This window comes from Pseudomonas sp. UC 17F4 (genome assembly GCF_900101695.1).
In the GTDB taxonomy this organism is placed as follows: domain Bacteria; phylum Pseudomonadota; class Gammaproteobacteria; order Pseudomonadales; family Pseudomonadaceae; genus Aquipseudomonas.
In genome coordinates this window covers 4,060,667-4,169,186 of sequence record NZ_FNKV01000001.1, presented here as the reverse complement: position 1 = coordinate 4,169,186, position 108,520 = coordinate 4,060,667, and the positions used below count along the sequence as shown (strand labels likewise).

Genomic DNA, 108,520 nt, shown 5'->3' with positions numbered 1-108,520 from the left:
ATTCTCGAGGCCATCCGCTCGCTGGCGATCGAGCATGTGCAAAGCCCGGCGGGGCGGGTCACGGCAAGTGCCGGGATTGCCCTGGGTTACCCGGTCAAGGAACCGGTAGCTGCCGACACCCTGATGGGCGCCGCCGACTCGGCGCTATACCAGGCCAAGGATAAAGGCCGCAATGGCTGGTGCCTGATCGATGGTTTGAGTGAGCGGCCAGCACCGTTAGCCCACGACTGATCACTGCAGCCTGGTGACTAACCCACCAACATAAACTCACGCCGCCTGCTTGGCCATGTCCTTGCGGTATTGGGCTTTCATCATTTCCATCTGCTCGCCCATGGCCTCAAGCACGTCCTTGCCAAGCAGCTTCTTGGCTTGCGGGAACATCTCGGTTTCTTCTTCCTCGATGTGGTGCTCGAGCAACTCCTTGAGCACTTTCACCCGCCCGGAAAACTCGGGTGTACCCGGGTCGGTGACTTTCAGGTCGGGCAGCACCAACGAGTCGACGGTGCGGTGTTCTTCCTTGGCCTCGTGGTACATGATCACCTGTTCCTTGGCCCCGGCTTTCTTGTAGGCAGGGTAGAGGATCTCCTCTTCAAGCCGGGTATGCACGGCCACTTCCATCTCCAGTTTGGCCAGCAGTTCCGAACGTTTTTTTATCCCGCGCTCGGTGGACTCGCTCAGTTGCGTTAAAAGGGCCTTGACGGTCTTGTGGTCAGCTTTAAGCAGGTCGATGGCATTCATGGTGGATCCTCGGCAAAGCGGATGGTTGAAAAGGGGCCTTGCGTTAGTAGTGACTCGGCCCGGCGCCAGGGATTCAACCGGATTGCCCAACTGCTCATTAACCGCTGTTTCGCCAACGGGTATGATGCTCGGCTTATCTCAACCACGGACTGATCATGGACGACCCTTTCTTGCCACAGCGTTTTTTTGCCGGGGCGGCGATTGTTGTCGCGCTAATTGGCGGCGCTATTTTCGTGTTCTTGCTGGCCAACCCCGGCGGCCAGTTCCCCGGCCTTAGTAGCGCGCTGGCAGTGTTTACCCTGGGCGTCACCAACGGCCTGTGCCTGGCGCTGGTCGGCACTTACTGGTATCTCGCCGGCAAGCCTGCAGGGGCCGGTACGCTGTTGATTTTGCAGGCGGTAGGGCTGCTTGCGTTTGGCGCCTGGTATGTCTCGCTGACGTGAAGCTTGTGCCGGATGCTTTATAGCCACTGGCGCTATTGCACCCTGTTTAACAGCCAATTGAGTTCTTCTGTTTCATACTTTTTTTATATATCTTTCGTGTGCTGCCGACTCACCAAGGAAAATAATAATGAGGTACAGAGGCGCGCACTACTGGGCTTGGGCAGACTGCCAACTGCACAGCCAGGAGCATGAAGAATCGCTGGAGTCCGGAATTACCCTTGATGTCAAGGCGCGGCTTTCGCGTAGTGGTTGTACGCAGTTGTTTCTCGGGGTTTATACCAGTGCCGGCTTACCGGTCGTCGAGGAGTATCACGACCGTCTCGATGAAGTTACGCTGACCCGGGCCATGGTCTGGGGGGTAAAACGCTGTCGGGCGATTGCCGCCGAAGTCATCGAGCTTCACGAACTGCCTTCCATGAATGCTTACGCCGGGTTGCGATCGATCAACTCGGCGCCCTGATTGCGCACATTGCCGACCGCCGCGCTGACCGGGTACCACTCGAACCGCGCCGCCGGCTCGCCCAGGTTCAAGGCCATCTGCTCGGCGTGCTCGCCTGCGGTGGCCGGGTCCAGCCATTGCCGGGCGACAGCCGGCGCCAGCACGATCGGCCGGCGGTCATGCACGTCGAGCAGGCCACCTTCACTGTCTGCGGTGAGGATCACGAACCCCGCATGCTCGCCACTGAACTGGCCGATGGCCGCGCACAGGGCAGGGCGGCCATCGCTGCGGCGAATCAAGTAAGGCTGTTTTTTCGCTGCGCCTTGGTCAACCCATTCGAACCAGTTGTCGATCGGCACGATGGCCCGGTGTGGCCAGATGGCGCGAAAGAATGCGCCGTGGGCGACTTTCTCCACGCGCGCATTGATCGGCGCTGCGCGGTCCCTGGCCCAGTGCGGGCGCCAGCCCCAGGGCAACAAGTCGGCCTGGAGGGTACCGGCCTGCAGGTGCAACAGCGCCACGCGGGTGCTCGGCGCCACATTGTAGTGACCCAGTGCCTGATCGCCGACGTTGTTGACCAGGGCGCCTGGCATGCTCAGGGCGTCGACGAAGTCGTGAATGCCACGGTATTGAGAAAGCCTGCCGCACATGGCGCGTTGCTCCGTGAGGGGCCTATCGCTGGAGGATAGACGCAATCGCCGGGCACGCTTGCGGCGCCGACGCTCAGCTCAACCACCAGGCCGCCAGCGACAGCAGCAGGGCCAGCAAGGTGCCCAGCCAGGCGCTGGCCTCAAATTTCGAACGTTGCACGCTGGCGCGCACCTCGCGCAGGTACTGCGCCTTGGTAGGGGCCCGTTCGCGGTAGCGCAGGTTCTCGGCCAGGTCATGCAGCCGGGCCTCGATGACCGAGCCGACCACGAAGAATGTTGCGCCATAGCTGGCGATGACTATCAGCAGGTACTTCACTGTCGCTCCTTGGCAATACGCTTCCCTTTTCAGCACGGGTTGTCAGCACGGGCTGATATTGACGCCGTGGCGAGCTCGGCTTATACAGGCGCCCCCACGTTCCCGATGCTACAGGACCCCGAGATGAACGACGACGATCTGGACATTCACGAGCCCGAACATGATCACCTGCTTGACCATGAGTTTGCCGAGGACGAGTACGAGCCACAGGACGAGGTCAATCCGCTGTTCGATCCGCAGGATGACGATGACGAGGATGCCCGCGATTGTGCAGGCGATGACGAAGGATTCTGGGACGAGGGCGTCGACACCCTTGACGACCTCTAGGCACCAGCGCAGCCGCCGGCACCTGGAAGCAGGGCGTGTTTAGCGGCCGTCCAGCGAGAAGCGTCCGGCGCCGGTGACCGAGAGCAACAGCAAGCCACCGACAATGCTCATGTTCTTGAAGAACTGCACGGTGTTGGCTGCTTTGGCCGGCTCGACCATGGTCCAGAACGGATGGCCGATCAGTGCCGTGCCGATCACGAACAGGGCAAACAGGAACGCCAGTGGGCGGGTGTAGAAACCGAGGATGAGGATGATGGCGACGAAGAACTCCATGATCACCGCCACCGCGGCTGCCACTGTAGGCGCTGGCGCGCCGAGCGATGCCAGGTAGCCGACCGTGCCCTCGAAGCCAGTGAGCTTGCTCCAGCCGGACATGACGAAGAGGATCATCAGCAGAATCCGCGCCAGCAGGATGATTACGTCGCGCTGGTTGTCGAAGAGGGTGTAGCGCATGGCGGCCTTCCTTTGTTGTTGGGCAATTTTACCTTAGCAGTTGCCGGAAGGTTTTGCGGCCCGGCTTGCACAAAAAAGGCATAAGGGCAGCCCTGGGTAAATCTCAGGCAGCAAAAAGGCGCCCTAAGGCGCCTTTTCAGAAGATGGTGCGAGTGGCGGGACTCGAACCCGCAAGGCTCACGCCGGCAGATTTTAAGTCTGCTGTGTATACCAATTCCACCACACTCGCACTGGCTCGAGGGAAATGCATTTGATCCCTCAATCAAGCGAGCTTTATAACCCATCGTTATATTCGAGTCAACCGCGTGCAAGGCTCTGGACGGCGCCCCAGGCTAACTCCAGAGCATGCTCAACAGCACCAGGGCGAGTAGCCCGAGATAGACCTGCGCATGCTTGCGATCATCGATTCTGCCGATCCAGCGCGCCGCCAGCCGGGTGCCGAGCCAGGCGCCGAAGGCCAGCAGGGCAAACGCCGACAGATCGACATAACCGACAAACCGCGCTCCGAAATCGCTACTGGCGGTGATCAGGTAGGTCGCCGTCGCCGCCAGCGCTACCGGCAAGGTCAGCGGGCTGGCCATGGCGGTGGCCTGGGTCATGCCCAGCCCGCGGCGGCGCAGCAACGGCACGCTCATGACGCTGCCGCCCACCCCCAGCACGCTGGCAATGCCGCCGATCAGCACACCGCAAGTGACGGTTCTCACGGGCCCGAGCGGGCGCGCTGAAGCCTGGCCGTGGACAAAGCCTTCGCGCAGCAGGCAGTCGAGCAGGGTAAATGCCAGGTAGAGGATGAACGCCCAGCGCAGCCATTCACTGGCCAGGGCGCCCACCAGGGCGGCGCCGATCACCGCGCCGAGGGCGATATACGCTGCCAATGGCCACAGGAATTCACGGTTGAGGTTGCCAGCACGCCAATGCTTGAGGGTGGCCAGTGCGGCGCTGACAATCATCACGCAGGTGGAGGTAGCCACGGCAATCTGCATGGCCGAGCCGGTGGTGGCCGGGTTCATGCGCAGCAGGTGATACAACAGCGGCACGACGACGAAGCCGCCGCCAAAGCCGAACAGCACCGTGGTGATGCCGCTCAGGCAACCGAACAGGGCCAGGAGTACAAGAAGCATGGAAGGTCGTCCTTTTGCGGGTCAGGAGCGACAGGTTAACCAGCAGTGATTTGGCCGGCTTGAGCAAAGCGGTCAATAATGATCGCCAATCGGCCACGGACTTGCCCCATGTACAATGTCTCGATCAATCTGCTCGATGCTACGCCCCGCGCCGTGGTTGCCATTGGCACTGATTATCCCGACGGCTTCCTGCTGGCGCGCCATCGCCATCGTCGCGCGCAACTGCTCTATGGTGCCACCGGAGTGATGCAGGTACGCACGTCGGCCGGCGACTGGGTCGTGCCGCCGCAACGGGCGGTGTGGATTGCCCCGGGGGTGGAGCATGAGGTGCTGATGCTCGGCGTCAGTACCCGCAGCCTGTACATCGAAGCCGATGCGCTGATGTTGACGGGCGAGTGCCAGGTGCTGGAGGTTTCAGCGCTGATGCGCCAGTTGTTGCTGGCGGCGGTGGAGATGGACCTGGAGTACGACCAGCAGGGCAGGGACGGGGCGCTGGTCAACCTGCTGCTGCATGAACTGCGGGCCGCGGCCAGCCTGCCGTTCCACATACCGCTGCCGCGTGACCCGGCGCTGCTCATGCGTTGCCAGGCTTTTTTGCGCACGCCTGATGTGCACCAGTCACCCGCGCATTGGGCGGGTGAACTGCATGTCAGCCTGCGCACTTTCGGGCGCTGGTTTCGCGCCGAAACCGGGATGAGCTTCAGCCAGTGGCGCCAGCGTGCCTGTGTGCTGCTGGCCCTGGCGCGGCTGGCCCAGGGCGAAGCGATCACGCGAATTGCCCTGGACCTTGGCTACGACAGCCCGGCGGCGTTTTCCAGCATGTTCCGCCGCACCCTCGGGCAGACGCCGCGCAGTCTGCGCGATCAGTAGTGGATGCTATCGGCGACGCCGCGCAAATCATCCACCGAAGTCTTCAGGCCGGCAATCCTGCCCAGCACTTCAACGGCATCGGCCTGGTGGACGGAATGCTGCAGGTACAACACATGCCCGCGCAGGTCGCGTGAGACCCGCTCAAGATCGGCTGCGGTCGCTTGCAAATCGTCGTGTATGGCTTTCATTCGTAAGTCTGCGGCCACGCGTCGTTCCCTCGAGGTAGGTGGCAGGTCTTAAGTGCGGGGCGACTATAGAGCAATTGACTCCTTGCTGTCATTGCGCCACTGTGGGTTTCATGTTGGATCCAATAGAGGCAAGGGAACGTGGCCAAGCACGCCGCAGCTGAAACCGTCACCGGCAAACCGCGCGTCAAATGGTACTGGCGCGTGCTGTTCGCCAAGGTCTGGCTGGCTGCCGCGTTTTTGTTCCTGAGCCTGCTGGGGGCGGGGGTATTGCTGCTGATGACCAGCGCCGACAGCAGCCTTGATGCCAGCCAGCGCTGGCTGGCGCTGACTGCCGGTATCGGTGTACTGGCGACCTGTGCCTACCTGGGCCAGCTGGCGTTGCCGCGTCGGCGGTTGGCAGTGGCGCAAGATTCCGACTAAGTTTTAGACCAGCGCAGGGAATCGCTTGCAGCGTATGCTGTCATATCCAGACAAGCCATCTACGGCTTCGTGGGGCAGCCATGGTCTCATCCGACTCCGAACTTCATGTGATGCACGCCAGTCGCTTCGAGCAACTGGTGCAAACCGTGGTTGACTACGCCATCTACATGCTCGACCTCGAAGGCCATGTGGTGTCCTGGAACGCAGGCGCCCAGCGGATCAAGGGCTACCGCGCCGAAGAAGTCATCGGCAAGCATTTCTCGATGTTCTTCACCCCCGAAGATTGTGCCGATGGCAAGCCGGCCCGACTGCTTGAACGGGCTTTGAGCACCGGTGGCGCCCAGGATGAAGGCTGGCGCCAGCGCAAGGATGGCACGCTGTTCTGGGCGCTGGTGGCGCTGGATGTGATCAAGTCGCCGGACGGCGAGGTGGTCGGGCTGGCGAAGATCACCCGCGACATCACCGACCGCCGTGACGCGGCGCTGCAACTCGATGAGGTCCGAGCCCAGCTGTTCCAGTCGCAAAAGCTCGAAGCCCTCGGCCAGCTGACCGGGGGCATGGCTCACGACTTCAACAACCTTTTGACCATCATCATCGGCTCGGCGCGGCTGGCCCTCAACAGCCGCGACCCGCAGCGCACCCGGCGCTTGCTCGAACACATCCTTGACGCTGGCGAGCGTGGCAGCCAGATGACCCAGCAGCTGCTCAGTTTCGCCCGCCACAAGGCGCTGAAGTTCGGCCGCATCAAGGTACCGGATCTGGTCGAGTCGACACGCCTGCTGCTTGGCCAGACCTTGCCTGTCTCGGTGGAGTTGCAGGTGCTGCTGGCCGACGAACTGTGGGATGTCGAAGTCGACGCCGGGCAGTTGCAGATGGTCTTGCTCAACCTGATCTTCAATGCCCGCGATGCCATCGACGGCGAGGGGACGATCACCATGCAGGCGCGCAACTGCGAGCTGCAGGGGCGTCCCGACGGCTTGCTCGGGCGCTTTGTCTGCATCAGTGTCAGCGACACCGGCCGGGGTATCGACAGCAAGATACTGCCGCGCATCTTCGAGCCTTTTTTCACCACCAAGAGTTTTGGCAAGGGCACCGGCCTGGGCCTGAGCCAGGTCTATGGTTTTGCCAAGCAGAGCAACGGCACGGTCAGCGTCAGCAGTGAAGCGGGCAAGGGCACCTGCATGAGTGTCTACCTGCCGGTCTACACCGCCAACCCCGACCCTGAACGCGGAGGTGCATAGCATCGTGGAACAACTCAAACGCCTGGCCACCGGTATTCCCGGTCTCGACGAACTGCTCAAGGGTGGGCTGGTGGTCGGTGCTTCCTACATCGTCCAGGGCCGGCCTGGCTCGGGCAAGACCATCCTCGCCAACCAGCTGGCCTTCAATCACGTCAGCCAGGGTGGGCGCGTGCTGGTGGCGACGCTACTCAGCGAATCCCACGAGCGTTTGTTCCAGTACCTGTCGACCTTGAGCTTTTTCGACCCCGGCAAAATCGGCGCGCAGCTGCAGTTCGTCAGCGCCTTCGACACCCTCGAGCAAGAGGGCCTGGATGAAGTGGTAAAACTGCTGCGCGGCGAGATCAGCCGCCACCAGGCCAGCCTGCTGATCGTCGACGGCCTGCTCAATGCCCGCTCGCGCGCGGAAACGCCGCTGGACACCAAGAAATTTATCGCTGAGCTGCATGGTCATGCCGCCTTCGCCGGTTGCACCGTACTGTTCTTGACCAGCTCGCGGCTGGAGGACGGCAGCCCCGAACACACCATGGTCGATGGCGTCATCGAGCTGGGTGACGAGCTGCTGGGCAGCCGCTCTGTGCGCCGGATCCAGCTGCGCAAGACCCGCGGCAGTGGCGCATTGTCGGGTATTCACGAATGCGAAATCACCGAACACGGCCTGCAGGTTTACCCGCGCCTGGAATCACTGTACAGCCACCCCAGCGGGCACGGCATGGGCGAACTGATGCGCATTCCCAGCGGCGTGCCGGTGTTCGACCGCCTGCTCGGCGGCGGCCTGCCGGCCGCCTCGGTGACCCTGGTGATGGGCCCCTCGGGCATCGGCAAGACTTCACTGGGCGTGAGCTTTCTCGGTGCGGCAACAGCGGCAGAACCCGGCCTGCATTTCGGCTTTTATGAAACCCCGCAGCGCCTGCGTCTCAAGGCCGGCGCCCTGGGCTACGACTTCGCCGCCATGGAGCGCGCCGGGGCCTTGCACATTGCCTGGCAACCGACCACCGAAGGCGTGCTTGATGATGTCGGCATGCGCTTGTTGCGCCTGGTCGAGCAGCACAGCATCAAGCGCGTGCTGATCGACAGCCTCGGCGCGTTCACCCGCCTGGCCAGCAACCCGACGCGCCTGAATGAATTCTTCCGCGCCCTGACCGGCGAGCTGCGGGCCCATGACGTCAGCGTCCTGGCCACTTGGGAGATGCGCGATATCTTCGGCTCGGAAATCAACGCGCCGGCACCGGACCTTTCGAGCATTGTCGACAACCTGCTGTTGATGCGCTTTGTCGAGATGGACTCGGAGCTCAAGCGCTTGCTGTCGATCCTCAAGGTGCGCGACAGCTATTACGACCCGGCCCTGCTGGAGCTGATCATCAGCGACCATGGCATCGACCTGCAAAAAGCCTTTACCCAGGCCACGGGGGTGATGTCCGGCACGCCTTCGCAGGTGCCTGGATCATGAGGCCGGGGGTGGCAACGGCATGAGCACCATTCTGGTTGTCGACGACGAGTACCTGATCGCCAATATCCTCGGCTGGGCCCTGGAAGACGAAGGTTTCGACGTGGAGCTGGCCGGCAATGGGCAGAAGGCCCTGGACGTATTGAAAGGCAAGCGGGTGGAGTTGGTGATCACCGATTACATGATGCCGGTGATGGATGGCGAGGCGTTGGCCGTCAGTATTCGTGCAGAGCCACTCTTGCAAGGCTTGCCGATCATACTGATGAGCGGGGCGCAGGCTCACAAGGGGCGGGACAATCCCGGGCTGTTCGCCGCCGTGTTCGACAAACCCTTCGACATCGAGCAACTGATTGCCAAAGTGAAGGAACTGGTCGATACGCCCGAGGCGCCTTGAGGCCTGTGACTGCAACCGGGCGGGTTGCCAGTGTCAGGATCAAGCGCATCCGTGCGGCTTGAGTCGGTTGGGGGCTGCTTAGTGCTCGTCGCCTCCTTTTTCCGGTGCCGGGCTACCGGCCTGAATGCGTTTGAAAATCTCTTCGCGGTGCACCTGAACATCTTTCGGTGCATCGATGCCGATCCTCACTTGCATCCCTTTGACGCCCAGAATGGTGACTTTGATGTCATCGTTGATGACGATGCTTTCGCCAACCTTGCGGGTGAGTATCAGCATGTATATCTCCTTGGTAACGTAAGTTGCCTTGCGGGCGCGGCCCGCAGAAGCCGGGATCACACAGGGGTGCATCCCTCTTTCCCTTCATTAAAGACGCTTTCGGCGGATATTAATTCCCCCGAACACAGATTCTGTAGTGAGTCTTTAGTCGCAGGTGCCGATTGGCTGGATGAGCACTCCGAAGCAGCGAGTGCTGCCCGTACCCGCAAGCATAGGGGGGTTGAAGGAATATGGGAAATTTCTCTGCATGATACCCAAGGTGGGTTTCGCTGAATGGCTTTTCAAGGGGCCGCCAGGTTTTGCAGAAACAGCGCCAGGGCCACTTCCTCGGCCTCCAGCCCCTTGCGCGTGCGCGCCCGTGGCAGCTTGGCCAGCTCGCCGAGGGTGAAATGCTCGAACAGCGCCGGGTGGATGTAGCAGCGCCGGCACACCGCCGGGGTGTTGCCCAGGCGGCTGGCGACCTGCCTGACGGTCTCGACGATCTGACGTTTGGCCTCCTGCTCCGGTTGCCATTCAAGCTGGCGCAACAGGCTCAGGGCCAGGGCGCTGCCGGCCCAGGTGCGGTAATCCTTGGCGGTGAAGTCGCTGCCGGTCAGCTCCTGCAGGTAGGCGTTGACGTCGGATGAACCGACGCTGTGGCGCTGGCCCTGGTCATCCTGGTACTGGAACAGGTCCTGGCCGGGCAGGTCCATGCAGCGTTTGATCAGGTTGGCCAGGCGCCGGTTCTTCACCGTCACCTGATGCTCGATACCGCTCTTGCCGCGAAACTGAAAGCGGATGGCGCTGCCGTCGACCTTGACGTGACGGGTGCGCAGGGTGGTCAGCCCGTAAGACTTGTTGTCGCGGGCGTACTGGCGGTTGCCGATGCGGATCAAGGTGCTGTCGAGCAGGCTCACCACCAGGGCCATGACCTTTTGCCGATCAAGCCCCGGCCGCGCCAGGTGGCTGTCCAGTTGCCGGCGCAGCTTGGGCAGCAGGCTGGCAAAGTCCAGCATGCGCGCGTACTTGTGGCTGTCGCGGTAACTGCGCCAGTCGGCATGGTAGCGGTACTGCTTGCGCCCGCGGGCATCACGGCCGGTAGCCTGCAGGTGGCCTTGCGGGTCGGCGCAGATCCACACATCGGTGTAGGCCGGGGGGATCACCAGGGCCTTGATCCGCGCGAGGGTGGCCGGATCTTTGACCCGCCCGCCTTGCCCATCGAAGTAGGCGAACTTGCCGCGCAGGCTTTTGCGCCGCAGGCCTGGCTGGCTGTCATCGACATAATGCAAGGCGGCGGGCAGGGCGGTGTCGGGCATGGCGCAGGTCCGGTTGCGGGGTTTGTACTATGGACCGCAAGCTCAACCCAACAGTGCCACCGACTTTATCTGTGCCCACAGCGACTGGCCGGCGTGCAGCTGCAGCTGGTCGGCGGAGTAGCGGGTGATGCGCGCCAGCAAGGTGGTGCCGGCGGCGTCCAGGCTGACCAGCACGTGGGCACTGTTGTCGGCCGGGCGATGGCCGCTGACGGTCACCGGCAGGCGATTGAGGATGCTCGATTGCTGGTCGGCGCCAAGGCTCAGGCTGACGTCCCGCGCCTGCACCTTCAAGCGCAGCGGCATGCCCACGGCCAGTGGTTCGTGGGCCACGCGCAATTGCAGGTGGCTGTGCGGCAGTTGCAGGCTGAGCAACTGATAGTCGCTGCTGTAGGCGCTGACCTGGCCTTCGATGATCACCCCGGCGTCGTCGCCCTGGGCCAGCGGCAGGTCGAGGCGCGCGAGGGTGGCGGCAATCGGCCCGCTGGCCTGGACCTTGCCCTGCTCAAGCAGCACCAGGTGATCGGCCAGCCGTGCCACTTCATCCTGGGCGTGGCTGACGTAGACCAGCGGAATCTCCAGCTCGCTGTGCAGGCGCTCGAGGTAGGGCAGGATCTCGCGCTTGCGCGGGCCGTCGAGGGCTGCCAGCGGCTCGTCCATCAACAGCAGTTGCGGGCTGCTCAGCAGCGCCCGGGCAATGCCCACACGCTGGGCTTCGCCGCCGGACAGGGTGGCTGGCTTGCGCTGCAGCAGGTGCTCGATGCCGAGCAGTTCGCAGGCCTGCTCGAGGCTGACCTTGCGCTGCTGGGCGGGGATGCGCTTGTAGCCGAAGGTCAGGTTGGCGCGCACCGACAGGTGCGCGAACAGGCTGGCCTCCTGGAACACGTAACCGATCGGGCGCTGGTGCGGGGCAATGAAATATTCGCGGCGCGAGTCCTGCCAGATCTCGCCATTGACCTCGATGTAGGCTTCGGGGGCCCGTTCCAGCCCGGCCAGGCAGCGCAGGCAGGTGGTCTTGCCGGAGCCTGAATGGCCGAACAGCGCACTGATGCCGCGCCCGGGCAGTTGCAGGTCGACATCCAGGCTGAAGTCGCCGCGGTCCAGTTTCAATCGGGCGTGAATCATCGCTGCCATGCTCAGCTCCAGGCCGATTTGCCCCGGCGGCTGGAGTACAGCGCCAGCAGCACGAGGAAAGAGAATACCAGCATGGCCCCGGCCAGCCAGTGGGCCTGCAGGTACTCCATGGCTTCGACGTGGTCGAAGATCTGCACCGAGACCACCCGGGTCTTGTCGGGAATATTGCCGCCGATCATCAGCACCACGCCGAACTCACCGACGGTATGGGCAAAGCCGAGGATGCTGGCAGTGATAAAGCCTGGCCGGGCCAGGGGCAATACCACATGGACGAAGGTGTCCCAGGGGCTGGCACGCAGGGTCGCGGCCACTTCCAGCGGGCGTTCACCGATGGCGCTGAAGGCGTTTTGCAGCGGCTGTACGACGAAGGGCATCGAATACACCACCGAACCGATCACCAGGCCGCTGAAGCTGAACACCACGGTGCCCAGCCCCAGCGCCTGGGTGGTCTGGCCGATCCAGCCGTTGGGCCCCAAAGCCAGCAACAGGTAAAAGCCGATCACCGTCGGTGGCAGCACCAGCGGCAGGGCCACCACCGCGCCCACCGGCCCGCGCAGCCATGAGCGCGTGCGCGCCAGCCACCAGGCGATGGGGGTACCAATCAGCAACAGAATCAGCGTGGTCAGGCTGGCCAGTTTGAAGGTCAGCCAGATGGCGCCGAGGTCGCTGGCATCCAGTGGCATCAGATTTCGTAACCGTAGGATTTGATCACGGCTGCGGCTTTCGGGCCCTTGAGGTATTCAACCAGGGCTTTGGCCGCGGCGTTGTCCTTGCCTTTGTTGAGAATCACCGCGTCCTGCTTGATCGGCTCGTGCAGGTTGGACGGCACGATCCAGGCCGAGCCGCTGCTGACCTTGCCGTCCTTGTAGATCTGCGACAGGGCGACAAAGCCCAGTTCGGCATTGCCGGTGGAGACGAACTGGTACGCCTGGGTAATGTTCTGGCCTTCGACGATCTTGCCCTTGGTGGCCTCGGTCAGCTGCAGCTTGCTCAGTACCTGGGTAGCGGCCAGGCCGTAGGGCGCAGCTTTCGGGTTGGCAATCGACAGGTGCTTGAACTCATTCTTTTTCAGCACATCACCCTTGCCATCGACATAGCCTTCCTTGGCCGACCACAGTGCCAGGGTGCCAATGGCGTAGGTGAAGCGTGAGCCCTTGACGGTGTCGCCTTCGTTCTCGAGCTTTTCCGGGGTGCTGTCGTCGGCGGCAAGGAACACTTCGAACGGTGCGCCGTTCTTGATCTGCGCGTAGAACTGGCCGGTGGCGCCGTAGGCGGCCACCAGCTTGTGGCCGGTGTCCTTCTCGAAATCCTTGGCAATCGCCTGGATCGGCGCGGTGAAGTTGGCGGCGACGGCTACCTGTACCTCATCGGCCCAGGCGCTGTTGAAGGTCATGAAGGTGGCCAGGGCGGCCAGGGCAAAACGAGGTGCGCACTTACTCATGAAAAACAGCTCCACAGGCTGAGGGGGTAGTCGTTATATAGGTGAATATATAGCGAATGCCCGACCAACGGGAAGTACTGCTTCAGCGTTTGAGCTGGGCGAGGGCGTTTTGTGCCAGTGTGCGGGTCAGTTCACCGGCCGCCAGGGCCTGGCCCAGACGCAGCGCCTGGCCTGCCCAGAGGTTGCTGAAATCGCTGTTGCCCTTTGGCTCGCTGATGGCCCGCAGCGGCATCAGCGCACCGCCGGCCAGGGGAAAGCGCGGTGCCAGCTCGCTCATCGGCCCCAGCTCGCGCATGATGCGCGTGTTGATACCACGCGCCGGGCGCCCGGTGAACAGGTTGGTCAGCGCCGTGTCGCTTTCCTTGGCGCTGTGCAGCGCCTGGCGATGAGCCGCCGAGACCTTGGCCTCAGGGCAGAACAGGTAAGCGGTGCCCAGTTGCACCGCCGAAGCGCCCAGCGCCAGGGCGGCGACGATGCCGCGGTGGTCGCCAATGCCGCCCGCGGCAATCACCGGCACCTTCACAGCATCGACAATCTGCGGCACCAGCGCCAGGGTGCCGACCTGGGTAGTGAGGTTGCTGCTGAGGAACATCCCGCGGTGGCCGCCGGCTTCATAGCCCATGGCGATGATTGCGTCGCAGCCGTGATCTTCCAGCCACAGCGCTTCATCCACGGTGGTGGCACTGGACAGCACCTTGGCGCCCGTGGCCTTGACCCGCTTGAGCAGGCTGGCTTCGGGCAGGCCGAAGTGGAAGCTGACCACGGCCGGCTTGTAGTGCTCGACCAGCTGGCAGCTGGCGTCGTCGAAGGGCGCGCGGTTGGACACCGGTGTGGGCGCATCGAAGTCGGCGCCCAGCTCCAGGTAATACGGCTTGAGCGCCTGCTTCCAGGCCGCATCGCGCTCAGGGTCCGGCTGCGGCGGCTGGTGGCAGAAGAAGTTGAGGTTGAGCGGGCCGTTGCTGGCCTCGTTGAAGGCCTGCAACTCGGCGCGGATCTGATCCAGGCTCAAGGTGGCACACGGCAGCGAACCCAGGCCGCCGGCGTTGCTTACGGCAATGGCCATGGCTGAACCGGTGGAGCCGGCCATTGGCGCCTGAAGGATCGGCAGCTCGATGCCGAGCAGATCGAGGAGACGGGTGTCCGGCCATTGGCGCATGCCTGGGGTTCCTTGTGCTGAGGAGGGTGTTACAGCGCTTTGCTCACCTTGATATCAGTGATTTTCTTGGCGTCTTCGCCGTGCAATTGTTGCAGCGCTGCCTGCACGTGCTCAGGCGCATCGCTGATCATCTGGGCGAAGTCGAATCGTTGCTCGCCATCGATCTTGTACTTGATCACGAACTTGGTGGTCTGGCTCATGGGCTTATCTCAGCTTCGACGACGAACGGCGAATGAACTTGATGGTATGGGTGAAGGTTGGCTTGGTCACTGCCGACAGGGCGCGCGGGCCGACGGTGTCGATGGTGATGTTCCAGAAACCGGTGCTGGGCACGGTGATCTTCGCCGGGAAGTCGACAAAGGCGCCGCCGTGGTAGGTGTGACGGCCGCCGTTCTTGAAGCTGCGGAAGTTGGCATCGTTCATCAGGCGGATATTGCAGCGCTGGGAGCAATGAATGACCACGATGTCATCCTCGTTGAGGTGCTCGCGCTGGTGTACGAATTTCATGTTGCACTCCGCATTGGATCTGTCAGCAAATCAAAACGATACCATGATGTCGGTTACACTGTCGGCCTTCGTGCCAGGCCCAGGATAAAACTGCCAATCAAGGGAGCAAAATGGTCTGCGCGCGGTCTTATTCTTTTTCCGTGGTGGAGGTGTGCTTGATGAAGTGGGTCGTAGCAGCGTTGGCAGTAACGCTGGGTGGCTGTGTGAGTGTGTCGGAGCTGGAGCACAGCCCGGAAACCCTCAATGTGATTTCTGGCAAAAAACCCCAGGAATACGCGGACTGCGTGCAGCAGCAATTGACCGAGTCGCGCGGGCAACTGACCGTGGAAGAACGCCACGACGGTCTGCGCCTGGTGGTGCCGCAAAAGGTCGGCGGCGGCCCGGCGGCGCTGGTGGATATCGACAAGCGCGGTAGCGGTAGCAGCATCAAGCTGTATGAGCGCCTGAACAACTTCCCGCTGCGCCTGGGTGATGTGAAGACGGCAGCGACGCGCTGCATCTCGGGCTAAATCCTTTTTCGGCTAATCGATTCAGCTGGCATCTAGCCATCTTTCTGCGTTGTAGCTTGCGGCGTATAGGCCTACTATTCATAGGCTTATACTTATTAAGCCTAAGCTTATAACAAGAAAATGGAGTCCGTGATGATCCCACTGGATCGCATCCTGATCAGCAGCCTGCTGCTGTTTTCATTGCCTGCCGCACATGCCGTCGATGGCCAGAAAATCTTCACCCAGGGTGGCCAGAACCCGGCCGCCATGGCCTGCCTGGGTTGCCATGGCGCCGACGCCAAGGGCATTGCGCCTGCCGGCTTTCCGCGCCTGGCCGGCCTGCCTGCGGCGTACCTGAGCAAGCAACTGCACGACTTTCAGAACGGCAGCCGCAAGCACCCGATCATGGAGCCGCTGGCCAAGGCCCTCAGCGCCGAGGAAATCCAGGCGGTGACCACGACCCTGGCGGCCATGCCCAGCGAGCCTGCCAGCGATATCCACCGCCAGCAGATGGCTGCCGACCCGGTGCAGAAGCTGGCGCTGTACGGCGACTGGAACCGCAAGATCCCCGGCTGTGTGCAGTGCCACGGCCCGGGCGGCGCCGGTGTTGGTGAGCATTTTCCGCCACTGGCCCATCAACCGGCCACCTATCTGGTTGCCCAGCTCAACGCCTGGCGCGACGGCAGCCGCAGCAACGACCCCAATCAGTTGATGGTCGGTGTGGCCAAGGCGATGACCGATGACGAAATAAAGGCCGTGGCCAACTACTTCGCCAACCCTGTCAGCCCGGAGGTCAAGCCATGAAGCCGATGATTCTCGCTGCCCTGACCCTGGCCTTTGGCAGTGTCCATGCTGCGCCGATTGCCATGGAAGACCAGTCGCAACTCAAGACCCCGCCAGCTGCCGCGCCTGGCTTTACCCCGCCGGCAGAAAGCGAGCTGCCCGACAACGCCTACGGCAAGATGGTCCGCGATGGCTACGCCTTGTTTGTCGACACACGCCGGCTGATGCCTGACAACGTTGGCAACGGCCTTAACTGCAGCAACTGTCACCTCGACCAGGGCCGCCTGGGCAACTCGGCGCCGCTGTGGGGCGCGTATCCCATGTACCCGGCCTATCGCAAGAAAAACGACAAGGTCAACACCTTCGCCGAGCGCATCCAGGGCTGCTTTCAGTTCAGCATGAACGGCAAGCCGCCAGCGGCCGACAGCCCGCAGATGACAGCCTTGTCGGTCTATGCCTACTGGCTGGCGAGCAAGGCGCCGATTGGCGTCGAGAGTGCTGGCCGCGGCTACCCGGAGGTGGCGCAATCGGCGCAAGGTTACGACTTCAAACGCGGTGAGCAGGTGTACCAGGCCCAGTGCTCCATTTGCCACGGCGCCAATGGCGAAGGGCAGAAGGTAGCCGGCAACTACGTGATGCCGCCATTGTGGGGCAAGGACTCCTACAACTGGGGCGCCGGCATGCACCGGATCAATACCGCCGCCTCCTTCATCAAGCACAATATGCCCTTGGGCAAGCCCGGCAGCCTGAGCGACCAGCAGGCCTGGGACGTGGCCGCTTACATCAACCGCCACGAACGGCCGCAGGACCCGCGCCTGGTCGACGGCTCGATCGAGAAGACCCGGCTGAAGTTCCACGCCAATGACGGCGTCAACCTCTATGGCCAGAAGGTCGACGGGGTGCTGGTCGGGCAGGGCATGTAGGCATCGGCTGTTTAACTGCCGGTGGTCAGCTACCGGCGCATTATTTATGCTCCCGGGGAACTATCCCCCCCGGGATTTCATCTATGATGGCATCGGCCAGCGTGGTGGGGCATTGTAAGGTGACCGCTGCCTGATTAGACTGCGCCGAATTTCGTACGCAAAGCCCTTGTTAAGGACGTATATGATCAAGAAATGCTTGTTCCCGGCAGCCGGTTACGGCACTCGCTTCCTGCCCGCTACCAAAGCCATGCCCAAGGAAATGCTGCCGGTGGTGAACAAGCCACTGATCCAGTACGGCGTTGAAGAAGCGCTGGAAGCTGGATTGAACGAAATTGCCATCGTCACCGGTCGTGGCAAGCGCGCCCTGGAAGACCACTTCGACATCAGCTATGAGCTGGAAAACCAGATCAAGGGCACCGACAAGGAAAAATACCTGGTCGGCATCCGTCGTCTGCTCGACGAGTGTTCGTTCTCCTACACCCGTCAGACCGAAATGAAAGGCTTGGGCCACGCGATCCTCACTGGCCGCCCGCTGATCGGCGACGAACCGTTCGCCGTGGTACTGGCGGACGACCTGTGCGTCAACCTCGAAGGCGACAGCGTGCTCAAGCAGATGGTCAAGCTGTACAAACAGTACCGCTGCACCATCGTTGCCATCATGGAAGTCGACCCGCAGGAAACCAGCAAATACGGTGTGATCGCCGGCGACCTGATCGGTGACGACCTGTACCGCGTACGCAACATGGTCGAGAAGCCAAAGCCTGAGGATGCTCCGTCGAACCTGGCGATCATCGGCCGCTACATCATGACCCCGGACATCTTCAAACTGATCGAAGAAACCGAGCCGGGCAAAGGCGGTGAAATCCAGATCACCGACGCGCTGATGAAGCAGGCCCAAGATGGCTGCGTTATTGCCTACAAGTTCAAGGGCAAGCGTTTCGACTGCGGTGGCGCCGAAGGCTACATCGAAGCGACCAACTTCTGCTTCGAGAACTTCTACAAAACCGGCAAAGCGTACTGAGCCTGGTAGCTAGCGGTTTGATAAAGCCACCTTCGGGTGGCTTTTTCTTGTAGCTTGTAGCTTGATACTTGCAGCTTGAGACCCTCGAGATGACCTACGATTTTGATCTGTTCGTGATTGGTGCCGGGTCTGGCGGTGTGCGCGCTGCGCGCTTTGCCGCAGGCTTCGGTGCAAAAGTGGCGGTTGCCGAAAGCCGCTACCTGGGTGGTACCTGCGTCAACGTCGGCTGCGTGCCGAAAAAGCTGCTGGTCTACGGCGCGCATTTTGCCGATGACTTCGAGCAGGCCGCAGGCTTTGGCTGGTCGCTGGAAGATGCCCAGTTCGACTGGGGCCAGTTGATCGCCAACAAGAACCGCGAAATCGAGCGGCTCAACGGTATCTACCGCAACCTGCTGGTCAACAGCGGCGTGACCTTGCTGGAAGGCCACGCCAAACTGACGGGTGCCCATGAGGTGGAAGTCGATGGCCAGCGCTACAGCGCCGAGCACATCCTCATTGCCACCGGCGGCTGGCCGCAGATCCCGGATATTCCGGGCAAGGAGCTGGCGATCAGCTCCAACGAGGCGTTCTACCTCAAAGACCTGCCCAAGCGCGTGCTGGTGGTTGGCGGCGGTTACATCGCCGTGGAATTTGCCGGGATCTTCCAGGGCCTGGGGGCAAAAACCTCGCTGCTGTACCGCGGCGACCTGTTCCTGCGCGGCTTTGACGGCAGTGTGCGCGAGCACCTCAAGGACGAGCTGGAAAAACGCGGCATGGACCTGCAGTTCAACAGCGATATCCAGCGTATCGAGCGCCAGGACGACGGCAGCCTCAAGGCTACCCTCAAGGATGGTCGCGAACTGGTGGCCGACTGCGTATTCTATGCCACTGGCCGGCGACCGATGCTCGACAACCTGGGCCTGGAAAACACCGGCGTCGAACTCGACCCGCGTGGTTTTATCCGCGTCGACGACCTGTACCAGACCACCGCGCCGTCGATCCTGGCGATTGGCGATGTGATCGGCCGTGTGCAACTGACCCCGGTGGCCCTGGCCGAAGGCATGGCTGTGGCCCGGCGCCTGTTCAAGCCCGAGCAGTACCGCCCGGTGGATTACCAGAACATCCCTACCGCCGTGTTCAGCCAGCCACCGATTGGTACCGTTGGCTTGACCGAAGAACAGGCGCTGGAGCAGGGCCACAAGGTGCAGATCTTCGAAAGCCGCTTCCGGCCGATGAAGCTGACCCTCACCGAGGTGCAGGAAAAGACCCTGATGAAGCTGGTGGTCGATGCCGACACCGACCGCGTGCTGGGTTGCCATATGGTCGGCCCGGACGCCGGCGAAATCATCCAGGGCCTGGGCATTGCCCTCAAGGCCGGGGCGACCAAGCAGCAGTTCGACGAGACCATTGGCGTGCATCCTACGGCGGCGGAAGAGTTCGTCACCTTGCGTACGCCATCGCGTTAAACGGCGTACTCCAATCGCGGGGCAAGCCCGCTCCTACTGGCCGGTAGGAGCGGGCTTGCCCCGCGATAGCTTCAAACCCTCTATTAATAGCCCCGCCTTATAGCCAAAACCAATCAACAACATGAGCTTTGCCAATGAGCATTAATCCAATGCATTGGCTACGATTCTCCCATCAGTTTTTTCAACCCCCTGAAGGAGCGTCACTCATGCCTATCATCAACAGCCAGGTTAAACCGTTCAAAGCTACCGCTTACCACCAGGGCAAGTTTGTCGAAGTCTCGGATGCCGATCTGAAAGGCAAATGGTCGGTAGTGTTCTTCTACCCGGCCGACTTCACCTTCGTCTGCCCGACCGAGCTGGGCGACCTGGCCGACAACTACGCGCAGTTCAAAGACCTGGGCGTGGAAATCTACGGCGTGTCCACCGATACCCACTTCACCCACAAAGCCTGGCACGACACTTCGGACACCATCGGCAAGATCCAGTACCCACTGATCGGTGACCCGACCCACGTCATCTCGCGCAACTTCGACGTGCTGATCGAAGAAGCCGGCATCGCTGACCGTGGCACCTTCGTGATCAACCCAGAAGGCCAGATCAAGATCGTCGAACTCAACGACGGTGGTGTCGGCCGTGACGCCAGCGAGCTGCTGCGCAAGGTCAAGGCTGCCCAGTACGTTGCCGCCCACCCAGGCGAAGTCTGCCCGGCCAAGTGGAAAGAAGGCGAAGCTACCCTGGCGCCATCGCTGGACCTGGTCGGCAAGATCTAAGACCGTGAGCCAGCCGAGGGCGGTGGTCTACCGCACCTGACGTTGTCACCGCCCCGCAAAACGCCCGGGCGCTTTCGCCCGGGCGTTGTTATTTCTACCGTTTGAAAAAGGAATCGCCCGTATGTTGGACGCCACGCTTAAAACTCAGTTGAAAGCCTACCTGGAACGGGTCACTCAGCCGATCGAGATCGTTGCTTCCCTCGATGACGGCGCGAAGTCCCGCGAATTGCGCGACCTGCTGGTGGAAATCGCCGGCCTGTCGAACCTGATTACCCTGCGTGAAGATGGCAGCGACGCCCGTCGCCCGTCGTTCTCGCTCAATCGCCCTGGCGCTGACATCAGCCTGCGCTTTGCCGGCATCCCCATGGGCCACGAGTTCACCTCGCTGGTGCTCGCCCTGCTGCAGGTCGGCGGTCATCCGTCCAAGGCCAGCCTGGAGGTGATCGAGCAGATCAGCGCGCTCAAGGGTGAGTTCAACTTTGAAACCTACTTCTCGCTGTCGTGCCAGAACTGCCCGGATGTGGTCCAGGCGCTGAACCTGATGGCGGTGCTCAACCCCAACATTCGCCACGTCGCCATCGACGGTGCGCTGTTCCAGGCCGAAGTCGAGCGCCGCAAGGTCATGGCCGTGCCCAGCGTCTACCTCAACGGCGAAGTGTTCGGCCAGGGCCGCATGGGCCTGGAAGAAATCCTCGCCAAGCTCGACACCAGCGCCGGCGAGCGTCAGGCCGAGAAGATCAACGCCAAGGATGCCTTTGACGTGCTGGTGGTCGGTGGCGGCCCGGCGGGCGCCGCAGCGGCGATCTATGCCGCCCGTAAAGGCATCCGCACCGGCGTTGCCGCCGAGCGTTTCGGCGGCCAGGTACTCGACACCATGGCCATCGAGAACTTCATCTCGGTGCAGGAAACCGAAGGGCCGAAGCTGGCCATGGCCCTGGAAGAACACGTCAAGCAGTACGACGTCGACATCATCAACCTGCAGCGCGGTGAAGCCTTGATTCCGGCCACCGACGGCGGCCTGCACGAAGTGCGCCTGGCCAGCGGTGCCTCGCTCAAGGCCAAGACTGTGATCCTCGCCACCGGTGCACGCTGGCGCGAAATGAACGTACCCGGCGAGCAGCAATACCGCAGCCGCGGCGTTGCCTACTGCCCGCACTGCGATGGCCCGCTGTTCAAGGGCAAGCGCGTGGCGGTGATCGGTGGCGGCAACTCGGGTGTGGAAGCGGCTATCGACCTGGCCGGTATCGTCGCCCAGGTGACCCTGATCGAGTTCGACAGCCAGTTGCGTGCCGACGCCGTGCTGCAGCGCAAGCTGCACAGCTTGCCGAACGTCAAGGTGATCACCAGTGCGCTGACCACCGAGGTGCTCGGTGATGGCGAGAAGGTCAACGGCCTGCGCTACAAGGACCGCAACAGCGATGAGCTGCATGACCTGGCGCTGGAAGGGATCTTCGTGCAGATCGGCCTGCTGCCCAACACCGACTGGCTCAAAGGCACGGTCGAGCTGACCCCGCGCGGCGAGATCATCGTCGATGCCCGTGGCCAGACCAACCTGCCGGGCGTGTTCGCCGCCGGTGACGTGACCACCGTGCCATACAAGCAGATCGTGATTGCCGTGGGCGAGGGCGCCAAGGCTTCGTTGGCGGCCTTTGATCACCTGATTCGCACCTCGGCGCCAGCCTGACCGGCTTTATCGCGGGGCAAGCCCGCTCCTACAGACCAGGTAGGAGCGGGCTTGCCCCGCGATGGTTTCAATGCGCCAGCCCGGTGTCGGGAACACCGGCCATTCCAGCGGCGCTTTGACAAGAGTCTGCAAGCTACCGGCTATCACCCGGCATCGGTGTGCGGGCGCCGATGGCCGAGCCAGAGCGCTCGTGGTCCAGTGTCTATAGTGAAGTAGTGTGTTTCAGCGAGAGCCATTGCCATGCAACTGATCAGTCGCGAGCCCTGGTGGCGCAATCCGCCCAAGCCTGGTCAGCGAGAGCAGGATCTGGAATGGGGGTATCTGGAGATCTACAAGGATGGCCGCGCCGTGTTCGTCGAGCAGCGACCTACCGACCAGGAACTGGCCGAGCGCAAAAGCTGCCGCAACTTTCCCGAGGCTGAGGAGTAAGCTATAGGGTATGCCGTAATACAAATCTACCTGGGGCGGGAGCATGCATTGAAGGCCTGCTGGATTGCCCATGTCGAGGTCAGCGACCCTGAGCGGTATCAGCAGTACATCCAGCGGGCACTGGCGGCCCTTGCAGCCTTCCCCGCTATGCCGAGATCGTCATCACCGGGGGCTAAAGCGATCAAGTCGGCGCAGCGGGCTTGAGGCAGGCTGGACAGTCAGCCCAAGGAGATGACCATGATCCGCCTGACCCTGTCCGAAGCCCATTCGCTGGCCTTTTCGATCCTTTTGCACAACGGCTTTGACGCCGACCATGCCCGGGCGGTGAGCGATACCATCGTCGCCGGCGAGCGCGATGGCTGCGCCTCCCATGGCCTGTACCGGGTGCTGGGCTGCGTCGGCTCGCTCAAGGCCGGCAAAGTGGTTGCCGATGCCCGCCCCGAAGTCATCGACCAAGCGCCGTCGATCGTGCGCGTGGATGCTGGCGGCGGGTTCTCTCAGCTGGCATTCCAGGCCGGCTTGCCGTTGTTGCAAGCCAAGGCCCAACGCAACGGCATCGCCGCCCTGGCGATCAACCGCTGTGTGCACTTTTCGGCCTTGTGGGTCGAGATCGAGCAGCTGGCCGAGGCCGGCCTGGTGGCCCTGGCATTCACCCCCAGCCATGCCTGGGTGGCGCCTGCCGGTGGCCATCGGCCGGTGTTCGGCACCAACCCCATTGCCTTCGGCTGGCCGAGGGCGGGCACGCATCCGTATGTCTTTGACTTCGCTACCAGCGCCATCGCCCGTGGCGACATCGAGCTGCATCGGCGTGCCGGCAAGGCGATACCCGAAGGCTGGGGCGTGGATGAGCACGGCCAGCCCAGCACCGACCCCAACGTGGTGCTGGACCGTGGCGCCATGCTCACCTTCGGCGGGCACAAGGGCTCGGCGCTGGCAGCGATGGTCGAACTGATCGCCGGGCCGTTGATCGGCGACCTGACCAGTGCCGAATCACTGGCCCATGCCGACGGCAGCAAATCCTCGCCTTATCATGGTGAGTTGCTGATTGCCCTGGACCCGCGCAGGTTTTTGGGTGACGCCGCCGATCAACACCTGGCCCGGGCCGAGGTGGTATTCGAGAGCATCGAGGGGCAGGGCGCGCGGCTGCCGTCTGCGCGCCGCTATACAGCACGGGCGCGCAGCCTGGTGGAAGGGGTGGAAATCCCGCAGGCCCTGTACAACGATCTCAGGGCGCTGCTGGCCTGAAACCCACCCTTACAGGGCGGTGCGGCTGCTCTGGCCGTCGACCAGGCGCGCGATGCCCAGCGGGTTGGCGTTCTGCAACGCTGGCGGTAGCAGCGCATCCGGGCAGTTCTGGTAGCACACCGGGCGCAGGAAGCGCTCGATGGCCAGGCTGCCCACCGACGTCCCGCGGGCATCGGAGGTGGCCGGGTAGGGGCCGCCGTGCACCATTGCATCACAGACTTCGACGCCGGTCGGGTAGCCGTTGAACAGTACCCGGCCGACCTTCTGCTCCAGCAGCGGTAGCAGTTCAGCGTGGCTTTGCAGATCTTCAGCTTCGGCGATCAGGGTAGCGGTGAGCTGACCGTGCAGGCCGTGCAATGCTTGCTGCAACTGCGTGCTGTCGGCCACCTCGACCAGCACCGTGGCCGGCCCGAACACCTCTTCCTGCAACAGCGCATCGCCTTCGAGCAACAGGCTGACATCGGCCTTGAACAGCTGCGCCTGCGCCTGCTTGCCCTGTTGCGGCTGCCCGGCCAGGTGGCTGATGCCAGGGTGAGCGAGCAGCGCCTCGACGCCCTTGGTGTAACTGGCGAGGGTGCCGGCGTTGAGCATGGTCTGTGCCGGTTGCGCGGCCAGTTGCGCGGCCAGTTGTTCGGTAAATGCACTGAATGCCGGCGAGCGCAGGCCGATCACCAGCCCCGGGTTGGTACAGAACTGCCCGCAGCCGAGCACCACCGAGGCCGCTAGTTCGCGGGCGATCTGCTCGCTGCGCAGGTTCAGGGCCTGGGGCAGTACCAGCACCGGGTTGATGCTGCTCATTTCGGCGAACACCGGGATCGGTTGTGCCCGTGCCGCCGCCATGTCGCACAGCGCACGGCCGCCCTTGAGTGAGCCGGTAAAACCCACCGCCTGGATCGCCGGATGCTTGACCAGCGCTTCGCCGACGCCGGCGCCGTAGATCATGTTGAACACGCCCTTGGGCATGCCGGTCTGTTCGGCCGCGTGGATGATCGCATCGGCCACCCGCTCAGCGGTGGCCATGTGGCCGCTGTGGGCCTTGAATACCACCGGGCAGCCGGCGGCCAGGGCCGCGGCGGTGTCGCCGCCGGCGGTGGAGAAAGCCAGGGGGAAGTTGCTGGCGCCAAACACCGCGACCGGGCCGACGCCCAGGCGGTACTGGCGCAGGTCGGCGCGGGGCAGCGGTTGGCGATCGGGCTGGGCGCGGTCGATGCGTGCGCCGAGAAAGTCACCGCGGCGCAGCACCTGGGCGAACAGGCGCATCTGCCCGCAAGTGCGCCCGCGCTCGCCGAGGATCCGCGCGGCGGGCAACGCCGTTTCGCCGGTCACCAGGGTGATGAAATCATCCCCCAGGGCCTCCAGTTGCGCGGCAATGGCCTCAAGAAACTGCGCCCGTCGCTCCGGCGACAAACTGCGAAACACCGGGTAGGCCTCGGCCGCCGCCTGGACAGCGGCATGCACTTCTGCGCCGGTGGCCTGGTGGAACCGATAGGGCAGGGCCTCGCCGCTGGTTGCGTCATGGCTCTGCAGGGTGAGGCTGCCAGCGGCGCTGCGCGCGCCGCCAATGTAGTTGTGGCCGATGATATCCGCCATGGATTACTCCTGAAAAAAAAGGTGGGGTCAGGCCAGCGAACTGCCCGGGCGAACCGGCGCCGCTTGCCCGGCGGCGATGCGCGCGGCCGCTTCGGCGTCTACCTGGTGCAGCGACTTGCCGCGGGTCTCGCGGGTCAGGCCAACAGCGACAATCGAGATCAGCGCAGCGCCAACCAGGTACCAGGCAATCGGCGTCGAGCTGTGGAACTCATTGAGCAAACTGATGGCGATCAGCGGCGCCAGGGATCCGGCGAAAATCGGCGCCACCTGGTAGCACAGCGACAGCGCGGTGTAGCGCACGTGGGTGGGGAACAGCTCGGCCATCAGCGCCGAGTAGGGCGCGTAGGTCATCGACTCGATGGCCAGGCCCAGGGTGATCGCGGCCATGATCAGCCAGTTGTTGCCGGTGTCCATCAGCGGGAAGCCGATGAAGCCCCAGAAGGCGGTGAGCACCGCGCCGGTCAGGTACACCGGCTTGCGCCCGACCAGATCGGACAGGTAGCCCATCAGCGGGATCATGAAAAAATGCAGCAGGTGCGCGCCGAACATCAGCAAGAGGATCTGCGAGGTGTCCTTGTGCACTACAAGCTTGAGGTAGGTGATCGAGAAGGTCACCACGGTGTAATAGAGGATGTTCTCGGCAAAGCGGGCGCCGATGCCTACCAGCACCGCGCGCCAGTGATGGCGCAACACCTCGACCACGCCCAGTTGCTGCTCGGCTTTCTGCGCCTGGCGCACCTGGGCCTCTTTGAAGATTGGTGCGTCGTCGACGCTGGTGCGGATCCAGTAACCGATCAGCACCACCACCGCCGAGAACCAGAACGCCACGCGCCAGCCCCAGGCCAGGAACTGTTCTTCCGAGAGGTTGCTCGACAACAGCAGCAAGGCCACCGTCGCCACCAGATTACCGGCCGGCACCCCGGCTTGCGGCCAACTGGCCCAGAAGCCGCGACGGTTGTCCGGGCAGTGCTCGGACACCAGCAAAATCGCGCCACCCCATTCGCCGCCGAAGGCAAAACCCTGGATCAGCCGCAGCAGCACCAGCAACACCGGCGCGGCATAACCGATAGTGTCGAAGCCCGGCAGGCAACCCATCAGGAAGGTGGTGATGCCGACCACCACCAGGCTCAGTTGCAGCAAGCGCTTGCGGCCGAATTTGTCACCGTAGTGACCGAATACCAAACCGCCCAGGGGGCGGGCGAGAAAGCCTACGGCATAGAGGGCGAAGGCGGCGATGATGCCGTCGACGGGGCTGTCGGTCTGGCGGAAGAACAACTGGCCGAAGACCAGTGCCGAGGCGGTGCCGTAAAGGAAGAATTCATACCATTCGGCGACGGTGCCGGCCATGGCCGCGGCGACGACCCGTTTCAAGCCCGAAGGGCTGGTTGCGCTGGAGGGGTGACTGGACATGCTGGCGTTTCCTGTATGGGCGCAAAACAGGCAGGCCGGTCTCCATGATGGAGCCGGCCCGGCAATCACTCAGAGGCCGACGTCCGGCAGTTGCGGACGGTTGGCCAGGGCCTTGGCCATGATCTGCTCGACGTAAAGCCGATCGCTTTCCGGCAGGGCCAGGCGCGGCGGACGGGTCAGGGCGCTGCCGCGACCGGCGATGGCTTCGCACAGCTTGATGCACTGCACAAGGTCGGCGCGGGCATCCAGGTGCAGGATCGGCATCAGCCATTCGTAGATCGGCATGGCCTCGGCGAAGCGCCCGGCCTTGGCCAGGCGGAAGATCGTCTCGCCCTCTTTGGGGAACACGTTGGACATGCCCGAGACCCAGCCCTGGGCGCCGACCGCGATGCTTTCCAGGACCACGTCGTCGAGGCCGGCGAACAGCACGAAGCGGTCGCCCACTTCATTGCGCACGTCGATGAAGCGGCGGGTGTCGCCGGAGGAGTCCTTGAAGCACACCACGTTGTCGCAGTCGGCCAGGGAAATCAGGATGTCCGGGGTGACGTCGTTTTTGTAGATCGGCGGGTTGTTGTAGACCATCAGCGGCACGTCGGTGTGCTTGGCCACGTAACGGTAGTGCTCGGCGGTCTCGAACGGCTTGGAGCCATAGACCAGCGCCGGCATCAGCATCACCCCGTCGACGCCGACCTGGCGCACCGCATTGGCCACCTTGGCGGCCTGCACGCTGGTGAACTCGGCCACGCCGCAGATCACTGGAACCCGGCCGCGCGAGGCATCGACGGCGACTTCGGTGACGGCGATTTTCTCCTCGGCGCTCAGCGAGGTGTTTTCGCCCACCGAGCCACACACCACCAGGCCCGAGACGCCGTCGCGGATCACGTTGGAAATCACCTCGTGGGTCTTTTCCAGGTTGATCGAGAAGTCATCGTTGAATTGAGTGGTGACCGCAGGGAAGACGCCGCTCCAGTTTACGTACTTGCTCATGGTGTTCTCCGGTTGTTTATTGTATTTCGTATACGATATTTGAAGTGTTTGAAGTGGACCAGTGTTTTTTCACTTCGTTTGCCGGTCGATTTTTAAGGGTGTTTGCAAATCAACGGCTTAGCGTTCAGGCGCCGGGCCAGGTGTCCGACAACCGGTAGCCTTGTGGCCAGGGGTCGCTGGGGTCGAGCAGCAATTGATGGGTGCCGGTGATCCAGGCGCGGCCGGAAATGCACGGGTAGATGGCCGGGCGGCCGGCGATTTCGGTCAGTGATTCGATGCGGCAGTCGAAGCGCGAGCCGATGATCGAGCGGCCAATGAACCGCTCGCCGACTTTCATCAGGCCTTTGGCCTGCAGTACCGCCATGCGCGCTGAACAGCCGGTGCCGCAGGGCGAGCGATCGATCTTGCCGGGGCGGATCACCACCGCGTTGGCGCCGCTGGCAACGCCGTCCTCATACTCGATGGGCGCGGCGATCTGGCAGAAGGAAATGTGCGCCCAGTCCGGATTCAGCGGGTGGCTGAAACCCAGTTGCTGGTTGGCGGCCTGGGTGATCTTCAGGCCGACCTCGACGATATCTTTGGCTTCGTCCGGGCGGATGGCAAAGCCCAGTTGCCGGGCATCGGCAATCACGAAGCTGTCGCCGCCGTAGGCCGTGTCGACCTGCAGCGAGCCCAGGCCTTCGACCTCGATCCAGGCGTCGAGGCGGTCGGCAAAGGACGGCACGTTCTTCACTTCCACCCGTTCGACCTTGCCGTCCCGGCATTGGGCGACCGCTTCGATCAGGCCGCCCGGGGCTTCGAGCACCAGGTGCGTCTCGGGCTCGGTCATCGGCAGGATGCCGCTGTCGAGCAGCACGGTCGACACGCACAGCGAGTTGGAGCCGGACATCGGCGGAGTGTCGGCCGGCTCCATGATGATCCAGGCCATTTGCGCCCGCGGGTCCTTGGGCGGCACCAGCAGGTTGACGTGGCGGAACACGCCGCCGCGTGGCTCGTTGAGGACGAAGTTGCGCAGGGTCTGGTCGCGGGCGATCCAGCGCGACTGCTCCCAGACCGTGGCGCCGGGGGGCGGGGCGACGCCGCCGACGATGACGTCGCCGACTTCACCTTCGGCGTGGCAGTTGACGATGTGGATGATTTTCGATGAGCGCATTCGCAGGACTCCTTGTGTTGTTAGGGAGGGCCTCATCGCGGGGCAAGCCCGCTCCCACAGGGATAGTGGTGTGGGAGCGGGCTTGACCCGCGATGCTTCTATTTCACTGACTTCAAGAACGCCGCCGTCTCCGGCTGTAACGGATTGCCGATCACCTGGTCGGGCGAGCCGATCTCGTGCACCAGGCCGTTACGGAAGAACGCCACGCGGTCCGACACATCGCGGGCAAAACGGATCTCATGGGTCACCAGCACCATGGTCATGCCGTCCTCGGCGAGCATGCGCATGGTGTCGAGCACCTCGCCGACCAGTTGCGGGTCGAGTGCCGAGGTGGCCTCGTCGAACAGCATGTAGTCCGGCGACATCGCCAGCGCCCGGGCAATCGCCATGCGTTGCTGCTGGCCGCCCGAGAGCTTGCCGGGGAAGGTCTTGAGCTTGTCGCCCAGGCCGACGTGGGTCAGCTGCTTGACGGCCAGCGCCTCGGCGTCGTGCTTGTCTTTGCCGAGCACTTTGCGCGGCGCGAGCATGACGTTTTCCAGCACGGTCAGGTGCGGGAAGGCGTTCCACTGCTGGAAGACGATGCCGATCTTCTGGCGCAGGCGGTTGAGGTCGGTGGCGCGGTGGTGGACCTCGACGCCGTCGACGCGGATGTTGCCTTTCTGGATCGGCTCCAGGCCGTTGATGCACATCAGCAAGGTCGACTTGCCCGAGCCCGAGCCGCCGATGATCGATACCACTTCGCCCTTGTTCACGGTCAGGCTTACGCCCTTGACCACTTCCAGGTCGCCGAAGGATTTGTGTACGTTCTCGATCTCAATCATTTTCCTGCCACCTTCTTTCCAGACGGGCGCCCAGGCGGGCAACCACCAGGCTCATGACGTAGTAGATGAGGCCTGCGATGCACAGCACCAGCAGGGGTTCCTGAATCCGCGTAACGATGGTCTGCGAAGCGCGCAGCAATTCGACGATGCCGATCCACATCACCAGCGCCGTGTCTTTCATCACCCCCAGGACCAGGTTCAGCCAGCCGGGAAACGCCACCCGGGTGGCCATTGGCAAGACGATCCAGCGCAGGTCCTGCAGGTAGCTCATGCCCAGTGAGCGGCTGGCCCGACGCACGCTCAGCGAAACCGCCAGCACGCCGCCGCGGACGATCTCGGTGAAGTACGCGGCGGTGTAGACGCCGAGCACGATGCAGCCGACGCTGAAGGCGCTGATGTCGAGGCCGACGATGCTCTTGAACGAGTTGAACAGCACGAACTGGATCAGCAGCGGCACGCTGCGAAACACATCCAGCACCCACGCCAGTGGCAGGCTCAGCCGTGGCCACAGGGCCCGGGTCAGGCCGAACAGCAAGCCGGCAAAGGTCCCCAGCAAAATCGCCCAGAAGGTCAGCTGCAAGGTGATGCGCGCCCCGTCGAGCAGGAACACAAAGTCGTTCCAGGTAAAACCGGTGGAAAACATGCCGAGCTCCTCAGTAACGGAACAGCCGCCAGGCCATCAACCGGGCCAGCGCGACGATCGCCTTGGCAATCAGGTAGTACAGCGCCGCCGCCAGGGCGAAGTATTCGAAGGTGCGGAAGGTCTTGACGTTGTAGTCCTGGGTCACGCCGGTGAGGTCGTTGTTCAGGCCGACGATCACCCCCAGCGAGGTCATCAGCACCGCCCAGACCATCTGGTTGGTCAGCGGGTAGAACACCACCCGCAGCAGCTGCGGGATGACGATCATCCGGTAGGTCTGGAAAGCGCTCATGCCCAGCGAACGCGCCGCGCGCACTTGCGTAGTCGGCACGGCCTTGAGGCCGCCGCGAAAGTTCTCCGCCAGGTACCCCGCGTTGTTGAAGGTGATGCCCGCCAGCAGGGCGATCCACGAGCTGACGTGCAAGCCCAGCGAGCCGAGGCCGAAGTACAGGATGTAGATCTGGAACAGCGACGGCGTGTTGCGCGCAATTGACACCCAGCCGTTGGCAAAACCGCGCAGCAGCGGTTGCTTGCCTTCGCGCATGACGGTCAGGGCCAGGGCGATCAGCACCCCGAAGATCATCGACAGGGCGGCGGTCTCGAAGGTCACCCAGGCGCCGGCGAGCATGTCGGGCAGCGCGCGCAACGCCGAGCGCCACTGGAAGGTGTAGTCAAAGTCAAACATGCGCGCGGCCCTCCTGGCTCTGGGCCGCTTGCAACCAGGCCGGCAAGCGACCGCTGGCCTGGCCGCTGCAGGCCGACGCGACGCACTCGGCGAGGCTGGCGAAATGCACCGGGCGGCCGGCCAGGCCCGGCCCGTAGTGGGCATATTTGCCCGAGTTGGTCATCAGCGTACGCGCCGTTGGCGGGATCACCGGCTCACCCAGCATGCACCAGCAGGTGTCGGTCACCAGGGTCACGCCGAAGCGCTCAAGCTCGGCGATGTACCCGGCGGCGCGGGCCTGTTCGAGCACTGTGCGACCGCAGGTGATGGCCACGACCACCTCCGGGTGTTTGTGCCGGCCCTGGCACAGCTGCGCAAGCGCGGCGAACTCGCTGAAGGAAAAATGCGGGTTGCCCAGCGACACCACATCCACCTGCGGCTCGCGGGCACTGTTGAGCGCGTGCCAGCTGTGCAGCAGGTCCGCCAGTTGGATGCGCTCGGTGGGCAGGTTGGCGCCCGGTTCGAGGACCTGCGCCGGCTCCAGCGCTTCGGGGGTGACCCCGGCGATATGAAACAGCGGCGCCGCCGAGGTAGTGGCAAAGGCGGCGCCGAACGCCTTGAGGTCGTCCAGGCTCGGCTGCGCCTGTTCCAGCCCGTAAATCAGCGGAATTCGCGAGCCGGCCAGGGCGCCGATATGGTAGCCGAGCAGCGGGTAGAAGCTGTCGTCCAGTGCCGCCAGCGCCGGCACCTGCACCAACAACTGCGCCTTGCGCTGGCTGTCCAGGTGACAGCCGATGCGCGGCGCGCGGCCGGTCAGGGCGATGCAGATATCCAGGTAGTCGGGGTACTTGAGGGTGCGCGCGCCGAGCACGCTGTTGGCGTAGACCACGGCGTTGGATTCGGCCCAGACGATCTGTTCGCCCTGACTCGGCGCGCTGTCGAGCAGGTACGGCGCGCAGGTGAAGCTCATCTGCGCACCCATGGCCATGTAAGCATCGCCCAGGGCGCTGGCCGGCTCGCCCAGCGCCGGGTCGATGCCCAGCTCGCGCCAGCGGCGCTGATCGACCGAGATGGCATTGAGGGTGGTCGGCACCCGCACCTTTGCGCCCCAGCGCACCAGCTGTTCGGCAAAGCCAAGGCTGGCGGGGCCGGTGTAGATGCAGCCGTCGATGTGCGCCTGGGTGACGTCCAGCAACTGCTCGGCGCCTTGCAGCTCGGCCATGCGCAAAACGATCTGCATGGCCATTTGCGCCGCCTTGCCGTGCGTGCCGTCGAGCAGCGCCTGGTCCTCGGCTTGCAGCTTCAGGCGGGTGCTGAAAGACTCGGCGCTGTGGTCATACGGCGCGGCTTGCCAGTGATCGGCTGGGGCCTGGGGATACAGGCTCAGGCAATCGCCTTCGACCCTTGCCCAGCCTGCACCGGGCAAACTGGCGAAGGCCTGCTTGCCGATGCACAGCACCGGCAGGGAGCGCTGGAACAGGGTCTGCGCGACCAGCACGCCGAGGGTCAGGATCTCGTCGGCCTCGGCCAGCACCAGTGCCGCCGGTGCGTGGCCGTTGCTGATCAGCTCCATCATCACGCTGCTGCCGGTGCACGAGCCGCGCCCGCTGGGGATCGCCAGCACACGCCCGGCGATGCACTGGCCACTCAGTGGATGATGACGGTCGATGACTTCGCCGCTGGCGGCGTCGACCCCGCCCCAGAAGCTCAGCCCGGTATCGGCGAACAGCAAGGGGCCCTGGGCCGCGCCCGCGACCAGGCTGCGCCCGGCCTGGGGGATCGGTGTGCTGGTCATGCTGCCCACCTCAGTAGTAGACCTGTGGCACGGTCAGGTCGGTCGGGGCGATTTCGGTGCCGACCCACTTGGTGAACAGCTCCTTGTAGCGCCCGGTGCGCACCTGCTGGTTGACGAACAGGTCGAGGTAGCGCAGCAGGCCATACTCGTTGCGCTTGGCGCCCAGCGACACGTAATCGATCACGTAAGGGGCATTGCCGGCGACCTTGAGGTTCTTGTACTTACCGGACTTGAGGGTGGCGGCGGCGACGGTGTTGGTGACCACGGTGGCGTCGATGTGCCCCTGGGCGACCGCCAGCAGGGTGTCGTTCTGCGACTGGTAGGCACGGAAGGTGCCGCTGCCCCAGCTCTTCACGTCTTTTTCCAGGGCAATGGCTTCATAGGTGCCGCTGGTGTTGCCCAGCGCCTTGCCCTTGAGGTCGTCGAAGCTGTTGATGCCGGTGTTGTCGCGGGTCAGCACGACCATCTGGAAGGCAAAGTAGGGCACGGTCAGGCCGACGGTCTTGGCCCGTTCGAGGGTGTCGGAGGTGGACGCGACGATCACGTCGGCACGGCCCGAAACCAGCGCCGGAATGCGGTCGGGAAAGGGCGTTTCGACCACTTCCGGCTCAACCCCGAGCACCTTGGCCAGGTCGCTGCAGTAGTCGACGTCGAAGCCGGCGGGCTTATTGCCCTCATCGCGAAAACCCATCGGTGGGAAGTCCAGGGTCACGGCGCAGCGCAGCTTGCCGGAGCCGATGATGTCATCGAGCTTGTCAGCCTGGGCGTTGGCGATAAAGGTGGTACTGAGAACAGCGCTGAGGGCTACGGCAAATGTGCGGTTTTTCATAGAGGCCTCGGGTTGGGAGCGTGCTGTTAAATATCGTATTGGTAATTTCGTATACGATATTTTCTAGTGCAATGGCCGTGCCTGTTTTGTCGCCGATGTAGGAATAATCTTTCGGCCCGTGGGCTAGGGCGCTCGAAGCAAACAAGGGCAGTTGGGGTGCTGCAGCAGGGGAGCGGGGCAGGTGTTACATATCGGAGCACTGCCTGTGCGCAGCGCCCGATAAAGGAACACTTAGCGCTGGCTGTCGCGGTACTGGCTCGGTGAAAGCCCGGTGAGGGCGCGAAACTGTCGGCTGAAGGCGCTGTGATCGGTGTAACCGCAGCGCAGGGCGATCTCGGTGATCGGCAGGTCGAGCTCCTGCAGCAGGCGCGAGGCTTCTTCTAGGCGCGCCTTGTGAATCATCTGTCGCGGCGTGAGCTGGAAGATGCGCTTGCAGTGGCGCTCCAGCTGCGCCACCGACAGCCCGGCGATGGCGGTCAGCTCTGCAAGGCTGATGGGGCGGGTGAAGTGGGCGCGGATATGTGCATCGACGGCAGCGAGCTTGTGGAACGCCGGGTGGTTGGACTGGGGCAGTTGCAGGTCGCGGGAAATGCCGGCGAGGCCGACGATAGTGCCCTCGGCGTCCTTGAGTGGCCGTTTGTGGGTCAGGCACCAGATCGGCTGGTTGCCGAAGTAAAGGTGCAGCTCAAGCTGGTCGGCCAGTTCCCGGCCACTGCTGAGCACGCGGCGGTCCTGCTCGGTGTAGAGCGGGCCGAAGCGGGCGGGGAATACATGCTCGGCGGTAAGCCCGAGCAAGTCTTCGCGGTGCTTGCGCCCGCAGCGCCGGGCCAGGGTCTGGTTGACGAAGGCGTAGCGCGCCTCGCAATCCTTGATGAAGAACACCACGTCGTTGAGGGTGTCGAGCAGCGGCGCAATCGGCTGCAGGCTGCTGAGCAGGGTCGGCAGGTCGCAGGGCGCGAAGTGGTTGAGCGTGGCGTGCATGGCGCTGACGTTCCGGGGGCGACCGTCGGGATCATAGAGCGCCCCCGGTGTTTACCTCAAGTGTCGCTCTCAAGGTGCAGCAGGGTGTCGATGCGCGCCGGGCTGAATGGCGGGCGCGGCGCCGAGGGCTGCCAGCCGAACAGGTGGGCGGTGGCCGCACCGCACACCCGGCCCTGGCAGGCGCCCATGCCGCAACGGCTGGCCAGCTTGGCCTGGCGCCAGTCGCTGTGCCCGGCGAGGGCGGCATAGGGCACGTCTTCGCAGCGGCACACCAGGGTGTCGGCGGTTGCCAGCGACTTCAGTGCGGGGTCGAGGGCGAAGGCCGTGTTCAATGCGCGGGCAAAGGCGTGCCAGCGCGCCCGGCGGCGCCACAGCCGCTGCGCCGCCTGGCGATTGCCGGTGGCGCTAAGACCGGCAATAGCGCCTTCAACCAGAGCGCGCTCGCTGCCACCGAAACCTGTGCATTCGCCTGCCGCGTAAACGCCGGGTTGTGAAGTCGCCTGCCAGGCATCGACGGCAAGCGCCTGTTGCTCCACGGCGCAGCCCAGGGCCTGGCCCAACTGGATGTTGGGGATCAGGCCGAAGCCGCAAGCCAGCCGATCGCAGGCAATTTCAACCACCTGGCCGTGCTGCTGCAGGCGCACGCCTTCGAGCCGGTCGGTGCCCAGCGCGGCCAGCACATGGCTGGCGCTGCGGTACTGGCGGTCGAACAGGCTAAACGATTGCAGCAGCTTGTGCGGCCAGCGCGGCAACTGTGCGGCAAAGCCGCTGACGGCCGCAAGCGAGGCCTGCTCGGCGATGCGCAGTACCCGCGCGCCATTGGCCTTGGCGGTGGCGGCGCTGGCCAGCAGCAAGGGGCCGCTGCCGGCGATGACGATACGCTCGTCGCGTACCGGCATCCCGCCCTTGATCAGCGCCTGCAAGCCACCGGCACCGGTCACCCCAGGCAGCGTCCAGCCAGGGAAGGGCAGCAGCAGTTCACGGGCGCCGGTACAGAGGACCAAGCGCTCGTAGTGGATTTGCCAGCCGCGCTCGGCGTTCTCCACCAGCAGGCTGTTGGGGCCGGCGTTGGCGATCACCCGCGTGCCGCTGTGCCAGTGCACATTGGCGCAGGCCAGCACCTGCTCGCGCAGCCGGCGCGCCTGCTTGGGCAGCTTGGCCTGTGGCCCGTCGCGCCAGATCTGCCCGCCCGGCAGCGGGTTGTCGTCGAGCAGCACGATGCGCGCGGCCCGCGGCGCGGCGGCCAGGGCCGCAGCCAGCCCGGCGGGGCCGGCGCCAATGATCAGCAAGTTGGTGTGTTCGTTCATGCGCGGGTCTCCACCTGCATGCCGTCACGGCACAGGGTCTGGCAGGCCAGGCGCCGGCGACCGTCGATCGTCACCCGGCACTCCTGGCAAACGCCCATGCCGCACAGCGGGGCGCGGCGCTGGCCGCTGACCGAAGTGCGCGAGCAGCCATCGCCGCCCAGGGCCAGAGCAGCAGCGACGCTGGTGCCGTCGGCCACGCGTAGCGGGCGGCCATCGAGGGTCAGGTCAGGCATGGGCGAGGGCTCCAAGAAAGCGATCTGGCAGGTAAGGGCTGGCCGCCAGCGGCGGCGTTTGGTCAAACAGCTGCGCGCTCAAGAGGTCGGCGGTCGCCGGCGCCGTGGTCACGCCCAGCCCTTCATGACCGACCGCCAGCCACAGGCCATCCTGCTGCGGATGGCGGCCCACCAGCGGCAGGCCGTCGGGGCTGGCGGCGCGAAAGCCGGTCCAGGCGCGGATGCCGTTCAGATTTGCCAGGTCCGGCATGTACTCGGTTGCGCGCTTGAGCATGCGCGCCAGCATCCAGCCTTCCACGGCCGGGTCAGTGGTGCCGAACTGGCGCGAGGCGCCGATGAACAGCTGGCCGGTCGGCCGTGGCTGGATATTGCAGGCAGTCGACGGCCCGCTGGCGTTGTGGGCGCTGGTCACGTAGCCCAGCTCCACCAGGGTATGGGTGACGGTACCGGGGTAGCGATCGGTGATCAGCAGGTGGCCTTTCTTCGGCTCGATCGGCAGCTCCGGGCACAGCTGCGTGGCCTGGATGCCGTTAGCCAGCACCACGGCCTCGGCGCTCAGCCACTGGCCGCTGTCGAGGCGCACACGGTTGCCCTCTACTGCGCTGACCCGCGCCCGACGCTGTTCGATCCCTGCTGTTTGCAGCATCCAGCCGGCAGTGGCCGGGGCATAGAGAATACCGTCGCCGTTGATCAGCAGACCGCCTTCGAGCCCCTCGCGCAGCGCCGGTTCGCGCTGGCGCAGGGCGTGCCCGGCGACCAATTCGCAGGCCACCCCTTGTGCTTGCAGGAGGTTGAATTTGTGTTCGGCCACGGCCATTTCTTCGGTGTTGGCCGCCAGCCACAGGGTGCCGTTGCTGCGATAGGCGCAGGCCTCGGGGAGTTGCGGGGCCAGTTCGCGCCAGCGTTGTAGCGAATACTGGCTGAGCGCAAGCTCTGCGGGATTGTCGTCGAGCACCAGCAAATGGCCCATGCCGGCGGCCGTGGCGCCGTGCAGCCCGGCATCGAGTACCAGTACTTGCAGCCCGCGCGCGGCCAGCGCCTGCGCGCAGGCGGCGCCGATGATTCCGGCGCCGATGACGATGACATCGGCCACGGCACCACGGCTCACGGGCGAATGCCCCAGGCGAACGGGTCGTCCTCCTCGATGATCAGCGTGGCTTCGGCGCTAATGTGCGCGCGGCCGCGAATGGTCGGGATGATGCGTTGGCCGTCGGCCTCGAACGAGCCCTCGAAGGTGCTGCCGATCACGCTGGCCTGACGCCAGGTCTGCCCGGGTTGCAGTTTGCCGTCGGCAGCCAGGCAGGCGAGCTTGGCGCTGGTGCCGGTGCCGCAGGGCGAGCGGTCGTAGGCTTTGCCGGGGCACAGCACGAAGTTGCGGCTGTCGGCGTCGGGGTCGTCGGCGAACAGCTCGATATGGTCAATCAGGCCGCTGTCTTCACCGCGAATGCCTTGCTCTTCCAGGGCCTGTTGCACGGCGTAGGTATAGGCCGTCAGCGCCTCGATGTTGTCACCGGCGACCTCCAGGCCGTGGTCGGCGATCAAAAAGAACCAGTTGCCGCCCCAGGCCACATCGCCCACTACCTTGCCGATGCCGGGCACCTCCAGCGCCAGGTCCTTGCGGTAGCGGTAGGCCGGCACGTTGCGCACGCTGACCGAGCGGTCCTCGTGCAGGGTCGCCTGCACGGTGCCGACCGGGGTTTCGATGCGGTGCACGCCCGGGCCGATCCTGCCCAGGTGCGCCAGCGACACCACCAGACCGATGGTGCCGTGGCCGCACATGCCCAGGTAACCGGTGTTGTTGAAGAAGATCACCCCGGCGCAGGCGCTGGGGTCCACCGGCTCGCACAGCAGCGCGCCGACCAGCACATCGCTGCCGCGCGGCTCCAGCATGCAGGCAGTGCGCCATTGATCGTGTGCCTCGGCAAGGCGTTGGCGGCGCTGGGCCATGCTGGCGTTGCCAAGGTCGGGGAAGCCGTCGATGACCAGGCGGGTCGGTTCGCCGCCGGTGTGGGAATCGATCACGGTAATGCGTTTCATGGAGGCCGCGTCCGTTCAGGGAAGTGAAGGACAGAGTGGCGTGTCATGCGGCGCGCAGGCTTGATGCCTTTATGTCGTGCCGATGACGAAATCGGCACAGTGGCGCAACCCACAGGTTTCTGTCACTTGCTCGGCGGCAGGTGCTCGAACAGGGTCTTGCAGACGCCGGCGATGTGTTCGTCGAGCAGCCTCACTGCCAGCTCGACATCCTTGGCCCGGCAGGCGTCGAGGATGTCGCGGTGTTCGTGGTCGGCGCGCTCCTTGCCTGCCGAGAGGCTCATCTGCATGCGCAGGTAGCGCTCCAGCTTGTCGTTCACCGAGCGGATCATGTTGACCAGGAACGGCCGCTGCGCCGGTTCATACAGGCAGGCGTGCAGTTCCCAGTTGAGTTCGGCCCAGCGGCCGACGTCGTTCTCGCCGACGAACTCCTGGCAGATGCGTTCGGCGCGGGCGAAGGTTTCCTCGGTCATGTTCGGGATGGCCAGGCGCAGGGCCTTGTCTTCGAGCAGCATGCGCACTTCGAACATCTGCGCCAGCTCTGGTTCGGACATGCGCGTAACCATCGCCCCGCGATTGCGCTGGAACATCACCAGGCCTTCGGCTTCCAGGCGCTTGAGCGCTTCACGCACCGGGATCTTGCTGACGTTGAACTGGCGGGCGATATCGTCCTGGCGGATTGGTTCGTCTTCGGCGAAGTGCCCGGCAATGATCGCATCGCGCAGGTGACGGGTGATGATTTCCGAAGTCGAGGGCGTGTTGCCCAGGTCCGGGGCGTTGAGGCGGGGTACGGTCACGGTGGCGTCGTCCGAAGTTATTTATGGATATGGTATACGAAACTCTCCATGCATGGCGCCAGACCTGCCCGCTGGCATGCTCAGCGGCCTAAGTGGGGTTCATTGAGGGCAATGGGCGCGGCGATGTCGCGCAGGTAGCTGCTGTCGTTGTGTTTCAAACGCAGGTAATCCAGCGAGACCTTGGCGGCGATGAGGCCAGCCCCCCAGGTTGGGTGGAGGCTGGCCTGACCAGGTATCAGCGCTTACTTGCGCGCTTCAAGGATCAAATTGAACGGCGTCTCGGTCGCCCGGCGAAAGTGCTTGAACCCGGCTTCCTCGAACACCGCGCGCAGCCGCGCCTCGCCCGCCTGGGCGCCGAGCCCCAGGCCAACTTCCTGCGACAACGAGTTCGGCGTGCAGATAAAGGTCGAAGCGGCATAGAACAAGCGCCCGACCGGGGTGCTGTTTTCATCCAGGGTGTCGTTGGCATAGGGCTCGACCAGCAGCACCGTGCCATCGGCTTTGAGCGACTCATAGGCATGCCGGGCGGCGCCGACCGGGTCGCCCATGTCGTGCAGGCAGTCGAAATAGCAGATCAGATCGTAATCGGTGCCGGGGAAGTTCTTGGCGCTGGCCTGGAAGAACTGCGTGCGCTCGGCCACACCGCCTTCGGCGGCACGTTGGCTGGCGATAGCGATCGACGGGCCGTGGTAGTCAAAGCCGCTGAAGCGCGAGGCCGGGAAGGCCTGGGCCATGATCACCGTCGAGGCGCCGTGACCGCAGCCGATATCGGCGACCTTGGCCCCGGCCTGCAGCTTGTCGACCACCCCGCTCAGGCTCGGCAGCCATTCGGCCACCAGGTGGGCGCGGTAGCCGGGGCGGAAGAAACGTTCGGTGCCGCTGAACATGCACGGATGGTGATCACCCCAGGCCAGGGCGCCATCGCCGCGCATGGCGGCGACCAGTTTGTCCTTGTCGTGGAACAGCGCGGCGATCACCGAGGCGCCGCCGGCGACATACACCGGCGAGTCTTCGATGGCCAGGGCCATGGCCTGTTCTTCGGGCAGGCGAAAGCGTCCGTCGCTGTGCTCCATATAGCCGGACGCGGCCTGGGCGCTCAGCCATTCGCGCAGCAGGCGGGGATTGCAGCCGGTCTTGTCGGCCAGTTGTTCGGGGGAGATGAATTGGCTGTCGGCCATGGCCCGGTACAAACCGAGTTCATCGCCGAGGATCAGGTTGGCAAGCATGGCCGCGGCACCCATGTCGGTGACCAGCTTGCCCATGAAGTCATTGAGTCTGGCTTCGTCCATTGCGTGTTCTCCTGCAAGAAGTCCAACGTCAACGGGGCTGCCGGCGGGCCGGCAACCTCGGGCCAATGTGTTGCGGGGGCAACCTTTAAGTCTAGTTCGCTTCGAAGAACGCCAGCAGTTGGGCGCTGAACGCTTCGTCCGCCTCTTCCATGACAAAGTGCCCACAGTCGGCGATGACGCTGCCGCGCAGGTTGTCGGCATGGGCCTGCAGGGTCTGCAACGGCACCTCGCCGGTAGCATGCTCGGCGCCGATGGCCAGCACTGGCATGCCCAGGCGTTTGCCGGCGCGCTGGCGGTTCTGGGCGATGGTCTGGCTGATCGAACGGTAGTAGGCCAGGCCGCCGCTCAAGCCGCCGGGCTTGCTGTAGGCCCTGATGTAAGTGTCGACGGCCACGCGGTCGACATGGTGCGCCCAACGCTCGTACATAAAGGTCAGGTAGCGGTCCTCGCGGCCGGTGATCAGGGCTTCGGGCAGATCCTGCAACTGGTTGAAGAGAAAGTGCCAGATAAAGATGTTCTGCTCGGCGCTGACAAAGATCGGCGGCGCTTCGGCCAGGCCCGGGATCACCGCTTCGCTGAGCACCAGCTGGCTGACCGCCTCGGGGTAATCGCTGGCCAGCGCGTAGCCGACCCACATGCCCACATCATGCCCGGCCAGCCGGTAGCGCTGATGGCCGAGCTGGCCCATGGCGCGGTGCAGCAGGGCGGCGATGGTGCCGGTGTCATGGCCTTCGCTGGCCGGGTCGGACAGCCCGGTGCCCGGCAGGTCGACGGCAATCGCCTGGTAACCCTGGCGAGCCAGGGCGCGCATGACATGCCGCCAGGCGTACCAGGTCTGCGGCCAGCCGGGGATCAGCAGCACCGGCTGGCCGCTGCCCAGTTGCACGCAATGCAGGCGGCGGCCGGGTTCGAGGATCAGGTAGCGGTGTTCAAAGTCGGCTTCGGGGGTGATGGACATCGGTTGCACTCCAGGTGAAAGAGGGGGATTCAAGCCAGGCCCAGCAGGGTCCGGATCTGTTGCGGGTCGACCGGCGCGCCGGCGAAGTCGTCGAAGGTGCGAGTGGTGACCTGGATGATGTGCTCACGGATGAACGCCGCGCCTTCGCGGGCGCCGTCTTCCTGGTCCTTGAGGCAGCATTCCCATTCCAGGGTGGCCCAGCCGGGGAAGTCGTATTGCGCAAGCTTGGAGAAGATCGCCTTGAAATCGACCTGGCCGTCGCCCAGGGATCGGAAGCGCCCGGCGCGCTCGGTCCAGTCGCAGTAACCGCCGTAGATGCCCTGGCGACCGGTTGGGTTGAACTCGGCATCCTTGACGTGAAACATGCGGATGCGCGTGTGGTAAATGTCCAGGTAGTCGAGGTAGTTCAGTTGCTGCAGGACGAAGTGGCTGGGGTCGAACAGCAGGTTGCAGCGCGGGTGGTTATCCACCAGGTCGAGGAAGCGCTCGAAGCTGCTGCCGTCGTGCAGGTCTTCGCTGGGGTGAATCTCATAGCAGAGGTTGATGCCGTGGTCTTCGCAGGCATCGAGGATGGGCCGCCAGCGCCGCGCCAGCTCTTCGAAAGCCGCCTCGATCAGGCCCGCCGGGCGCTGCGGAAACGGGAACAGGTAAGGCCAGGCCAGCGAGCCTGAGAAAGTCCCCATGTCGGTCAGGCCCAGGCGTTGCGAGGCCTTGATTGCCAGCTGCAGTTGTTCCAGCGCCCAGGCTGTGCGTGCCTGGGGTTTGCCGTGCAGCTGCGGTGGGGCGAAGTTGTCGCACAGGGCGTCGTAGGCCGGGTGAACCGCTACCAACTGGCCGAGCAGATGGGTGCTCAGCTCGCTGACCTCAAGGCCGTGTTCGGCAAGCATGCCGCGCAGCTCATCACAATAAGTCTGGCTTTGTGCGGCCAGTTCCAGGTCGAACAGGCGCCGGTCCCAGGCCGGCACCTGCAAGGCCTTGAAACCATGGCCGGCAGCCCAGCGGGCGATCTCGGGCAGGCTGTTGAAAGGGGCTTGTTCGGCACTGAACTGGGCCAGGTGCAGGCTAGGACCTTTGAGGGTACGCATGATGACTTCCTATTGTTTGTCGATCGACAAACAATAGGGCGACAACGCGCTTGCGTCAACTGTCTTGCAGGGTAGAATCCGCCCCATCTGATTTGATGGACACACAACCCATGGCCGGACGTCCCCGGGAATTCGATCGCGACCAGGCCCTGCACAAGGCCCTGGCGACCTTCTGGCAATACGGTTACGAAGGCACGTCAATGGCCTTGCTGGTCAGTGCCCTGGGCATTGCCTCGGCACGCATCTACGCCGCCTTCGGCAGCAAGGAGCAGCTGTTTCGCGAGGTGGTGGCGCTGTACCTGGCCGAGCAGGGCGGCTTTGCCGAGCGGGTCATCAACCGTGAGCTGGCGGTGGGCCAGGCCGTGGAGCAGATCCTCCTCGAGGCCATTGCCACCTACACCGCAGCGGACGGCCCGCGCGGTTGCCTGGCGGTGTCATCGACCGCCAGCGGCGGCCCGGATATCAGCGGCGTACTGGACTGGATGAGCGAGCTGCGCCGCCAGCGTACCCAGTCGATCATCGACCTGCTGCAGCAGGCCCATGGCCGTGGCGAGCTCAAGGCCGAGGCCGACCCGCAGGCGCTGGGCGACCTGTTTGCCACCTTGCTGCACGGTATTGCCATCCAGGCCCGCGACGGCATTGCCACGGCGCGCCTGCAGGCGATGATCAAACCGGCGTTGTGCGCTTTGCACGCCGCCCTGGCCTGATCAGCGCGCCTGGCCCGAGGCCCGCTCGCGCAGGGCCTTGCTGACCTTTGCCTGGATCTCGTAGGCCGGCGCTTCGACGGCGTCGAAGTCGCGCGAGTAGCGCCGGGCGAATGCTTCCACGCCCCATTGCTGGTATTGCTGCACGTGGTGCAGTTCGTGGGCCCAGAGGGCGACGTTGTTTTCGGCGTCGGCCTGGTTGCGAAAAACGATGATGTCGATCAGGGTCACGGCGTTGACGTCGGGGTTCTGCAGCAGGGCGTTGGCGCTGTCCAGGGCTTGTTGGTCGCCGACCTTGTAGCGCGCCGCGTCGAGCACCTGGAAGTCATAATAGGATTCGAGCTGGGCGCGGATGTGCAGGGGGATCGGCAGCAGCGTGCCGGCCGCAGCGGTGTTGCGCGCCTGCTGCAAGGCCAGGGCCAGGGAGCTGCTGGCCACCCGGCCGAGGTCGTCGAGCACGGTGCCGGCCTGGCCGGGGTCGATGGGCGAACAGATGCAACTGCCCAGGCAGATTTCGTACTGGCCGGCCGGGCAGGCGGCGAGGGCGGTGAGCGGGGCGCTCAGGGCAAGGCTGAGCAGCAACGACTCAAGGCGCTTCATGCAGGGCCCCGGCAATGAAATCGCGGGAGGCCTTGAGCACCTCTTCCTGAATCGGCTCGCTGGCGAGCATGCGTGCAAGCACCAGCGCGCCCACGCACTGGCTGATCAGCGCCCAGGCCAGCGCCGGGTCTTCGAGGGTTTGCGCCCATGCTTGCTGGAGCTGGCACAGCCAGTGTTCGGCTTCCGCGCGCACCGGCTGCTCGGCGCGGGCGATTTCCGCGCCCAAGGTCGGGATCGCGCAGCCGCCTTCGACATTGTGCAGGTGGGCCATGCTCAGGTACTGCTCCAGGCAGCGCTCGAGCCGCGCGCGGTTCATCGCCTGCTGGGCGATGGGGCTGTGCGACAGCTCGCGGCGCACCACCTCGGTGAACAGCTCGTCCTTGGACGGGAAGTGGTTGTAGAAGGCGCCGCCGGTCAGGCCGATGGCCTTCATCAGCCCGGCCACGCCAGTGGCTGCAAAGCCGCCGCGCTTGGCCAGGGCGCCGCTGCTTTGCAGCAGTTTCTGCCGGGTCTGTTCTTTGTGAGTGGTGGAATAGCGCACGCCGGTAGGCTCCACAGGGCTGGCTTGACGAAGCCTGAATCATAGCATAGCGTTCGTTTACTAAATGATCGTTTACCAATGGAGGCGAGACATGACCCAAGGCAAGAAAGTGGTACTGGTGGTAGGGGCCGGTGATGCAACCGGCGGCGCGATTGCCCGGCGTTTTGCCCGCGAGGGTTATGTCGCCTGCGTGACCCGGCGCAGCGCCGACAAGCTGCAGCCGCTGGTGGACGAGATCCGCGCCGCCGGTGGCGAGGCCTACGGTTTTGCCTCGGATGCGCGCAAGGAAGAAGAGGTGGCGGCGCTGGTCGAAGAGATCGAAAGCAGCGTCGGTCCGATCGAAGCCTTTGTCTTCAACATCGGCGCCAACGTGCCCTGCAGCATTCTCGAAGAGACCGCGCGCAAGTACTTCAAGATCTGGGAAATGGCCTGTTTCGCAGGCTTTCTCAGCGGCCAGGCGGTGGCACGGCGCATGGTTACCCGCGAGCGTGGGACTATCCTGTTTACCGGTGCCACTGCAGGCTTGCGCGGCGCTGCCGGGTTTGCCGCGTTTGCCGGCGCCAAGCACGGCATTCGCGCCCTGGCCCAGAGCATGGCCCGCGAACTTGGGCCGCGCAATATTCATGTCGCCCATGTGGTGGTGGACGGTGCCATCGATACCGCGTTCATCCGCGACAGCTTCCCCGAGCGCTATGCGCTCAAGGACCAGGACGGCATTCTCGACCCGCAACATATCGCCGACAGCTACTGGTTTCTGCACAGCCAGCCGCGCGACGCCTGGACCTTCGAGCTTGACCTGCGGCCGTGGATGGAGCGCTGGTAAGCCTTTGACAATAGCCTGCGCAACAACAAAAAAGGACCTGCTGCAGATGAGCAAAACCGTAGAATTCTTCTTTGACCTGGGCAGCCCGGCCAGCTACCTGGCCTGGACCCAGTTGCCGAAACTCTGCGCCGAGCACGATGCGCAACTGGTGTACCGGCCGATGTTGCTGGGCGGGGTATTCCAGGCCACCGGCAACGCCTCGCCGGCGATGGTGCCGGCCAAGGCCCGGCATGTGTTCGTTGATTTTCAGCGCTACGCCAAACGCTACGGCGTGACCCTGGCCTTGCCGCCGGGCTTCCCGATCAACACCCTGGGCCTGATGCGCGGCACGGTGGCCGTGCAGCGCTGCCAGCCAGAGCGTTTCGAGGCCTACCTGAACGCGATGTTCACGGCCCTGTGGGTGCGCCAGCGCAATCTTGCCGACCCGCAGGTGCTGGCGGCAGTGCTGCAGGAGGCCGGTTTCGACCCCGAGCAATACCAGGCCTGGAGCGCCGAGCCCGAGGTCAAGGCCGCACTCAAGGACGCTACCGAGGAAGCGGTGCGCCGTGGCGTGTTCGGTGCGCCAAGCTGCTTTGTCGGCGAGCAGATGTTCTTCGGCCAGGACCGCCTGGAGTTCGTCGTCGAAGCGCTGGCCGAGCAGGACAGTCAAGTGTAGCGGCATTATTTTCACTAACTGTATGGTCGAGGCGGATCAGGACTCCGTTAGTGTCAGGGCAGCCCAATAAAAATACTGGATGCCTGCCATGCTCGGCTCACTGGACCTGATCACTGCCTTCGTGCTGTTCGCCTTTGTCTCCTCGATCACCCCGGGGCCCAACAACACCATGTTGCTGGCCTCCGGGGTGAACTTCGGCGTGCGCCGTTCGATTCCTCACGCGCTGGGCATCAGTGTCGGCTTCATGGTCATGGTATTGGCGGTGGGTTTTGGCCTGGGCGAGGTGTTCAAAGCCTACCCGCCGATCTATACCGTGCTGCGCTACGTGGGCGCCGCCTACCTGTTGTACCTGGCCTACAAGATTGCCACCTCCGGGCCGCTGTCGGTCAGCGACTCGTCGAGCCGCAAGCCCCTGGGCTTCTGGGGCGCGGCAGCCTTTCAGTGGGTCAACCCGAAAGCCTGGGTGATGGCCGTGGGCGCGATCACCACCTACACCCCGGCCCAGGGCTACGTCACCAACGTCATCGTCATTGCCGCGGTGTTCGCCCTGGTCAACCTGCCCAGTGTCTGCGTCTGGGTGATGTTCGGCAGCGCCTTGCGCACGGTGTTGCAGAACCCGCGCTGGCTGATGCTGTTCAATCTGCTGATGGCGGCGCTGCTGGTGATATCCCTGTACCCCCTGCTGTTTGTAGAATCGGGTTTTTCCTGACGTGAGTGCGCTGGCACATGCAGTTGATTCCCTGGTTCCATGACACAAGTGCTGGCTTCACCCTGCGCGGCTGGCGCTCCCCAGCCAGGGGCAAGCCGCTGCTGCATTTCTTGCACGGCAACGGCTTTTGTTGCCTGGCCTACCAGCCGTTGCTGGCGCGCCTGGCCGAGCAGTTCGACCTGTGGCTGTGCGACGTCCAGGGCCATGGCGACAGCGACCATGGCGGCCCGTTCGCCGGCTGGAACCGCACTGCCGAGCTTGCCATCGAAGCCTTCGAGGCCGGCCGTGGCGAGTACGGCGATGTACCACGCTTTGCCGTCGGCCACAGTTTTGGCGGGGTGCTCACCGGCCTGATGCTGGCGCAACAGCCGCAGCTGTTCCAGCGTGCGGTGCTGCTTGACCCGGTGCTGTTCACCCGGGCGATGATGGGCATCATGGGCGCGGCGGCGCTGGTCGGCCTGCACCGTCGCCATGCTCTGGCGCGCAAGGCTGCCACCCGTCGCAGCCACTGGCCTGACCGCACGGCGGCGCGGGCATCGCTGGAAGGGCGGGGGATCTTCAAGGGCTGGAGCGAGCCGGCGTTGCAGTCCTATATCGAACACGCCATTGGCGATTGCGGCGAAGGCGTGGTGCTCAAGTGCCGCCCTAGCCGTGAAGTGGAAATCTTCAGCTCCTTCCCCCGGCGCATGTGGGCGTCGCTGGCTCAGGTCAGTACCCCGAGCCTGGTGCTGTATGGCCAAACCACCTATCCCTTCGTGCCGCAGTCGGTGCAGCGCTGGGCCTTGGGCAATCCTCAGGTCAGCGCCAGCCAGGTGGCGGGTGGGCACTGCTTCATGCAGGAAGATCCGGCGGCGTGCAGCGAGCGGGTCGCGGCGTTTTTGCTGGAACAGTAATCAAGCCGCAGGTTCAGGCAATATCACTGGCCTCGAACTCCGCCGCCAGAAAGTCCAGCAGGCTGCGCACCGACGGCAGCAAGCCGCGCCGCGAGGCGAACACCGCGTGCACCACGCCGCACTCCGGTGCCCAGTTCGGCGTGGCTTGCAGCAGGCGGCCGGCGTCGAGTTCTTCGCGGATCACCACCAGCGGCAAGTGCACCACGCCGACACCCGCCACCGCCGCCTGGCGCAGTACCACCAGGTCGTCGGTGACCAGCCGCGGGCTGTGTCGCAGGCTGGCGCGGACGCCGTCGGGACCGAGCAGGTGCCAGTGGTAATCGCGTTGCGGGTAGCCCCAGTGCAGGCTCGGCAGGGCGCTCAGGTCGGCGGGCACCGGGCGCGGGGGCAGGCGTTCGAGCAAGGCGGGCGCCGCCACCAGGTACTGGGTGCTGCGCGCCAGTACCTTCATCACCAGGTCGCTGCTTTCCAAAGGCGGTACGCGCACGCGCAAGGCAATGTCGATGCCTTCCTGGATCAGGTCGACCTGGCGATTGGTGCTTTCGATATGCAACTGCACCAGCGGGCACTGGACCATGAAGCGGGTGAGCATGGCCCCCACCCAGAAATCCAGCAACGCCGTCGGGCAACTCAGGCGCACGATGCCCTGGGGCTCGGCGCGGTTGCGCTCGATCAGCTCGGCGGCGCCTTCGGCCTCCACCAGCATGGCCACACAGTGGCGGTAGTAAGCCTGGCCGATTTCAGTCACCGAAAAATGCCGGGTCGAACGCTGGATCAGGCGCACCCCCAGGCGTTCTTCCAGCCCGGCAATACGCCGGCTGAGCTTGGACTTGGGCATGTCTAGGGCGCGGCCGGCCGGGGCAAAGCCGCCGTGATCGACAACCTGGGCAAAGTAATAAAGGTCGTTGAGGTCTTCCACCAGTGTTCTCCATATGGAACGCTGAAGGCAGTTTAACCGATCTACCGCCGATGTCGTTGCGCTCGTATGGTTATAGCCATGCACGAGAGGAGGCATCTGATGAAAAAGATCCAAGGCGTCTACAGCAGCCCGAACCCCCACTGGGTAGGTGATGGCTTCCCGGTCCGTAGCCTGTTTACCTACGACAACCTGGCCCAGCACATCAGCCCGTTCCTGCTGCTGGACTATGCCGGCCCCCACGACTTCACCCCGACCACGGCGCGTCGCGGCGTCGGCCAGCATCCCCATCGCGGTTTCGAAACCGTGACCATCGTCTACCAGGGCGAACTGGAGCACCGCGACTCCACTGGCGCCGGCGGCCTGATCGGCCCGGGCGATGTGCAGTGGATGACCGCCGCCGGCGGCATTCTCCATGAAGAGTTCCACTCGCCGGCGTTCGCTGCCAAGGGCGGCACCCTGGAAATGGTCCAGCTGTGGGTCAACCTGCCAGCCAGGGACAAATCGGCGCCGGCCGGTTACCAGACCCTGCTCAGCAGCGACATCCCGCTGGTGCCACTGGGCAACGGCGCCGGCACCTTGCGAGTGATTGCCGGTGCGTTTCGCGGCCACCAGGGCCCGGCGCAGACTTTCTCGGCCATGGATGTCTGGGACCTGCAGCTCAAGGCCGGCGCGCCCGTGCGCTTGCCCAGTGCCGCCGGGCGCAGCACCGCGCTGGTGGTGTTGCGCGGCCAGTTGCTGGTCAACGGCGAGCGCCAGGTTGGCGCCGCGCAACTGGTGCTGTTTGACCGCGCCGGTGACGAGCTGCTGCTTGAAGCGCAAAGCGATGTGTCGGTGTTGCTGCTCAGTGGCGAGCCGCTGGATGAGCCGATCGTTGGCTACGGCCCGTTCGTGATGAACAGCGATGCCGAAATCGCCGAGGCCTTTGACGATTTTCGCGCCGGGCGCTTCGGCCAGATGAGCGGGCAGGCCGGTCCGCGCCACCACAACTAGTCTCATAACCCCTGAAGGAGAATACGCCATGAGTACCTTTGCCAACGTTGCCAACTTCAACGGCCAGGTGCCGCGCATAGACCCTGAAAATGTCGCGATGCTGCTGATCGACCACCAGAGCGGCCTGTTCCAGACGGTCAAGGACATGCCCATGACCGAGCTGCGGGCCAACGCCATCACCCTGGCCAAGATTGCCAGCCTGGCGAAGATCCCGGTGATCACTACCGCTTCGGTGCCACAAGGCCCCAATGGCCCGCTGATTCCGGAAATTCACCAAGCCGCGCCGCATGCCCGCTATATCGCCCGTAAAGGTGAAATCAACGCCTGGGACAATCCCGAGTTCGTCGAGGCAGTCAAGGCTACCGGCAAGCAGCAACTGATCATCGCCGGCACCATCACCAGTGTGTGCATGGCCTTCCCGAGCATCAGCGCAGTTGCTGCAGGCTACCAGGTGTTTGCCGTGATCGACGCCAGCGGTACCTACTCGAAGATGGCTGAGGAAATCACCTTGGCGCGGGTAATGCAGGCCGGTGTGGTGCCGATGGACACCGCTGCGGTGTGCTCGGAGGTCCAGCGCAGCTGGAACCGCGAAGACGCCCAGCAATGGGCCGAGGCCTACAGCTCGGTGTTCCCGCATTACCAGCTGCTGATTGAAAGCTACCTCAAGGCGCAACAGGTAGCCCGCGACAATGAACTACTCGATTCGCAACGCTGATCCCTCATGTCCGGTGCCTGGCATCGGCGTCTCAACGCAAGGAGTAAGACCATGACCAAGCCCTACGTCCGCCTGGACAAGAACAACGCTGCCGTCCTGCTGGTCGACCACCAGACCGGCCTGCTGTCGCTGGTGCGAGACATCGACCCGGACCGTTTCAAGAACAACGTGCTGGCCGTCGGCGACCTGGCCAAGTATTTCAAGCTGCCGACCATCCTCACCACCAGCTTCGAAACCGGTCCCAACGGCCCGCTGGTGCCCGAGCTCAAGGCGCAGTTCCCCGAGGCGCCGTACATTGCCCGTCCGGGGCAGATCAACGCCTGGGACAACGAAGACTTCGTCAAGGCGGTCAAGGCCACCGGCAAGAAGCAGCTGATCATTGCCGGTGTGGTGACCGAGGTGTGCGTGGCTTTCCCGGCGCTGTCGGCCCTGGAAGAAGGTTTTGAGGTGTTTGTGGTCACCGATGCCTCCGGTACCTTCAACGAACTGACCCGCGACTCGGCCTGGAACCGCATGTCGCAAGCCGGCGCCCAGCTGATGACCTGGTTCGGCCTGGCCTGCGAGCTGCACCGCGACTGGCGCAACGATATCGAAGGCCTGGGCACCTTGTTCGCCAACCACATCCCCGACTACCGCAACCTGATGACCAGCTACAACACCCTCACCAACGGCAAGTAACGCCGTTCAATGATCGACGGCCGGGCGCTGGCGTGGCCCGGCCGACGTCGTCTGACAGTCGTCGAAATCCCTGGCGTCGTTGCCGTTGCCCAGGTGATGATCGGCGCATGAATTCTACCTCCAGCCTGGCAGGCCATCGCCGCAGCATTCGGCCCGCCAGCGCTATCAGCTTCTGGCTGGCTTACCAGCCACCCTTGCACTGGCCGTCGCTGCTGGGGTTTCTTGCTGCGCGGGCGATTAGCGGGGTAGAGACGGTCGTAGCGGGGGTCTATACCCGCAGTTTTGATCTCGCTCGTGGCCAGGGCATCGTCCAGGTCGCGAAGGCGCGTGGGCACCGGCTGAAAGTCACTGTGATCGCTAGCTCTGCCGGCGCGTTGCCGGGGTTGCTGGCCAGAGTCCGGCGAGTATTTGACCTGGGTGCCGAGCCGCTGAAGATCGAAGCACTGCTGCGCCGCGACCCGTTGATGGCGCAATTGATCGAACTGCGCCCGGGCCTGCGCGTGCCTCGGGGCTGGGATGGGTTCGAGCAGGCCATGCGTACAGTGCTGGGCCAGCAGATCAGCGTCGCCGGGGCGATTACCCTGGCCGGGCGCCTGGTGGCGGGGTACGGCGAGCCGCTGGCCGCGCAGCTTCAGCGTGTACCCGGCCTGACCCATGTGTTCCCCCGCGCAGAGGCTGTTGCTGACGTCGACCTCAGTGGCCTGGGCATGCCGCGCTCGCGGGCCGCGACACTCTCGACCCTGGCCCGGGCGCTGCTGCTAGACCCGCAACTGCTGCGCCCTGAGCGCGACCTGGAGGCATGGGTCCAGCGCCTGTGCCGGCTGCGCGGCATCGGCCCGTGGAGCGCCCACTACCTGGCCTTGCGCCAGATGGGCGCGGCCGATGCCTTGCCGCTGGGCGACGTGGCGCTGGTCAAGGCCCTGCGCCTGCTTGAAGGCCCCGAGGCGCAACTGGCCCAGCGCGCACCGGCCTGGAGCCCGTGGCGCGCCTATGCCGCCCAGCACCTGTGGGCGTCGTTGAGCTGACTCAGCTGGACTGGCGCCAGGTCACATCGGTAATGCCGTAGCGTTCGGCCAGTGGCTTGCTGACTTTTTTGACTTTTTCGCGACCGTACCGGCCTATGCGACCGATACCGGCGTCGCAACTTGCCCAGTGCCAGGCTTCAGCGTTGTCCATCGTCTCGGCGCGGATGATGAAGGACTTGTGATCGCCGTGAAGCTGGTAGTCGATGACGAACAGTTTTGCGTTGTTCATGGGTCTGGAATGATCCTTACAGAGCAGTGACCAAGAAAATCCCTTCAATGTCTCTAGTGAGTGCTGCGCCGGTAGAAAAATTCCATCGGATTTCAGCCTGTCAGTGAGCGCCGCTGATGGTCAGGTGCCGGGCATCCTTTTCGAACACCACCTGCTCCAGGCGATGGGCGATGCCGCAGGCCAGCGAATCGTAGGCGGGGATGACCTTTTCTTCGGTCGACAGGCAATGGAAGATGTCCAGTTTGCGCTCGGCCTGGGCAGTCTCCAGCTCGAAAATGCGCACGTAGCGCTCCAGGTCGTTGTTCAGGCTCGACAGGTATTCGCGCAGGCGCGAATGGTCCACCGCGCTCTGGCTGAAGTGCCAGGTCATGGGGTGGATGAGAAAACGCGAATGCGGCGCGGCGACACGCTCGCCAGCGGCCAGGTACATGATGATGCCCATCGATTCGATGTTGCCGGCGTTGACTGCGCACAACGGCACCGGCAAGGACTTGAGAAAGCTGTACAGCGAGAAACCGAAGTTGGTGCTGCCACCGGTGGTCGACAAAAACAGCAGCAAGGAGGTGGCGCCATCGTCGACGGCCTGCAGGCAGCGGTCGCGAAAACGCTCGGTGGTGTCCTGATCGATCTGGCAATGAAAGTGGATCACCTGTTGGCTCATGGCAGTGCCTCGGGACCGACGCACGTGGCGTGCGCCGGCCTTTCGTCCTTTAGCTACGGCCGCCACCACTTGGTTTGCGGGTCTGGTCTTTACCCATGTCGGGCTTGCGGCTCTGGTCACTTGGCTTTTGATTGCCACCGGAAGCCTGGCCACCCTTTTTCCCGGCTTCAGACGCTTTTTGCCGGTCGTTCGCGAAATTCCCGGGATTCGAAGTGTCTTTGCTAGCCATGATTCTCTTCCTCTTGTGAATGTTCGCAAGGCGTTTGCCTTACACAGGTTGGGAGGCGGTCGGCGCAGGCAAAGTTTGAAATATTTCGCCGCTGCGGGACGAACGGTCCGGGGCCGCCGTTCATCCCCGATAGCCGCGAATGCTTTGAACTTGGCGAGCCACGGGTGGCTCTTCCGAAAGACCATTGCTGCCCTGCATGGGGGAACGGCGCGGCATCAGCAATTTCAATTGGCATCGAGGGCCGACGCAGTACTAACTGAATAGTCGGGCCCTCCGACACGAGGATTGCAGCATGTCACTGATTGGAGTTTCCACGCTTGAGTTGTGCCATATGATTGAACAGGCATTGCTGCCTGAACACAGTGTGGTGTCGTGCACCGATGGCGAGCACCTGACCATCCAGCTGGGGCAGGGCGATAGCCTGGGCGACTGTCTGACCGTCACCGGCATCAAGGTGCATAGCCTGACCACCTGCCACGAACTTGCCGCGCTGGTGGCCCAGGTGCGCGAAGAGCAGCGCCTGGGGCGTAGCCAGATTCCGTTCAAGCCCCAGGCGCTTGCCTGAACCACGCCGACTGCGTCCAGTCAGCCGAGGCTGGCCGGGCGCAGGTATTCGGGGCTGAGGACGTTGAACCAGAACAGGATCATCGATACCAGGATGGTCACCAGCACCAGCAGCCCCACCGCCCAGACACTGGTCGAGTACAGCAGGCCGTCTTCCTTGCGCAGGCGCAGGAAGGTCGGCAGGCCAACGTACAGCAGGAACGTCGCATAGGCCGACGCCGCACCCAGCACGATCAACGCCAGCCAGCGCCCGGGGTAGAGCCCGGCGACACCGGCGACAAAGTACGGCGTGGCGGTGTAGGCGGCAAAACCGATGCACTGGTTGAGGCTGGGGCGGGCATCGAAGGTGCGCGACATCCAGCGAATGAACCCGCCCATGATCATCACCCCGACCACGCAGGCGGCATACAACAGCACCCCAAGCTCGGCGGCGCTGGCCACACTCAGGCGCACCCGCTCGGTGCCGGCCAGGCTCCAGCCAATACTGGTGGTACCAATGAACAGGCACAGGGCGGGAATCAGCGCCATCAGCAGCAGGTGCGGCAGGTAGTGGCGCGGGTGCAGTTCTTCTTCCTGGCGGATTTCCATCCAGGCGTCAGCGGGGTGGGTGAAGAGTTGAACCAGATGGGTACTCATGGTGACCTCCGGGTAAACAGGGTTTAAAACACCGCTCCCTGTTCTATGGAGGTCTGGCCGGCGACGGGGTTTCATTTATTTGAACCACCCAGCCCAAGATCCGGTGTATACACCGCTGTTGTGGGAGCCGGGTTACTGCAGCTCCAGCTGCAACTGCAAGCCACCGTCATCACAGCGCCGGTGATACTGGACGATCCCGCGATAAGTACGGCCCTCCCAGACAAACGCCACGCTGTGCGAACGCTCAAGCTTGGCCGGTACCGGCGCGCGTACCTGCAGGCGCAGGCCCGGCAGGCCATTGATGTTCAATGGCGCCAGCTGCACTTCACATTCGGCGCTGTGGGCCACCGGGCCGAACAGCGTGTCCTGGACAAAGTCGATCTGCAGGCTGGTCGGGCTGGCCGGGCTGACCTTTCTCATTCCAGGGCCCTCCTTCAGTTCTTGCGGTGCGCGTTTTGCAGTTGCTTGGCCATTTGCAGGTGATGCTTGAGGGTCGGCAACGTAGTCTTGGCAAAGGTGCGCAGGTCGTCCGGGGCGGAGGTCGACCGGCTCTCTTCGTCGAACAGGCGCACCGCCTGTTCATGGGCGTCGACCTGATGGGTGGCATAGGCCGCATCGAACGACGCGCCGTCCTGCACCTGCAGCATCATCTTGCGCGCCTTGCTGGTCAGGGCAGCGTCGTCCGGGACGCTGAAGCCATGTTGTCTGGCCAGCTCAAGGAGGTGCTGATTGGCTTTAGTGTGATCCTTGATCATCTGCTGGGCAAACGCCTTTACCTCGGGCGAGCGGGTTTTTTCCAGGGCCAGCTGGCTGGTCTGAATTTCCGCCATGCCGGCACTGATGGCTTCGTCGACAAAGGCATTGTTGCTGGCGGCCTGGGCGCCGATGCTGAGCAGGGCGCAAAGCCCCAGGGCGAGGCGGGTGGGGCGCAGGAACGGGCTCATGAGCGGTATCTCCGTGGGTGTGAACAAACGGACGGCTGTTAGTTTTACGAAAGGCTGCCGGCGCCAGAGTTCAGCTTCAATGCTGTGCAGCAGCGGATCTGCGCACTTGCAGCAAACCTTCACCGACCGGCACAGTCAGACTGACAAAGGGCCCTTCAAATACCCCTGGGAGAACGTCATGGCCAGAGCTATCTGGAAAGGTGCCATCAGCTTCGGCCTGGTGCATATCCCGGTGTCGTTGAGTACTGCGATCAGCAGCGACCGGGTCGATTTCGACTGGCTCGATGAGCGCAGCATGGAACCGGTGGGCTACAAGCGGGTGAACAAAGTCACCGGCAAGGAGATCGCCCGCGAGCACATCGTCAAGGGCGTGCAATACCAGAAAGGCCAGTACGTGGTGATCAGCGAGGAGGAGATCCGCAAGGCCCGCCCCGAGGCGACCCAGACCATCGATATCTTCTCGTTCGTCGACAGCGACGAAATCCCCCTGCAGCAGTTCGACACCCCGTATTACCTGAGCCCCGACCGGCGTGGTGGCAAGGTTTATGCCTTGCTGCGCGAAACCTTGCAGAGCACCGGCAAGGTGGCCCTGGCCAAGGTGGTGCTGCACACCCAGCAGCACCTGGCGCTGCTGCGCCCGCTGGAGGACGCGATGGTGATGATTACCCTGCGCTGGCCCGAGGAAGTGCGCGGCCTCGACAGCCTGGAACTGGACGCCAGCGTGCGCGACTCGAGCATCGACAAGCGTGAGCTGCAAATGGCCAGGCGCCTGGTCGAGGACATGAGCGGGCACTGGACGCCGGAGGACTACCGCAACGACTTCAAGGACACCATCATGAGCCTGGTTGAAGAGAAGGCCAGCCAGGGCAAGATCGCCACGGTCGAGCCGCTGGAAGGCGAAGGCGAGCAGAAAAGCGCCGATATCATCGACCTTACCGAGCTGCTCAAACGCAGCCTGGGCGGGCGCAAACCGGCGGCGAAGAAAGCCGCGCCAGCGGCGAAAAAGCCTGCCGGCAGCAAGCCGCGCAAGAAGGCCTGATCAGCCGGCCACGGTGGTTTCATGCAGATGGCGCCAGCGCAGGGCGCCATCGTGGCGCTCGAACACTGCGGTCGAGCGGCGCACCGAGCGATTGCCGGCGTCATCGACCTGCCATTCGCGATAACTGACCACGCAAAGGCTTGGCCCTTCGCCAATCACTTGCAGCTCATCGATGCTGATTTGCAGCCCGGCGCGCTGGCCGTGGGCGTGGGCGAACAGTTGCTGCAAGCCCTGATAATCGACGATTTGGCCGGGCAGGTTGATCATCGAGAACTGCGCGCTGAAGCGCGCCATCAATGCGTCCAGCTCTGTGGCGTGGGCTGCGCCGGACAGCCATTGTTCGATGGCTACGTGGGCGTCGAGAACTTCCGTGAAAGCGGGATGGGTCATGGGCACATCTCAAGTAGTAGTGGTAGTAAGCCCCAGGCCGCGAGCCCCGGGCAGTTTCAGCACCAGCGGTAGCGGAATCAGGGTCAGCAGCGCGGCGAGGATGAAGGTGTGCCGGAACGCCTGGTCACCGGGCAGCAACCGGTTAAGCACGGCGCCGAGCACGGCGACGCCGAGGCAGAAGCTCAGCTGGCGGTTGAGGTTCCACAAGGCGCTGGCCTGGCCCATTTGCGCAGGCGCGATGGCCAGGAACGCCAGGCTTTGCGCGCTGCTGCTGCACAGGCTGCTGCCCATGCCGAGCAGGGCGAAGATCAGCGCCAGCCAGGCCTGGTGCCCGGCAACCGAGGGCAGGGCCAGCCACAGCAGGGCGGCGCACTGGATCAGCATCCCGGCAATCAGCAGGCGCTTGGGGCCGCTCAGGTTGAAGCGCCAGCGCACCCAGGCGATCGCCGCCAGGGCGCCCGCTGACCAGGGCAGCATCAGGGCGCCGGTGGCCGTGGCGCTGAGCCCAAGGCGCTGCTGCAGGTACAGGGCGGCCACCAGGTTGGCGCCGATGAACACGCCTGGTACGCACAGGTAGATAAGCATCGCCGTGCGCAGCAGCGGTTGGCCGAGCAGGCGCAACTCCAGCATTGGCTGCGGCGCAGGCAACGGCGGGTTTGCCGGCAGCCAGGCCAGCACCAGGGCAATGGTGATCAGGCTCAGCGGCAGCATGGCGAAGAAGATCCAGCGCCACGAGCCCTGATCGACTACCACCCCGCCCAGTGCCGGCGACAACGCCGGGACCAGCAAGGCGACCATCATCACCAGTGAGGTCAGGTGGTGGCGCTGCTCGGGCGCATACAGGCGATAAGCCATGGCCTGGCCCACCGGAATCAGCAGGCCGCCACCCAGGCCTTGCAGCAGGCGCCAGACCAGCAGGCTGTCGATCGAACCGGCGCTGCCTGCCAGCGCCGAGCCCAGGCCGAACAGCGCCAGCGACAGCATTAGCGTTTGCCGTTCACCCAGCCGCGTGGCCAGCCAGGTGCCCAGCGGGATCACCAGGGTCAGGCCGAGCATGTACAGGTTGCTGCTCCAGCTCAGTTGCGCCACCGAGGCGTGCAGTTCCTGGCCCAGAGCCGGGTAGGCGGCGTTGAGGGCAAACATGTTGAGCAGGTCGAGGGTGAAACCCAGCAGATAGACCAGGGTGACTTTCGTGCGATAGGGCATGAGTGCTTCGAAGGGCTGGAGAAAGGCGCAGTCTAGTGGCTTGTTGGCGCTTGAATAAGGTGCGTAAACCCGGCAGATTGGTCGAATTATTTTGACAATGGCGAACCCACACGCATGGTCAGCCTCGACCGTTTCGAACTGTTTTGCGCCGTGGTGCAGGCAGGCTCCTTCACCGGCGCCGCCGAGCGCTTGCAGCAAACCCGCGCTGCGGTCAGCTTCAGCATCAAGCAACTGGAAGCTGAATTGGGCGTCACCCTGCTGACCCGCACCACCCGCCGCATCGCCCTGACCGATGCCGGCGAGCGCTTTTACCAGCGTTGCCTGCTGTTGGTCGAAGATGCCCGCATCGCCATCGACGAAGCGCGCGCCGAGCACGCCAGCTTGCAGGGCAGCCTGCGGATTACCACCACGGTCGAGTACGGGCTGAAGGTGCTCGCCCCGGCACTGCAAGCGTTCTGCCGTTTGCACCCGCAGCTGAGCGTGCGTCTGGAAACCCACACCGCTCAGGTCGACCTGGTGCGCGAGCGCTTCGATGTCGCCATCCGCCTGGGCCAGGCACACGACTCCGATTACCGTGGCGTATGCCTGGCGAGCTACCAGGTGCGCCTGGTGCTGGCGCCCGGCCTGCTGGCTGCCCACGGCGAGCAGTTGATCAACTCACCCGCGCGCCTGGCTCAGCTGCCGCAACTGGTGCACAGCCGTTTCGAGCAGAACAACCGCTGGGCGCTGGTCGACAGCAAGGCGCGCAGTTCGGAGTATGTCCCTCAGGGCACGCCATTGCTGATCGCCGACAACGCCTCGATCCTGCGTGCCTTTGCCGTGCAGGGCGCAGGCGTGGCGCTGCTGCCGGACTGGCTGGTGGCCGATGAGCTGGCCAGCGGGCAGTTGCTCGATGGGCTGCCCGGCTATGGTTTTGCGCCGCAAAGCGTGTATGCCCTGTATCCGTCCAGCCGCCACGTACCGCGCAAGGTCCGCGCCTGGATCGACTTCATCAAGGCTCACCTTGCCCAAGCGCGCCACATCGAGGCGGTTCTCACGCCACCGGCTTGAGGTGCAGGCTTGCCTAGAGGGGATGGGTCCACTTTTCGAGGGCCAAGGCGTCGGCGATTTTCGTGGCGTATTCAGTGGCGTCGATGTTTTCTTCGTTGCACAACACCGCAACGGTGGTCTGCGCATCCGGAAAGTACATGAACTGCGTCGCATAGCCGGCCCAGCCGCCGGAGTGTTCAAGCAGGCGCGTGCCTTTGTACAGGCGCGGCGACAAACCCATGGCGTAGTCCTCATGGTGCCTTGCCACCCGCGGGCCACTTCTGGACATCACCGCCAGCAGGTCGGGGCCGCCCACTTTGCCGCTGTGCAGATTGGCTCCCCATTTCATCAGGTCGCGTACGCTGGAATGCACCTGGCCGTCGCCGGTCACCTCCCACGGGCTCTCATACCGTTTGACCGGGCCCCACAGCGCACGCGTATAACCCCGCACTACAGCGAAATCAAGCGGGTACTGGTCGACAATCCGGGTATGGGTCATCTGCAGCGGTGTAAAGATCGCCTGCCGGGAAAAGCGCCGGATGCTTTTGCCGCTGACGCGCTCGACCACCAGCGAGAGCATGAAATACCCGCTGTTGCTGTAGGAAAACTCTGTGCCGGGGGCAAACTCCGCCTGTTTCTGTGCTGCCAGCAAGGCGAGTGCCTGGGCCTGGGTCAGGGGCTGGGTATCGGCGATGCCTTGAGCCTGGGCGGCATCCTCGTAGCTGGGCAGGCCACCGCTGTGATGCAGCAGGTGGCGCAAGGTCACCGGATCGGCGTAACTGCCCAGCTCAGGTACGTAGCGGCGGATAGAGTCATCCAGCGACAACTTGCCTTCGCGGGCCAGCAAGTGAATGGCGAAGGCGGTGAATTGTTTGGAAACCGAGGCAAGGTTGAACACCGAGTCGGCAGTCAAAGGGCTGCGCTGCTCGATGTCGGCATAGCCGGTAGCGCCTTCGAGCACAAAGGCCTGCTGTTTTTCCACACTGAAGACACAGCCGGGGCCAGCCTGTGCGGTGAGGCGCTTGAAAATCTGCCTCATGTCATTCTTGACCTGGGCAGGTGTGGTCTGCAGTACCTCGCTGAAGTACTCGGCGGCCGGGGTACTCAGATACTGCCAACTGACATCCATGGTGTTTCTCCCTCGTGGTTGATCAAGCAGGCCTGATCATAAGAACCGCGCTGATGATTAACTTGAGGGCATTTGTGAAAAAGTGCGGCGGACGGTTAACAGGTTTCTCTGTTCAGGCCAGGCAGTTCAGGTTGTTGAGAAAATCCCCGAAGCCGCCGCGCACCCGGCAGTCCTTGCGGCTGCTGGTCGACACGCTGTTGCGCGCGGTCCAGACGATATGTGCGCCGCTTTGCTGCAGGTCGTTGACCAGTTGCACATCCTCGTGCAGCGGCAATGGCTGGAACCCCCCGACCTTTTCGTAGGCGCGGGCGCAGATGCCGAGGTTGGCGCCGTGTATGTGCCGGTGGCCTTCGCGGGCCTGGTAATGGGCCAGGTAGCGTTCGCGCAGCGCCGCATCCTGGTGGGCTTGCCAGGTCTCGACATGCACCGTGCCGCACACCGCATCGGCGGCAAAGGCCAACTGGCACAACAGCCAGTCGGCCGGGACGCAGCTGTCGGCATCGGTGAAGGCCAGCCAGCGTGCGCCACGCTCGAGCATCAACGCCGCACCGGCGCGGCGCGCCTGGCCGACATTGCGCGCCTGGACCTTGAGCAGCTCCACGCCATGGGCGCGGGCGACGGCCTCGCTGGCATCGCAGCAGCTGTCCAAAACCACCACAATCTGCACCTCTTCACCCAGCGCCGACACCGTACGCGCGGCACGGCCAAGGGCGCGCAGGCAGCGGCCGAGCAGTAGTTCTTCGTTATGCGCGGGGACAATCACGGCAATCATAGGCAGGGCTCGTCAAGGTCGATGGCATAAGGCTGGAGGCACCAGTATTCAAGAACAAAGTCGGCCTCTTCGTGCTGCAGGCTGCGGTACAACGGCAAGCGCTCCGCCAGCAGTTCATGGACCTGGTGGCCGGTTTGCGGGCAGCCGTCGATCGGGTGCAACCAGTGGCACAGCAGCAGGGCGCCGTCAGAGGTCAGGCTGGCCGTGGCGCGCTCCAGTACTTCCAGCCACTGGCCGGGGTCCAGGTAGTAGCCGATCTCGCTGAGCACGATCAGCTCGAACTCGCCGGCCGGCCAGTCGCCAGGCAGGCAGCCTTGCATGACCTCGGCGTTGGGCCATGGCCGCAGGCGTTCAGCGGCCAGTTGCACGGCGGTGGCGTTGAGGTCCTGGCACAAAAGGCTTTCGCAGCGCTCGGCGAGGGCGGCGCTGAGTTCGCCATTGGCGCAGGCCGGCTCGAATACGCGGCCGTAGTACTGGCGCGGCAGGCTGGCCAGCAGCAGCTCGCGCTTGCGTTTTTCGTACCAGCGGGTGCGAAACGCCCAGGGGTCGTCGCTGTGCGCGAACAGGTGCTCGAAGTAGCTGGCCGAGACGCTCATGTGAACACCAGTTCGAAGGGTTGCTGCAGGCGGGCCAGGGCCTCGCGGTCAAGCACCGGCGGGGTCTGCTCGTCGGCCTGCAACTGGCTGGTATGGGCGGCGATGGCCTGTTGCTTGAGGGCCAGCACCGCGCGGTCGAGAAACAGCTTGTGGGCGCGCTGCCAGGGCAGCCGCGGGTCGCTGGGGCGGGCCCAGTGCCAGGCCCAGATCGGCACTTCGATCAAGCGCGCACCGACAGTGTCGCAGGCGCGGGCGCAAGCGCGGCCTACTGCTTCATGGTCGCAGTGGCCGTCCAGGCGCCAGGTGGTCAGCACCCGGTCGCTGGCGCGCAGTAGCTGCACCAGGCGTTCGGCCAGCCAGCGTTCATGGTTGGCCACGGCGCTGTCGGCCAGGCCCAGGCGCAGCCAGCTCAGGCGGCTCAGGTCCAGCCCGAGGCGGCGCAGGGCATCGGCGCTTTCTCGTGGGCGTTGCTGGCGCAGGCGTTCGCTGGTCCAGTGGCGCGAATCGGGGTGGCTGGCCTCACCGTCGCTGACCGAGACCAGCAGCAACTCGTGTTCACGGCCGCGCATGCCAGCCAGCACGCCGCCGCAGCCGAGCACTTCGTCGTCCGGGTGCGGGGCGACCACTACCAAGCGCCTGCCAACAGGCACCAACTGGTCATGGGTAATTGCCGGCACCGACTGCAGGATCGCCGACGCTTGCCAGTGCGCCAGCGGTGTGCCCGGCGCCTGGATTGGGTTCTGCGGTGGTTGCAGGGTCATAGCCGCCAGCCTCCTTCGGGGGTTGCACGCACTTGCCGGCCCAGCTCGGCCAGGTCGCGCTCGGCATGGCTCTGGCGCAGGAACACCGGCAGGTCGGCGCTGAGCCGGGCAAACTGGCTGTCGCGACAGAACGGCGTCGCCCCCAGGGCCCGGCCGACGTGATCGAGCACACACAGCGCGGCGTTTTCGACCTGCGCGCGCAGGCGCCGGACGCTCAGCTCGGCATCGCTGCCAGGGTGGCCGTCGATCCACGCCGCGGCTTCGTGCAAGGCCGCCCGGGCACCGGCAAGCGCAGCGTCGACTGCACCCAGATGCGCCTGGGCGTGGGCGTCTTCATGGCTGCGGCAGTGTTCGAGCAAAAACTCGCCCAGGGTTTGCGCCGCGCCGTACCAGCAGGCAGCGATGCCAGCGCCACCGTGCCAGAAGCCCGGTCGCGACAGGTACTGGCCGCTGCTGCCGACCAGGTGCGCCGGGCAGTCGTTGAACTCGACATCGACGCTGGCGGTAATGGCCATGCCGACCGCCTGCCAGCCGTCATTGAAGATGCGCAGCGCCGGTTGGTTCAAGGCCACCGCCACCAGTTGCGGACGGTCTTGTTCGTCCCAGGCGGTGAGCAGCGCCCGGTCGATCTGCAGGGCGCCGGAGCACCAGGCCTTGCGGCCTTGCAGGTGCACGTCGTTGCCGGTGCGACGGACGATACGCACCCGCGCATTGGCCGGCTCGGCTGCCCATACCCCCCAACTGCCCGCCGGGTCCAGATGGTTGGCGGCGCACTCATGGATGATCGCCAGGGCGTCGGTGTGGCCCTCGAACAGCTTGGCCAGGGCCAGATCAGCCCCGGCGACCTCGGCCAGTACCTGCCAACGCTGCAGGGTGCGGCCATGGCCGGGCAGCGGCAGTTGGTCGAGACCGGTCTCCCGGCATTGTTCCAGGCAGCGTTGCAACTGGCGGTCGAGGGTCAGCGCCTGCGGGCGACGGGCGAAGGTCTGTAACAGCTCCAGGTGGTTCATGACTCAACCCCCATGCGCCGGCGCAGTTCCTTGCTGATCGACTGGCGTACCTGGCCATACCCGGCCCAAGGGTCATCGCCAGCGGCCAGGCGTTCGCCGAGGTTGAGCAGGTTCCACTGGTTCGCGCCTTTAAGCTCGGTCAGCTCTTCACGGCGAATCGGCACAGACACCGGCAGCCCTTCGCGGGCGCGGATCGAATAGGCGCAAACCGTGGTCGCGCCTTTACCGTTGCGCAGGTAGTCGATGAAGATCCGCCCGACCCGGTTCTTCGGCCCGGACACCGCCGACAGGCGCTCGGGGAACAGCCCGGCCAGGTGCTGGACCATGGCCTGGCTGAAGCCTTTGACCTCGTCCCAGCCGGCGCGCCGGGTCAGCGGCACGACAATGTGCATGCCCTTGCCGCCGCTGGTCTTGAGGAACGCTTGCAAGCCCAGTTCGTCGAGCAATGCAAGGGTCAGCTGGGTGGCTTCGAGCATGGCCTTCCACGGCAGCGCCGGGTCGGGGTCGAGGTCGAGGATCAGGCGGTCGGGCCTGTCGAAATCCTTGGCGGTGGCGTTCCAGGTGTGCAGCTCGAGGGTGTTCATCTGCACCGCGCCGAGCAGGGTCCGGGCCTGGTCGATGATCATCAGCGCCTGGCCGGCTTCGGCCTTGGCGTGGCTCTCAAGGCCCGGGATGTTCAATTGCGCGGCGTTCTTCTGGAAGAACAGCTCGCCGGCCAGGCCATCGGGTGCGCGCACCAGCGCCACCGGGCGGCGCTTGAGGTGCGGCAGGATCCACTCGGCGACCTGGGCGTAGTACTCGGCGACCTGGCGCTTGCTGATGCCGGTGCTGGCGTCGATGACGCGGTCGGGGTGGGTCAGGTGCAGGTTGGACGTTTTGCTTGCCGGGGTTTTCACGGGTTGCTCCAGGCCAATGGCCTTGGCTGGTTTGTCGTCGCGCAGGCCATGAAACACCGAATGGCGGACCACGCCGTCGCGGGTCATCTGCGCATAGGCGACCTCGGCCAGCAGCCTTGGCTTGAGCCAGTGCACCCCCCTGGCCTCGGCGCCGCTGGGCGGCTTGGCAAACTGCGGCCTGGCCACTTCGAGGGGTTTGAGGCGCTGGTGAATATGGGCCAGGGTCGCGCTGTTGAACCCGGTGCCGACCTTGCCGGCATAGCGCAGCTCGCCGTTGTCATCATGCAGGGCCAGCAACAGCGCGCCGAAGGCCTCGCGCGAGCCCTTGGGCTCGGTAAAGCCGACGATGACGAACTCCTGGCGCTGCTTGCACTTGAGCTTGATCCAGTCGCTGCTGCGCCGGTTCAGGTAGCTGCTGCCCAGGCGTTTGCCGATCAGGCCTTCCATCTGCATTTTGCAGGCGCTGTCGAGCAGCGATTCGACGCTCTGGTCAAAGTCGGCGGAAAAGCGCAGGCGCTTTTCATCGGCCTTTTCCAGCACCTTTGCCAACGCCGCACGCCGTTGCTCCAGCGGGCACTGGCGCAGGTCCATGCCGTTGAGGTAGGGCACATCGAACAGGTAATAGAGGATCTGCTCGTCGCGTTGCTGGTCGAAGGCATTCTGCAGGGCCTGGAAATCCGCGACGCCGTGCTCATTGGCCACCACCATCTCGCCATCGAGCCAGGCCGAGTGCAGGCCGAGCCTGGCCAGGGCCTTGGCTTGCCGGGGCAGCCTGTCGGTCCAGTCATGGCCGTTGCGGGTGAACAGGCGCACCTCGTCACCTTCGATGCGGGCGAGGATGCGGTAGCCGTCGAACTTGACTTCGTAGCGCCAGTCGCCTTCGGGCGGCGTCTCTACCAGGGTGGCCAGTTGCGGCTTGAGCGAGGCGGGCAGGGCAGCTTTTTTCGCGCCGCCGAGTTCGCTGTTGCCGTCTGCCTTGGGTGTGCGCGTGGGCAGCGTGCGTTCGCTGACCACGCTGTCCGGCTCGGCTTCGAGAATGTCGTAGTCGGCCTGCGGGCGCGCCTGGGCATCGTTGGACTTGATCAGCAGCCACTGCTCCTTCTTGCCGGCCAGGTGAGTGCGAAACAGGTTCCAGATGCCCGAGAGTTTCTCGCCCTGCAGGCGAAAGCGCAGCTTGCCCTTGGCATAGGCCTTGTGTGGATCTTCTTCGGGAATCCATACCCCACGGTCCCAGACGATCACATCACCGGCACCGTAATGGCCTTCGGGGATGGTACCTTCGAAACTGGCGTAGTCCAGCGGGTGGTCTTCGACGTGCACGGCCAGGCGCCGGACCTTGGGGTCCAGCGACGGGCCCTTGGGGATGGCCCAGCTTTTCAGGGTGCCGTCCAGCTCCAGGCGAAAGTCATAGTGCAGGTGGCTGGCGTCGTGTTTCTGGATGCAGTACTGCAGGGCGTGGGCGGTTTTTTTGCCGCTGCGCTGATGGCCTGCGGGCTCCGGGGTAGCGTCGAAATTGCGCTTGCGCGCGTACTCCTGCAACGGCTTGGCCATGGCGGTGTCCTGCGGCTTTTGGGCGGGTCCTAAGCATTGGGATAGGGCGGCAGGGGTGGGAGTTCAATCGGCTTTTGTTCGAGGTGGGGCCGCTGCGCACCCCATCGCCGGCAAGGCCGGCTGCCACAGGGTGCCAGCGGTCGGTGTATCAGCCTTGTTTCTTGATGATCGCCTCACTGATGCTCGCCGGCGCCTCGGCGTACTTGGTGAACTCCATGGTGTAGCTGGCGCGGCCCTGGGTCATCGAGCGCATCTGTGTGGAGTAGCCGAACATCTCGCCCAGCGGCACTTCCGCGCGCACTACCTTGCCCGCCGGGGTCTCGCCGCCTTCCTGGATCATCCCGCGGCGCCGGCTGAGGTCGCCCATGATGTCGCCCTGGTATTCTTCGGGGGTCACCACTTCGACCTTCATCACCGGCTCCAGCAGGACTGCACCGCCTTTATCCTTCAGCTGTTTGGTGGCCATGGAGGCGGCGACCTTGAAGGCCATCTCATTGGAGTCGACGTCGTGGTACGAGCCGTCGAACACCGTAGCCTTGAGGCCGATCAGCGGATAACCGGCGAGCACGCCGTTTTGCATTTGTTCTTCGATACCTTTCTGGATCGCTGGGATGTATTCACGCGGCACCACGCCGCCGACCACTTCGTTGACGAACTCCAGGCCCTCCTTGCCTTCATCGCCCGGGGCGAAGCGGATCCAGCAGTGGCCGTACTGGCCGCGACCGCCGGACTGGCGAACGAACTTGCCTTCGATCTCGCAGGTGTTGCGGATCTTCTCGCGGTAGGCCACCTGCGGCTTGCCGATATTGGCCTCGACGCCGAACTCGCGGCGCATGCGGTCGACGATGATGTCCAGGTGCAACTCGCCCATGCCGGAGATGATCGTCTGCGCCGTCTCTTCGTCGGTGCGCACGCGAAACGACGGGTCTTCCTGGGCCAGCTTGCTCAGGGCGATGCCCATTTTCTCCTGGTCGGCCTTGGTTTTCGGCTCGACCGCCACCGAGATCACCGGGTCGGGGAAGTCCATGCGCTCGAGGATGATCGGCTGGTTGATGTCACAGAGGGTGTCGCCGGTGGTGACGTCCTTCATGCCGATCAGCGCGGCGATGTCGCCGGCGCACACGTCCTTGATCTCGGCGCGCTGGTTTGCGTGCATCTGCACCATGCGCCCGATCCGCTCCTTCTTGCCCTTGACCGAATTGAGCACGGCATTGCCGGAGCTGAGCACGCCGGAGTAGACCCGGGCGAAGGTCAGGGTGCCGACGAAGGGGTCGGTGGCGATCTTGAACGCCAGCGCCGAGAACGGTTCGTTGTCGTCGGCATGGCGTTCCAGGTGCTTGTCTTCGTGGTCCGGGTCGGTGCCGTTGATCGCCGGGATTTCCGAGGGCGCCGGCAGGTAGTCGATGACCGCGTCGAGCATCAGCGGCACGCCCTTGTTCTTGAACGACGAGCCGCAGATCGCCGGGACGATCTGGTTGGCCAGGGTGCGCTGGCGCAGGCCGGCCTTGATCTGCTCGTTGCTCAGCTCCTGGCCGTTGAGGTACAGCTCCATGAACTCGTCGTTGGCCTCGGCGGCGGCCTCGACCATGTGCGCGCGCCATTCGTTGGCAAGCGCGAGCATGTCGGCGGGAATCTCTTCTTCGCGGTAGCTGGTGCCCTGGTCGTCGTCGTTCCAGTAGATGGCCTTCATCTTCACCAGGTCAATCTGCCCGGCGAAATGTTCCTCGGCGCCGATCGACAGCTGGATCGGCACCGGGTGGTGGCCCAGGCGCTGGTCGATCTGCTTGACCACGCGCAGAAAGTCCGCGCCCTGGCGGTCCATTTTGTTGACGTAGGCCAGGCGCGGCACATGGTACTTGTTGGCCTGGCGCCAGACTGTTTCCGATTGCGGCTCGACGCCATCGGCGCCGCTGAACACCACCACCGCGCCGTCGAGCACGCGCAGCGAGCGCTCGACCTCGATGGTGAAATCGACGTGGCCGGGGGTGTCGATGATGTTGAAGCGGTACTTGTCGGGGAACTGCTTGGTCGAGCCCTGCCAGAACGCCGTGGTCGCCGCCGAAGTGATGGTGATGCCGCGCTCTTGCTCCTGGGCCATCCAGTCCATGGTCGCGGCGCCGTCGTGCACCTCGCCCATCTTGTGGTTGACCCCGGTGTAGAACAGGATGCGTTCGGTGGTGGTGGTCTTGCCGGCGTCAACATGGGCGACGATGCCGATGTTGCGGTACAGCTCGATAGGGGTGGTGCGCGCCATGAGGGGTCACCTGTGTGTGATGCACAAGAAGAGGGTATTCCCAAGGTAGCAGAAGTGCAGCGCCTTGCACGGCGGGCCATGGCTGAAGCAGGTTCAGCCATGGGCTGAGCAGGCATCGGTTGTAATGCGCCCGGGGCTGACGCTTAATCGTTGCATTCGCCTCATGGAGCTGCCCGATGCCGCTGGAAAAATCCGTTACTGCCTGGTGCCAAAGTCATCCGTTGATCGCAGGTCTTGTGGCGCTGCGCCCGACCTGCTGGTTCAACCCGGCCCTGGCGCCGAGCGCGTCAGCCCTCGCTGACGTGGCGCTGACCGCCGCGGATATCCGTGAGGCCAGCGCGCGGCTCGAACGCTTTGCCCCGTTCATCGCCTCGGCATTCCCCGAAACCTCGGCCAGCGCCGGCATCATTGAATCGCCGTTGGTGGCGCTGCACGCGTTGCAGGCGGTGCTGTGCGCCGAGCAGCAACTGCCAGTGAACGGCGCGCTGTGGCTCAAGGCCGACAACCTGCTGCCGATTTCCGGTTCGATCAAGGCCCGTGGCGGCATCTATGAAGTGCTCAAGCATGCCGAAGACCTGGCCCTCAAAGGCGGCCTGCTGCAACCGGGCGACAGCTACGCCAGGCTCGACAGCGATGCCGCCCGGGCGTTCTTCGGCCAATACAGCGTGGCGGTCGGCTCCACCGGCAACCTGGGCTTGTCGATCGGCATCATCAGCGCGCGCCTGGGTTTCAAGGCCACCGTGCATATGTCTGCCGATGCCCGCCAGTGGAAAAAGGAGCGCCTGCGCGCCTGCGGCGTCGAGGTGCGCGAGTACAGCGCCGATTACAGCGTGGCGGTGGAGCAGGGCCGTAAGGAGGCCGAGGGCGATGCGCACTGTCACTTCGTCGATGATGAAAACTCGCTGAACCTGTTCCTCGGTTACGCCGTGGCCGCCGAGCGCCTGCAGCGCCAGTTGGCGGAACAAGGCATCGTGGTGGATGCCGAGCACCCGCTGTTCGTCTACCTGCCTTGCGGCGTCGGCGGGGGGCCTGGCGGCGTGGCCTTTGGCCTCAAGCAGATCTTTGGCGACGCGGTACATTGCCTGTTCGCCGAGCCGACCCACTCGCCGTGCATGTTCCTAGGCGTGTACACCGGCCTGCACGACGCGGTGTCGGTGTACGACTTCGGCATCGACAACCAGACCGCCGCCGACGGCCTGGCGGTGGGCCGGCCCTCGGGCTTTGTCGGCCGTTCGTTGCAGCGCCTGGTCGATGGCTACTACACCGTCAGCGACGCCACCCTGTACCGCCAGCTGGCGCAGATGCAGGCGTGTGAGGGCATCGAGCTCGAGCCGTCGGCGCTGGCCGGGCTCGCGGGCATGTGCACTGTGCTGCAGGAGCAGCAGGGCTACCGTCAGCGCCTGGGCTTGAGTGAGGCGCGCATGGCCCGCGCCACCCACCTGGTGTGGGGCACCGGCGGCAGCATGGTGCCGCGCGAGGAGATGGACCGCTACCTGGCCAGGGGCCGCGCAGAACTTGCCGGTAACTGACCATGCTCAACCTGCCCGATCGCCTTGGCAGCCGCAAGAGCTGTGCCCAGTTCGCCAACCTGCACACCTTTGTCGCGGTTGCCCGGCACCTGAGCTTCAGTCAGGCCGCGCAAGAGCTGTGCCTGACTGCCAGCGCCGTCAGCCATCGCATCGCCCGCCTGGAACAAGCCCTGGCGTTGCGCCTGTTCGAACGCCTGACCCGGCGCATTCGCCTGACCGCTGAAGGCGAGCGCCTCTATCAGGTGCTGCAAGGCTTGGAAGCGCAACTGCAAGAAGCCCTGCAACCGTCGACTGAAGAAGTCAGCGGTGCCCTGAGCCTGTATGTGCGGCCGTCGCTGGCCCAGCACTGGCTGGTGCCGCGCCTGGCGGATTTCCAGCAGCGCTATCGGCAGGTCAGCCTGGACATCCGCACCGGCAACGAGCCGGTGGATTTTCGCACCCGCCCGGTGGACCTGGCCTTGTTGTATGGCCATGGCGAGTTTCCCGGGCTGGCCAGCCAGTTGTTGATGGACGAGCACGTCGCCCCGGTGTGCAGCCCGCAGTATGCCGAGCGCCACGGCCTGATCGACCACCCCGGCCGCCTGGCCCAGTGCACCTTGCTGCACGATGCCCTGGCCTGGGAACATGCCGCCTTCGACGCCGAGTGGCAACGCTGGGCCGGCGAGCAGGGCGTACAACAGCACCTGCCCGCCCGCCACCTGACCTTCGACCGCTCCGACCTGTGCAGCGCCGCCGCCAGCCACCATGCCGGCGTGGCCATCGGTCGCCGGCGCCTGGTGCAACCGTTGCTGGACCAGGGCGCGTTGATCCTGCCCCTGGGGGGCTTCAGCCAGACGGCGGGGCAGGGTTACTACCTGGTGCATCCGCCGCGGGAGAGGTTACCGCTGCGTTTGCGGGTGATGATTGAGTGGTTGCGCGAGTGCGCGCTCAACTGACTTCGATCCAGCGCCCCTCCTGGCGATCCGACTGCACACACGCCTCGATAAATGCCATGCCGCGCAGGCCGTCTTCAGCGGACGGGCACAGGCGTGCCAAGGGCGCCGGGGCGCGCTGTTCGCGGCGGGCCCTGATCAGTTCGGCGGCGTCGCTGTAGATGTTGGCGAAGGCTTCGAGCAGGCCTTCGGGCTGGCCGGCCTTGATTCGCGTGGCTTGTCTGGCGGCATCGCTGAGCCAGCTTTCACCCCGGCGCAGCACCTGGTGCGGCTGGTCCTGGTGGCGCAGTTCGAGGCGCTCGGGTTGTTCCTGGTGCCAGTACAGCGAGCCGCTCGAGCCAAAGATCCGGATCTGCAAGCCATGGCGCTGGCCGGCAGCGACGAAGCTTGCCCATAGCAGGCCTCGGCCGCCGCCGCTCAGGCGCAGTTTGACGTGGGCGTTGTCGTCCGAGGCGCGGCCCGGCACCAGGGTGCTGAGCTCGGCCGAGACCTGGCTGACCTCCTGGCCTGTTACAAAGCGCAGCAGTTGGTGGGCATGCACGCCGACATCGGCCAGTACCGACGAAGCGCCGGCCTGGCTGGGGTCGGTGCGCCAGGCCAGGGCCTTGACCCCTTGCTGCTCCAGCGGGTGGGTGCCGAAGGCGCTGGCGTGCTCGACCTGCACCAGGCGCACCTCGCCGATCGCACCCTGGGCGATCAGTTCGCGGGCTTCGCGAATCAACGGGTAGCCGCTGTAGTTGTGGGTCAGCAGGTGCAGGGCCGGGCCTTGGCGAACCTGATCGAGCAGGGCATTGGCCTGGGCAAGGTTCGCCGCCAGCGGCTTGTCGCAGATGACGTCGATACCGTGCTTGAGAAACGCAAGGCTGGCCGGTACGTGCACGGCATTGGGCGCCATGATCGCCACCACCTGGATGCCGTCTGCGCGGGCGGCTTCGGCCCTGGCCATGGCTTCAAAATCGGCATAGGCGCGCTCTGGCGCCACGCCATAGGCCTGGGCTGCGGCCAGGTTGCGCTCGGGGTCGCGGGCGAAGACCCCGGCGACCAGCTGGTAATGGCCGTCCAGGGACGCCGCGTAACGGTGAGTCGAACCGATCGACGACTCCAGGCCGCCGCCGACAAAGCCCAGGCGCAGTCGTTGTTGTGGGTTGGCCATGGTTTTCATTGGGCGCCTCCGTTGGCGTGCTTGAGTTCGCGGGCAAAATGTTCGATCGCCAGCACATAGCCGTGAGTGCCGAAACCGGCCAGTACCGCCTTGGCCACCAGCGACACATAGGAGTGGTGGCGGAAGGCTTCGCGGCGGTGGACGTTGGAGATGTGCACCTCGATCACCGGTACCTCGGCGGCAATCAAAGCGTCGTGAATTGCCACCGAGGTGTGGGTCCAGGCGCCGGGGTTGATGACGACTCCGGCGACCCGGCCACGGGCCTGGTGAATCCAGTCGATCAGTTGGCCTTCGTGGTTGGTCTGCTGGAACTCAAGTTTCAGTTCCAGGCGCCGGGCGGCCTGCTGGCAGAGGTTTTCGACATCGGCCAGGGTTTCGCGGCCGTAGACTTCGGGTTGGCGCAGGCCGAGCATGTTCAGGTTGGGGCCGTTGAGCACGAGCAGGGTATTCATGGCTGGTTTCCAGTCAGGGCGTTGGCGCGCAGGGCGTCGTAGGTGGGTTTGTCCAGGCTTACCGCGTCGGCCTTGCCGAGCTGGTCGATGGGCGTGCGGTAGGTTTCCGGGGCGCTCCAGGCGGCGATGGCCGACAGCGCGGTGACCAGGCAGGTGATGGCGCCGATCAGCAGCGGCACGTTGTCGGAGCCCGGCGGCGCCACGGCGGTGAACAGCGCCGGCAGCAGGGCGGTGATCATGTAGCCGATGTTCTGCGCCACGGCCATGGCCGAGACCCGGTAATGGGTCTGGAACTGCTCGGGGAAGAAGCTTGGGAAGATGGCGTTATAGCCCTGGTAGATCATCCCCCACATCAGCAGCGAGGCGGCAAACGCCAGCGGCAGGTTGTGCAGGCTGATGGCATAGAGGTAAAGGAACGACATCAACCCGCAGCCGATGGCGCTGCCGATGATCAGCGGGCGGCGGCCGATTCGGTCGGAGAGGTTGCCGACAAAGGGGATCACCAGCACTGCGACGATGTTGCCGACCACCGGGATCCACAGGTACACGCTCTTGTCAAAACCCACGCCGTAGGCCGGCTGTACCGCATAGGCGGCGCCGAACACGGTGGTCACCACCGGGATCACGTTCATCAGCGACACCCCGAGTACTACCAGCATGCCGCGCCAGCTGTGCTTGAAGGCTTCACCGATGGGCGAGCGCTGGCGCACCACCTTGGCGACTTTCTGGGTGAACGCCGCCGGCTCCTCGACCTCGCGGCGGATGATGAATGCTGCCAGCAGCACGGCGGCACTGAGCAGGAAGGGGATGCGCCAGCCCCAGCTGTTGAAGGCCTCTTCGGGCATGAAATAGGCCAGCGGCAGGAAGATTGCCGCCGCCAGCACCTGGCCGGCCTGCACGCCCTGCAGGGTGAAGCTTGCGTAAAAGCCACGACGACCGGGCGGCGCATGTTCGAGGATCATCGAGCTGGCACCGGCGATTTCCCCGGCCACGGCAAAGCCCTGGACCAGGCGCAGCACCACCAATAGCACTGGCGCCCAGTAGCCGATCTGGTTGTAGGTCGGCAGCAGGCCGACGGCGAAGGTGGCCAGGCCCATCAACAGCATGCACAGCAGCAACACATGCTTGCGCCCGCGGGTATCGCCCCAGTGGCCGAGCACGAAGGCGCCGACCGGGCGCGCCAGGTAGCCGACGCCGTAGGTGGCCAGGGAGGCGACGATGGCCAGTTTCGGGTCGCTGGAAGGGAAGAAGATCTGCGGGAAAATCAGCGCCGCAGCCTGGGCATAAATGAAGAAGTCGTAGTACTCGAGCGCCGAGCCGACCCAGCCGCTGGCCGTGGCTTTCTTGGTTTGCCGGGCTGCATGCAGCCCTTGGGGATGGTTGGCCATCTGTCTGTCTCCGTTTGTTGTTGTTATGGAGCGGTAGGACTGGATAAAAGGCTTCAGAGGCTGTCGGTATCGACGATCTGCCCGCTGCGTGCGGCGCTGCTGATGGCTTCGACGATCTGCAGGTTGCGCAGGCCGTCGCGCACGCTCACCAGCGGCGCTTGTTCGCCACGAACCACCTGGCAGAAATGCGCCAGCTGGCGGGCCAGCGGGTCGGCGCTTTGCAGCGGCGCCACGGCGGTGCTGAAGGGTTTCCACCATGAGCGCTCGGCAGATTGCTCGTAGTACTTCAGGCGCATGGTCGGGATCGACAGCGTGCCCTGGGTGCCGCAGATCACGTAGCAGTCTTCGTCGGCGTAGCTGGGGTAATCGAGGTTCTCCCGCGCGGTCTGCTCCCAGCTGCGGGCGCAGGCGGCGGTGTCGCAGAGCATGAAGGTGCCGAGGGCGCCGTTGGCAAAGCGCAGGCTGATGGCGACGCTGTCTTCCACGGCAAAGCCACGGGTGGCGCTGGAAGCCTGGGCCTGCACGGCGACGATCTCGCCGCACAGCGAACGCAGGTTGCCGATCTCGTGGATCATGTTGATCAGCACCGGCCCGCCGCCGAGCTGCCGGCGCCAGGGCGCGGCGTCGAAATAGTCGTCGGGCTTGTAGAACAGCGCGCTGCCCATCACCGCTACCAGGTTGCCGAGCAAGCCTTCGGCGATTACCTCGCGGGCCTTGGCGAGGATCGCGCTGTGGGCACGGTGATGGCCGACCAGCAGCCGCGCACCCGTTTGCTCGGCGATCGCCAGCAGGCGCTTGCCTTCCTCCAGGGTGTGGGCCACGGGTTTTTCGATCAGCGCGGCAACGCCGTGGTCGACGCAGGCCAGGGCGCCTTCGACATGCAGGTGATTGGGCGTAGCGAGGATCACCCCGTCCGGGCGCTGCTCGGCAAACAGTTGCTCAAGTGAAGGGTAGAGGGCAACGCCGTGGCTGGCTGCCAGCTCGGCGGCGGCCGGGGCCGGGTCGATCAGGGCGGCCAGTTCGCACTCGGCGCTGGCCTGGATCAGTTCGATATGCCTGTGGCCAATCAGGCCGGCACCGGCAACGGCAATGCGAAGTTTGTTCATGGCGCTCTCGTTATTGTTATGCGGACCGCGGCAGCGGTTTTGTGAGAGGCTAATAAAAAACTCCCAGGAGATAATCGGGCCAGATGAAGAATCAGAATGCGCTATTAGCGAATAATGAACCGCTGCTGCGCGACCTGCAGTTGTTCTGCGAAGTGGCGCGCCGCTCAAGCTTCATCGCCGCCGCCACCGAGATCGGCCTGTCGCCGGCGCATGTCAGCAAGCGCATTGCCACCCTCGAGACCTTGCTGGGGGTCAAGCTGTTCAACCGCACCACGCGGCGGGTGAATATCACCAGCGACGGCGAGGCGGCGTTCATCTGGGCGCAGAAGATTCTCGAGAACGTCGAGTCGATGCTTGAGTCGTTGTCCGCTGCCCACAGCGAGCCGCGCGGCACCCTGCGTATCAGCACCAGCCTGCGCCTGGGCCGCGAGCACATCGCGCCGATCTTGTCGCTGTTGCGCAAGCGTCACCCGACCCTGGATATCTGGCTGGAACTGCTCGACCGCCGGGTCGACCTGATTGGCGAGAACTTCGATATCGACATCCGCGTCGGCGAGGTGCAGGAGAAACACCTGATCGCTCACCGCATTGCCGAGAACAAGCGGGTGCTGGCGGCATCGCCGGATTACCTGGCGCGGCGCGGCCCGGTGCGGGTACCGGCGGAACTGGCCCAGCACGATTGCCTGCTGTTTCGCAGCCGCGACGACCGCTTTGGCGTGTGGCGACTGGTCGGCCCGGGCGGGCCGGAAACGGTCAAGGTCACCGGGCCCATGGCCGCCAACCACAGCGATATCGTCCGCCAATGGGCGATGGACGGGCACGGCATCATCATGGCTTCGTACTGGGACGTGGCCGCCAGCTTGCAGGAGGGGTCGCTGGTCAGGGTGTTGCCGGCCTATCACCAGCCGGCGGATGTCTGGGCGGTGACGGCGGCGCGTTCGGGTAGCTCGGCGAAGGTCCGCAGTTGCGTGGCGTTCTTGCGCGAGCAACTGGCGCAGGGGCCGTTTGCGCTGGCGGTGGGTGGCTGAGGGGGCATCGCGGGCAGGCCGTCGCCGCATCGCCGATCCCACAGGTGCTGTACAGGCCTGGAAGTGTGGTAGTAACTGTCTTAAGAAGCTTGCAAGTATTGGGGCAGCCAGGCTGTGTTTGAGCTGATCCATTTGATGATGAGGCGCTGCCGGCGCCTTCCGCCCTTACGGCGGGTCACTTTTGCTTGGCGGCAAAAGTAACCAAAAACGCCCTGTCCCTTCATCGGCCCTGCGCTGCGCTCCGGGTTCCCTCCTTCCACCCTTGCTCCCGTGGGGGCGCGCCGAAGGGCCGTCCCTGGCCCTACGGCGCTCGCCGGCCATCCATGGCCGTCGCCCCACTACGCAAGGGTTCCACTCGGCCTTCTGCAAGGGACGATAGGTGGCGTCTGCAATTACGTACATCTAGAAGCAAAGGTGAGGTGTGAGCAGCATCGCCAATGGATCAGCTCGCGCCTCTAAAAGCCTACGCTACCTGTGGGAGTCGGCCTTGCCGGTGATGGGCTGCACAAGCAGCCCCAAGCACTCAATCGCCGGCTTGCACCTGCAGCATCCACTGCCCGTCGATTTCACGCACCAGGCCGCTGGCCAGGAACAGCGGCAGCAGGCGCTTGTGCAGCTGCGGTTCAACAAAACCTTTCACTGCGCTCAGGTCCAGCGCACCCAGCGCCGGCAGATCGGCCTTGGTGTACGAAAGCCAGGCCTTCTTCAGTGCATTGAGCACATCGCTGCCCGCGGTGTTGGCAAAGCGCCGGTTGAGCGTCTGGCCGTCGAGCACGAAGGTGTGCTGGTACTCGTAGCCTGTTTCGTCACCGCCGCTGGTGCGGCAGCGGATACAGGTGCAAGGCCCGTCGCCGAAGGCTTTTTGCAGGTAGTTGTTGAAATCCACCACGGGCTTGAGCCCCAGGCGCTTGTCGACCTCGAACATGTCCGAGGTCAGGTTCTGTTCAGCACTCAATGTCATTCCTCTGACAGGTTTTACCGGGGGGCACAATACCAGCCGGGGCGGGCCGAGGGTACCTCGGTGATGGATACCGACGCGTCTGACGAATAGATCGTGGCTAATCGCCACGATACACTGGTAAATCGTGCCTTTGCGTATGGAGTGGCACGAGGCTGCAGCCGACATTGGTTATGAGGAAAACACGCGAATGGATGAGTTGGCAATCAATGTTGCTGGTGAGTGGGTGGCGGTCGGCGTCTGGCTGGATGATTTTTTCAGTGATGAGGCAAATGGAAAGATTGATTCAATAAGCAAGCAAGGCTGCCTTGCTTTGGCGCAACACGGATCAATGGTCTGGAACCATTGGAGAAGGCTGCATCCAGCCAAGCCTTGTGGCCATTTTCACTATGAGAATGCAGCGGATTTTTCGGGCATAGACTTCCGCCGTCTTAAAAATGCTTGCGGAGGCGACCTTACATTCGCTGATTTTGAATTCGGTGATGGAGTGAACTTCAGCAATACTCAATTTCGCCGGCATTGGGAATTTGACCGGGCAGTGTTCGGGGAACGTGCGGATTTTTCCGGTGCTTTTATCGGGGCGCGCAGTAGTTTTAAAGCGGCTAGGTTTGAAAGGTTTACGAAATTCGAAAATGTAACCTTTGAGGACTGGATAGATTTCGACTTTGCTGAGTGCGGGCTGGATGTCAGCTTTGCGGGTTCCACCTTTGGCGCCAGTGTAAGGTTCAATGGCGTCAGTTTCGGCCCTGATATCACCTTTGATCGTTGTACTTTCGCTTCAGGGTGCTGTTTTGAAACCCTTCGCCCTGAGCGTCCCGAGAGCATTGGCTGGGCCCCCTACGAGCCGATCCACGATTCATTCAATGCCATTTCTTTCAAAGCATGCACATTTCAGGGAGAGGCGATTTTCAAGAACAGAGTTTTTCGTGATAAAGCGTGTTTTGATGATTCTTCATTTGCTACGCCGCCGGATTTCTCCGGGTGTACGCTGCATCAGTATGTCACCTTTGATGGAGTGGAATTCCCGGCGCCGAGCGGTGAGCAAGGTGCTATCCGGCGCTACCGCACGTTGAAGTTGGCCTTTAATGACTTGCAGGCCGGCCATGAGGAACAACGTTTCTTTTCGTTGGAGATGGCAGAGATTGCTGCGGCACAGAAGGGACATAAAAAATGGCTGTTTGATGTTTATGCAAAGCTCTCGGATTACGGTATGAGTATCGTCCGGCCGGCAACGTGGTATGCCATTTCATTTTGTGTGTTTGCTTTGTTGTATGGGCTGATGTCCTGGGTGACATACTGCTTCCCAGAAGGGAGTGAATGTATCGCCAGTAGTAAATGGATCGAATTCAGCCTGTTGCAAGCCATCCCGCTTCCGGGACTGGACAAGATGGTGGAGGCAGTCTGGCCCGTCGATGTGAAGGCGCGCGGAGTTGTGAGCGGGCTGATGACAGTTTTGATCATTACTCAGAAGCTGGTCTCGTTACTGCTGCTGTTCTTCATCGGCCTGGCACTGAGAAATTTGTTCAGATTCAAGTGAGGCCCCGGATACAGAGCCCCGCTTTTCTGAACGCGGTGAGCACGCAAAGACTGACAGGTGGGCGCAGGTCATCTGAAGGGCAAGCTTTTTCCGTCCTGCTCCTTTACCCTATGCGCCCGCTCGCGTCAGCTGACGCGGTTTTCCTGTCGTTGGAGTTTGACCATGTTGTACAAATACACCGCCACCGTGACCGTCAGCGACGACCTGCATGAAGATGTCGAGGCCGTGGAAAACCCGGGGATCAAGATCGGCCTGGAGGCCGTCAGCGAGACGCTGAAAAAGGTTCACTTCGTCAATACCCTGGCCGCCCCGGAAAAACCATCGCATATCTGCGTGACGCTGGAAAACGGCCTGACCTACTACGGTCCGATCGTCAACGGCCACGCCGAGCTGGAAGGCGGCTGGATTGCGTTCGAGAGCGACATGCTCACGCCCGAAGAGCTGGGCCTGTAATCAGTTGGGCCATAACAGCCCGGCCCAGAACAACCCGGCCAGGTACAAGGCCACGCCAAACACCCCATGGGCCAGCAGGCTGCGTGCCCGCGCCACATTCGGCTTGGGGGTTTTCGAGGCAAAGACACCGGCGCCCATGCCGGGCTGCATGATCAGGTAGGGCGCCGCCACGGTCGCCAGGCCAAGCACAAATGCTGGCATAAACCGTGGCTGTTGCGCCCACTCCAGCCCGCAAAGGGCGAGCAGCAAAGCGGCGAACATCACCCCTATTAGGTAATGCGCACTCCAGCCGATCAGCCGTTCGTTGGCCAGCGCAGGCGCCTTGGCGATGCTCTGATGGGCGAACTGCCCGCGCGGCATATGGCCAATCCAGCGGCCGACCAAGCCCCAGTTCGGCCCGGCCATGCCCAGCACGCGCAACTGGAACAGTGACCAGAGATCGGCAATGGCGGTGGCCGTTACGCCAATCAGTATCGCAAGGGTCAATCCTTCAAGCATGGCGTACTCCTTTTAATAACATTCAATAGATTGATTGAATGATTGGCCAATGCTACCTTGCTGTCAATGACTGATATGAAAACCCAGCAACACCAGCAGATTGCCGAGCTGGCGCGGACCCTTGGCCACGCCCATCGTCTGAATCTGCTCGAACAGATGGCGGGCGGTGAGCTGGCCGTCGAGCAACTGGCCCAGCAGTGCCAGCTGTCGGTGGCCAACGCCTCCCAGCACCTGCAGCACTTGCGCCGCGCCGGCTTCGTGCAGACCCGCCGTGATGGCAAGCGCGTGCTCTACCGGCTCAGCGCCGGGCCGATCACCGAGGTGCTGGCGGCGCTCGGGCAATTGGCCGCGTTCAACCGTGCGGCGATCCGCGAGCTGATGAGCGATAGCCTGAGTGCGCCTGACCAGCTGGAAGGGATCAGCAGGGAAGAGCTGCTTGAGCGTTTGCAGGAGCACAGCGTGACCCTGCTCGATGTGCGCCCGGCCGAGGAATTTGCCCAGGGGCACTTGCCGGGGGCGATCAATATTCCATTCAGCGAATTGCAGCAGCGCCTGGGAGAACTGCCGGCCAGCCAGGAAGTGGTCGCCTATTGCCGTGGGCCCTGGTGCGTGTTTTCCCGCGATGCGGTGACGGCCCTGAAAGCCGGGGGCTTCAAGGCGCGTCATTACCTTGCGGGCGTTGAGCAGTGGCCCGGGCCGCTGCAGGGTTAAGCCAGCTCGCCAAGGCAGCGTTCGAGGATATCAAGGCCTTCTTCCAGCACCTCAGGCTCGATGGTCAGCGGTGCCAGCAAGCGGATGATGTGCCGCGCCTTGCCGCTGGGCATCAGCAGCAGGCCGGCGCTCCTGGCAGATGCCAGCAGGTGTGCCAGCTGCGCCGTGGCCGGACTGCCATTGGCGTTGACCAGCTCGATGCCACGCATGGCGCCGGTGCCGGTCAGGCGGCCCAGGTAAGGTGAAAGTTTGTTGGCCTGCCAGCGTTTGAAGCGCCTGAGCAGCGCCGCTTCCTGCTGCTCGCCCCAGGTTGCCAGGTTGGCATCGTTCATTTCATCCAGGGTGGCCAGCGCGGCGGCGCAGGCTATTGGGTTGCCGGAGTAGGTACCGCCCAGGCCGCCTTTGGGCAGGTTGTCGACCAGCGCCTTGCGCCCGACCACCGCGCCCAGCGGCATGCCGCCGGCAATACTCTTGGCCAGCAACAGCAGGTCCGGCTCGATGCCCAGGCGCGGGAAGGCGAAGCGCTGGCCGGTGCGGCCAAAACCCGACTGGATTTCATCGATGATGAGCAGGATCCCGTGCTGGTCGCAGAAGCTGCGCAAGGCCTGGGCGAACGCAGGTTCCATAGCCAGGAAGCCGGCCTCGCCCTGCACCGGTTCAAAGATGAAGGCGGCCACGTCATTGACGTCGATCTCGACGCTGAACAGGCGCTGCATGGCCTCGAGCGCCTGCTCGGTGCTCACCCCGGTGTCCTGGCTGGGGAAGGGCAGGTGATACACCGGCCCCGGCAGCACGCCGACGCGCTGCTTGTAGGGGGCGACCTTGCCGTTGAGGTTGAGGGTCGCCAGGGTGCGGCCATGAAAGCCGCCGTCAAAGGCGATGATCGCAGTCTTGCCGGTGGCACCGCGAGCGATCTTCAGGGCGTTTTCTGCAGCTTCCGCACCGCTGTTGGTGAGCATGCCACTGAGCGGGTAAGACACTGGCACGAACTGCGCCAGCCGGTGCATCAGCTCGATGTAGGGCTCATGCCCGGCGGCGTTGAAGGCGTAGTGGGTCAGGCGCGTGGCCTGCGTCTGGATGGCGGCGACAATTCGCGGGTGGCAGTGGCCCAGGTTCAACACGCCAATACCGCCGACAAAATCAATATAACGTTTGCCGTCGGTGTCCCAGACTTCCGCGTTTTTACCGTGTGACAGTGTAATAGGGTGAACTACGGAAATAGACTGGCTGATAGTTTCGTGACTCATTTGCCCGCGGCCTCGCTGCAGTTTCTTATTATCTAAGCGAGCCGCGGTTATTCAGTGCAAACGAAATAAAGGATTGCAATCATTCCTTCAATTCCGGAACTTGCCCGCCACTGCCCACGCGCTCAACGATCCACTCGACAAAGGCGCGGACCTTGGGCACCTCGGCGGCATGCTCGGCGTGGGCGATAAAATGCGAGCCCTCGCTGGTTTTCGAGTGGTTCCAGGGGATCGCCAATTTGCCTTCGGCCAGCTCCTCGGCCACCAGATAACGCGGGACAAGGGCGATGCCGCAGCCGGCCTGGGCGGCGCGGATGCACATGTAGAAGGTGTCGAAGCGTGGGCCGTGGTAGCTGTTCTGGCTGTGCAGGCCCTGGCCGAGAAACCACTCATGCCAGGCCTCGGGCCGCGAGGTGCACTGCAGCAGGCGGTGTTCGGTGAGTGATTCGGCACTGTCGAAGTGCTGCCGGGCCAGCAGGTCCGGGGCGCACACCGGCACCACCTGCTCCTTGAACAGCTCGATGCAGGTTGCCCCGGGCCAGGTGCCCTGGCCGAAAAAGAAGGCGATGTCGGCCTTGGCCTGAACCAGGTCGAAGGGTTCCAGTTCGTTGCGGATGTCCAGGTGAATACGCGGATGGCGCTCGCCGAAGCCCTTGAGGTTGGGCACCAGCCAACGCTCGCCGAAGGTCGGCTGGGTGGCGATGCGCAGCACTTCGGTCTCGCCGCCATAACTGAGGATGTAGCGGCTGGACATGTCCAGTTGCACCAGGATCTTGTTCACCTCGGCCAGGTACAGGGCGCCGGCCGGGGTCAGGTGCAGGCGCCGGCGGATGCGCTGGAACAGCGGGTGCGAGAGCATCTCTTCAAGCTGCGCGACCTGCTTGCTCACCGCGCTCTGGGTCAGGTGCAGCTCTTGGGCTGCACGGGTAAAACTCAGGTGCCGGGCGGCGGCTTCGAAGCACTGCAGGGCGGTGGTGGAGGGCATCAGGCGTTTGGACATGGGCGGGGTCAACCTGGCGAAAAAGAGATGAGGTCATTCCGTTACGGAATCATGTGCTTCTAAAAGGTCGTTTGTGAGCAGCGGCCCTATAGATTAATACTGACCTGCATCAACGATTTCAACCCGTATCCGCTGTAGGAGAATAATAAGATGGTTGCTGAACTACTTACCCGTTTGGGCGTGCCTGAAAGTTTATATAACGGCGGCACTCATGCTGTTTTTACGCCCATCGACGGCAGCCAGATCGCAGCGCTTACCCTGGAAGACAAAGCGGCGGTAACCCGTCGTATCGACGCCGCCCATGGGGCCTTCTTGCGCTGGCGTGATGTGCCGGCTCCACGGCGTGGCGAACTGGTGCGGCTGTTCGGCGAAGTGCTGCGCAAGCACAAGGCCGAGCTCGGCGAGCTGGTGTCGATCGAAGCCGGCAAGATCACCCAGGAAGGCCTGGGCGAAGTGCAGGAAATGATCGACATCTGCGACTTCGCCGTCGGCCTGTCGCGCCAGCTCTATGGCCTGACTATCGCCTCCGAGCGCCCGGGCCACCATATGCGTGAAACCTGGCACCCGTTGGGCGTGGTTGGAGTGATCAGCGCCTTCAACTTCCCCGTCGCGGTCTGGGCCTGGAACACCACCCTGGCATTGGTGTGCGGCAACGCCGTGGTCTGGAAGCCGTCGGAGAAAACCCCGCTGACCGCGCTGGCCTGCCAGGCGCTGTTCGAAAAAGCCCTGAAAGCCTTTGGTGATGCGCCAGAAGGCCTGAGCCAGTTGATCATCGGTGATCGTGAGGCCGGCGAAGCGCTGGTCGACGATCCGCGCGTGCCGCTGGTCAGCGCCACCGGCAGCACCCGCATGGGCCGTGAAGTCGGCCCGCGGGTGGCTGCACGTTTCGGCCGCAGCATCCTCGAACTGGGTGGCAACAACGCGATGATTCTTGCACCGAGTGCCGACCTGGATCTGGCCGTGCGCGGCATCCTCTTCAGCGCCGTCGGTACTGCTGGCCAGCGCTGCACCACCTTGCGCCGGCTGATCGTCCATCGCTCGATCAAGGACGAAGTGGTTGCTCGGGTCAAAGCCGCCTACGCCAAGGTTCGTATCGGTGATCCACGCAAGGACAACCTGGTCGGCCCGCTGATCGACAAGGCTTCGTTCGAAGGCATGCAGGACGCCCTGGCGCGCGCCCGCGATGAAGGCGGCCAGGTGTTTGGCGGTGAGCGGCAGATTCAGGACCAGTACCCGAATGCCTACTACGTGGCCCCGGCGATCGTCGAGATGCCTGGCCAGAGCGCCGTGGTTCGTCATGAAACCTTTGCACCGATCCTCTACGTGCTGGCCTACGACGAGTTCGAAGAAGCCCTGCGCCTGAACAACGAAGTGCCGCAAGGCTTGTCGTCGTGCATCTTCACCACCGACCTGCGCGAAGCCGAGCGCTTCCAGAGCGCCGCGGGCAGTGACTGCGGGATTGCCAACGTCAACATTGGCACCAGCGGTGCGGAGATTGGCGGCGCCTTTGGCGGTGAGAAGGAAACCGGCGGTGGCCGTGAGTCGGGCTCGGATTCGTGGAAGGCCTACATGCGCCGGCAGACCAATACCGTGAACTATTCCCGCGAGCTGCCGTTGGCGCAGGGGATTGTCTTCGACTGACCCGCGATAAGTACACCACCGTACAAGAACAAGCAGTAGAGGGTTACCCATGGCATCGCTACAACAAAAGAAACAGCGTTCGCTGCAACACGGTCTGACCTCGCGCCAGGTGTCGATGATCTCCATTGCCGGGATCATCGGCGCCGGGCTGTTCATTGGCTCGTCAACGGCCATCGCCACCGCCGGGCCGGCCATTCTGATTTCCTACACCATGACCGGCCTGCTGGTGCTATTGGTGATGCGCATGCTCGGGGAGATGGCCATCGCCAACCCCAACAGCGGCTCGTTCTCCACCTACGCCAGCCAGGCCATCGGGCCCTGGGCCGGGTTTACCATCGGCTGGCTGTACTGGTGGTTCTGGGTGCTGATCATTCCGGTCGAGGCGATTGCCGGTGCCGATATCCTGCATGCCTACTTCCCCGGCGTGCCGTCGTGGCTGTTCGCCTTTCTGATCATGATCGTGCTGTCGGGCACCAACCTGATCAGCGTGAAGAACTTCGGCGAGTTCGAGTACTGGTTCGCGCTGATCAAGGTCATTGCCATTCTTGCCTTTATTGGCGTCTGCACCCTGGCGGTGTTCGGCTTCTGGCCACTGGCCGAAGTCTCCGGCGTGCAGCAACTGTGGGCCACTGGCGGCTTCATGCCCAACGGCTTTGGCGCGGTGCTCGGCGGCGTGCTGGTGACCATTTTCTCGTTCTTCGGCGCCGAGATCGTCACCATCGCCGCCGACGAAACGTCCAACCCCAAGGACAAGATCCGCAGGGCCACCAACCTGGTGGTGTACCGCATCGCGATCTTCTACATCGTCTCGATCTTCTTCATCGTTTCGCTGGTAGCCTGGAACGACCCGGGCCTCAAGGCCGTTGGCTCGTTCCAGCGCGTGCTGGAAGTGCTCAACGTGCCGGGCGCCAAGCTGATGGTCGACCTGGTGGTGCTGGTGGCGGTGACCAGTTGCATGAACTCGGGGCTTTATACCGCCTCGCGCATGCTCTACTCGCTGGGCTCGCGGGGCGAGGCGCTGAAGATGACCAAGCGTATCTCCGGCAATGGCGTGCCGACCGTGGCGGTGATTCTCTCGACCTTCGCAGGCTTTGCCGGTTGCCTGGTCAACTATGTGTTCCCGGGCAAGGTCTTCGGCTTCTTGCTCTCGACCACCGGCGCCATCGCCTTGCTGGTGTACCTGGTGATTGCTGTGTCGCAGCTGCGCATGCGCGCCATCACCGATCGCCAGGGCACGGAGCTTGCGTTCAAGATGTGGCTGTTCCCGTGGCTGACCTGGCTGGTCATCGGCCTGATTACCCTGGTGCTCGGCTACATGCTGATCAGCCCGGCCTACCGCTATGAAACCCTGATGACCGCGGGGGTGACCCTGGCCATCCTGCTGATCTCGCTGACCCGCCGTAAAACACCGGCCAGCGAGCCGGCCGGCAGCCCGGCGGTATCGGCCAAAGGCCTCTAGCGCGGCGCTTGGCACGGCAAAAGCCCATGACCGGTTCATGGGCTTTTTCGTTGTCCGGCGTTACTATCGGCGTTGCTTTCCCTTTAAAAAACAGACAATCAGGAAGCCTATGAGTACCCAAGCCTTATCCCTGCAGGAACTGGCCGCCCCCGAAGGCGTCTGCTACGGCTGTGGCTGTTCCCACCCCAGCGGCCTGCACCTGAAAAGCCACTGGGACGCCGACGGTATCCACCTGCTGTGCCGGCACTCGCCCGACAGCACCTTCCTCGGCTGGCCGGGGCTGGTCTATGGCGGTTTGCTGGCGATGCTGGTCGACTGCCATTCGAACTGGACCGCCATGGCCTACCACTACCGCGCCGAAGGCCGCGAGCCGGGCAGCCTGCCGCGTATCGACTGCGTCACCGGCCAGCTCAACCTGACCTACCTGAAACCCACGCCGATGGGCGTCGAGCTGCTGCTCAAGGCCCGGGTCGAGGGTGAAGTGGGGCGTAAGAGCCGGGTGATCTGCGAAGTCTGGGCCGACGACGTGCTGACCGTCAGCGCTGACTCGGTGTTCGTCCGGGTCGACACCGAAAAGCTCAAGCACAAGGCCCACGGCACCGCTTAAAACGGCACGGCAATGGTCAACTGGCTGTAGACGTTGGTGCCATTGCCGCCAACCTGGTTGCCGCCGTCATCGCTGCTCTTGCGCGGCTGGTACAGGCCCAGCAGCGGGCTGATGATCAGGTGCTCGCTGACCGCCCATTCGGCGTACAGGTCCAGCTCGCGGCCGTCGAGGTTCAGCGTGCCACGCTCGTGCAGGGACTTGTAGTTGAACAGCAGCACGCCCAGGGTCAGGGCCTCGACCGGGGTGGCCTTGAGGCCGACAAAGTGCACGTCGTTGTTGCTGTTGAACGGGCCTGAATAGTTGCCCGTGACCTCGCCCTGGAACCAGGTGCCGTAGCCGCGGTTCATGCCGTTGAACATCGAGTCCCAGCCTTCGGAATAGCGGCTGTAGCGGTAGGTCAGGTCCGGGCGCCAGGGCACCTCGGCAAAGGTGTAGCCGGCTTCGGCGTACCAGGCTTTCTCCGGCCCTGCGTGCTTGTTTTGCCAGGCATATTCGAAGGCGAAATGCGCGTTCTCGACCCCAGCATCACCGGCGCCGCGCAGGCTGTAGATGTCCATGCCTTCACGTTGTTTCTGGAACTCGCTGGCATAGCGATCATCGACATTCAGGCCGCGAATGTAAGTCAGTTCCAGGGTGCCGGGGGCAGCGCTGTAGGCCAGGGTGCCGGCGGCCAGTTCGCTGTTGGCCTGGGCGCGGTTGTCCGACTTCATCCACAACAGGCTGCCATGCAGGCCATCCTTGGCGCCCAGGCGCAGTACTGCGGTCTTGTCGAAAGCATGGCGGGCGGCCAGATAATAGGCGCCGCCGCGATTGAGCTCGCCGTCGGCCGGGCCCTTGCCGAAGTTCAGGCCGTCGTCGTTGATGATGAAACCATCGCCGAGGGTGATGACCTGGCGACCGAACGACAGGTCCAGGCCATCCTCGCCCAGTGCCGGGATCAGTTTGCCCGAGCGCCAGCCGGCGAAGGCTTCGTCGAATTTAGTCGTGCGTTCGCTGCCATCGCTGATGCCGGCAGCATCGCCGTCGCCCCAGGTCGCCGAGCTGACCAGGTTGGCGGTGCCATAAACCGTGCCCAGTTCGCCCAGGCGCTGGTCGGCGCTCAAGCCATATTTGATAAAGCCTTCGCGCCAGGTCGAGCCGCCTGGGGTGTCGTCGTAATTCTTGCGGCTGTTGAACAGGCCGTACACGGCGAGGAAGTTGGCGTTCAGGTGGGTGTCGTCATCGGCATACAGCTCAAGTGCCTGAACCGGGGGCAGGGCCAGCAGCAGGCTGAGGCTGGTGCCCTTGAGCAAATGGGGGAGGCGGGTGGTCATGGCGCAGGTTCCCTAAAGGAGGCGTTGGTGGCCGCCATTTAGGGTTCGAAGGCCCCGGCAGGTCTTTGCTTTGCCTGCCAGGGCGGTTGATCCTGCTCGCCAGCAGGTTTAGCGCAGGGTAGCGGCCATCTTCGCGAACACGTCGAGCACGGCGCTGGCCAGGTCCTTGCTGCGTTGGCCGTTCCAGCCGGTTTCGGCGTTGGGCGCGTCGTCGTGGTCTTTGAACGGCATCTCAAGGGTCAGCGACAGGCAGTCATGGGCCTGGCCGACGCTGTTGCAGGCCAGGGTCATATTGGCCTGGCCAGGGGCGGAGCGCGGGTAGCCATGGACCTGCTGGAAGTCCACGGTGCGCTTGCACAGGCTGTCGCGGAAGGTGGTTTCCAGGGCAGCGATACGCGCGTTGTAGCCGGGGTTGCCTTCGCAGCCGGCGGTGAACACGTGGGGGATTTCTTCGTCGCCGTGCACGTCGAGGAACAGGTCGACGCCGTGCAGCTTCATCTGCTGCTGGGCGAAGAATACCTCCGGGCTCTTGTCGATGCTCGCATCCTGCCAGGCGCGGTTCAGGTCCTGGCCCTTGGCGTTGGTGCGCAGGTGGCCGTGGATGGCGCCGTCGGGGTTCATGTTCGCGATCAGGTACAGGTCGGCTTCCTGCAGCAAGGCCTGGATCGTCGGGTCATTGTCTTGCAGGCGGTCGATCACCCCCTCCATGAACCATTCGGCCATGTGCTCACCCGGGTGCTGCTGGGCGATGATCCACAGTTTGCGCTTGGTTGCGGCGCCGTCGCCGGCGCGCAGCAACTGGATGTCACGGCCTTCGACGCTGCGGCCGGTGGCCAGCAGTTCAACGCCAGGCAGGCTGGTGGCGCGTTCAATCAACTGATTGTGGCGCGCGCGCGGGTAAGGCTCGAAATAGGCAAACCAGGCCTGGGGCCGTTCGGCCTTGAGGCTGAATTCGAGGGCCTTGCCGTCGAAAGTGGTGGGCACCCGGAACCACTGTTGCTGGTCGTAGGAGGCCACGGCCTGGTAACCGCTCCAGGCCTCATGGTAGGACGAGGCACCGGCGTTTTCCAGGACAAAATCATGGGTCTGGCCCGGGGTCAGCCCCGCAGCCTTGAAGTGGAACCACTGGAAGTGCTCGCTGCGGGTGTCGGGGCGGATCTCCAGGCGCACCCGTGCAGGGTCACTGGCATCCTTGACGAGGATGTTGCCGGAATCGAAATCGCAGTCGATGTGCAGGGGGGACAGCGTCACGGTCATCACCAGGCTCCATGTAGAGTTGTTGTGGCAACTACTCTACACGCCTGGCTCAGGACCAGAAACCGATCGCTGCCAATGCCGCCAGGCCCAGGCCGATGGCCACCGAGCAACCGCCCAGCGACAGCGCGGCGCGTGGTTGCCGGTACCAGCCGTCCTCGCCCAGTTGGCGCGCCGGAGCCAGCAGCGAGCGCCAGCGCAGCTCGGTGGCGTGGAACGCCTCGCGGTGTGCCGGGGCGCTGTCTAGCCAGCGGCGAAAATCGATGCGTTCGCTGGCCGTCACGTCCGGGCTTTGCAGGCGTACGTACCACTGGCCGGCGATGCTCGCCAGGGCGTCGCGCTCTTCGCGGGCAATCTGCAGCGCCTGGTTCATGTGGCGCTCGACAGTGATGGCCGGCAGGTCGAGGCGCTCGGCAATGCTGGCGAACGACAGTTGATCGAGGCGGCTGAGGAGGAATACCTGCTGAACGCGGCGCGGCAGCTTTTTCAGGCGCTGCAGCAGGGCATCGTCCGCCAGATGGTGGGAAAGGGGATTGTGTTCAAGGGGCAGCAACAGACGGGTCATGTACAAGCTCCTTGCTGGTCGGTGGAGTGGGGGCGTCTTCCTTGACGCTGCAACAGCTTATTCGTAACGAGATTGATTCTCAAGTGCTAATTCCGCAAAGCGCTGTTACAACCATTCACTGTGCGACATTCATTTGCTATCATCGCGGCCATTCAAGCAACACCCATCTTCATTAGCCTGAAGACCAAAAAAAAGACCCGGCAAAAAGCCGGGTCAAAAACCGTGATTAGCCTGATGAGGAGATAATCTGAGAGTCCGACCTAAGGGCTTTCAGTTTATCCAACCAGTCTCGCGACCAGTTGTGAGCAATAATAATCGTTATCATTTGCAAGTCAAATGAATTTTCTGTCATTGCGTAAAAACTTTTACGCAGTGCGCTCCCTCCTGACCGGCGGACACCAGCACCCGCCTTCGGTCGACTCCCACGTAACGTTCTGCAACAGGCTCAGGAATGCTCCTGATTGGCTGCCGTGCGCTCGAGCATGGCCCTGGCCATGTTGATCATGTGCATCGACGCCAGCGCCAGGTCGCGCGGTACGCCTTGCATGCCGTCAGCCGATTCGTAGGCGGTGGCGGCAGCGCAGCGCAATATATTGCTGGCATGGGCGGTGGCCTGGGCGCTGCTGAGGCCCTCACGGGCGACCAGCAGCGGCTCGTCGGGGCCAAAGGTCACCGGTGCCGGGTTGAGGTAGTAATCCAGCGCGCGCCGGGCGGCATCACTGTTACTTAATGCTTCGGAATCAAGGCTGAGGTCCGTTTCAGGGGATATCGGTTTCATGCGTCTGCCTGCTGTTTGGATAAGCGATGAAAGGTGTTGGCAGATATTAATACGCTATGTAGTTATGGCTATTGTTTAAATACTACAATATGTGTATTGAGCGCCAGAAGGCAGTCCGTATCGTGCCAGCGATGGATAAATGGACTGACCTGGTTAAAGCCAGGATGCGTGAACTGAAAGTCACGCAGGAAAATCTCGCCGAACGCATCGGAGTCACCCAGGGCGCCGTGGGCCACTGGCTGCGCGAGGAGCGCGAGCCGAAACTGCGGGTGCTCAACCAGATTCTGGTGGAAGTGGGGCTGCCGCCGCTGCAGATGGTTTTCCCCAATCAGGTGTCGGAAAGCAACGGTTCCTACACGGTATCGGGCAACCCGACTACTGTGGCTGGCGCCGATGGCCTACAGCACGAACTGTATTTTCGCTACCCGATTCTGGCCTGGGGCAATCTTGACCCGGTTGAGGTGGCCGATGACACGCCGTTGCAGTCAACCGACTATAAAGCGCAGGGGCGGGCGTTCTGGCTCAGGGTCGAAGGCGACGCGATGACCGCGCCGTTGGGCTTGAGCGTGCCGGAGGGCATGCTGATCCTGGTCGATACCGGGCTTGCGGCCGAACCCGGCAAACTGGTGATCGCGCGTTCGCCAGGCAGCACGGCAACGAGTTTTCGCCAGTTGAGCGAGGAGGGCGGCCAGCGCTACTTGCGCCCGCTCAACCCGACCTATCCCAAGGCCTTGTGCAGCGAGCAGTGTGAGTTGCTGGGGGTGGTGGTGCAGGCATTGGTCAAGTTTTGAGCTGAATCTCATCGCGGGGCAGGCGATCCGACTTGCCCCGCGATGAGGCCCTCAAGCCTCGTCCAGCTCCACCAGCACAGCCCCTTCACTGACCATCTCGCCTTCCTGGCAGAACAGCGCCTTGACTGTCCCGGCATGGGGCGCGCGGATGCTGTGTTCCATCTTCATGGCTTCCAGCACCACCAGCTGCGTGCCAGCTTCCACCGCCTGGCCAACCTCCACCAGCACCCGTACGATGCTGCCGTTCATTGGCGCGCCAAGGCCGCCCTGATGGCTGTGGCTGGCATCGGCCTCGGCAATCGGGTCGTAGCGGTTGACGCTGTGCAGCTCGCCGTCCCATTGCAGGTACAGGGTCTGGCCACGGCGGATTGCCAGGTGCCGGCGGCGCAGGCCGTCTTCGTCGATCAGTAGCTGCTCGCCGTCCAGGGTCAGCTTCGATGCATCCGCCTGAGTCAGGTTGATGACCCGAGCTTCACCGTTGCAGGTCAGGTGCAGGCTGACCTGCGCCGGCACGCCGGCACGAAAGCCGTTGTTGGCGGCCCACGGCGAGTGACGGTCATCGTCACGCGGTCGCAGCGGCTGGCTCTGGATGAAGGCTTCGGCCGCCGCCTGCCAGAACGCCGCCGGCAAGGCTTGCGGTGCCGGTAGCAATTGTTCCTGATAACGCGGGATGAAACCGGTATCCAGCTCGGCCTCGGCAAATGCCGGGTGGGCGAGGATGCGCCGCAGAAAGGCGATATTGGTTTTCAGCCCGCCGATGGCAAACTCGTCGAGCATCGCCAGCAAGCGCAAGCGCGCCTGCTCGCGGGTTTCGCCCCAGGCGATCAGTTTGCCGAGCATCGGGTCATAGAACGGCGAGACGTCGTCGCCTTCGCTGACGCCGCTGTCCACCCGTCGGCCTTCGCCCGGCGCCGACTCGCGGTACAGCGCCAGGTGGCCGGTGGCCGGGAGAAAGTCATTGGCCGGGTCTTCGGCATACAGGCGCACTTCGATGGCATGGCCGTTGAGCGGCACCTGCGCCTGGGTGATTGGCAATGGCTCGCCACAGGCGACGCGGATCTGCCAGGCGACCAGGTCCAGGCCGGTGATCGCTTCGGTGACCGGGTGTTCGACCTGTAGGCGGGTGTTCATCTCCATGAAGAAGAACTCGCCGCGGGCATCGAGCAGAAACTCCACAGTACCGGCACCGACATAGCCGATGGCCTGGGCCGCCTTGACCGCCGCTTCGCCCATGGCCTGGCGCTGGGCGCTGCTCAGGCCCGGGGCAGGGGCTTCTTCGACGACCTTCTGGTGCCGGCGCTGGATCGAGCAGTCGCGCTCGTTGAGGTACAGGCAGTTGCCGTGCTGGTCGGCGAACACCTGGATCTCTACGTGGCGCGGCTTGAGCACGTATTTTTCCACCAGCATGCGCGCATCGCCGAACGACGACTGTGCTTCACGCTGGGCCGAGGCCAGGGCTTCGCCGAGCTGGCTTTCGTGCTCGACCACCTTCATGCCTTTGCCGCCGCCGCCAGCGGTAGCCTTGAGCAGCACCGGGTAGCCGATCTTTTCGGCGGCGGCGCGGAAGGTTTCCAGGTCCTGGGCTTCGCCGTGATAACCCGGCACCAGCGGCACGCCGGCCTGTTCCATCAGGGCCTTGGCCGCCGACTTGCTGCCCATGGCATCGATGGCGCTGGCCGGTGGGCCGAGGAAAATCAGCCCGGCCTGCTCGATGGCACGGGCAAAGCCTGCGTTTTCGGACAAAAAGCCGTAGCCGGGGTGGATCGCCTGGGCGCCGCTGGCTTTGGCCGCAGCCAGCAGCTTGTCGATGTCCAGGTAGCTGTCAGCGGCCTTGGCGCCGCCGAGGTCGACGCGAATGTCAGCTTCGCGGCTGTGCCGCGCTTCACGGTCGATGGCGCTGTGCACGGCCACAGTGGTCAGGCCCAGGGCCTTGGCGGTGCGCATCACCCGGCAGGCGATCTCGCCGCGGTTGGCGACCAGCAGGGTGGTCAACGGGGTGCGGCTCATGGGCGCGGCTCCTTGTGCGACGGTTGGCCCTGCCAGGCCGGGCTGCGTTTTTCCAGGAAGGCGCGCAGGCCTTCCTGGCCTTCAGGGCTGACGCGAATGCGGGCGATGGCGTTTTCGCAGTAGCGGCGGATGGCCGGGGTCAGCTCGCCGGGGCCGACTTCACGCAGCAGCTCCTTGCTGGCACGCATGGCCTGCGGGCTGTTGAGCAGCAGGTTGTCGATCCAGTTGTCGACCTGCTGTTCCAGCTCGGCGGCCGGGTAGGCTTCGGCCAGCAGGCCCAGCTCACGGGCGCGCTCACCGCTGAAGCGTTCGGCGGTGAGGGCGTAGCGGCGCGCGGCGCGCTCGCCCATGGCCTGGACCACGAACGGGCTGATCACCGCTGGCGCCAAGCCGATGCGCACTTCCGACAGGCACAACTGCGCGTCACTGGCGCCAATGGCCATGTCGCAGCAGCTGATCAGGCCCAGGGCGCCACCAAAGGCTGCGCCTTGCACCACCGCCAGGGTCGGCACCTTGAGCCGCGCCAGGTTGTACATCAGCTCGGCCAGCTCGCGGGCGTCGTCAAGGTTGGTGTTGTAATCCAGTTGCGCCGACTGCTGCATCCAGGCCAGGTCGGCACCGGCGCTGAAGTGCCGGCCACGGCCGCGCAGCAGCACGAAACGCAGGCTGCTGTCGGCGCCGATATGGTCGATGGCGATGATCAGCTCGCGGATCATCTGCGCGTTGAAGGCGTTGTTCTTGTCTTCCCGGCTCAGCCACAGGGTGGCGAAACCACGGTGGTCCTTGATCAGTTCAAGGGTAGTGAAGTCGCTCATGGTCACATCCGGAAAATGCCGAAACGGCTCTGTTCGATCGGTGCGTTGAGGGCCGCGGACAACGCCAGGCCAAGGATCTCGCGGGTTTGCGCCGGGTCGATGACGCCGTCGTCCCACAGCCGGGCGCTGGAGTAGTAAGGGTGGCCCTGGTGCTCGTACTGGTCGAGGATCGGCTGCTTCAGACGCGCTTCGTCTTCGGCGCTGAAGGCCTGGCCGCTGCGCTCGCTCTGCTCGCGCTTGACCTGGGCGAGCACGCCGGCGGCCTGTTCGGCGCCCATCACGCCGATCCGTGCGTTTGGCCACATCCACAAGAAGCGCGGGTCGTAGGCGCGGCCGCACATGCCGTAGTTGCCGGCTCCAAAGCTGCCGCCGATGATCACGGTGAACTTCGGCACCTGGGCGCAGGCCACCGCGGTGACCAGCTTGGCGCCATGCTTGGCGATGCCACCGGCCTCGTACTTCTGGCCGACCATGAAGCCGGTAATGTTCTGCAAGAACAGCAGCGGGATGCCGCGCTGGCAGGCCAGCTCGATGAAGTGCGCGCCTTTTTGCGCAGCTTCTGCGAAGAGGATGCCGTTGTTGGCCAGGATCGCTACCGGATACCCGTGCAGGTGGGCAAAGCCGCACACCAGAGTGGTGCCGAACAACGCCTTGAACTCATCGAATACCGAGCCGTCGACCAGCCGCGCAATTACCTCGCGCACATCGAACGGCTGCTTGGCATCGGCCGGCACCACGCCGTACAGCTCTTCACTGCTGTACAGCGGCGCCACCGGCGCGCGCTGCTGCAACTCGCCGAGCTTGTGCCAGTTGAGGTTGGCCACGCAGCGCCGGGCGATGGCCAGGGCGTGCTCGTCGTTGTCGGCATAGTGGTCGGCGACGCCGCTGGTTTTGCAGTGTACGTCGGCGCCGCCGAGGTCTTCGGCGCTGACCACTTCGCCGGTGGCAGCCTTGACCAGCGGGGGGCCGGCAAGAAAGATCGTCGCCTGCTGGCGGACCATGATCGCTTCGTCGGCCATGGCCGGCACATAGGCGCCGCCGGCGGTGCACGAGCCCATGACCACGGCGATCTGGGGAATGCCGAGGGCGCTCATGTTGGCCTGGTTGAAGAAGATCCGCCCAAAGTGCTCGCGGTCGGGGAACACTTCATCCTGGCGCGGCAGGTTGGCGCCACCGGAGTCCACCAGGTACAGGCACGGCAGGCGGTTCTGCAGGGCGATGGCCTGGGCGCGCAGGTGTTTTTTCACCGTTAGCGGGTAGTAGGAGCCGCCTTTGACCGTGGCGTCGTTGGCGACGATCATGCATTCGACGCCTTCGACCCGGCCAATGCCGGCGATCACGCCTGCGGCCGGGACGTCTTCGCCGTACACCTCATGGGCGGCCAGCTGGCCGATTTCAAGGAACGGCGAACCTGCGTCGAGCAGGCGGTCGATACGTTCGCGTGGCAGCAGTTTGCCCCGCGAGGTGTGCCGCTCCTGGGCCTTGGGCCCGCCGCCCTGGTGCACCTGGGCGATCAGGCTGCGCAAGGCGTCGACCTGGTTCGCCATGGCGGCGTAGCTCTGCGCGAACTCTGCTGACTTCGGATTGATGTGAGACTTGATGATCATTGTGGTTCCTCACGCAGAATCAAGCGACAAGCTTCAAGCTGCAAGACTGATCTGTGTTATGGCGGCAGTCGCGAGCCGTCAGCACTGCGGGGGCTGCATCGACTTGCCGCTTGTAGCTTGCTGCTAAGCGCTTCAGCGCGTCTCTTGGAAGAGTTCTCGGCCGATCAGCATCCGGCGGATCTCACTGGTGCCGGCGCCGATCTCGTAGAGCTTGGCATCGCGCAGCAGGCGGCCGGCCGGGAATTCGTTGATGTAGCCGTTGCCTCCCAGAATCTGGATCGCCTCAAGGGCCATCTGGGTGGCGCGCTCGGCGGTGTAGAGGATGACCCCGGCGGCGTCCTTGCGCGTGGTTTCGGCGCGGTCGCAGGCCTGGGCCACGGCGTACAGGTAGGCGCGGCTGGCGTTGAGCTGGGTGTACATGTCGGCGATTTTGCCCTGGATCAGCTGGAACTCGCCGATGCTCTGGCCGAACTGCTTGCGGTCGTGGATGTAGGGCACCACCAGGTCCATGCAGGCCTGCATGATCCCGGTCGGGCCGCCGGAGAGCACCACGCGCTCGTAGTCCAGGCCGCTCATCAGTACTTTGACGCCGCCGTTGAGCACGCCGAGGATGTTCTCTTTGGGTACTTCGACGTTGTCGAAGAACAGCTCGCAGGTGTTCGAGCCGCGCATGCCCAGCTTGTCGAACTTGTTGCTGCGGCTGAAGCCTTTCCAGTCGCGTTCGACAATAAAGGCGGTGATGCCGTGGGCGCCTTTGTCGAGGTCGGTCTTGGCGTAGATCACGTAGGTGTTGGCGTCCGGGCCGTTGGTGATCCAGGTCTTGCTGCCGTTGAGGACGAAGTGGTCGCCGCGCTGTTCGGCGCGCAGTTTCATCGATACCACGTCGGAACCGGCATTCGGCTCGCTCATGGCCAGGGCGCCGATGTGCTCGCCGCTGATCAGCTTGGGCAGGTACTTGGCTTTCTGTTCGGCGTTGCCGTTGCGGTTGATCTGGTTGACGCAGAGGTTGGAATGGGCGCCGTAGGAGAGGGCGACCGAGGCCGAGCCGCGGCTGATTTCTTCCATGGCCACCACGTGGGCCAGGTAGCCCAGGCCGGCGCCGCCGTATTCTTCACTGACGGTGATGCCCAGCAGGCCCATGTCACCGAACTTGCGCCACATGTCGGCGGGGAACAGGTTGTCCTGGTCGATCTGCGCGGCGCGCGGCGCCAGCTCTGCGGCGACGAAGGACTGCACCTGGTCGCGAAGCATGTCGATGGTTTCGCCCAGGGCGAAGTTCAGGGTCGGATAACGCATGCGGGCACCTATTGTTGATTGTTCTTGGATTAAGGGTGCTTGTGCTGGCCTCATCGCAGGTTATGCCCGCTCCTACAGTTCTTGGTGGGAGCGGGCTTGCCCCGCGATAGCCTCACAACACAAACCCTGTTTGTCAGTAACCTTTACGTTAACGTAAACCTGCCATCGTTAGCTGTCAATCTCGCCATGACCTTTACGTTAACGTAAATATGCGCCAGAGTAAGTCGCGCTTGAATCAGCTCCCAGAACAACCACAAAAAGGGACCGCCATGAATCAACCGAGCTATACCCAGGGCCGTCAGGACAAGCCGTTGCTGGCCATGACCATCGGCCAGGCATTCGACCAGACGGTCGCCCGCTTTGCCCAGCGCGAGGCGCTGGTGGTGCGACATCAGCAGCAGCGCTACACCTGGCAGACGCTGGCCGCCAGCGTCGACCTGCATGCCCGCGCGCTGATGGCGCTGGGGCTGAAAACCGGCGATCGCTTAGGCATCTGGGCGCCCAATTGCGCGCAGTGGTGCATTGCCCAGTTCGCCAGCGCCAAGATCGGCGTGATCCTGGTCAACATCAACCCGGCGTATCGCACCAGCGAGCTTGAATACGTGCTCAAGCAGTCGGGCTGCCAGTGGCTGATCAGCGCCGGTGCCTTCAAGACTTGCGATTACCACGCCATGCTTGGCGAGCTGCTGCCCAACCTCGCCCAGCAAGCGCCAGGACAGCTACGCAGCGAACGCCTGCCGGAGCTGCGCGGGTTGATCAGCCTTGATTCCCAGCCGCCAGCAGGCTTTCTGCCCTGGGAGCGCCTGGCCTGGCTGGCCAGCGAAACCGACCCGGCCGACTTCCAGGCCCGTCAGCACAGCCTGCAGTTCGACCAACCAGTGAACATCCAGTACACCTCCGGCACCACCGGCTTCCCCAAGGGCGCGACCCTCAGCCACTACAACATCCTCAACAACGGCTACATGGTCGGCGAGAGCCTGGGCCTGAGCGAGCACGACCGCATGGTGATCCCGGTGCCGCTGTACCACTGCTTCGGCATGGTCATGGGCAACCTCGGCTGCGTCACCCACGGCAGCACCATGATCTACCCCAACGATGCCTTCGACCCGCTGCTGACGTTGAACTGCGTCATCGAGGAGAGGGCCACCGCCCTGTATGGCGTGCCGACCATGTTCATCGCCATGCTCGATCACCCGCAGCGTAGCGAGATGGACCTGTCGACCCTGCGCACCGGGATCATGGCCGGCGCCACCTGCCCGATCGAGGTGATGCGCCGGGTGATCGGCGAGATGCACATGAGCGAGGTGCAGATCGCCTACGGCATGACCGAAACCAGCCCGGTGTCGTTGCAGACCGGCGCCGATGACGACCTTGAACTTCGCGTGACCACGGTAGGGCGGACCCAGCCGCAGCTGGAAAGCAAGATCATCGATGAGCAGGGCTGCATTGTGCCGCGCGGGCAGATCGGCGAGCTGTGCACCCGCGGTTACAGCGTGATGCTCGGTTACTGGGGCAACCCGGCGGCCTCCAGCGAAGCCATCGATCCGGCCGGCTGGATGCACACCGGCGACCTCGCGAGTATGAACGAGGCCGGCTATGTGTGCATCGCCGGGCGCAACAAGGACATGATCATTCGCGGCGGTGAGAACATCTATCCGCGCGAGCTGGAAGAGTTCTTCTTTACCCACCCGGCGGTGGCGGATGTGCAGGTGATCGGCATACCCGATGAGCGTTATGGCGAAGAGATCGTCGCCTGGATCAAGTTTCACCCCGGCCACAGCGCCAGCGAGATCGAACTGCAACAGTGGTGCAAGAGCCGCATTGCCCACTTCAAGGCCCCGCGCTACTTCCGCTTTGTCGATGAGTTTCCGATGACGGTGACCGGCAAGGTGCAGAAGTTCAGGATGCGCGAGATCAGCATTGAAGAGCTGATCAAACGCTGATTTTTCGCGGGGCAAGCCCGCTCCTAGATATTGTAGGAGCGGGCTTGCCCCGCGATGTCTACGCTTTCACCGGCGGCTCTTTACTCGGCGGGTCGCCCACGGTGGGCGGCACCGTCGGTTGCACCGGCACCTCATCAGGGTCCTGCTCTGGCACCGGCGGTGGCAGTGTCGGGTCGTCGATATTCGGATCGGGCGTTTCAGCCGGGATGGGAATGTTCATGGCCTGACCTCGCAACGGGGTTGTGGATGGCATGCTCAGGGTTTCGACCCCGGGCCCGGCCAATCGCTCATTTTTTTTGAACCCCGGGCCGCGCCCCCGCTCTGAACCTTTACCGCCACTTCATAACGGAGCAACGTTCGATGACCCGCGATGAGCCCTTCGAAACCGACCGTATGACTGCGGCTAGCGACCACCCGGACCAGGCCCTGAGCCTGTCCCAGGCCCTGCTCGAACCGCGGATCGTGATCGAGAACACCGTGCCGGTGCTTGATGGCGGGCTGTTTGCGGTCAAGGCGGTGGTCGCTGAGCCGGTGCAGGTCAGCAGCAAGGTTTACGCCGACGGTCATGACGCCCTGGCAGTGATGCTCAACTGGCGCCAGGCCCACAGCCGGCGCTGGCACTGCGTGCCGATGCAGTTTGCCGGCAATGACCTGTGGCAGGCCGAGTTCACCGTCAGCGAGCAGGGCCGCCACCTGTTCAGCATCGAGGCCTGGATCGACCCGTTCGCCACCTATTGCCACGACCTGGAGAAGAAATTCAACGCAGGCGTCGCGGTGCCCCTGGAGCTGCAGGAAGGGCTGCTGCAGATCGAGCACAATATCGGTCGCAGCAACGGCCCCCTGCGTGACCAGCTGCAGGCCCTGTACCAGCACCTGCCCGGTTTGCCCGTCGACGAGCAGGTGGCCTTGCTGCTGCACCCGGACACCGCCGTTCTGATGGCCGAGGCCGAGCACCGTACCTACCTCAGCCGCAGCCCTGAATACCCGCTGGATGTCGAACGCATCCAGGCCCGGTTCGCCAGTTGGTACGAGCTGTTTCCGCGCTCGGTCACCGACGACCCCGAACGGCACGGTACCTTCAATGACGTGCACCAACGCTTGCCGATGATCCGCGACATGGGCTTTGACGTGCTGTACTTCCCGCCCATCCACCCGATCGGTGTGCGCCACCGCAAGGGCCGCAACAATGCCTTGCAGGCCGAGCCCGGTGACCCCGGCAGCCCTTATGCGATTGGCGGCGCCGAGGGCGGGCACGAGGCGATTCACCCACAACTGGGCAGCCGCGAGGATTTTCGCCGGCTGGTGGCCGCCGCCGCCGGGCACGGCCTGGAAATCGCCCTGGATTTTGCCATTCAGTGTTCCCAGGACCACCCCTGGCTCAAGGAGCACCCGGGCTGGTTCTCCTGGCGCCCGGACGGCAGCATCCGCTACGCCGAGAATCCACCGAAAAAGTACCAGGACATCGTCAACGTCGACTTCTATGCCGCCGATTCGGTACCGGCCCTGTGGCTGGCGCTGCGCGATGTGGTGGTGGGCTGGGTCAAGGAGGGGGTCAAGACCTTTCGCGTCGACAACCCGCACACCAAGCCCTTGCCGTTCTGGCATTGGCTGATCGCCAATGTGCGCAGCCAGTACCCGGACGTTATCTTCCTCGCCGAGGCCTTCACCAAGCCTGCGATGATGGCGCGCCTGGGCAAGGTCGGTTACTCCCAGAGCTACAGCTACTTCACCTGGCGCAACACCAAGGCCGAGCTGCAAAGTTACTTCGAGGAGCTCAACCAGCCGCCGTGGTGCTACTGCTACCGGCCGAACTTCTTCGTCAATACCCCGGACATCAACCCGTACTTTCTGCATGAAACGGGGCGCGCCGGCTTCCTTATTCGCGCCGCGCTGGCGGCCATGGGCTCGGGCCTGTGGGGCATGTACTCAGGGTTCGAGCTGTGCGAGGCGACGCCGGTGCCAGGCAAGGAGGAATACCTGGATTCGGAGAAGTACCAGATCCGCCCGCGCGACTTCAGCCAGCCAGGCAATATAATCGCCGAAATCGCCCAGCTCAACCGTATCCGCCGGCAGAATCCGGCCTTGCACACCCACCTGGGCGTGGCTTTCTATAACGCCTGGAACGACAACATCCTGTACTTCGGCAAACGCACTGCCGAGCGCGACAACTTCATCCTCATCGCCGTCAGCCTCGACCCGCACAACGCCCAGGAGGCGCACTTCGAACTGCCGTTGTGGGAGCTGGGCCTGGACGACCATGCCGACACCTTCGGCGAAGACCTGATGAGCGGCCATCGCTGGACCTGGCATGGCAAGACCCAATGGATGCGCATCGAGCCCTGGCACCTGCCGTTCGCTGTCTGGCGTATCGAAAAAGCCCACTAGAAAGGAGTCGAGCATGGCCAAGCGCGCCCGCCCAGCCGCCTTTATCGATGATCCGTTGTGGTACAAGGACGCGATCATCTACCAGGTACACGTCAAATCCTTCTTTGATTCCAACAACGACGGCATCGGTGACTTCCCCGGCCTGATCGCCAAGCTCGACTACATCGCCGAGCTTGGGGTCAACACCCTGTGGCTGCTGCCATTCTACCCTTCGCCACGGCGCGATGATGGCTACGACATCGCCGAGTACAAGGCAGTGCACCCCGACTACGGCACCCTGGCTGACGTAAAACGCTTCATTGCCGAGGCGCACAAGCGCGGCCTGCGGGTGATCACTGAACTTGTCATCAACCACACCTCCGACCAGCATCCGTGGTTCCAGAAAGCCCGGCGCGCCAAGCCGGGGAGCAAGGCCCGGGACTTTTACGTGTGGTCCGACAGCGACCAGAAGTACGACGGCACGCGGATCATCTTCCTCGACACCGAGAAATCCAACTGGACCTGGGACCCGGTGGCCGGCCAATACTTCTGGCACCGCTTCTACTCGCACCAGCCGGACCTCAATTTCGACAACCCGCAGGTGCTCAAGGCGGTGCTCGGGGTCATGCGCTACTGGCTCGACCTGGGCGTCGACGGCCTGCGCCTGGACGCCATCCCTTACCTGATCGAGCGCGACGGCACCAACAACGAGAACCTGCCCGAAACCCACCAGGTGCTGAAAAAGATCCGCGCCGAGATCGATGCCAACTACCCCGACCGCATGCTCCTGGCCGAGGCAAACCAGTGGCCGGAAGACACCCAGTTGTACTTTGGCGAAGGGCAGGGCGATGAATGCCACATGGCTTTTCACTTCCCGCTGATGCCGCGCATGTACATGGCCGTGGCCCAGGAAGACCGCTTTCCGATCACCGACATCCTGCGTCAGACCCCGGAGATCCCGGCCAACTGCCAATGGGCGATCTTCTTGCGCAACCACGATGAGCTGACCCTGGAGATGGTCACCGACCGCGAGCGCGACTACTTGTGGAACTACTACGCCGAGGATCGCCGGGCGCGGATCAACCTCGGCATTCGCCGGCGCCTGGCGCCGCTGCTGCAGCGCGACCGGCGCCGGGTCGAGCTTTTGTGCAGCCTGCTGCTGTCGATGCCCGGCACGCCGACCCTGTACTACGGCGACGAAATCGGCATGGGCGACAACATCTACCTGGGCGACCGCGATGGCGTGCGCACGCCGATGCAGTGGTCGATCGACCGCAACGGCGGGTTCTCGCGCGCCGACCCGGCGCGCCTGGTGCTGCCGCCAATCATGGACCCGCTGTACGGCTTCCAGTCGGTCAACGTCGAGGCCCAGGCCCACGACCCGCATTCGCTATTGAACTGGAACCGCCGCCTGCTGGCGGTGCGCAAGCAGCAAAAAGCCTTCGGCCGCGGCGCACTGAAGATGCTCACGCCGAGCAACCGGCGGATTCTCGCCTACATCCGCGAGTACACCGGCAGCGACGGCAAGACCGAGATCATCCTCTGCGTGGCCAACGTCTCGCGCGCCGCACAGGCGGCTGAGCTTGAGCTGCAGCAGTACGCCGACAAGGTGCCGGTGGAGATGCTCGGCGGCAGTGCCTTCCCGCCGATCGGCCAGTTGCCGTTTCTGCTGACCTTGCCGCCTTACGGCTTTTACTGGTTCCTGCTCGCTGACAAGGACCAGATGCCCAGCTGGCACATGGAGCCGGCCCAGAGCCTGCCGGAGTTCACCACACTGGTGCTGAAAAAGCGCATGGAAGAGCTGCTTGAAGCGCCGTCGCGGGCCACTTTGCAAGACAGCATCCTGCCCCAGTACCTGCCCAAGCGCCGCTGGTTTGCCGGCAAGGAAAGCCGCATCGAACAGGTGCAGATCGCCTACGGCGTGCGTTTTGGCGACACCACCAGCCCGGTGCTGCTCAGCGAGATCGACGTGCAGGGCGGCGGCCAGAGCAGCCGCTATCAACTGCCGTTTGGCCTGATCGGCGAAGAAAACATCAACAGCCCGGCGCCGCAGCAACTGGCCCTGGCGCGGGTGCGCCGCGGCCGCCAGGTGGGGCTGATCACCGATGGCTTCGTGCTTGAGAGCTTCGTGCGCGCGGTATTGGCCGGCTGCAAGGACGGCTTGCGCTTGCCGTGCAGCGAGGGCGAGCTGCGTTTTACCGCCACAGAACAACTGGCGGCATTGAACCTGGGCGACGACGCGCAAGTGCGCTACCTGAGCGCCGAGCAGTCCAACAATTCGGTGGTGGTCGGTGGCAGCCTGGTGCTCAAGCTGATCCGCCGGGTCAACCCCGGGGTGCACCCCGAGCTGGAAATGAGCGCCTACCTGACGGCCGCAGGCTTTGCCAATATCTCGCCGCTGCTGGCCTGGGTCAGCCGCGTCGACGCTAAGGCGCAACCGCACCTGCTGATGATCGCCCAGGGCTACCTGAGCAATCAGGGCGACGCCTGGGGCTGGACCCAGAACAACCTCGAACGGGCCATCCGCGACGAGATGGAGCCATCGAGCAACGATCAGGACGTGCACACCGATGCCCTGCAGGACCTTGCCGATTTTGCCGCCTTGCTCGGCCAGCGCCTGGGCGAGATGCACCTGCTGCTGGCGGCGCCCAGCGCCGATCCGGCGTTCCAGCCGCGGGCCAGCAGCAGCCGCGACAGCCAGGCCTGGAACAAGCACATCAGCGCCCAGCTGAGCCGCGCCCTGGACCTGCTGCAAGCACATCGCGCCAGCCTCGACAGCGCCAGCCAGGCCCTGGTCGACGACCTGCAACAGCAACGCAAGAGCCTGCTCAAGCACATAGCCGAACTGAGCAAACAGGCGGTCGGCGGGCTGTTAATGCGCGTCCATGGCGACTTGCACCTGGGCCAGGTGCTGGTGGTGCAGGGCGATGCCTACCTGATCGATTTCGAAGGCGAACCGGCGCGACCGCTGGATGAGCGGCGGGCCAGGCACAGCCCGTACAAGGATGTCAGCGGCGTACTGCGTTCCTTCGACTATGCTGCAGCGATGGTGCTGCGCAGTGCTTCTGCTGTCGACCTTTGCGAGGCTGCCCGTCAGGCGCGTCAGCGCGTCGCCCGCCGTTACCTGCACCAGGCCCGGCATGCTTTTGTCGAGGCCTATGGGCTGGCCACCGCGGCCATGCCCCATGCCTGGCAGCAGGCTGACGGCGAGCAGGCGGCGCTGGCGTTGTTCAGCCTCGAGAAAGTCGCCTACGAAATCCTCTACGAAGCCGAGAACCGTCCGCATTGGCTGGCCGTGCCTTTGCATGGCCTGCATGGTCTGATCAGTACCTGGGGAGAGCAGTAAATGACGCAACGCAAGCGCGAGGAAGGAGGACTGGGGCAGCGCGATATCGATGCCCTGGTAAGAGCCGAACATACCGACCCGTTCGCGGTGCTCGGTCCGCACCCGGATGGTGCCGGTGGCCAGTTTGTCCGCGCCTACCTGCCCAACGCTCTGAACGTACGGGTGCTGGCCCGTGACGACAGTCGCGTGCTGGCAGAGCTGGAGCAGGGCCCGGTACCGGGGTTGTTCATCACTCATCTGCGCGAATCGCAGCCGTACCTGTTGCAGATCAACTGGGCCGGCGGCGAGCAGATCACCGAAGACCCCTACAGCTTCGGGCCGTTGCTCGGCGACATGGACCTGTACCTGTTTGCCGAGGGCAATCACCGTGATCTTGCGGCGGCGATGGGCGCGCAACCGCTGAATGTCGAAGGCGTCGATGGCGTGCGCTTTTCGGTGTGGGCACCGAACGCCCGGCGGGTCTCGGTGGTTGGTGATTTCAACAACTGGGACGGCCGCCGTCACCCCATGCGCCTGCGCCATCCGTCCGGGGTCTGGGAACTGTTTGTGCCGCGCCTGCGGGCCGGCGAAGCGTACAAATACGAAGTGCTCGGGCGCGACGGCATCCTGCCGCTCAAGGCCGACCCGCTGGCCCGCGCCACCGAGTTGCCGCCGAGCACCGCCTCAAGGGTCGCCGGCCCCCTGGCCCATGACTGGCAAGACCAGGACTGGATGCAGCAGCGCGGTGAACGCCAGGCCAGCAGCGCGCCGCTGTCGATCTACGAATTACACGCCGGCTCCTGGCAATGTGAGCTGGACGACAATGGCGAAGTGGCGCGCTTTTACAACTGGCGCGAGCTGGCCGAGCGCCTGGTGCCCTATATCCAGCAGCTGGGCTTTACCCATATCGAGCTGATGCCGATCATGGAGCATCCGTTTGGCGGCTCCTGGGGTTACCAGCCACTGTCGATGTTCGCGCCGACCGCGCGCTACGGCAGTGCCGAAGACTTTGCCGCCTTCATCGACGCCTGCCACCAGGCGCAGATCGGCGTGATCCTCGACTGGGTGCCGGCGCATTTCCCCACCGACACCCACGGCCTGGCGCGCTTCGACGGCACCGCGCTGTACGAGTACGACAACCCGCTGGAGGGCTTCCACCAGGACTGGGACACGCTGATCTACAACCTTGGGCGCACCGAAGTGCACGGCTTCATGCTGGCCTCGGCGCTGCACTGGCTCAAGCATTTTCATATCGACGGCCTGCGCGTCGATGCCGTGGCCTCGATGCTCTACCGCGACTACTCGCGCAAGGCCGGCGAGTGGGTGCCGAATCGCCATGGCGGGCGCGAGAACCTCGAAGCCATCGACTTTTTGCGTCACCTCAACGACGTGGTGGCCCTGGAAGCCCCCGGTGCCCTGGTGATCGCCGAAGAGTCCACTGCCTGGCCGGGCGTCAGCCAGCCGACCCAGCAGGGCGGCCTGGGCTTTGCCTACAAGTGGAACATGGGCTGGATGCACGACACCCTGCACTACATCCAGAACGACCCGATCCACCGCACCTATCACCACAACGAAATGAGCTTCGGCCTGATCTACGCCTATTCCGAACATTTCATCCTGCCGATCTCCCATGACGAGGTGGTGCACGGCAAGCACTCTCTGATCGACAAGATGCCTGGCGATCGCTGGCAGAAGTTCGCCAACCTGCGCGCCTACCTGACCTTCATGTGGACCCATCCGGGCAAAAAACTGTTGTTCATGGGCTGTGAGTTCGGCCAGTGGCGCGAGTGGAACCACGACAGCGAACTGGACTGGTACCTGCTCAAGTACCCCGAGCATCTGGGTGTGCAACGGCTGGTCAGCGACCTCAACCGTTTGTACCGCGACGAGCGTGCGCTGCACGAACAGGACTGCGTGCCGCAAGGCTTTCAATGGTTGATCGGCGATGACGCGCACAACAGTGTGTATGCCTGGCTGCGCTGGAGCGTGAACGGCGAGCCGTTGCTGGTGGTGGCCAACTTCACCCCGGTGCCGCGCGAGGGCTATCGCATCGGCGTGCCGTTTGGCGAGCGCTGGGCCGAGGTGTTCAACAGCGACGCCGAGGGCTATGCCGGCTCCAACTACGGCAACCTTGGCGAGGTGGCCAGTCAGGCCCAGCCCAGCCATGGCCAGCCGCTGTCGTTGCGGCTCAACCTGCCGCCGCTGGGGGTGTTGATCCTGCGGCCGCAGTGATGGCCAGCGCTCGCATCACCAGCGCACCCTGACACCGAGGTTGCCGATCAGGCCGTTGAGGTCATTGTCATCGACATCGCTGCTGTAGTCGGCGCTGACAAACAGCGCCACTTTCGGCGTGACCCGCGCCACCAGGCCCAAGCCCAGTTCGACGGTGGCGGAGTTGCGCCCGCTGCTGATCTTGTCGACCTTGTCCAGGCTCACGGTGTCGGCATTGGAGAAGTCGTACCAGACGTTGGTGCGCACGAACGGCTCGATCGGCATGCCGCGCACGTTGTAGCGCGCCGACAATTTGGCACCGACCCGGCCGGTCCAGTTGGGCTGCTGGTCAAAGGCTTGCTGGGTGTCGGTCTGGGTCTGGCTGCCAGGAAAGTACTGCTGGTTGATCAACTGTGCTTGCGGTTCCAGGGTCCAGTTGTTGCCCAGGCTGATCGGGTATCCGCCCTCGACCGAGAGGGTCAGGGCGTGGCCGTTGCCATCCAGGCGCTGGCCGCTCTCGCTGCGGCCATTGATATCAAAGCGCGTGCCCATGGCCACCGCATCCAGGTGCCAGCCCTGGTCGTGGGTCATGCTCCAGTACACACCCAGGCTTTGCCCGTCGAGGTTGAGCACGCTCTCTTTGTTGCCGACCTGGGGTTTGCGCAGGCCGTCGAAACCGCTTTGCAGGTTGCTGTGGCCGACAAAGAAACCGGCGCGGTGAGTATTGCCGCCGCCGGTTTCACGAACGAACAGATCAGGGCTGATTTGCAGGCTCTGGTTCGGCGTGGCGAGGTTGTCGGCCTCTGGGCTTGAGGTGCGCACCGCAGTCGGGAAAAACTGCGCCCACTGGCTGGCGATGCTGTCGTTCGGTGCTGGCGCATGGCGTTCGGCCAGGCGTTCGGAAAACGCACCGAGGGTGCTCAGGCCCAGGCCGCTGGCGCTGACCGGGTTGAGCGAAAGTGCAGGTTGGGCCTGTACCAGGTTGTTGAACGGGTCGTTATCCTCCAGGCCCAATGCATGGGTTTCCAACGGGGTTGCCAGTAGCAGCGACGTGGAAACCGCATAGAAAACATACTCAAAGCCCGCAGGATTCGGAGTTTTTTTCATGGCGGTTCTCCTCTGTTTTTATAAGCCAGGGTTCTGGCCTGATGTCACGGGCTGTAAAGCAAAACCAGAGGGCGACCCAAACCAGCAAACCGGTCCCTGTCGCGCGCTGAAAAGCGCGCGCTAGAGGCTCGGAATGGAATCTGCAGTTGCTGCATTACTTGTAGCTAAGGAGAGGACGGGGCGGGCGTCAAGAAAGCGTGAAATAACCGTTGTCAAGCTATTGGTAGTGGCAATTAGCTGAAATTAAACAAAAATTTACATCCTATAGCCGCAACCGCTCTTTCCAGCGGTGCGGCTATGCCGAATGATTGCTAAAGCTGCACTTCCACGGCCAATGGCAGGTGATCGGAGAGGTGGCTCCAGGGCTTGTTGCCGAGAATTTGCGGGGCATGGCTGTGGGCGTTGCGCAGGTAGATGCGGTCCAGGCGCAGCAGCGGCAAGCGCGCCGGATAGGTGCGGGCAAGCAGGCCGTGATGACGCTCGAAGGCTTCGTGCAGGTCGCGGTGCAGGTTGAGGGTGCGGTTGCCGCGCAGTTTCCAGTCGTTGAAGTCGCCGGCGATGATCACCGGGGCATCGCCAGGCAGCGAGTCGAGCAGCTTGCGCAGCAGTTGCAACTGCTGTTGCCGGTGGCTTTCGAGCAGTGACAGGTGCACGCAAATGGCATGCACCTCGCGCTGCCCGGGCACATCCAGCACGCAGTGCAGCAGGCCGCGGCGCTCGGGGCCGGTGATCGAGACATCCAGGTTGCGGTGCTCGATGATCGGGTACTTGGACAACAGCGCGTTGCCGTGATGGCCGTCCGGGTAAACGGCATTGCGCCCGTAGGCGAAATCGCTCCACATGCTGTCGGCGAGAAACTCGTACTGCGAGGTTTGCGGCCAGCCGGCGTAACGGGCGGCATGGCGGTCGTGGGAGCCGAGCACCTCCTGGAGAAAGACGATATCAGCGCGGGTGCTGCGCACCGCTTCACGCAGTTCGGGGAGGATGAAGCGCCGGTTGAAGGCGGTAAAGCCCTTGTGGGTATTGACGGTCAGCACCCGCAGGCGCTTGACCGCGGCCGCCTGGTTTTCAGACATCATCGTCACGGAACAGCTCCAGCAACAGCAACGAGCGGCCACTGACCTGGAACTCGCTGCCAAAGTCATGATGCTCGCCTTTGCGCAGTTGCGGCCGGTCGGTGTCGATCAGGCAGTTCCAGTATTCGCCTTCCGGCACCTCGGGCAAGGTAAAGGCCACGGTATCGTGGTGGGCGTTGACGATCAGCAGCAAGGTGGCATCGGCGCCGGGGCGCAGAATACCGCTGACCTGGGCGCGGCCATCCATCAGCATGCCCAGGCAGCGCCCGTGGGCGTCCTGCCATTGCTCGACGCTCATCTCGCTGGCGTCCGGCGCCAGCCAGGTGACGTCCTTGACTCCGATCGCCTCATTGTAGTCACCGACCAGAAAACGCGAACGGCGCAGCACCGGGTAGGCCAGGCGCAGCTTGGTCAGGCGCTTGACGAACTTGAGCAATGCCGCACCATCCTCGTCCAGCTCCCAGTTGATCCAGCCGATCTCGCTGTCCTGGCAGTAGGCATTGTTGTTGCCGTGCTGGGTGCGGCTGAACTCGTCGCCGGCGACGATCATCGGCGTACCCTGGGCCAGCAGCAGGGTGGCGAAGAAATTGCGCATCTGGCGCAGGCGCAGGGCTTTGATCTCGGGGTCGTCGGTGGGGCCTTCGACGCCGTGGTTCCATGACAGGTTGTTGTTGCTGCCGTCCTGGTTGCCTTCGTCGTTGTCCTCGTTGTGCTTGTCGTTGTACGACACCAGGTCGCGCAGGGTGAAGCCGTCATGGGCGGTGATGAAGTTGACCGAGGCGTAGGGCCTGCGCCCGCGGCGGTTGAACAGCTCGCCGGAGGCGGTCATGCGCGCGGCGAAGTCGGCCAGCTGGCCTTCGTCGCCTTTCCAGAAAGCCCGCACGGTATCGCGAAAACGGTCGTTCCATTCTGCCCAGCCGGGAGCGAAATTGCCCACCTGGTAGCCGCCGGGGCCGCAGTCCCAGGGCTCGGCAATCAGCTTGACCTGGCTGAGCAGCGGGTCC

Annotated in this window: 114 protein-coding genes, 1 tRNA gene and 1 pseudogene (2 of these 116 cut by a window edge); 45 read left to right on the top strand and 71 right to left on the bottom strand. The window is 64.0% G+C overall.

All coding sequences use genetic code 11. The annotated features are described in order from the left end of the window. Window positions 1-231 carry the end of a sensor domain-containing diguanylate cyclase gene (locus BLR26_RS18905; RefSeq protein ID WP_093383994.1) on the top strand. It extends 1,356 nt beyond the left edge of the window, so the window shows 231 of its 1,587 coding nt (coding positions 1,357-1,587); its start codon lies off the left edge, out of view; it ends in the stop codon at window positions 229-231. Between the two features lie 36 nt (window positions 232-267). Here BLR26_RS18905 and BLR26_RS18900 read toward each other — a convergent pair whose 3' ends face one another. Then, entirely contained in the window at window positions 268-738 is a 471-nt protein-coding gene (locus tag BLR26_RS18900) for a hemerythrin domain-containing protein (protein WP_045196688.1), read from the bottom strand. 155 nt (window positions 739-893) lie between these two features. Here BLR26_RS18900 and BLR26_RS18895 point away from each other — a divergent pair, with 155 nt between their 5' ends. Continuing rightward, window positions 894-1,181, top strand: a complete 288-nt coding sequence (locus tag BLR26_RS18895) for a hypothetical protein (protein WP_093383989.1) — start codon at window positions 894-896, stop codon at window positions 1,179-1,181. 127 nt (window positions 1,182-1,308) lie between these two features. After that, entirely contained in the window at window positions 1,309-1,641 is a 333-nt protein-coding gene (locus tag BLR26_RS18890) for a hypothetical protein (RefSeq protein WP_045196693.1), read from the top strand. Here BLR26_RS18890 and BLR26_RS18885 read toward each other — a convergent pair. Together BLR26_RS18885 and BLR26_RS18880 are read right to left on the bottom strand one after the other, a co-directional pair. Further along, on the bottom strand, window positions 1,605-2,270 hold the full coding sequence (locus BLR26_RS18885; protein WP_093383984.1) for an SOS response-associated peptidase family protein: 666 nt from the start codon (window positions 2,268-2,270) through the stop codon (window positions 1,605-1,607). The genes BLR26_RS18890 and BLR26_RS18885 overlap by 37 nt on opposite strands. Before the next feature lie 73 nt (window positions 2,271-2,343). Further along, window positions 2,344-2,586, bottom strand: a complete 243-nt coding sequence (locus BLR26_RS18880; RefSeq protein WP_093383979.1) for a hypothetical protein — start codon at window positions 2,584-2,586, stop codon at window positions 2,344-2,346. 123 nt (window positions 2,587-2,709) lie between these two features. Here BLR26_RS18880 and BLR26_RS18875 point away from each other — a divergent pair, with 123 nt between their 5' ends. Then, window positions 2,710-2,913 carry a hypothetical protein gene (locus tag BLR26_RS18875; protein WP_093383976.1) on the top strand — a complete coding sequence of 68 codons (204 nt, stop codon included), beginning with the start codon at window positions 2,710-2,712 and terminating at the stop codon, window positions 2,911-2,913. Between the two features lie 39 nt (window positions 2,914-2,952). Here BLR26_RS18875 and BLR26_RS18870 read toward each other — a convergent pair whose 3' ends face one another. The 3 genes from BLR26_RS18870 to BLR26_RS18860 all read right to left on the bottom strand — a co-directional run bounded on the left by BLR26_RS18870 (window position 2,953) and on the right by BLR26_RS18860 (window position 4,487). Continuing rightward, the gene (locus tag BLR26_RS18870) at window positions 2,953-3,366 is read right to left on the bottom strand and encodes a DoxX family protein (protein WP_045196701.1); all 414 of its coding nucleotides are present in this window, start codon (window positions 3,364-3,366) and stop codon (window positions 2,953-2,955) included. A 144-nt stretch (window positions 3,367-3,510) separates the two neighbouring features. Further along, window positions 3,511-3,595: transfer RNA gene (locus BLR26_RS18865), tRNA-Leu, on the bottom strand. Window positions 3,596-3,698: 103 nt separating this feature from the next. Next, window positions 3,699-4,487 (bottom strand): sulfite exporter TauE/SafE family protein, encoded by a 789-nt coding sequence (locus BLR26_RS18860; RefSeq protein ID WP_093383971.1) that lies wholly within the window; start codon window positions 4,485-4,487, stop codon window positions 3,699-3,701. Between the two features lie 108 nt (window positions 4,488-4,595). Between BLR26_RS18860 and BLR26_RS18855 the strand changes: the two genes are divergently transcribed. After that, on the top strand, window positions 4,596-5,357 hold the full coding sequence (locus BLR26_RS18855) for an AraC family transcriptional regulator (RefSeq protein ID WP_093383966.1): 762 nt from the start codon (window positions 4,596-4,598) through the stop codon (window positions 5,355-5,357). Here BLR26_RS18855 and BLR26_RS18850 read toward each other — a convergent pair. Then, window positions 5,351-5,545 carry a hypothetical protein gene (locus BLR26_RS18850; protein WP_045196707.1) on the bottom strand — a complete coding sequence of 65 codons (195 nt, stop codon included), beginning with the start codon at window positions 5,543-5,545 and terminating at the stop codon, window positions 5,351-5,353. The two genes, BLR26_RS18855 and BLR26_RS18850, sit on opposite strands and share 7 nt — an antisense overlap. A gap of 138 nt (window positions 5,546-5,683) precedes the next feature. Between BLR26_RS18850 and BLR26_RS18845 the strand changes: the two genes are divergently transcribed. The 4 genes from BLR26_RS18845 (at window position 5,684) to BLR26_RS18830 (ending at window position 9,044) form a co-directional block, all read left to right on the top strand. Continuing rightward, window positions 5,684-5,965, top strand: coding sequence for a hypothetical protein (locus tag BLR26_RS18845; protein ID WP_093383961.1), 282 nt, complete (start codon window positions 5,684-5,686; stop codon window positions 5,963-5,965). A gap of 80 nt (window positions 5,966-6,045) precedes the next feature. Further along, window positions 6,046-7,206, top strand: a complete 1,161-nt coding sequence (locus BLR26_RS18840) for a two-component system sensor histidine kinase NtrB (RefSeq protein ID WP_045196712.1) — start codon at window positions 6,046-6,048, stop codon at window positions 7,204-7,206. A gap of 1 nt (window position 7,207) precedes the next feature. Beyond that, window positions 7,208-8,653: an ATPase domain-containing protein gene (locus tag BLR26_RS18835; protein WP_093387576.1), complete on the top strand. Its 1,446-nt coding sequence runs from the start codon at window positions 7,208-7,210 to the stop codon at window positions 8,651-8,653. 19 nt (window positions 8,654-8,672) lie between these two features. Then, window positions 8,673-9,044: a response regulator gene (locus BLR26_RS18830; protein WP_045196714.1), complete on the top strand. Its 372-nt coding sequence runs from the start codon at window positions 8,673-8,675 to the stop codon at window positions 9,042-9,044. A gap of 78 nt (window positions 9,045-9,122) precedes the next feature. Here the strand turns inward: BLR26_RS18830 and csrA are convergent, their stop codons facing one another. The 8 genes from csrA to BLR26_RS18790 form a co-directional block, all read right to left on the bottom strand. After that, window positions 9,123-9,320, bottom strand: coding sequence for a carbon storage regulator CsrA (gene csrA / locus BLR26_RS18825; RefSeq protein WP_010223936.1), 198 nt, complete (start codon window positions 9,318-9,320; stop codon window positions 9,123-9,125). 281 nt (window positions 9,321-9,601) lie between these two features. After that, the gene (locus tag BLR26_RS18820; protein WP_093383956.1) at window positions 9,602-10,615 is read right to left on the bottom strand and encodes a DNA topoisomerase IB; all 1,014 of its coding nucleotides are present in this window, start codon (window positions 10,613-10,615) and stop codon (window positions 9,602-9,604) included. 42 nt (window positions 10,616-10,657) lie between these two features. Further along, the gene (gene modC, locus BLR26_RS18815; RefSeq protein WP_093383953.1) at window positions 10,658-11,746 is read right to left on the bottom strand and encodes a molybdenum ABC transporter ATP-binding protein; all 1,089 of its coding nucleotides are present in this window, start codon (window positions 11,744-11,746) and stop codon (window positions 10,658-10,660) included. Window positions 11,747-11,748: 2 nt separating this feature from the next. Further along, entirely contained in the window at window positions 11,749-12,429 is a 681-nt protein-coding gene (gene modB / locus BLR26_RS18810) for a molybdate ABC transporter permease subunit (RefSeq protein ID WP_045196720.1), read from the bottom strand. After that, window positions 12,429-13,187, bottom strand: a complete 759-nt coding sequence (modA, locus tag BLR26_RS18805) for a molybdate ABC transporter substrate-binding protein (RefSeq protein ID WP_093383950.1) — start codon at window positions 13,185-13,187, stop codon at window positions 12,429-12,431. The genes modB and modA overlap by 1 nt, the downstream gene beginning before the upstream one ends. An 82-nt stretch (window positions 13,188-13,269) precedes the next feature. Continuing rightward, a complete protein-coding gene (locus BLR26_RS18800; RefSeq protein WP_093383947.1) occupies window positions 13,270-14,343 on the bottom strand; it encodes an NAD(P)H-dependent flavin oxidoreductase in 1,074 nt (357 codons plus the stop codon). Between the two features lie 29 nt (window positions 14,344-14,372). Beyond that, entirely contained in the window at window positions 14,373-14,543 is a 171-nt protein-coding gene (locus BLR26_RS27340) for a hypothetical protein (RefSeq protein WP_093383944.1), read from the bottom strand. Between the two features lie 4 nt (window positions 14,544-14,547). Further along, entirely contained in the window at window positions 14,548-14,850 is a 303-nt protein-coding gene (locus BLR26_RS18790) for a DUF1883 domain-containing protein (protein WP_038995738.1), read from the bottom strand. Window positions 14,851-15,008: 158 nt separating this feature from the next. Between BLR26_RS18790 and BLR26_RS18785 the strand changes: the two genes are divergently transcribed. The 10 genes and pseudogenes from BLR26_RS18785 (at window position 15,009) to BLR26_RS18740 (ending at window position 23,638) form a co-directional block, all read left to right on the top strand. After that, window positions 15,009-15,359, top strand: a complete 351-nt coding sequence (locus BLR26_RS18785; protein ID WP_093383941.1) for a hypothetical protein — start codon at window positions 15,009-15,011, stop codon at window positions 15,357-15,359. Between the two features lie 132 nt (window positions 15,360-15,491). Continuing rightward, window positions 15,492-16,142 (top strand): c-type cytochrome, encoded by a 651-nt coding sequence (locus BLR26_RS18780; protein WP_045196731.1) that lies wholly within the window; start codon window positions 15,492-15,494, stop codon window positions 16,140-16,142. Further along, entirely contained in the window at window positions 16,139-17,044 is a 906-nt protein-coding gene (locus tag BLR26_RS18775; RefSeq protein ID WP_093383938.1) for a c-type cytochrome, read from the top strand. Before BLR26_RS18780 ends, BLR26_RS18775 begins: the two co-directional genes overlap by 4 nt. A gap of 181 nt (window positions 17,045-17,225) precedes the next feature. Then, window positions 17,226-18,065, top strand: a complete 840-nt coding sequence (gene galU / locus BLR26_RS18770) for a UTP--glucose-1-phosphate uridylyltransferase GalU (protein WP_045196734.1) — start codon at window positions 17,226-17,228, stop codon at window positions 18,063-18,065. An 89-nt stretch (window positions 18,066-18,154) separates the two neighbouring features. Then, complete coding sequence (gene gorA / locus BLR26_RS18765) at window positions 18,155-19,510, top strand: glutathione-disulfide reductase (protein WP_093383935.1); 1,356 nt, start codon at window positions 18,155-18,157, stop codon at window positions 19,508-19,510. Between the two features lie 206 nt (window positions 19,511-19,716). Continuing rightward, on the top strand, window positions 19,717-20,280 hold the full coding sequence (gene ahpC / locus BLR26_RS18760) for an alkyl hydroperoxide reductase subunit C (RefSeq protein WP_010223911.1): 564 nt from the start codon (window positions 19,717-19,719) through the stop codon (window positions 20,278-20,280). 121 nt (window positions 20,281-20,401) lie between these two features. Next, complete coding sequence (gene ahpF, locus BLR26_RS18755) at window positions 20,402-21,964, top strand: alkyl hydroperoxide reductase subunit F (protein ID WP_093383925.1); 1,563 nt, start codon at window positions 20,402-20,404, stop codon at window positions 21,962-21,964. A 240-nt stretch (window positions 21,965-22,204) separates the two neighbouring features. After that, window positions 22,205-22,393 carry a hypothetical protein gene (locus tag BLR26_RS18750; protein ID WP_045196737.1) on the top strand — a complete coding sequence of 63 codons (189 nt, stop codon included), beginning with the start codon at window positions 22,205-22,207 and terminating at the stop codon, window positions 22,391-22,393. Window positions 22,394-22,441: 48 nt separating this feature from the next. Then, a pseudogene (locus BLR26_RS27550) lies at window positions 22,442-22,534 on the top strand (DUF1330 domain-containing protein); the annotation flags it as partial. A 96-nt stretch (window positions 22,535-22,630) separates the two neighbouring features. Further along, window positions 22,631-23,638: an Ldh family oxidoreductase gene (locus BLR26_RS18740; RefSeq protein ID WP_093383915.1), complete on the top strand. Its 1,008-nt coding sequence runs from the start codon at window positions 22,631-22,633 to the stop codon at window positions 23,636-23,638. Window positions 23,639-23,647: 9 nt separating this feature from the next. Here the strand turns inward: BLR26_RS18740 and BLR26_RS18735 are convergent, their stop codons facing one another. The 18 genes from BLR26_RS18735 to BLR26_RS18650 all read right to left on the bottom strand — a co-directional run bounded on the left by BLR26_RS18735 (window position 23,648) and on the right by BLR26_RS18650 (window position 42,211). Then, window positions 23,648-25,228 (bottom strand): aldehyde dehydrogenase (NADP(+)), encoded by a 1,581-nt coding sequence (locus tag BLR26_RS18735; protein WP_093383911.1) that lies wholly within the window; start codon window positions 25,226-25,228, stop codon window positions 23,648-23,650. Between the two features lie 27 nt (window positions 25,229-25,255). Continuing rightward, window positions 25,256-26,638, bottom strand: coding sequence for a fosfomycin efflux MFS transporter AbaF (gene abaF / locus BLR26_RS18730; protein WP_093383906.1), 1,383 nt, complete (start codon window positions 26,636-26,638; stop codon window positions 25,256-25,258). Window positions 26,639-26,707: 69 nt separating this feature from the next. Continuing rightward, the gene (locus BLR26_RS18725; protein ID WP_093383901.1) at window positions 26,708-27,625 is read right to left on the bottom strand and encodes a dihydrodipicolinate synthase family protein; all 918 of its coding nucleotides are present in this window, start codon (window positions 27,623-27,625) and stop codon (window positions 26,708-26,710) included. Between the two features lie 124 nt (window positions 27,626-27,749). Continuing rightward, window positions 27,750-28,778, bottom strand: coding sequence for a trans-3-hydroxy-L-proline dehydratase (locus tag BLR26_RS18720; protein ID WP_045196745.1), 1,029 nt, complete (start codon window positions 28,776-28,778; stop codon window positions 27,750-27,752). Between the two features lie 98 nt (window positions 28,779-28,876). Continuing rightward, window positions 28,877-29,599 carry an amino acid ABC transporter ATP-binding protein gene (locus BLR26_RS18715; protein ID WP_038995715.1) on the bottom strand — a complete coding sequence of 241 codons (723 nt, stop codon included), beginning with the start codon at window positions 29,597-29,599 and terminating at the stop codon, window positions 28,877-28,879. Then, a complete protein-coding gene (locus BLR26_RS18710; protein WP_093383896.1) occupies window positions 29,592-30,242 on the bottom strand; it encodes an amino acid ABC transporter permease in 651 nt (216 codons plus the stop codon). The genes BLR26_RS18715 and BLR26_RS18710 overlap by 8 nt, the downstream gene beginning before the upstream one ends. 10 nt (window positions 30,243-30,252) lie before the next feature. Beyond that, complete coding sequence (locus tag BLR26_RS18705; protein ID WP_045196750.1) at window positions 30,253-30,924, bottom strand: amino acid ABC transporter permease; 672 nt, start codon at window positions 30,922-30,924, stop codon at window positions 30,253-30,255. Then, complete coding sequence (locus BLR26_RS18700) at window positions 30,917-32,698, bottom strand: cis-3-hydroxy-L-proline dehydratase (RefSeq protein WP_093383891.1); 1,782 nt, start codon at window positions 32,696-32,698, stop codon at window positions 30,917-30,919. Before BLR26_RS18700 ends, BLR26_RS18705 begins: the two co-directional genes overlap by 8 nt. A 10-nt stretch (window positions 32,699-32,708) precedes the next feature. Next, on the bottom strand, window positions 32,709-33,527 hold the full coding sequence (locus BLR26_RS18695) for an ABC transporter substrate-binding protein (protein WP_045196753.1): 819 nt from the start codon (window positions 33,525-33,527) through the stop codon (window positions 32,709-32,711). Between the two features lie 231 nt (window positions 33,528-33,758). Beyond that, complete coding sequence (locus BLR26_RS18690; protein ID WP_093383887.1) at window positions 33,759-34,508, bottom strand: AraC family transcriptional regulator; 750 nt, start codon at window positions 34,506-34,508, stop codon at window positions 33,759-33,761. 56 nt (window positions 34,509-34,564) lie between these two features. Then, window positions 34,565-35,815, bottom strand: coding sequence for an NAD(P)/FAD-dependent oxidoreductase (locus BLR26_RS18685; protein WP_093383882.1), 1,251 nt, complete (start codon window positions 35,813-35,815; stop codon window positions 34,565-34,567). After that, entirely contained in the window at window positions 35,812-36,048 is a 237-nt protein-coding gene (locus BLR26_RS18680; protein ID WP_045196758.1) for a (2Fe-2S)-binding protein, read from the bottom strand. The genes BLR26_RS18685 and BLR26_RS18680 overlap by 4 nt, the downstream gene beginning before the upstream one ends. Continuing rightward, a complete protein-coding gene (locus BLR26_RS18675) occupies window positions 36,041-37,156 on the bottom strand; it encodes an NAD(P)/FAD-dependent oxidoreductase (RefSeq protein WP_093383877.1) in 1,116 nt (371 codons plus the stop codon). Before BLR26_RS18675 ends, BLR26_RS18680 begins: the two co-directional genes overlap by 8 nt. Beyond that, window positions 37,153-38,085, bottom strand: a complete 933-nt coding sequence (locus BLR26_RS18670) for a 4-hydroxyproline epimerase (protein ID WP_093383873.1) — start codon at window positions 38,083-38,085, stop codon at window positions 37,153-37,155. Before BLR26_RS18670 ends, BLR26_RS18675 begins: the two co-directional genes overlap by 4 nt. A gap of 122 nt (window positions 38,086-38,207) precedes the next feature. Next, the gene (locus BLR26_RS18665) at window positions 38,208-38,879 is read right to left on the bottom strand and encodes a GntR family transcriptional regulator (RefSeq protein ID WP_045196763.1); all 672 of its coding nucleotides are present in this window, start codon (window positions 38,877-38,879) and stop codon (window positions 38,208-38,210) included. 242 nt (window positions 38,880-39,121) lie between these two features. Beyond that, window positions 39,122-40,168, bottom strand: a complete 1,047-nt coding sequence (locus tag BLR26_RS18660; protein ID WP_093383870.1) for a class I SAM-dependent methyltransferase — start codon at window positions 40,166-40,168, stop codon at window positions 39,122-39,124. 91 nt (window positions 40,169-40,259) lie between these two features. Further along, on the bottom strand, window positions 40,260-41,126 hold the full coding sequence (locus tag BLR26_RS18655) for an alpha/beta fold hydrolase (RefSeq protein ID WP_045196767.1): 867 nt from the start codon (window positions 41,124-41,126) through the stop codon (window positions 40,260-40,262). 29 nt (window positions 41,127-41,155) lie between these two features. Then, window positions 41,156-42,211 carry a sugar phosphate isomerase/epimerase family protein gene (locus tag BLR26_RS18650; protein ID WP_093383865.1) on the bottom strand — a complete coding sequence of 352 codons (1,056 nt, stop codon included), beginning with the start codon at window positions 42,209-42,211 and terminating at the stop codon, window positions 41,156-41,158. 110 nt (window positions 42,212-42,321) lie between these two features. Between BLR26_RS18650 and BLR26_RS18645 the strand changes: the two genes are divergently transcribed. Continuing rightward, entirely contained in the window at window positions 42,322-42,918 is a 597-nt protein-coding gene (locus tag BLR26_RS18645; RefSeq protein ID WP_045196771.1) for a TetR/AcrR family transcriptional regulator, read from the top strand. Here the strand turns inward: BLR26_RS18645 and BLR26_RS18640 are convergent, their stop codons facing one another. Both BLR26_RS18640 and BLR26_RS18635 read right to left on the bottom strand, forming a co-directional pair. Then, window positions 42,919-43,515, bottom strand: coding sequence for an eCIS core domain-containing protein (locus BLR26_RS18640; RefSeq protein ID WP_093383860.1), 597 nt, complete (start codon window positions 43,513-43,515; stop codon window positions 42,919-42,921). It abuts the gene before it with no gap. Continuing rightward, window positions 43,502-44,056, bottom strand: coding sequence for a TetR/AcrR family transcriptional regulator (locus BLR26_RS18635; protein ID WP_093383857.1), 555 nt, complete (start codon window positions 44,054-44,056; stop codon window positions 43,502-43,504). Before BLR26_RS18635 ends, BLR26_RS18640 begins: the two co-directional genes overlap by 14 nt. A gap of 91 nt (window positions 44,057-44,147) precedes the next feature. Here BLR26_RS18635 and BLR26_RS18630 point away from each other — a divergent pair, with 91 nt between their 5' ends. The 4 genes from BLR26_RS18630 (at window position 44,148) to BLR26_RS18615 (ending at window position 47,136) form a co-directional block, all read left to right on the top strand. After that, window positions 44,148-44,879, top strand: a complete 732-nt coding sequence (locus tag BLR26_RS18630; protein WP_045196777.1) for an SDR family oxidoreductase — start codon at window positions 44,148-44,150, stop codon at window positions 44,877-44,879. A gap of 46 nt (window positions 44,880-44,925) precedes the next feature. Then, window positions 44,926-45,534, top strand: coding sequence for a 2-hydroxychromene-2-carboxylate isomerase (locus BLR26_RS18625; protein ID WP_093383853.1), 609 nt, complete (start codon window positions 44,926-44,928; stop codon window positions 45,532-45,534). 79 nt (window positions 45,535-45,613) lie between these two features. Then, complete coding sequence (locus BLR26_RS18620; protein ID WP_176794269.1) at window positions 45,614-46,243, top strand: LysE family translocator; 630 nt, start codon at window positions 45,614-45,616, stop codon at window positions 46,241-46,243. A gap of 17 nt (window positions 46,244-46,260) precedes the next feature. Further along, entirely contained in the window at window positions 46,261-47,136 is an 876-nt protein-coding gene (locus tag BLR26_RS18615) for an alpha/beta fold hydrolase (protein ID WP_093383845.1), read from the top strand. 13 nt (window positions 47,137-47,149) lie between these two features. Here the strand turns inward: BLR26_RS18615 and BLR26_RS18610 are convergent, their stop codons facing one another. Next, complete coding sequence (locus BLR26_RS18610) at window positions 47,150-48,058, bottom strand: LysR family transcriptional regulator (RefSeq protein WP_045196855.1); 909 nt, start codon at window positions 48,056-48,058, stop codon at window positions 47,150-47,152. A gap of 96 nt (window positions 48,059-48,154) precedes the next feature. Here BLR26_RS18610 and BLR26_RS18605 point away from each other — a divergent pair, with 96 nt between their 5' ends. The 4 genes from BLR26_RS18605 (at window position 48,155) to BLR26_RS18590 (ending at window position 51,463) form a co-directional block, all read left to right on the top strand. Beyond that, window positions 48,155-49,045: a pirin family protein gene (locus tag BLR26_RS18605; RefSeq protein WP_045196785.1), complete on the top strand. Its 891-nt coding sequence runs from the start codon at window positions 48,155-48,157 to the stop codon at window positions 49,043-49,045. 28 nt (window positions 49,046-49,073) lie between these two features. Next, on the top strand, window positions 49,074-49,760 hold the full coding sequence (locus BLR26_RS18600; protein ID WP_093383842.1) for a hydrolase: 687 nt from the start codon (window positions 49,074-49,076) through the stop codon (window positions 49,758-49,760). Between the two features lie 51 nt (window positions 49,761-49,811). Continuing rightward, window positions 49,812-50,438: an isochorismate family cysteine hydrolase YcaC gene (gene ycaC / locus BLR26_RS18595; protein WP_093383839.1), complete on the top strand. Its 627-nt coding sequence runs from the start codon at window positions 49,812-49,814 to the stop codon at window positions 50,436-50,438. Between the two features lie 107 nt (window positions 50,439-50,545). Further along, on the top strand, window positions 50,546-51,463 hold the full coding sequence (locus BLR26_RS18590; RefSeq protein WP_093383836.1) for a DNA-3-methyladenine glycosylase family protein: 918 nt from the start codon (window positions 50,546-50,548) through the stop codon (window positions 51,461-51,463). Window position 51,464: 1 nt separating this feature from the next. Here BLR26_RS18590 and BLR26_RS18585 read toward each other — a convergent pair whose 3' ends face one another. The 3 genes from BLR26_RS18585 to BLR26_RS18575 form a co-directional block, all read right to left on the bottom strand. Then, window positions 51,465-51,692, bottom strand: coding sequence for a DUF6555 family protein (locus BLR26_RS18585; protein WP_093383833.1), 228 nt, complete (start codon window positions 51,690-51,692; stop codon window positions 51,465-51,467). Between the two features lie 100 nt (window positions 51,693-51,792). Next, on the bottom strand, window positions 51,793-52,353 hold the full coding sequence (locus tag BLR26_RS18580; protein ID WP_045196795.1) for an ATP-dependent Clp protease proteolytic subunit: 561 nt from the start codon (window positions 52,351-52,353) through the stop codon (window positions 51,793-51,795). 49 nt (window positions 52,354-52,402) lie between these two features. Continuing rightward, window positions 52,403-52,582 carry a con-10 family general stress protein gene (locus BLR26_RS18575; RefSeq protein ID WP_082075430.1) on the bottom strand — a complete coding sequence of 60 codons (180 nt, stop codon included), beginning with the start codon at window positions 52,580-52,582 and terminating at the stop codon, window positions 52,403-52,405. Between the two features lie 292 nt (window positions 52,583-52,874). On the opposite strand from BLR26_RS18575, the gene BLR26_RS18570 reads away from it, so the two are divergent. Further along, the gene (locus BLR26_RS18570; RefSeq protein WP_093383830.1) at window positions 52,875-53,147 is read left to right on the top strand and encodes a DUF1652 domain-containing protein; all 273 of its coding nucleotides are present in this window, start codon (window positions 52,875-52,877) and stop codon (window positions 53,145-53,147) included. Between the two features lie 20 nt (window positions 53,148-53,167). On the opposite strand, the gene BLR26_RS18565 is transcribed toward BLR26_RS18570, so the two are convergent. The 3 genes from BLR26_RS18565 to BLR26_RS18555 form a co-directional block, all read right to left on the bottom strand. Beyond that, window positions 53,168-53,782: a Yip1 family protein gene (locus tag BLR26_RS18565; RefSeq protein ID WP_093383827.1), complete on the bottom strand. Its 615-nt coding sequence runs from the start codon at window positions 53,780-53,782 to the stop codon at window positions 53,168-53,170. Window positions 53,783-53,914: 132 nt separating this feature from the next. Continuing rightward, window positions 53,915-54,202 (bottom strand): hypothetical protein, encoded by a 288-nt coding sequence (locus BLR26_RS18560; protein ID WP_045196801.1) that lies wholly within the window; start codon window positions 54,200-54,202, stop codon window positions 53,915-53,917. A 14-nt stretch (window positions 54,203-54,216) separates the two neighbouring features. Next, a complete protein-coding gene (locus BLR26_RS18555) occupies window positions 54,217-54,726 on the bottom strand; it encodes a DUF4142 domain-containing protein (RefSeq protein WP_093383824.1) in 510 nt (169 codons plus the stop codon). Between the two features lie 178 nt (window positions 54,727-54,904). Between BLR26_RS18555 and BLR26_RS18550 the strand changes: the two genes are divergently transcribed. Continuing rightward, window positions 54,905-55,765, top strand: coding sequence for a non-homologous end joining protein Ku (locus BLR26_RS18550; RefSeq protein WP_093387573.1), 861 nt, complete (start codon window positions 54,905-54,907; stop codon window positions 55,763-55,765). Here the strand turns inward: BLR26_RS18550 and BLR26_RS18545 are convergent, their stop codons facing one another. Then, the gene (locus BLR26_RS18545) at window positions 55,766-56,155 is read right to left on the bottom strand and encodes a nuclear transport factor 2 family protein (protein ID WP_093383821.1); all 390 of its coding nucleotides are present in this window, start codon (window positions 56,153-56,155) and stop codon (window positions 55,766-55,768) included. Window positions 56,156-56,164: 9 nt separating this feature from the next. Further along, on the bottom strand, window positions 56,165-57,361 hold the full coding sequence (locus BLR26_RS18540; RefSeq protein WP_093383818.1) for an MFS transporter: 1,197 nt from the start codon (window positions 57,359-57,361) through the stop codon (window positions 56,165-56,167). A gap of 114 nt (window positions 57,362-57,475) precedes the next feature. Between BLR26_RS18540 and BLR26_RS18535 the strand changes: the two genes are divergently transcribed. Continuing rightward, window positions 57,476-58,411: a LysR family transcriptional regulator gene (locus tag BLR26_RS18535; protein ID WP_093383815.1), complete on the top strand. Its 936-nt coding sequence runs from the start codon at window positions 57,476-57,478 to the stop codon at window positions 58,409-58,411. 13 nt (window positions 58,412-58,424) lie between these two features. Here BLR26_RS18535 and BLR26_RS18530 read toward each other — a convergent pair whose 3' ends face one another. The 7 genes from BLR26_RS18530 to fusA all read right to left on the bottom strand — a co-directional run bounded on the left by BLR26_RS18530 (window position 58,425) and on the right by fusA (window position 67,359). Then, a complete protein-coding gene (locus tag BLR26_RS18530) occupies window positions 58,425-59,519 on the bottom strand; it encodes a serine hydrolase domain-containing protein (protein WP_218124488.1) in 1,095 nt (364 codons plus the stop codon). A gap of 112 nt (window positions 59,520-59,631) precedes the next feature. Beyond that, window positions 59,632-60,291 carry a glycosyltransferase family 2 protein gene (locus BLR26_RS18525; RefSeq protein WP_093383812.1) on the bottom strand — a complete coding sequence of 220 codons (660 nt, stop codon included), beginning with the start codon at window positions 60,289-60,291 and terminating at the stop codon, window positions 59,632-59,634. Then, window positions 60,288-60,887, bottom strand: a complete 600-nt coding sequence (locus tag BLR26_RS18520; protein ID WP_093383809.1) for a class I SAM-dependent methyltransferase — start codon at window positions 60,885-60,887, stop codon at window positions 60,288-60,290. The genes BLR26_RS18525 and BLR26_RS18520 overlap by 4 nt, the downstream gene beginning before the upstream one ends. Further along, a complete protein-coding gene (locus BLR26_RS18515; RefSeq protein ID WP_093383806.1) occupies window positions 60,884-61,648 on the bottom strand; it encodes a PIG-L deacetylase family protein in 765 nt (254 codons plus the stop codon). The genes BLR26_RS18520 and BLR26_RS18515 overlap by 4 nt, the downstream gene beginning before the upstream one ends. Next, the gene (locus tag BLR26_RS18510; protein WP_093383803.1) at window positions 61,645-62,658 is read right to left on the bottom strand and encodes an acyl-CoA dehydrogenase family protein; all 1,014 of its coding nucleotides are present in this window, start codon (window positions 62,656-62,658) and stop codon (window positions 61,645-61,647) included. The genes BLR26_RS18515 and BLR26_RS18510 overlap by 4 nt, the downstream gene beginning before the upstream one ends. Continuing rightward, the gene (ligD, locus tag BLR26_RS18505; protein WP_093383800.1) at window positions 62,655-65,105 is read right to left on the bottom strand and encodes a DNA ligase D; all 2,451 of its coding nucleotides are present in this window, start codon (window positions 65,103-65,105) and stop codon (window positions 62,655-62,657) included. Before ligD ends, BLR26_RS18510 begins: the two co-directional genes overlap by 4 nt. Before the next feature lie 148 nt (window positions 65,106-65,253). Continuing rightward, complete coding sequence (fusA, locus tag BLR26_RS18500) at window positions 65,254-67,359, bottom strand: elongation factor G (protein WP_093383797.1); 2,106 nt, start codon at window positions 67,357-67,359, stop codon at window positions 65,254-65,256. Between the two features lie 176 nt (window positions 67,360-67,535). Between fusA and BLR26_RS18495 the strand changes: the two genes are divergently transcribed. After that, window positions 67,536-68,888, top strand: coding sequence for a D-serine ammonia-lyase (locus tag BLR26_RS18495; RefSeq protein ID WP_093383794.1), 1,353 nt, complete (start codon window positions 67,536-67,538; stop codon window positions 68,886-68,888). A gap of 2 nt (window positions 68,889-68,890) precedes the next feature. Continuing rightward, on the top strand, window positions 68,891-69,823 hold the full coding sequence (gene dsdC / locus BLR26_RS18490; protein ID WP_093383791.1) for a DNA-binding transcriptional regulator DsdC: 933 nt from the start codon (window positions 68,891-68,893) through the stop codon (window positions 69,821-69,823). Here the strand turns inward: dsdC and BLR26_RS18485 are convergent. The 4 genes from BLR26_RS18485 to BLR26_RS18470 are packed head-to-tail and all read right to left on the bottom strand — an operon-like array spanning window position 69,816 to window position 73,928. After that, window positions 69,816-70,982: a Gfo/Idh/MocA family protein gene (locus BLR26_RS18485; RefSeq protein WP_218124487.1), complete on the bottom strand. Its 1,167-nt coding sequence runs from the start codon at window positions 70,980-70,982 to the stop codon at window positions 69,816-69,818. The two genes, dsdC and BLR26_RS18485, sit on opposite strands and share 8 nt — an antisense overlap. Then, a complete protein-coding gene (gene aroQ, locus BLR26_RS18480; RefSeq protein ID WP_045196826.1) occupies window positions 70,979-71,434 on the bottom strand; it encodes a type II 3-dehydroquinate dehydratase in 456 nt (151 codons plus the stop codon). The genes BLR26_RS18485 and aroQ overlap by 4 nt, the downstream gene beginning before the upstream one ends. Beyond that, window positions 71,431-72,822 carry an MFS transporter gene (locus BLR26_RS18475; RefSeq protein WP_045196828.1) on the bottom strand — a complete coding sequence of 464 codons (1,392 nt, stop codon included), beginning with the start codon at window positions 72,820-72,822 and terminating at the stop codon, window positions 71,431-71,433. Before BLR26_RS18475 ends, aroQ begins: the two co-directional genes overlap by 4 nt. 53 nt (window positions 72,823-72,875) lie before the next feature. Then, window positions 72,876-73,928 (bottom strand): Gfo/Idh/MocA family protein, encoded by a 1,053-nt coding sequence (locus BLR26_RS18470; protein WP_045196830.1) that lies wholly within the window; start codon window positions 73,926-73,928, stop codon window positions 72,876-72,878. A gap of 83 nt (window positions 73,929-74,011) precedes the next feature. Here BLR26_RS18470 and BLR26_RS18465 point away from each other — a divergent pair, with 83 nt between their 5' ends. After that, window positions 74,012-74,956 (top strand): LysR family transcriptional regulator, encoded by a 945-nt coding sequence (locus BLR26_RS18465; protein WP_093383788.1) that lies wholly within the window; start codon window positions 74,012-74,014, stop codon window positions 74,954-74,956. A 523-nt stretch (window positions 74,957-75,479) separates the two neighbouring features. Here the strand turns inward: BLR26_RS18465 and BLR26_RS18460 are convergent. Next, window positions 75,480-75,911, bottom strand: a complete 432-nt coding sequence (locus BLR26_RS18460; RefSeq protein WP_045196835.1) for a hypothetical protein — start codon at window positions 75,909-75,911, stop codon at window positions 75,480-75,482. Window positions 75,912-76,104: 193 nt separating this feature from the next. Between BLR26_RS18460 and BLR26_RS18455 the strand changes: the two genes are divergently transcribed. Further along, window positions 76,105-77,451 (top strand): pentapeptide repeat-containing protein, encoded by a 1,347-nt coding sequence (locus tag BLR26_RS18455; protein ID WP_093383785.1) that lies wholly within the window; start codon window positions 76,105-76,107, stop codon window positions 77,449-77,451. 162 nt (window positions 77,452-77,613) lie between these two features. Further along, window positions 77,614-77,904, top strand: a complete 291-nt coding sequence (locus tag BLR26_RS18450; RefSeq protein WP_302184308.1) for a hypothetical protein — start codon at window positions 77,614-77,616, stop codon at window positions 77,902-77,904. Here the strand turns inward: BLR26_RS18450 and BLR26_RS18445 are convergent, their stop codons facing one another. Next, the gene (locus BLR26_RS18445; protein WP_093383779.1) at window positions 77,905-78,402 is read right to left on the bottom strand and encodes a DUF2938 domain-containing protein; all 498 of its coding nucleotides are present in this window, start codon (window positions 78,400-78,402) and stop codon (window positions 77,905-77,907) included. It abuts the gene before it with no gap. A gap of 75 nt (window positions 78,403-78,477) precedes the next feature. On the opposite strand from BLR26_RS18445, the gene BLR26_RS18440 reads away from it, so the two are divergent. After that, on the top strand, window positions 78,478-79,113 hold the full coding sequence (locus BLR26_RS18440; RefSeq protein ID WP_093383775.1) for an ArsR/SmtB family transcription factor: 636 nt from the start codon (window positions 78,478-78,480) through the stop codon (window positions 79,111-79,113). Here the strand turns inward: BLR26_RS18440 and BLR26_RS18435 are convergent. Beyond that, entirely contained in the window at window positions 79,110-80,360 is a 1,251-nt protein-coding gene (locus tag BLR26_RS18435) for a 2-aminoadipate transaminase (protein ID WP_093383769.1), read from the bottom strand. The two genes, BLR26_RS18440 and BLR26_RS18435, sit on opposite strands and share 4 nt — an antisense overlap. 79 nt (window positions 80,361-80,439) lie before the next feature. Further along, window positions 80,440-81,357, bottom strand: a complete 918-nt coding sequence (locus tag BLR26_RS18430; RefSeq protein WP_093383763.1) for a LysR substrate-binding domain-containing protein — start codon at window positions 81,355-81,357, stop codon at window positions 80,440-80,442. Between the two features lie 150 nt (window positions 81,358-81,507). On the opposite strand from BLR26_RS18430, the gene BLR26_RS18425 reads away from it, so the two are divergent. The 3 genes from BLR26_RS18425 (at window position 81,508) to BLR26_RS18415 (ending at window position 85,064) form a co-directional block, all read left to right on the top strand. Next, a complete protein-coding gene (locus tag BLR26_RS18425) occupies window positions 81,508-82,998 on the top strand; it encodes an L-piperidine-6-carboxylate dehydrogenase (protein WP_093383760.1) in 1,491 nt (496 codons plus the stop codon). A gap of 49 nt (window positions 82,999-83,047) precedes the next feature. Then, window positions 83,048-84,457, top strand: a complete 1,410-nt coding sequence (locus BLR26_RS18420) for an amino acid permease (RefSeq protein WP_045198501.1) — start codon at window positions 83,048-83,050, stop codon at window positions 84,455-84,457. A 109-nt stretch (window positions 84,458-84,566) separates the two neighbouring features. Then, window positions 84,567-85,064, top strand: coding sequence for a PaaI family thioesterase (locus BLR26_RS18415; protein ID WP_045198503.1), 498 nt, complete (start codon window positions 84,567-84,569; stop codon window positions 85,062-85,064). Here BLR26_RS18415 and BLR26_RS18410 read toward each other — a convergent pair. From BLR26_RS18410 to BLR26_RS18395, 4 genes are all read right to left on the bottom strand, one after another. Further along, window positions 85,061-86,377, bottom strand: a complete 1,317-nt coding sequence (locus BLR26_RS18410) for an alginate export family protein (protein ID WP_093383757.1) — start codon at window positions 86,375-86,377, stop codon at window positions 85,061-85,063. The two genes, BLR26_RS18415 and BLR26_RS18410, sit on opposite strands and share 4 nt — an antisense overlap. A 108-nt stretch (window positions 86,378-86,485) precedes the next feature. Continuing rightward, the gene (locus BLR26_RS18405) at window positions 86,486-87,634 is read right to left on the bottom strand and encodes a M14 family metallopeptidase (RefSeq protein ID WP_093383753.1); all 1,149 of its coding nucleotides are present in this window, start codon (window positions 87,632-87,634) and stop codon (window positions 86,486-86,488) included. A 49-nt stretch (window positions 87,635-87,683) separates the two neighbouring features. Further along, window positions 87,684-88,196, bottom strand: coding sequence for a DUF4880 domain-containing protein (locus tag BLR26_RS18400; protein ID WP_045198509.1), 513 nt, complete (start codon window positions 88,194-88,196; stop codon window positions 87,684-87,686). 445 nt (window positions 88,197-88,641) lie between these two features. Continuing rightward, a complete protein-coding gene (locus tag BLR26_RS18395) occupies window positions 88,642-88,974 on the bottom strand; it encodes a DUF6124 family protein (protein WP_045198511.1) in 333 nt (110 codons plus the stop codon). 131 nt (window positions 88,975-89,105) lie between these two features. Between BLR26_RS18395 and BLR26_RS18390 the strand changes: the two genes are divergently transcribed. Next, entirely contained in the window at window positions 89,106-89,765 is a 660-nt protein-coding gene (locus BLR26_RS18390; protein WP_045198513.1) for a LexA family protein, read from the top strand. A gap of 51 nt (window positions 89,766-89,816) precedes the next feature. Here BLR26_RS18390 and BLR26_RS18385 read toward each other — a convergent pair whose 3' ends face one another. The 4 genes from BLR26_RS18385 to BLR26_RS18370 form a co-directional block, all read right to left on the bottom strand. Next, complete coding sequence (locus tag BLR26_RS18385; RefSeq protein WP_093383750.1) at window positions 89,817-91,772, bottom strand: acetyl/propionyl/methylcrotonyl-CoA carboxylase subunit alpha; 1,956 nt, start codon at window positions 91,770-91,772, stop codon at window positions 89,817-89,819. Further along, window positions 91,769-92,587 (bottom strand): gamma-carboxygeranoyl-CoA hydratase, encoded by an 819-nt coding sequence (locus tag BLR26_RS18380; protein ID WP_093383745.1) that lies wholly within the window; start codon window positions 92,585-92,587, stop codon window positions 91,769-91,771. The genes BLR26_RS18385 and BLR26_RS18380 overlap by 4 nt, the downstream gene beginning before the upstream one ends. Before the next feature lie 2 nt (window positions 92,588-92,589). Further along, window positions 92,590-94,194: a carboxyl transferase domain-containing protein gene (locus BLR26_RS18375; protein WP_045198519.1), complete on the bottom strand. Its 1,605-nt coding sequence runs from the start codon at window positions 94,192-94,194 to the stop codon at window positions 92,590-92,592. Window positions 94,195-94,326: 132 nt separating this feature from the next. Continuing rightward, entirely contained in the window at window positions 94,327-95,490 is a 1,164-nt protein-coding gene (locus BLR26_RS18370) for an isovaleryl-CoA dehydrogenase (protein WP_045198521.1), read from the bottom strand. Window positions 95,491-95,759: 269 nt separating this feature from the next. Here BLR26_RS18370 and BLR26_RS18365 point away from each other — a divergent pair, with 269 nt between their 5' ends. Continuing rightward, on the top strand, window positions 95,760-97,433 hold the full coding sequence (locus tag BLR26_RS18365; RefSeq protein ID WP_093383742.1) for an AMP-binding protein: 1,674 nt from the start codon (window positions 95,760-95,762) through the stop codon (window positions 97,431-97,433). 58 nt (window positions 97,434-97,491) lie between these two features. On the opposite strand, the gene BLR26_RS27335 is transcribed toward BLR26_RS18365, so the two are convergent. Next, on the bottom strand, window positions 97,492-97,653 hold the full coding sequence (locus tag BLR26_RS27335) for a hypothetical protein (protein WP_176794266.1): 162 nt from the start codon (window positions 97,651-97,653) through the stop codon (window positions 97,492-97,494). Between the two features lie 140 nt (window positions 97,654-97,793). Here BLR26_RS27335 and BLR26_RS18360 point away from each other — a divergent pair, with 140 nt between their 5' ends. The 3 genes from BLR26_RS18360 to glgB are packed head-to-tail and all read left to right on the top strand — an operon-like array spanning window position 97,794 to window position 105,354. Continuing rightward, window positions 97,794-99,818 carry an alpha-1,4-glucan--maltose-1-phosphate maltosyltransferase gene (locus tag BLR26_RS18360; RefSeq protein WP_093383732.1) on the top strand — a complete coding sequence of 675 codons (2,025 nt, stop codon included), beginning with the start codon at window positions 97,794-97,796 and terminating at the stop codon, window positions 99,816-99,818. Window positions 99,819-99,831: 13 nt separating this feature from the next. Continuing rightward, a complete protein-coding gene (gene treS, locus BLR26_RS18355) occupies window positions 99,832-103,143 on the top strand; it encodes a maltose alpha-D-glucosyltransferase (protein WP_093383727.1) in 3,312 nt (1,103 codons plus the stop codon). Next, window positions 103,144-105,354 carry a 1,4-alpha-glucan branching protein GlgB gene (glgB, locus tag BLR26_RS18350; protein ID WP_093383722.1) on the top strand — a complete coding sequence of 737 codons (2,211 nt, stop codon included), beginning with the start codon at window positions 103,144-103,146 and terminating at the stop codon, window positions 105,352-105,354. Window positions 105,355-105,369: 15 nt separating this feature from the next. On the opposite strand, the gene BLR26_RS18345 is transcribed toward glgB, so the two are convergent. From BLR26_RS18345 to glgX, 3 genes are all read right to left on the bottom strand, one after another. Further along, window positions 105,370-106,440, bottom strand: coding sequence for an autotransporter domain-containing protein (locus BLR26_RS18345; protein WP_093383718.1), 1,071 nt, complete (start codon window positions 106,438-106,440; stop codon window positions 105,370-105,372). 311 nt (window positions 106,441-106,751) lie between these two features. Beyond that, complete coding sequence (locus BLR26_RS18340) at window positions 106,752-107,519, bottom strand: endonuclease/exonuclease/phosphatase family protein (protein ID WP_093383713.1); 768 nt, start codon at window positions 107,517-107,519, stop codon at window positions 106,752-106,754. Beyond that, window positions 107,509-108,520, bottom strand: partial view of a glycogen debranching protein GlgX gene (gene glgX, locus BLR26_RS18335; RefSeq protein WP_093383709.1) — the end only. It continues 1,145 nt past the right edge of the window; 1,012 of the gene's 2,157 nt are visible here — the last part of the coding sequence; its start codon lies beyond the right edge, outside the window; it ends in the stop codon at window positions 107,509-107,511. The genes BLR26_RS18340 and glgX overlap by 11 nt, the downstream gene beginning before the upstream one ends.

What these genes read in the sequence shown, in the direction of transcription:
- BLR26_RS18900 (WP_045196688.1), bottom strand. Translation starts at nt 738, where the DNA reads ATGAATGCCATCGACCTGCTTAAAGCTGACCACAAGACCGTCAAGGCC.
- BLR26_RS18645 (WP_045196771.1), top strand. Translation starts at nt 42,322, where the DNA reads ATGGCCGGACGTCCCCGGGAATTCGATCGCGACCAGGCCCTGCACAAG.
- BLR26_RS18390 (WP_045198513.1), top strand. Translation starts at nt 89,106, where the DNA reads ATGGATAAATGGACTGACCTGGTTAAAGCCAGGATGCGTGAACTGAAA.
- BLR26_RS18600 (WP_093383842.1), top strand. Translation starts at nt 49,074, where the DNA reads ATGAGTACCTTTGCCAACGTTGCCAACTTCAACGGCCAGGTGCCGCGC.
- BLR26_RS18850 (WP_045196707.1), bottom strand. Translation starts at nt 5,545, where the DNA reads ATGAAAGCCATACACGACGATTTGCAAGCGACCGCAGCCGATCTTGAG.
- BLR26_RS18465 (WP_093383788.1), top strand. Translation starts at nt 74,012, where the DNA reads ATGAAGAATCAGAATGCGCTATTAGCGAATAATGAACCGCTGCTGCGC.
- BLR26_RS18495 (WP_093383794.1), top strand. Translation starts at nt 67,536, where the DNA reads ATGCCGCTGGAAAAATCCGTTACTGCCTGGTGCCAAAGTCATCCGTTG.
- BLR26_RS18710 (WP_093383896.1), bottom strand. Translation starts at nt 30,242, where the DNA reads ATGTTTTCCACCGGTTTTACCTGGAACGACTTTGTGTTCCTGCTCGAC.
- BLR26_RS18860 (WP_093383971.1), bottom strand. Translation starts at nt 4,487, where the DNA reads ATGCTTCTTGTACTCCTGGCCCTGTTCGGTTGCCTGAGCGGCATCACC.
- BLR26_RS18725 (WP_093383901.1), bottom strand. Translation starts at nt 27,625, where the DNA reads ATGAGCAAGTACGTAAACTGGAGCGGCGTCTTCCCTGCGGTCACCACT.
- fusA (WP_093383797.1), bottom strand. Translation starts at nt 67,359, where the DNA reads ATGGCGCGCACCACCCCTATCGAGCTGTACCGCAACATCGGCATCGTC.
- ahpF (WP_093383925.1), top strand. Translation starts at nt 20,402, where the DNA reads ATGTTGGACGCCACGCTTAAAACTCAGTTGAAAGCCTACCTGGAACGG.
- BLR26_RS18780 (WP_045196731.1), top strand. Translation starts at nt 15,492, where the DNA reads ATGATCCCACTGGATCGCATCCTGATCAGCAGCCTGCTGCTGTTTTCA.
- BLR26_RS18450 (WP_302184308.1), top strand. Translation starts at nt 77,614, where the DNA reads ATGTTGTACAAATACACCGCCACCGTGACCGTCAGCGACGACCTGCAT.
- BLR26_RS18555 (WP_093383824.1), bottom strand. Translation starts at nt 54,726, where the DNA reads ATGAGCCCGTTCCTGCGCCCCACCCGCCTCGCCCTGGGGCTTTGCGCC.
- glgB (WP_093383722.1), top strand. Translation starts at nt 103,144, where the DNA reads ATGACGCAACGCAAGCGCGAGGAAGGAGGACTGGGGCAGCGCGATATC.
- BLR26_RS18510 (WP_093383803.1), bottom strand. Translation starts at nt 62,658, where the DNA reads ATGAACCACCTGGAGCTGTTACAGACCTTCGCCCGTCGCCCGCAGGCG.
- BLR26_RS18715 (WP_038995715.1), bottom strand. Translation starts at nt 29,599, where the DNA reads ATGATTGAGATCGAGAACGTACACAAATCCTTCGGCGACCTGGAAGTG.
- BLR26_RS18740 (WP_093383915.1), top strand. Translation starts at nt 22,631, where the DNA reads ATGATCCGCCTGACCCTGTCCGAAGCCCATTCGCTGGCCTTTTCGATC.
- BLR26_RS18560 (WP_045196801.1), bottom strand. Translation starts at nt 54,202, where the DNA reads ATGAGAAAGGTCAGCCCGGCCAGCCCGACCAGCCTGCAGATCGACTTT.
- BLR26_RS18445 (WP_093383779.1), bottom strand. Translation starts at nt 78,402, where the DNA reads ATGCTTGAAGGATTGACCCTTGCGATACTGATTGGCGTAACGGCCACC.
- BLR26_RS27340 (WP_093383944.1), bottom strand. Translation starts at nt 14,543, where the DNA reads ATGAGCCAGACCACCAAGTTCGTGATCAAGTACAAGATCGATGGCGAG.
- BLR26_RS18890 (WP_045196693.1), top strand. Translation starts at nt 1,309, where the DNA reads ATGAGGTACAGAGGCGCGCACTACTGGGCTTGGGCAGACTGCCAACTG.
- BLR26_RS18690 (WP_093383887.1), bottom strand. Translation starts at nt 34,508, where the DNA reads ATGCACGCCACGCTCAACCACTTCGCGCCCTGCGACCTGCCGACCCTG.
- BLR26_RS18615 (WP_093383845.1), top strand. Translation starts at nt 46,261, where the DNA reads ATGCAGTTGATTCCCTGGTTCCATGACACAAGTGCTGGCTTCACCCTG.
- BLR26_RS18565 (WP_093383827.1), bottom strand. Translation starts at nt 53,782, where the DNA reads ATGAGTACCCATCTGGTTCAACTCTTCACCCACCCCGCTGACGCCTGG.
- BLR26_RS18410 (WP_093383757.1), bottom strand. Translation starts at nt 86,377, where the DNA reads ATGACCACCCGCCTCCCCCATTTGCTCAAGGGCACCAGCCTCAGCCTG.
- BLR26_RS18785 (WP_093383941.1), top strand. Translation starts at nt 15,009, where the DNA reads ATGAAGTGGGTCGTAGCAGCGTTGGCAGTAACGCTGGGTGGCTGTGTG.
- BLR26_RS18790 (WP_038995738.1), bottom strand. Translation starts at nt 14,850, where the DNA reads ATGAAATTCGTACACCAGCGCGAGCACCTCAACGAGGATGACATCGTG.
- BLR26_RS18545 (WP_093383821.1), bottom strand. Translation starts at nt 56,155, where the DNA reads ATGACCCATCCCGCTTTCACGGAAGTTCTCGACGCCCACGTAGCCATC.
- BLR26_RS18375 (WP_045198519.1), bottom strand. Translation starts at nt 94,194, where the DNA reads ATGATCATCAAGTCTCACATCAATCCGAAGTCAGCAGAGTTCGCGCAG.
- BLR26_RS18380 (WP_093383745.1), bottom strand. Translation starts at nt 92,587, where the DNA reads ATGAGCGACTTCACTACCCTTGAACTGATCAAGGACCACCGTGGTTTC.
- modA (WP_093383950.1), bottom strand. Translation starts at nt 13,187, where the DNA reads ATGAGTAAGTGCGCACCTCGTTTTGCCCTGGCCGCCCTGGCCACCTTC.
- BLR26_RS18425 (WP_093383760.1), top strand. Translation starts at nt 81,508, where the DNA reads ATGGTTGCTGAACTACTTACCCGTTTGGGCGTGCCTGAAAGTTTATAT.
- treS (WP_093383727.1), top strand. Translation starts at nt 99,832, where the DNA reads ATGGCCAAGCGCGCCCGCCCAGCCGCCTTTATCGATGATCCGTTGTGG.
- BLR26_RS18540 (WP_093383818.1), bottom strand. Translation starts at nt 57,361, where the DNA reads ATGCCCTATCGCACGAAAGTCACCCTGGTCTATCTGCTGGGTTTCACC.
- BLR26_RS18345 (WP_093383718.1), bottom strand. Translation starts at nt 106,440, where the DNA reads ATGAAAAAAACTCCGAATCCTGCGGGCTTTGAGTATGTTTTCTATGCG.
- BLR26_RS18360 (WP_093383732.1), top strand. Translation starts at nt 97,794, where the DNA reads ATGACCCGCGATGAGCCCTTCGAAACCGACCGTATGACTGCGGCTAGC.
- BLR26_RS18855 (WP_093383966.1), top strand. Translation starts at nt 4,596, where the DNA reads ATGTACAATGTCTCGATCAATCTGCTCGATGCTACGCCCCGCGCCGTG.
- ahpC (WP_010223911.1), top strand. Translation starts at nt 19,717, where the DNA reads ATGCCTATCATCAACAGCCAGGTTAAACCGTTCAAAGCTACCGCTTAC.
- modB (WP_045196720.1), bottom strand. Translation starts at nt 12,429, where the DNA reads ATGCCACTGGATGCCAGCGACCTCGGCGCCATCTGGCTGACCTTCAAA.
- BLR26_RS18700 (WP_093383891.1), bottom strand. Translation starts at nt 32,698, where the DNA reads ATGACCAGCACACCGATCCCCCAGGCCGGGCGCAGCCTGGTCGCGGGC.
- BLR26_RS27335 (WP_176794266.1), bottom strand. Translation starts at nt 97,653, where the DNA reads ATGAACATTCCCATCCCGGCTGAAACGCCCGATCCGAATATCGACGAC.
- BLR26_RS18775 (WP_093383938.1), top strand. Translation starts at nt 16,139, where the DNA reads ATGAAGCCGATGATTCTCGCTGCCCTGACCCTGGCCTTTGGCAGTGTC.
- BLR26_RS18830 (WP_045196714.1), top strand. Translation starts at nt 8,673, where the DNA reads ATGAGCACCATTCTGGTTGTCGACGACGAGTACCTGATCGCCAATATC.
- BLR26_RS18435 (WP_093383769.1), bottom strand. Translation starts at nt 80,360, where the DNA reads ATGAGTCACGAAACTATCAGCCAGTCTATTTCCGTAGTTCACCCTATT.
- ligD (WP_093383800.1), bottom strand. Translation starts at nt 65,105, where the DNA reads ATGGCCAAGCCGTTGCAGGAGTACGCGCGCAAGCGCAATTTCGACGCT.
- BLR26_RS18340 (WP_093383713.1), bottom strand. Translation starts at nt 107,519, where the DNA reads ATGATGTCTGAAAACCAGGCGGCCGCGGTCAAGCGCCTGCGGGTGCTG.
- BLR26_RS18420 (WP_045198501.1), top strand. Translation starts at nt 83,048, where the DNA reads ATGGCATCGCTACAACAAAAGAAACAGCGTTCGCTGCAACACGGTCTG.
- BLR26_RS18475 (WP_045196828.1), bottom strand. Translation starts at nt 72,822, where the DNA reads ATGGCCAACCATCCCCAAGGGCTGCATGCAGCCCGGCAAACCAAGAAA.
- BLR26_RS18800 (WP_093383947.1), bottom strand. Translation starts at nt 14,343, where the DNA reads ATGCGCCAATGGCCGGACACCCGTCTCCTCGATCTGCTCGGCATCGAG.
- BLR26_RS18605 (WP_045196785.1), top strand. Translation starts at nt 48,155, where the DNA reads ATGAAAAAGATCCAAGGCGTCTACAGCAGCCCGAACCCCCACTGGGTA.
- BLR26_RS18440 (WP_093383775.1), top strand. Translation starts at nt 78,478, where the DNA reads ATGAAAACCCAGCAACACCAGCAGATTGCCGAGCTGGCGCGGACCCTT.
- BLR26_RS18530 (WP_218124488.1), bottom strand. Translation starts at nt 59,519, where the DNA reads ATGGATGTCAGTTGGCAGTATCTGAGTACCCCGGCCGCCGAGTACTTC.
- BLR26_RS18685 (WP_093383882.1), bottom strand. Translation starts at nt 35,815, where the DNA reads ATGAACGAACACACCAACTTGCTGATCATTGGCGCCGGCCCCGCCGGG.
- BLR26_RS18415 (WP_045198503.1), top strand. Translation starts at nt 84,567, where the DNA reads ATGAGTACCCAAGCCTTATCCCTGCAGGAACTGGCCGCCCCCGAAGGC.
- BLR26_RS18820 (WP_093383956.1), bottom strand. Translation starts at nt 10,615, where the DNA reads ATGCCCGACACCGCCCTGCCCGCCGCCTTGCATTATGTCGATGACAGC.
- BLR26_RS18735 (WP_093383911.1), bottom strand. Translation starts at nt 25,228, where the DNA reads ATGGCGGATATCATCGGCCACAACTACATTGGCGGCGCGCGCAGCGCC.
- BLR26_RS18365 (WP_093383742.1), top strand. Translation starts at nt 95,760, where the DNA reads ATGAATCAACCGAGCTATACCCAGGGCCGTCAGGACAAGCCGTTGCTG.
- BLR26_RS18720 (WP_045196745.1), bottom strand. Translation starts at nt 28,778, where the DNA reads ATGCGCTCATCGAAAATCATCCACATCGTCAACTGCCACGCCGAAGGT.
- BLR26_RS18515 (WP_093383806.1), bottom strand. Translation starts at nt 61,648, where the DNA reads ATGACCCTGCAACCACCGCAGAACCCAATCCAGGCGCCGGGCACACCG.
- BLR26_RS18535 (WP_093383815.1), top strand. Translation starts at nt 57,476, where the DNA reads ATGGTCAGCCTCGACCGTTTCGAACTGTTTTGCGCCGTGGTGCAGGCA.
- BLR26_RS18385 (WP_093383750.1), bottom strand. Translation starts at nt 91,772, where the DNA reads ATGAGCCGCACCCCGTTGACCACCCTGCTGGTCGCCAACCGCGGCGAG.
- BLR26_RS18520 (WP_093383809.1), bottom strand. Translation starts at nt 60,887, where the DNA reads ATGAGCGTCTCGGCCAGCTACTTCGAGCACCTGTTCGCGCACAGCGAC.
- BLR26_RS18590 (WP_093383836.1), top strand. Translation starts at nt 50,546, where the DNA reads ATGAATTCTACCTCCAGCCTGGCAGGCCATCGCCGCAGCATTCGGCCC.
- BLR26_RS18695 (WP_045196753.1), bottom strand. Translation starts at nt 33,527, where the DNA reads ATGAAAAACCGCACATTTGCCGTAGCCCTCAGCGCTGTTCTCAGTACC.
- BLR26_RS18620 (WP_176794269.1), top strand. Translation starts at nt 45,614, where the DNA reads ATGCCTGCCATGCTCGGCTCACTGGACCTGATCACTGCCTTCGTGCTG.
- modC (WP_093383953.1), bottom strand. Translation starts at nt 11,746, where the DNA reads ATGGCAGCGATGATTCACGCCCGATTGAAACTGGACCGCGGCGACTTC.
- BLR26_RS18630 (WP_045196777.1), top strand. Translation starts at nt 44,148, where the DNA reads ATGACCCAAGGCAAGAAAGTGGTACTGGTGGTAGGGGCCGGTGATGCA.
- BLR26_RS18370 (WP_045198521.1), bottom strand. Translation starts at nt 95,490, where the DNA reads ATGCGTTATCCGACCCTGAACTTCGCCCTGGGCGAAACCATCGACATG.
- abaF (WP_093383906.1), bottom strand. Translation starts at nt 26,638, where the DNA reads ATGTCCAGTCACCCCTCCAGCGCAACCAGCCCTTCGGGCTTGAAACGG.
- BLR26_RS18840 (WP_045196712.1), top strand. Translation starts at nt 6,046, where the DNA reads ATGGTCTCATCCGACTCCGAACTTCATGTGATGCACGCCAGTCGCTTC.
- BLR26_RS18580 (WP_045196795.1), bottom strand. Translation starts at nt 52,353, where the DNA reads ATGAGCCAACAGGTGATCCACTTTCATTGCCAGATCGATCAGGACACC.
- dsdC (WP_093383791.1), top strand. Translation starts at nt 68,891, where the DNA reads ATGCTCAACCTGCCCGATCGCCTTGGCAGCCGCAAGAGCTGTGCCCAG.
- BLR26_RS18470 (WP_045196830.1), bottom strand. Translation starts at nt 73,928, where the DNA reads ATGAACAAACTTCGCATTGCCGTTGCCGGTGCCGGCCTGATTGGCCAC.
- BLR26_RS18650 (WP_093383865.1), bottom strand. Translation starts at nt 42,211, where the DNA reads ATGCGTACCCTCAAAGGTCCTAGCCTGCACCTGGCCCAGTTCAGTGCC.
- BLR26_RS18655 (WP_045196767.1), bottom strand. Translation starts at nt 41,126, where the DNA reads ATGTCCATCACCCCCGAAGCCGACTTTGAACACCGCTACCTGATCCTC.
- BLR26_RS18485 (WP_218124487.1), bottom strand. Translation starts at nt 70,982, where the DNA reads ATGAAAACCATGGCCAACCCACAACAACGACTGCGCCTGGGCTTTGTC.
- BLR26_RS18870 (WP_045196701.1), bottom strand. Translation starts at nt 3,366, where the DNA reads ATGCGCTACACCCTCTTCGACAACCAGCGCGACGTAATCATCCTGCTG.
- BLR26_RS18660 (WP_093383870.1), bottom strand. Translation starts at nt 40,168, where the DNA reads ATGGACGAAGCCAGACTCAATGACTTCATGGGCAAGCTGGTCACCGAC.
- BLR26_RS18670 (WP_093383873.1), bottom strand. Translation starts at nt 38,085, where the DNA reads ATGAAACGCATTACCGTGATCGATTCCCACACCGGCGGCGAACCGACC.
- BLR26_RS18405 (WP_093383753.1), bottom strand. Translation starts at nt 87,634, where the DNA reads ATGACCGTGACGCTGTCCCCCCTGCACATCGACTGCGATTTCGATTCC.
- BLR26_RS18625 (WP_093383853.1), top strand. Translation starts at nt 44,926, where the DNA reads ATGAGCAAAACCGTAGAATTCTTCTTTGACCTGGGCAGCCCGGCCAGC.
- BLR26_RS18455 (WP_093383785.1), top strand. Translation starts at nt 76,105, where the DNA reads ATGGATGAGTTGGCAATCAATGTTGCTGGTGAGTGGGTGGCGGTCGGC.
- gorA (WP_093383935.1), top strand. Translation starts at nt 18,155, where the DNA reads ATGACCTACGATTTTGATCTGTTCGTGATTGGTGCCGGGTCTGGCGGT.
- ycaC (WP_093383839.1), top strand. Translation starts at nt 49,812, where the DNA reads ATGACCAAGCCCTACGTCCGCCTGGACAAGAACAACGCTGCCGTCCTG.
- BLR26_RS18525 (WP_093383812.1), bottom strand. Translation starts at nt 60,291, where the DNA reads ATGATTGCCGTGATTGTCCCCGCGCATAACGAAGAACTACTGCTCGGC.
- BLR26_RS18640 (WP_093383860.1), bottom strand. Translation starts at nt 43,515, where the DNA reads ATGAAGCGCCTTGAGTCGTTGCTGCTCAGCCTTGCCCTGAGCGCCCCG.
- BLR26_RS18430 (WP_093383763.1), bottom strand. Translation starts at nt 81,357, where the DNA reads ATGTCCAAACGCCTGATGCCCTCCACCACCGCCCTGCAGTGCTTCGAA.
- BLR26_RS18585 (WP_093383833.1), bottom strand. Translation starts at nt 51,692, where the DNA reads ATGAACAACGCAAAACTGTTCGTCATCGACTACCAGCTTCACGGCGAT.
- BLR26_RS18750 (WP_045196737.1), top strand. Translation starts at nt 22,205, where the DNA reads ATGCAACTGATCAGTCGCGAGCCCTGGTGGCGCAATCCGCCCAAGCCT.
- BLR26_RS18885 (WP_093383984.1), bottom strand. Translation starts at nt 2,270, where the DNA reads ATGTGCGGCAGGCTTTCTCAATACCGTGGCATTCACGACTTCGTCGAC.
- aroQ (WP_045196826.1), bottom strand. Translation starts at nt 71,434, where the DNA reads ATGAATACCCTGCTCGTGCTCAACGGCCCCAACCTGAACATGCTCGGC.
- BLR26_RS18875 (WP_093383976.1), top strand. Translation starts at nt 2,710, where the DNA reads ATGAACGACGACGATCTGGACATTCACGAGCCCGAACATGATCACCTG.
- BLR26_RS18680 (WP_045196758.1), bottom strand. Translation starts at nt 36,048, where the DNA reads ATGCCTGACCTGACCCTCGATGGCCGCCCGCTACGCGTGGCCGACGGC.
- BLR26_RS18705 (WP_045196750.1), bottom strand. Translation starts at nt 30,924, where the DNA reads ATGTTTGACTTTGACTACACCTTCCAGTGGCGCTCGGCGTTGCGCGCG.
- galU (WP_045196734.1), top strand. Translation starts at nt 17,226, where the DNA reads ATGATCAAGAAATGCTTGTTCCCGGCAGCCGGTTACGGCACTCGCTTC.
- BLR26_RS18895 (WP_093383989.1), top strand. Translation starts at nt 894, where the DNA reads ATGGACGACCCTTTCTTGCCACAGCGTTTTTTTGCCGGGGCGGCGATT.
- BLR26_RS18400 (WP_045198509.1), bottom strand. Translation starts at nt 88,196, where the DNA reads ATGACCCGTCTGTTGCTGCCCCTTGAACACAATCCCCTTTCCCACCAT.
- csrA (WP_010223936.1), bottom strand. Translation starts at nt 9,320, where the DNA reads ATGCTGATACTCACCCGCAAGGTTGGCGAAAGCATCGTCATCAACGAT.
- BLR26_RS18570 (WP_093383830.1), top strand. Translation starts at nt 52,875, where the DNA reads ATGTCACTGATTGGAGTTTCCACGCTTGAGTTGTGCCATATGATTGAA.
- BLR26_RS18550 (WP_093387573.1), top strand. Translation starts at nt 54,905, where the DNA reads ATGGCCAGAGCTATCTGGAAAGGTGCCATCAGCTTCGGCCTGGTGCAT.
- BLR26_RS18395 (WP_045198511.1), bottom strand. Translation starts at nt 88,974, where the DNA reads ATGAAACCGATATCCCCTGAAACGGACCTCAGCCTTGATTCCGAAGCA.
- BLR26_RS18575 (WP_082075430.1), bottom strand. Translation starts at nt 52,582, where the DNA reads ATGGCTAGCAAAGACACTTCGAATCCCGGGAATTTCGCGAACGACCGG.